General features: G+C 41.0%; 109 protein-coding genes and 3 pseudogenes (2 of these 112 cut by a window edge). 31 read left to right on the top strand and 81 right to left on the bottom strand.

The annotated features are described in order from the left end of the window. From hpf to flaG, 9 genes and pseudogenes are all read right to left on the bottom strand, one after another. Window positions 1-189, bottom strand: partial view of a ribosome hibernation-promoting factor, HPF/YfiA family gene (hpf, locus tag MKZ26_RS19695; protein ID WP_067211968.1) — the 5' end (the start) only. The gene continues 378 nt to the left of window position 1, outside the view; 189 of the gene's 567 nt are visible here — the first part of the coding sequence; its start codon is at window positions 187-189; the stop codon falls past the left edge of the window. A gap of 119 nt (window positions 190-308) precedes the next feature. Continuing rightward, on the bottom strand, window positions 309-704 hold the full coding sequence (locus tag MKZ26_RS19690; RefSeq protein ID WP_067211970.1) for a PilZ domain-containing protein: 396 nt from the start codon (window positions 702-704) through the stop codon (window positions 309-311). Between the two features lie 63 nt (window positions 705-767). Beyond that, window positions 768-2243 (bottom strand): methyl-accepting chemotaxis protein, encoded by a 1476-nt coding sequence (locus MKZ26_RS19685; RefSeq protein WP_340767289.1) that lies wholly within the window; start codon window positions 2241-2243, stop codon window positions 768-770. Between the two features lie 575 nt (window positions 2244-2818). Further along, window positions 2819-4029, bottom strand: a pseudogene (locus MKZ26_RS19680) (IS3 family transposase). A gap of 154 nt (window positions 4030-4183) precedes the next feature. Then, window positions 4184-5650 (bottom strand): methyl-accepting chemotaxis protein, encoded by a 1467-nt coding sequence (locus MKZ26_RS19670; protein ID WP_340767288.1) that lies wholly within the window; start codon window positions 5648-5650, stop codon window positions 4184-4186. Between the two features lie 160 nt (window positions 5651-5810). Then, window positions 5811-6164, bottom strand: a complete 354-nt coding sequence (locus tag MKZ26_RS19665; protein ID WP_340767287.1) for a hypothetical protein — start codon at window positions 6162-6164, stop codon at window positions 5811-5813. Beyond that, window positions 6161-6562, bottom strand: coding sequence for a flagellar export chaperone FliS (gene fliS / locus MKZ26_RS19660; protein ID WP_340767286.1), 402 nt, complete (start codon window positions 6560-6562; stop codon window positions 6161-6163). Before fliS ends, MKZ26_RS19665 begins: the two co-directional genes overlap by 4 nt. Window positions 6563-6595: 33 nt before the next feature. Further along, window positions 6596-8152, bottom strand: coding sequence for a flagellar filament capping protein FliD (fliD, locus tag MKZ26_RS19655; protein WP_340767285.1), 1557 nt, complete (start codon window positions 8150-8152; stop codon window positions 6596-6598). A gap of 20 nt (window positions 8153-8172) precedes the next feature. After that, on the bottom strand, window positions 8173-8544 hold the full coding sequence (gene flaG, locus MKZ26_RS19650; protein ID WP_340767284.1) for a flagellar protein FlaG: 372 nt from the start codon (window positions 8542-8544) through the stop codon (window positions 8173-8175). Window positions 8545-8794: 250 nt separating this feature from the next. Between flaG and MKZ26_RS19645 the strand changes: the two genes are divergently transcribed. The 3 genes from MKZ26_RS19645 (at window position 8795) to MKZ26_RS19635 (ending at window position 15222) form a co-directional block, all read left to right on the top strand. Further along, the gene (locus MKZ26_RS19645) at window positions 8795-10792 is read left to right on the top strand and encodes a methyl-accepting chemotaxis protein (protein ID WP_340767283.1); all 1998 of its coding nucleotides are present in this window, start codon (window positions 8795-8797) and stop codon (window positions 10790-10792) included. 237 nt (window positions 10793-11029) lie between these two features. Beyond that, window positions 11030-13021, top strand: a complete 1992-nt coding sequence (locus MKZ26_RS19640) for a methyl-accepting chemotaxis protein (RefSeq protein ID WP_340767282.1) — start codon at window positions 11030-11032, stop codon at window positions 13019-13021. 203 nt (window positions 13022-13224) lie between these two features. Next, the gene (locus MKZ26_RS19635; protein WP_340767281.1) at window positions 13225-15222 is read left to right on the top strand and encodes a methyl-accepting chemotaxis protein; all 1998 of its coding nucleotides are present in this window, start codon (window positions 13225-13227) and stop codon (window positions 15220-15222) included. A gap of 210 nt (window positions 15223-15432) precedes the next feature. Here the strand turns inward: MKZ26_RS19635 and MKZ26_RS19630 are convergent, their stop codons facing one another. Both MKZ26_RS19630 and MKZ26_RS19625 read right to left on the bottom strand, forming a co-directional pair. Beyond that, complete coding sequence (locus tag MKZ26_RS19630) at window positions 15433-16455, bottom strand: NADH:flavin oxidoreductase/NADH oxidase (RefSeq protein WP_340767280.1); 1023 nt, start codon at window positions 16453-16455, stop codon at window positions 15433-15435. 116 nt (window positions 16456-16571) lie between these two features. Next, a complete protein-coding gene (locus MKZ26_RS19625) occupies window positions 16572-16994 on the bottom strand; it encodes a MarR family winged helix-turn-helix transcriptional regulator (protein ID WP_340767279.1) in 423 nt (140 codons plus the stop codon). A gap of 94 nt (window positions 16995-17088) precedes the next feature. Between MKZ26_RS19625 and MKZ26_RS19620 the strand changes: the two genes are divergently transcribed. Then, window positions 17089-17223 carry a hypothetical protein gene (locus MKZ26_RS19620; RefSeq protein ID WP_340767278.1) on the top strand — a complete coding sequence of 45 codons (135 nt, stop codon included), beginning with the start codon at window positions 17089-17091 and terminating at the stop codon, window positions 17221-17223. Window positions 17224-17304: 81 nt separating this feature from the next. Here MKZ26_RS19620 and MKZ26_RS19615 read toward each other — a convergent pair whose 3' ends face one another. Beyond that, window positions 17305-19104: a DNA/RNA non-specific endonuclease gene (locus tag MKZ26_RS19615; protein WP_340767277.1), complete on the bottom strand. Its 1800-nt coding sequence runs from the start codon at window positions 19102-19104 to the stop codon at window positions 17305-17307. 2593 nt (window positions 19105-21697) lie between these two features. Here MKZ26_RS19615 and MKZ26_RS19610 point away from each other — a divergent pair. Next, on the top strand, window positions 21698-22663 hold the full coding sequence (locus MKZ26_RS19610) for a S8 family peptidase (RefSeq protein WP_340767276.1): 966 nt from the start codon (window positions 21698-21700) through the stop codon (window positions 22661-22663). A gap of 170 nt (window positions 22664-22833) precedes the next feature. Here MKZ26_RS19610 and MKZ26_RS19605 read toward each other — a convergent pair whose 3' ends face one another. The 6 genes from MKZ26_RS19605 to MKZ26_RS19580 form a co-directional block, all read right to left on the bottom strand. Next, window positions 22834-23073, bottom strand: coding sequence for a hypothetical protein (locus MKZ26_RS19605; protein WP_340767275.1), 240 nt, complete (start codon window positions 23071-23073; stop codon window positions 22834-22836). Window positions 23074-23195: 122 nt separating this feature from the next. Next, a complete protein-coding gene (gene nadD / locus MKZ26_RS19600; protein WP_340767696.1) occupies window positions 23196-23831 on the bottom strand; it encodes a nicotinate (nicotinamide) nucleotide adenylyltransferase in 636 nt (211 codons plus the stop codon). Window positions 23832-23938: 107 nt separating this feature from the next. Beyond that, on the bottom strand, window positions 23939-25405 hold the full coding sequence (locus MKZ26_RS19595) for a nicotinate phosphoribosyltransferase (protein WP_340767274.1): 1467 nt from the start codon (window positions 25403-25405) through the stop codon (window positions 23939-23941). A 42-nt stretch (window positions 25406-25447) separates the two neighbouring features. Then, window positions 25448-25585, bottom strand: coding sequence for a hypothetical protein (locus tag MKZ26_RS19590; RefSeq protein WP_340767273.1), 138 nt, complete (start codon window positions 25583-25585; stop codon window positions 25448-25450). A gap of 42 nt (window positions 25586-25627) precedes the next feature. Next, complete coding sequence (locus tag MKZ26_RS19585; protein ID WP_340767272.1) at window positions 25628-26356, bottom strand: hypothetical protein; 729 nt, start codon at window positions 26354-26356, stop codon at window positions 25628-25630. A gap of 156 nt (window positions 26357-26512) precedes the next feature. Further along, window positions 26513-27322, bottom strand: coding sequence for an NUDIX domain-containing protein (locus MKZ26_RS19580; RefSeq protein WP_340767271.1), 810 nt, complete (start codon window positions 27320-27322; stop codon window positions 26513-26515). A 430-nt stretch (window positions 27323-27752) separates the two neighbouring features. On the opposite strand from MKZ26_RS19580, the gene MKZ26_RS19575 reads away from it, so the two are divergent. Both MKZ26_RS19575 and MKZ26_RS19570 read left to right on the top strand, forming a co-directional pair. Further along, a complete protein-coding gene (locus tag MKZ26_RS19575; protein WP_187045315.1) occupies window positions 27753-28094 on the top strand; it encodes a transposase in 342 nt (113 codons plus the stop codon). A gap of 5 nt (window positions 28095-28099) precedes the next feature. Then, window positions 28100-28951 (top strand): IS3 family transposase, encoded by an 852-nt coding sequence (locus tag MKZ26_RS19570; protein WP_187045316.1) that lies wholly within the window; start codon window positions 28100-28102, stop codon window positions 28949-28951. A 239-nt stretch (window positions 28952-29190) separates the two neighbouring features. Here the strand turns inward: MKZ26_RS19570 and MKZ26_RS19565 are convergent, their stop codons facing one another. From MKZ26_RS19565 to MKZ26_RS19500, 14 genes are all read right to left on the bottom strand, one after another. After that, entirely contained in the window at window positions 29191-29862 is a 672-nt protein-coding gene (locus MKZ26_RS19565; RefSeq protein ID WP_340767270.1) for a class I SAM-dependent methyltransferase, read from the bottom strand. A 10-nt stretch (window positions 29863-29872) separates the two neighbouring features. Continuing rightward, entirely contained in the window at window positions 29873-31930 is a 2058-nt protein-coding gene (locus MKZ26_RS19560; protein WP_340767269.1) for a sulfatase-like hydrolase/transferase, read from the bottom strand. Window positions 31931-32207: 277 nt separating this feature from the next. Further along, window positions 32208-32450, bottom strand: coding sequence for an SDR family oxidoreductase (locus tag MKZ26_RS19555; RefSeq protein ID WP_340767268.1), 243 nt, complete (start codon window positions 32448-32450; stop codon window positions 32208-32210). A 98-nt stretch (window positions 32451-32548) separates the two neighbouring features. Beyond that, window positions 32549-32779, bottom strand: a complete 231-nt coding sequence (locus MKZ26_RS19550; RefSeq protein WP_340767695.1) for an SDR family NAD(P)-dependent oxidoreductase — start codon at window positions 32777-32779, stop codon at window positions 32549-32551. Window positions 32780-33184: 405 nt separating this feature from the next. Continuing rightward, window positions 33185-33877 carry an acylneuraminate cytidylyltransferase family protein gene (locus MKZ26_RS19545; RefSeq protein WP_340767267.1) on the bottom strand — a complete coding sequence of 231 codons (693 nt, stop codon included), beginning with the start codon at window positions 33875-33877 and terminating at the stop codon, window positions 33185-33187. 160 nt (window positions 33878-34037) lie between these two features. After that, window positions 34038-35150 (bottom strand): N-acetyl sugar amidotransferase, encoded by a 1113-nt coding sequence (locus MKZ26_RS19540; protein WP_340767266.1) that lies wholly within the window; start codon window positions 35148-35150, stop codon window positions 34038-34040. A gap of 17 nt (window positions 35151-35167) precedes the next feature. After that, window positions 35168-36214, bottom strand: coding sequence for a nucleotidyltransferase family protein (locus tag MKZ26_RS19535; RefSeq protein ID WP_340767265.1), 1047 nt, complete (start codon window positions 36212-36214; stop codon window positions 35168-35170). Window positions 36215-36217: 3 nt separating this feature from the next. Further along, complete coding sequence (locus MKZ26_RS19530; protein WP_340767264.1) at window positions 36218-36841, bottom strand: acetyltransferase; 624 nt, start codon at window positions 36839-36841, stop codon at window positions 36218-36220. Beyond that, window positions 36834-37913, bottom strand: coding sequence for an N-acetylneuraminate synthase (gene neuB, locus MKZ26_RS19525; protein WP_340767263.1), 1080 nt, complete (start codon window positions 37911-37913; stop codon window positions 36834-36836). Before neuB ends, MKZ26_RS19530 begins: the two co-directional genes overlap by 8 nt. Then, the gene (gene neuC / locus MKZ26_RS19520; RefSeq protein WP_340767262.1) at window positions 37910-39037 is read right to left on the bottom strand and encodes a UDP-N-acetylglucosamine 2-epimerase; all 1128 of its coding nucleotides are present in this window, start codon (window positions 39035-39037) and stop codon (window positions 37910-37912) included. Before neuC ends, neuB begins: the two co-directional genes overlap by 4 nt. Window positions 39038-39042: 5 nt before the next feature. Further along, complete coding sequence (locus tag MKZ26_RS19515) at window positions 39043-40197, bottom strand: LegC family aminotransferase (RefSeq protein ID WP_340767261.1); 1155 nt, start codon at window positions 40195-40197, stop codon at window positions 39043-39045. Beyond that, window positions 40194-41201: an NAD-dependent 4,6-dehydratase LegB gene (locus tag MKZ26_RS19510; RefSeq protein WP_340767260.1), complete on the bottom strand. Its 1008-nt coding sequence runs from the start codon at window positions 41199-41201 to the stop codon at window positions 40194-40196. Before MKZ26_RS19510 ends, MKZ26_RS19515 begins: the two co-directional genes overlap by 4 nt. A 4-nt stretch (window positions 41202-41205) precedes the next feature. Beyond that, window positions 41206-43077, bottom strand: a complete 1872-nt coding sequence (locus tag MKZ26_RS19505) for a motility associated factor glycosyltransferase family protein (RefSeq protein ID WP_340767259.1) — start codon at window positions 43075-43077, stop codon at window positions 41206-41208. Then, the gene (locus MKZ26_RS19500; protein ID WP_340767258.1) at window positions 43064-43666 is read right to left on the bottom strand and encodes a hypothetical protein; all 603 of its coding nucleotides are present in this window, start codon (window positions 43664-43666) and stop codon (window positions 43064-43066) included. Before MKZ26_RS19500 ends, MKZ26_RS19505 begins: the two co-directional genes overlap by 14 nt. A gap of 142 nt (window positions 43667-43808) precedes the next feature. On the opposite strand from MKZ26_RS19500, the gene MKZ26_RS19495 reads away from it, so the two are divergent. Then, a complete protein-coding gene (locus MKZ26_RS19495; protein WP_340767257.1) occupies window positions 43809-45071 on the top strand; it encodes a motility associated factor glycosyltransferase family protein in 1263 nt (420 codons plus the stop codon). Between the two features lie 44 nt (window positions 45072-45115). On the opposite strand, the gene hag (MKZ26_RS19490) is transcribed toward MKZ26_RS19495, so the two are convergent. The 16 genes from hag (MKZ26_RS19490) to MKZ26_RS19415 all read right to left on the bottom strand — a co-directional run bounded on the left by hag (MKZ26_RS19490) (window position 45116) and on the right by MKZ26_RS19415 (window position 59472). Beyond that, the gene (hag, locus tag MKZ26_RS19490) at window positions 45116-46048 is read right to left on the bottom strand and encodes a flagellin Hag (RefSeq protein ID WP_340767256.1); all 933 of its coding nucleotides are present in this window, start codon (window positions 46046-46048) and stop codon (window positions 45116-45118) included. Window positions 46049-46256: 208 nt separating this feature from the next. Continuing rightward, window positions 46257-47192 carry a flagellin Hag gene (gene hag / locus MKZ26_RS19485; RefSeq protein ID WP_340767255.1) on the bottom strand — a complete coding sequence of 312 codons (936 nt, stop codon included), beginning with the start codon at window positions 47190-47192 and terminating at the stop codon, window positions 46257-46259. A 201-nt stretch (window positions 47193-47393) separates the two neighbouring features. Then, window positions 47394-48323, bottom strand: a complete 930-nt coding sequence (hag, locus tag MKZ26_RS19480; RefSeq protein ID WP_340767254.1) for a flagellin Hag — start codon at window positions 48321-48323, stop codon at window positions 47394-47396. Window positions 48324-48531: 208 nt separating this feature from the next. Further along, the gene (gene hag / locus MKZ26_RS19475; protein ID WP_340767253.1) at window positions 48532-49488 is read right to left on the bottom strand and encodes a flagellin Hag; all 957 of its coding nucleotides are present in this window, start codon (window positions 49486-49488) and stop codon (window positions 48532-48534) included. Between the two features lie 154 nt (window positions 49489-49642). Continuing rightward, entirely contained in the window at window positions 49643-49864 is a 222-nt protein-coding gene (gene csrA / locus MKZ26_RS19470; protein WP_340767252.1) for a carbon storage regulator CsrA, read from the bottom strand. A 1-nt stretch (window position 49865) separates the two neighbouring features. Beyond that, window positions 49866-50312: a flagellar assembly protein FliW gene (fliW, locus tag MKZ26_RS19465; protein WP_340767251.1), complete on the bottom strand. Its 447-nt coding sequence runs from the start codon at window positions 50310-50312 to the stop codon at window positions 49866-49868. Between the two features lie 164 nt (window positions 50313-50476). Beyond that, window positions 50477-51031, bottom strand: a complete 555-nt coding sequence (locus tag MKZ26_RS19460) for a DUF6470 family protein (protein WP_340767250.1) — start codon at window positions 51029-51031, stop codon at window positions 50477-50479. A gap of 105 nt (window positions 51032-51136) precedes the next feature. Beyond that, window positions 51137-52063: a flagellar hook-associated protein FlgL gene (flgL, locus tag MKZ26_RS19455; RefSeq protein WP_340767249.1), complete on the bottom strand. Its 927-nt coding sequence runs from the start codon at window positions 52061-52063 to the stop codon at window positions 51137-51139. Between the two features lie 16 nt (window positions 52064-52079). Then, window positions 52080-53606 (bottom strand): flagellar hook-associated protein FlgK, encoded by a 1527-nt coding sequence (flgK, locus tag MKZ26_RS19450; protein WP_340767694.1) that lies wholly within the window; start codon window positions 53604-53606, stop codon window positions 52080-52082. 9 nt (window positions 53607-53615) lie between these two features. After that, window positions 53616-54113: a flagellar protein FlgN gene (locus MKZ26_RS19445; RefSeq protein WP_187045581.1), complete on the bottom strand. Its 498-nt coding sequence runs from the start codon at window positions 54111-54113 to the stop codon at window positions 53616-53618. Window positions 54114-54143: 30 nt separating this feature from the next. Continuing rightward, complete coding sequence (gene flgM / locus MKZ26_RS19440; RefSeq protein WP_340767248.1) at window positions 54144-54407, bottom strand: flagellar biosynthesis anti-sigma factor FlgM; 264 nt, start codon at window positions 54405-54407, stop codon at window positions 54144-54146. A 132-nt stretch (window positions 54408-54539) separates the two neighbouring features. After that, window positions 54540-54956, bottom strand: coding sequence for a TIGR03826 family flagellar region protein (locus MKZ26_RS19435; RefSeq protein WP_340767247.1), 417 nt, complete (start codon window positions 54954-54956; stop codon window positions 54540-54542). Between the two features lie 20 nt (window positions 54957-54976). After that, complete coding sequence (locus MKZ26_RS19430; protein WP_340767246.1) at window positions 54977-55585, bottom strand: ComF family protein; 609 nt, start codon at window positions 55583-55585, stop codon at window positions 54977-54979. After that, the gene (locus tag MKZ26_RS19425; RefSeq protein ID WP_340767245.1) at window positions 55582-56964 is read right to left on the bottom strand and encodes a DEAD/DEAH box helicase; all 1383 of its coding nucleotides are present in this window, start codon (window positions 56962-56964) and stop codon (window positions 55582-55584) included. The genes MKZ26_RS19430 and MKZ26_RS19425 overlap by 4 nt, the downstream gene beginning before the upstream one ends. A 25-nt stretch (window positions 56965-56989) precedes the next feature. Beyond that, a complete protein-coding gene (locus MKZ26_RS19420; protein WP_340767244.1) occupies window positions 56990-57838 on the bottom strand; it encodes a DegV family protein in 849 nt (282 codons plus the stop codon). Between the two features lie 380 nt (window positions 57839-58218). Then, complete coding sequence (locus MKZ26_RS19415) at window positions 58219-59472, bottom strand: EAL and HDOD domain-containing protein (RefSeq protein ID WP_340767243.1); 1254 nt, start codon at window positions 59470-59472, stop codon at window positions 58219-58221. Window positions 59473-59714: 242 nt separating this feature from the next. Here MKZ26_RS19415 and MKZ26_RS19410 point away from each other — a divergent pair, with 242 nt between their 5' ends. Further along, a complete protein-coding gene (locus MKZ26_RS19410; RefSeq protein ID WP_340767242.1) occupies window positions 59715-60491 on the top strand; it encodes an enoyl-CoA hydratase-related protein in 777 nt (258 codons plus the stop codon). 38 nt (window positions 60492-60529) lie between these two features. Here the strand turns inward: MKZ26_RS19410 and MKZ26_RS19405 are convergent, their stop codons facing one another. After that, window positions 60530-60928: a flagellar export chaperone FliS gene (locus MKZ26_RS19405; RefSeq protein WP_340767241.1), complete on the bottom strand. Its 399-nt coding sequence runs from the start codon at window positions 60926-60928 to the stop codon at window positions 60530-60532. Window positions 60929-61042: 114 nt separating this feature from the next. Here MKZ26_RS19405 and MKZ26_RS19400 point away from each other — a divergent pair, with 114 nt between their 5' ends. Continuing rightward, window positions 61043-61855: a flagellin N-terminal helical domain-containing protein gene (locus MKZ26_RS19400; RefSeq protein WP_340767240.1), complete on the top strand. Its 813-nt coding sequence runs from the start codon at window positions 61043-61045 to the stop codon at window positions 61853-61855. A gap of 111 nt (window positions 61856-61966) precedes the next feature. Here MKZ26_RS19400 and MKZ26_RS19395 read toward each other — a convergent pair whose 3' ends face one another. From MKZ26_RS19395 to MKZ26_RS19350, 11 genes and pseudogenes are all read right to left on the bottom strand, one after another. Then, on the bottom strand, window positions 61967-62269 hold the full coding sequence (locus tag MKZ26_RS19395; protein WP_340767239.1) for a late competence development ComFB family protein: 303 nt from the start codon (window positions 62267-62269) through the stop codon (window positions 61967-61969). A 215-nt stretch (window positions 62270-62484) separates the two neighbouring features. Then, window positions 62485-63135, bottom strand: a complete 651-nt coding sequence (locus MKZ26_RS19390; RefSeq protein ID WP_340767238.1) for a TetR/AcrR family transcriptional regulator — start codon at window positions 63133-63135, stop codon at window positions 62485-62487. A gap of 30 nt (window positions 63136-63165) precedes the next feature. Further along, entirely contained in the window at window positions 63166-64194 is a 1029-nt protein-coding gene (locus tag MKZ26_RS19385; RefSeq protein ID WP_340767237.1) for an ABC transporter permease, read from the bottom strand. Continuing rightward, entirely contained in the window at window positions 64191-64922 is a 732-nt protein-coding gene (locus MKZ26_RS19380) for an ABC transporter ATP-binding protein (RefSeq protein WP_340740563.1), read from the bottom strand. The genes MKZ26_RS19385 and MKZ26_RS19380 overlap by 4 nt, the downstream gene beginning before the upstream one ends. 451 nt (window positions 64923-65373) lie before the next feature. Then, window positions 65374-65916: an SF0329 family protein gene (locus MKZ26_RS19375; RefSeq protein ID WP_340767236.1), complete on the bottom strand. Its 543-nt coding sequence runs from the start codon at window positions 65914-65916 to the stop codon at window positions 65374-65376. Then, window positions 65913-66455: a GNAT family N-acetyltransferase gene (locus tag MKZ26_RS19370; protein ID WP_340767235.1), complete on the bottom strand. Its 543-nt coding sequence runs from the start codon at window positions 66453-66455 to the stop codon at window positions 65913-65915. Before MKZ26_RS19370 ends, MKZ26_RS19375 begins: the two co-directional genes overlap by 4 nt. Before the next feature lie 19 nt (window positions 66456-66474). Further along, a pseudogene (locus MKZ26_RS22415) lies at window positions 66475-66630 on the bottom strand (alpha/beta hydrolase family protein); the annotation flags it as partial. Window positions 66631-66670: 40 nt separating this feature from the next. Further along, on the bottom strand, window positions 66671-67108 hold the full coding sequence (locus tag MKZ26_RS19365) for a helix-turn-helix domain-containing protein (RefSeq protein WP_340767234.1): 438 nt from the start codon (window positions 67106-67108) through the stop codon (window positions 66671-66673). A gap of 16 nt (window positions 67109-67124) precedes the next feature. Then, window positions 67125-67658, bottom strand: a complete 534-nt coding sequence (locus MKZ26_RS19360; protein ID WP_340767233.1) for a DUF6932 family protein — start codon at window positions 67656-67658, stop codon at window positions 67125-67127. A 210-nt stretch (window positions 67659-67868) separates the two neighbouring features. Further along, on the bottom strand, window positions 67869-69845 hold the full coding sequence (locus MKZ26_RS19355) for a S9 family peptidase (protein WP_340767232.1): 1977 nt from the start codon (window positions 69843-69845) through the stop codon (window positions 67869-67871). 193 nt (window positions 69846-70038) lie between these two features. Beyond that, complete coding sequence (locus tag MKZ26_RS19350; protein ID WP_340767231.1) at window positions 70039-71010, bottom strand: citrate/2-methylcitrate synthase; 972 nt, start codon at window positions 71008-71010, stop codon at window positions 70039-70041. Between the two features lie 249 nt (window positions 71011-71259). Between MKZ26_RS19350 and MKZ26_RS19345 the strand changes: the two genes are divergently transcribed. Next, a complete protein-coding gene (locus MKZ26_RS19345; protein WP_340767230.1) occupies window positions 71260-72141 on the top strand; it encodes a LysR family transcriptional regulator in 882 nt (293 codons plus the stop codon). Window positions 72142-72667: 526 nt separating this feature from the next. Here MKZ26_RS19345 and MKZ26_RS19340 read toward each other — a convergent pair. Continuing rightward, window positions 72668-73747 carry a CotH kinase family protein gene (locus MKZ26_RS19340; protein ID WP_340767229.1) on the bottom strand — a complete coding sequence of 360 codons (1080 nt, stop codon included), beginning with the start codon at window positions 73745-73747 and terminating at the stop codon, window positions 72668-72670. Between the two features lie 822 nt (window positions 73748-74569). Between MKZ26_RS19340 and MKZ26_RS19335 the strand changes: the two genes are divergently transcribed. Together MKZ26_RS19335 and MKZ26_RS22410 are read left to right on the top strand one after the other, a co-directional pair. Beyond that, the gene (locus MKZ26_RS19335; RefSeq protein ID WP_340767228.1) at window positions 74570-74776 is read left to right on the top strand and encodes a hypothetical protein; all 207 of its coding nucleotides are present in this window, start codon (window positions 74570-74572) and stop codon (window positions 74774-74776) included. Window positions 74777-75054: 278 nt separating this feature from the next. Next, a pseudogene (locus MKZ26_RS22410) lies at window positions 75055-75135 on the top strand (hypothetical protein); the annotation flags it as partial. A 117-nt stretch (window positions 75136-75252) separates the two neighbouring features. Here the strand turns inward: MKZ26_RS22410 and MKZ26_RS19330 are convergent. Next, the gene (locus tag MKZ26_RS19330; protein ID WP_340767227.1) at window positions 75253-75621 is read right to left on the bottom strand and encodes a hypothetical protein; all 369 of its coding nucleotides are present in this window, start codon (window positions 75619-75621) and stop codon (window positions 75253-75255) included. A gap of 465 nt (window positions 75622-76086) precedes the next feature. Here MKZ26_RS19330 and MKZ26_RS19325 point away from each other — a divergent pair, with 465 nt between their 5' ends. Continuing rightward, window positions 76087-76218: a hypothetical protein gene (locus tag MKZ26_RS19325; protein ID WP_340767226.1), complete on the top strand. Its 132-nt coding sequence runs from the start codon at window positions 76087-76089 to the stop codon at window positions 76216-76218. Window positions 76219-76445: 227 nt separating this feature from the next. On the opposite strand, the gene MKZ26_RS19320 is transcribed toward MKZ26_RS19325, so the two are convergent. The 6 genes from MKZ26_RS19320 to MKZ26_RS19295 form a co-directional block, all read right to left on the bottom strand. After that, window positions 76446-77999, bottom strand: coding sequence for a fatty acid--CoA ligase family protein (locus tag MKZ26_RS19320; protein ID WP_340767225.1), 1554 nt, complete (start codon window positions 77997-77999; stop codon window positions 76446-76448). A 343-nt stretch (window positions 78000-78342) separates the two neighbouring features. Next, window positions 78343-80277 carry an ABC transporter permease gene (locus MKZ26_RS19315; RefSeq protein WP_340767224.1) on the bottom strand — a complete coding sequence of 645 codons (1935 nt, stop codon included), beginning with the start codon at window positions 80275-80277 and terminating at the stop codon, window positions 78343-78345. Continuing rightward, the gene (locus MKZ26_RS19310; RefSeq protein WP_340767693.1) at window positions 80249-80971 is read right to left on the bottom strand and encodes an ABC transporter ATP-binding protein; all 723 of its coding nucleotides are present in this window, start codon (window positions 80969-80971) and stop codon (window positions 80249-80251) included. Before MKZ26_RS19310 ends, MKZ26_RS19315 begins: the two co-directional genes overlap by 29 nt. 10 nt (window positions 80972-80981) lie before the next feature. Next, window positions 80982-82034 (bottom strand): sensor histidine kinase, encoded by a 1053-nt coding sequence (locus MKZ26_RS19305; protein WP_338655483.1) that lies wholly within the window; start codon window positions 82032-82034, stop codon window positions 80982-80984. Next, window positions 82031-82735 (bottom strand): response regulator transcription factor, encoded by a 705-nt coding sequence (locus tag MKZ26_RS19300; protein ID WP_067212085.1) that lies wholly within the window; start codon window positions 82733-82735, stop codon window positions 82031-82033. Before MKZ26_RS19300 ends, MKZ26_RS19305 begins: the two co-directional genes overlap by 4 nt. Window positions 82736-83314: 579 nt before the next feature. Next, window positions 83315-84307 (bottom strand): lipoate--protein ligase, encoded by a 993-nt coding sequence (locus tag MKZ26_RS19295; RefSeq protein ID WP_067212088.1) that lies wholly within the window; start codon window positions 84305-84307, stop codon window positions 83315-83317. 178 nt (window positions 84308-84485) lie between these two features. On the opposite strand from MKZ26_RS19295, the gene yhfH (MKZ26_RS19290) reads away from it, so the two are divergent. From yhfH (MKZ26_RS19290) to yhfH (MKZ26_RS19280), 3 genes are all read left to right on the top strand, one after another. Then, window positions 84486-84611 (top strand): protein YhfH, encoded by a 126-nt coding sequence (yhfH, locus tag MKZ26_RS19290; RefSeq protein WP_187045605.1) that lies wholly within the window; start codon window positions 84486-84488, stop codon window positions 84609-84611. A 76-nt stretch (window positions 84612-84687) separates the two neighbouring features. Beyond that, window positions 84688-84813 carry a protein YhfH gene (yhfH, locus tag MKZ26_RS19285; protein ID WP_187045606.1) on the top strand — a complete coding sequence of 42 codons (126 nt, stop codon included), beginning with the start codon at window positions 84688-84690 and terminating at the stop codon, window positions 84811-84813. Window positions 84814-84891: 78 nt separating this feature from the next. Continuing rightward, on the top strand, window positions 84892-85017 hold the full coding sequence (gene yhfH / locus MKZ26_RS19280) for a protein YhfH (protein WP_082786678.1): 126 nt from the start codon (window positions 84892-84894) through the stop codon (window positions 85015-85017). Window positions 85018-85117: 100 nt separating this feature from the next. Here yhfH (MKZ26_RS19280) and MKZ26_RS19275 read toward each other — a convergent pair whose 3' ends face one another. From MKZ26_RS19275 to hemE, 4 genes are all read right to left on the bottom strand, one after another. Next, the gene (locus MKZ26_RS19275) at window positions 85118-85978 is read right to left on the bottom strand and encodes a glycerophosphodiester phosphodiesterase family protein (protein WP_340767223.1); all 861 of its coding nucleotides are present in this window, start codon (window positions 85976-85978) and stop codon (window positions 85118-85120) included. A gap of 83 nt (window positions 85979-86061) precedes the next feature. Beyond that, entirely contained in the window at window positions 86062-87489 is a 1428-nt protein-coding gene (hemY, locus tag MKZ26_RS19270; RefSeq protein ID WP_338655473.1) for a protoporphyrinogen oxidase, read from the bottom strand. Between the two features lie 27 nt (window positions 87490-87516). After that, window positions 87517-88449: a ferrochelatase gene (gene hemH, locus MKZ26_RS19265; protein WP_340767222.1), complete on the bottom strand. Its 933-nt coding sequence runs from the start codon at window positions 88447-88449 to the stop codon at window positions 87517-87519. Window positions 88450-88479: 30 nt separating this feature from the next. Further along, window positions 88480-89520: a uroporphyrinogen decarboxylase gene (gene hemE / locus MKZ26_RS19260; protein WP_340767221.1), complete on the bottom strand. Its 1041-nt coding sequence runs from the start codon at window positions 89518-89520 to the stop codon at window positions 88480-88482. 215 nt (window positions 89521-89735) lie between these two features. Between hemE and MKZ26_RS19255 the strand changes: the two genes are divergently transcribed. From MKZ26_RS19255 to MKZ26_RS19245, 3 genes are all read left to right on the top strand, one after another. Further along, window positions 89736-90245, top strand: a complete 510-nt coding sequence (locus MKZ26_RS19255) for an antibiotic biosynthesis monooxygenase family protein (protein WP_340767220.1) — start codon at window positions 89736-89738, stop codon at window positions 90243-90245. Window positions 90246-90352: 107 nt separating this feature from the next. Beyond that, window positions 90353-91519 carry a M20 metallopeptidase family protein gene (locus tag MKZ26_RS19250; protein ID WP_340767219.1) on the top strand — a complete coding sequence of 389 codons (1167 nt, stop codon included), beginning with the start codon at window positions 90353-90355 and terminating at the stop codon, window positions 91517-91519. A 565-nt stretch (window positions 91520-92084) separates the two neighbouring features. After that, window positions 92085-92612: a competence protein ComK gene (locus MKZ26_RS19245; RefSeq protein ID WP_340767218.1), complete on the top strand. Its 528-nt coding sequence runs from the start codon at window positions 92085-92087 to the stop codon at window positions 92610-92612. Between the two features lie 113 nt (window positions 92613-92725). On the opposite strand, the gene MKZ26_RS19240 is transcribed toward MKZ26_RS19245, so the two are convergent. From MKZ26_RS19240 to MKZ26_RS19225, 4 genes are all read right to left on the bottom strand, one after another. Continuing rightward, the gene (locus MKZ26_RS19240; RefSeq protein WP_340767217.1) at window positions 92726-92959 is read right to left on the bottom strand and encodes a hypothetical protein; all 234 of its coding nucleotides are present in this window, start codon (window positions 92957-92959) and stop codon (window positions 92726-92728) included. A gap of 180 nt (window positions 92960-93139) precedes the next feature. After that, entirely contained in the window at window positions 93140-93709 is a 570-nt protein-coding gene (locus MKZ26_RS19235) for a nuclear transport factor 2 family protein (protein ID WP_340767216.1), read from the bottom strand. A 388-nt stretch (window positions 93710-94097) separates the two neighbouring features. Further along, window positions 94098-94778 carry a response regulator transcription factor gene (locus MKZ26_RS19230; RefSeq protein WP_340740578.1) on the bottom strand — a complete coding sequence of 227 codons (681 nt, stop codon included), beginning with the start codon at window positions 94776-94778 and terminating at the stop codon, window positions 94098-94100. A 22-nt stretch (window positions 94779-94800) separates the two neighbouring features. Continuing rightward, window positions 94801-95958 carry a sensor histidine kinase gene (locus MKZ26_RS19225; RefSeq protein ID WP_340740579.1) on the bottom strand — a complete coding sequence of 386 codons (1158 nt, stop codon included), beginning with the start codon at window positions 95956-95958 and terminating at the stop codon, window positions 94801-94803. A 159-nt stretch (window positions 95959-96117) separates the two neighbouring features. Between MKZ26_RS19225 and MKZ26_RS19220 the strand changes: the two genes are divergently transcribed. Beyond that, on the top strand, window positions 96118-96750 hold the full coding sequence (locus MKZ26_RS19220; protein ID WP_340767215.1) for a YigZ family protein: 633 nt from the start codon (window positions 96118-96120) through the stop codon (window positions 96748-96750). A gap of 149 nt (window positions 96751-96899) precedes the next feature. Then, window positions 96900-97955 carry an LCP family protein gene (locus tag MKZ26_RS19215; RefSeq protein WP_340767214.1) on the top strand — a complete coding sequence of 352 codons (1056 nt, stop codon included), beginning with the start codon at window positions 96900-96902 and terminating at the stop codon, window positions 97953-97955. Between the two features lie 136 nt (window positions 97956-98091). Here the strand turns inward: MKZ26_RS19215 and MKZ26_RS19210 are convergent, their stop codons facing one another. Next, a complete protein-coding gene (locus MKZ26_RS19210; RefSeq protein ID WP_067212122.1) occupies window positions 98092-99135 on the bottom strand; it encodes a glycosyltransferase family 4 protein in 1044 nt (347 codons plus the stop codon). 536 nt (window positions 99136-99671) lie between these two features. On the opposite strand from MKZ26_RS19210, the gene secA2 reads away from it, so the two are divergent. Together secA2 and MKZ26_RS19200 are read left to right on the top strand one after the other, a co-directional pair. After that, window positions 99672-102035 carry an accessory Sec system translocase SecA2 gene (gene secA2, locus MKZ26_RS19205; RefSeq protein ID WP_340767213.1) on the top strand — a complete coding sequence of 788 codons (2364 nt, stop codon included), beginning with the start codon at window positions 99672-99674 and terminating at the stop codon, window positions 102033-102035. Then, entirely contained in the window at window positions 102032-102934 is a 903-nt protein-coding gene (locus MKZ26_RS19200) for an accessory Sec system S-layer assembly protein (protein WP_340767212.1), read from the top strand. Before secA2 ends, MKZ26_RS19200 begins: the two co-directional genes overlap by 4 nt. Before the next feature lie 1075 nt (window positions 102935-104009). On the opposite strand, the gene MKZ26_RS19195 is transcribed toward MKZ26_RS19200, so the two are convergent. Then, complete coding sequence (locus MKZ26_RS19195) at window positions 104010-104501, bottom strand: C40 family peptidase (RefSeq protein ID WP_338655458.1); 492 nt, start codon at window positions 104499-104501, stop codon at window positions 104010-104012. A gap of 214 nt (window positions 104502-104715) precedes the next feature. Here MKZ26_RS19195 and MKZ26_RS19190 point away from each other — a divergent pair, with 214 nt between their 5' ends. Continuing rightward, entirely contained in the window at window positions 104716-105051 is a 336-nt protein-coding gene (locus tag MKZ26_RS19190) for a hypothetical protein (RefSeq protein ID WP_340767211.1), read from the top strand. 71 nt (window positions 105052-105122) lie between these two features. Here MKZ26_RS19190 and MKZ26_RS19185 read toward each other — a convergent pair whose 3' ends face one another. Continuing rightward, window positions 105123-105824 (bottom strand): glucosamine-6-phosphate deaminase, encoded by a 702-nt coding sequence (locus MKZ26_RS19185; protein WP_340767210.1) that lies wholly within the window; start codon window positions 105822-105824, stop codon window positions 105123-105125. A 286-nt stretch (window positions 105825-106110) separates the two neighbouring features. Between MKZ26_RS19185 and MKZ26_RS19180 the strand changes: the two genes are divergently transcribed. Genes MKZ26_RS19180 through MKZ26_RS19170 form a run of 3 tightly spaced genes read left to right on the top strand, consistent with a single transcriptional unit; the run spans window position 106111 to window position 108439 of the window. Then, complete coding sequence (locus MKZ26_RS19180) at window positions 106111-106257, top strand: cytochrome c oxidase subunit 2A (protein WP_082786682.1); 147 nt, start codon at window positions 106111-106113, stop codon at window positions 106255-106257. 23 nt (window positions 106258-106280) lie between these two features. Beyond that, entirely contained in the window at window positions 106281-106784 is a 504-nt protein-coding gene (locus MKZ26_RS19175; protein ID WP_067212141.1) for a cytochrome c oxidase subunit II, read from the top strand. Beyond that, window positions 106784-108439, top strand: a complete 1656-nt coding sequence (locus MKZ26_RS19170) for a b(o/a)3-type cytochrome-c oxidase subunit 1 (protein WP_340767209.1) — start codon at window positions 106784-106786, stop codon at window positions 108437-108439. The genes MKZ26_RS19175 and MKZ26_RS19170 overlap by 1 nt, the downstream gene beginning before the upstream one ends. A 235-nt stretch (window positions 108440-108674) precedes the next feature. Here MKZ26_RS19170 and MKZ26_RS19165 read toward each other — a convergent pair whose 3' ends face one another. Together MKZ26_RS19165 and MKZ26_RS19160 are read right to left on the bottom strand one after the other, a co-directional pair. Beyond that, on the bottom strand, window positions 108675-109988 hold the full coding sequence (locus tag MKZ26_RS19165; protein ID WP_067212146.1) for an NAD-dependent malic enzyme: 1314 nt from the start codon (window positions 109986-109988) through the stop codon (window positions 108675-108677). A 148-nt stretch (window positions 109989-110136) separates the two neighbouring features. After that, a complete protein-coding gene (locus MKZ26_RS19160; RefSeq protein ID WP_340767208.1) occupies window positions 110137-111834 on the bottom strand; it encodes a methyl-accepting chemotaxis protein in 1698 nt (565 codons plus the stop codon). A gap of 274 nt (window positions 111835-112108) precedes the next feature. On the opposite strand from MKZ26_RS19160, the gene brnQ reads away from it, so the two are divergent. From brnQ to MKZ26_RS19145, 3 genes are all read left to right on the top strand, one after another. Beyond that, window positions 112109-113419, top strand: coding sequence for a branched-chain amino acid transport system II carrier protein (gene brnQ, locus MKZ26_RS19155; RefSeq protein WP_340767207.1), 1311 nt, complete (start codon window positions 112109-112111; stop codon window positions 113417-113419). 76 nt (window positions 113420-113495) lie between these two features. Beyond that, window positions 113496-113849: an SCP2 sterol-binding domain-containing protein gene (locus tag MKZ26_RS19150; RefSeq protein WP_340767206.1), complete on the top strand. Its 354-nt coding sequence runs from the start codon at window positions 113496-113498 to the stop codon at window positions 113847-113849. A 183-nt stretch (window positions 113850-114032) separates the two neighbouring features. After that, on the top strand, window positions 114033-115343 hold the 5' portion of the coding sequence (locus tag MKZ26_RS19145) for a methyl-accepting chemotaxis protein (protein WP_340767205.1). 792 nt of this gene lie beyond the right edge of the window; 1311 of the gene's 2103 nt are visible here — the first part of the coding sequence; it begins with the start codon at window positions 114033-114035; its stop codon lies beyond the right edge, outside the window.

The following is a 115343-nucleotide window of genomic DNA, read 5'->3' as shown; positions in this document are numbered from 1 at the left end:
TAAGTTTTTCATAGGAATTGTTACTTCCACTTTAGTTTGCTTATCATTGTAAACTTTCAAATTCACATGTGCAGTTGCGTTCGCATTTTCATCGAAGTATCTTTCGATTTTTTGCAATTTCTTCTCGACATGTTCACGAATTGCCGGAGTTACCTCGATATTTTCACCGCGAATATTAAAATCTAACATATGAACTCCTCCTTTAAGTTAACCTATACAGTACACTTCTACACATTCCCCATAAAGTCCTTCTAAAAACATTTAGAAAATTAAATATATTGTCGATTTGTGACGAATACGTTCAAAAATTACTTTTTTTCGTCCTTTATAGCGCTACCCAATGCACTTTCAGAGCGTCTGCGAAGTTTAAGCTCTTCGACGATTAAATGTTCAATTTCTACGTTTTCATCAAAATCATAACCGTACATGTATCCCCCACTATATGGCTTCTTCCACACAATTACGCCTTGCAGGTCGATTAATTTTTCATAAAGTGTGAATTTGATATGCAAGCGGACAGATTCACGTTCAAGAGGAATATCGAACTTCGCAAAAAGCTTTGCACCACCTGGACTGATGTCTAAGAAATGACATTCGCCCGGGCTCGATTCTATATCCGTTCCATTTTCAACGACAATCCGGAATTCAGCTACAAGCGGTTCCCCAAATGTATACCTAAAATATTCAGTCCGTTTATAAAGCATCTTCTCCACTCCGTTCTAACGCACCAAGATTTGTTTCTCTCATTATAACAGACTACTTAACTTTCAACGAACTTCAGCCAAGCTTGCCGTTCTTCGCATTGTCCCGTCCAGCGTCGTCACAATCTGCTCATTGTCTGCAACCGTTCCATGAATCGTAGCGTTCACTTCTTCCAGTGATGCACTCGATTCGGTCAGTAAGTCAGCAAATGAGCTTGTCATACGCCCGATGTCCATCGTTTCCTTTGTAATTGAAGCCATCTTGTCGTCAAACATGCCAAACTTCCGGTGAAGGTCACTCAATGTGTTGTGCATGAGTCCGATTTTCATTTCAGCGTCCACCGACAATGCTGCCTGTGTAACAAGTTTTCCTGTACTGTTCGTCAAATTGGCACGCGAGCGATCATTCATCGTGTTGACATTTTCCAAATTGCCATTTATTTCAACCAATGTCACCGCCGTTAATCCAGCAAGTTTCCTGATTTCATCCGCGACAACCGCAAACCCTTTGCCGTGCTCTCCCGCGCGAGCCGCTTCAATTGACGCGTTCAATGCAAGAAGATTCGTTTGTCCCGTAATCGTCTCAATCGACTTGGCAAGCGCATTCGTCTTCTCGATATTCTCAGTAAGCGCATCAAATGATCCGTTCAAATCAGTGAGATAGACTTCCACTTCTTGCATACCTGTACGCAAGTTTTGCATGACTTCCACCATGTCAGCAGATTCAGCGCGCAGACTAGCTGTGTCTTCATTCATAAGATGCGTTTCCTTATGCATATCAGCTACATCATCTTGCGTGCTTTGTGCGTTTTTTGCGATGTTCGCAATTTGAAATGCTTCCTGTTCAACACTCGCTGAAACGCCATCCATAATTGTCAGCAGTTCCTTCTGTGCTTCCAAATGACGTCCAGCCGTCTCCCCAATCGCCGTCAAATCAGCTGCAACCTGTTCAATCCCTTCATTCAACGAACGATGCTTGCTCTCTTCTAAAAGCGTGTGTGCTGCCTGCTCAGTCGTAAACAAATCGACTTGCATTTCCAGCTTTTTCGTCTGCTTTATTTGGATGAATAGCCCTACTGACATTAAGATCAGCACAAGCGCCAAACTACCTTTGCTCGCTGCAATTTGCTCCTGATACGGATAGTTCGTTAAAAAGACGACCAGAACAGCAAGGGACAGCGCAAAACCATAGGTCATAATCCGCATGGATAAATGAACACTTGCAATACCTGCTATGAAAAACGCTATTCCAGCTGTCGCCACTGACGGTTCCCCTATAACCCCATTCAATATCGCGGCAAATCCCGTCACGCCAAGGACAATCCATGGAAACATGTTCTCAAAAATAGCGACCTTTTTCGCCAATGCATAAAACAATAACGTAACAACAACCGGTATCGCCATACTCACTGTCTTCAGCATACCTTGCCCCGTAACAAAATAAAAAATCAAGCCAATGAAACTAGAACCACCAAGTGTCATAAATAGAATGAAGTTCTTATTCGAAAATTCCTTCTGCCGAATGGTATCCACAGTGTGCATTCATAATCCCCCTTAGAAGTTCCTATCTATATACCTAATCTTACTTGCCGTTGATTGAATTATCCAACATATTACTGTAAACCGATCATAAGCAACGCATGACCGAGCATATTTCTTCCTAACCAATCATATACAACGCACGACCGAGCATATATCTTCCTAACCAATCATAAGCAACGTACAACCGAGCATATATCTTCCTAACCAAGCATATACAACGCACAACCGAGCATATATCTTCCTAACCAATCATATACAATGCACGACCGAGCATATATCTTCCTAACCAATCATATACAACGCACAATCGAGCATATATCACCCTTATCAATCATAAACATCGCACAATCGAGCATATATCTTCCTAACCAATCATAAGCAACGTACAACCGAGCATATAACACGCTAACCAATCATAAGCAACGCACGACCGAGCATATATCTTCCTAATCAATCATAAACAGCACACAACCGAGCATATATGGTATTCTGTCAAGAAAGTGGACATGAATTAATGAGCAGTTATTTTAAAAAGCCTACCGCGCTGCGCTTGCTGTACTTTCGTGGAAGAGCAGTTAAAAAGCCAACTGCTCTTCCACGAAAGTTGTGAGTGGTTTCTGGGCATTTTTCTCTTTCAATTCTTGATACTGTGACTCGAAAAAATTAGGGGAGACATAGTCTAACGTGGAATGGATGCGTTTCTCGTTATAAAACGAGATGATGTAATCCAACACTGCCGTCTCTGCTTCCTTTCGTGTCTTGAACTTCATTCGGTAAATCAGTTCCTTCTTGATTGTCGCATGGAAGGATTCAATACACGCATTGTCGTAACAGTCACCTCTACGACTCATGCTGATTTGGCACTGCTTCTCTTTAAGCAGTCCAGTATAAGCAACAGACGCATACTGGGAGCCCTGATCTGAATGGTGAATCAACCCTTCTTCTGGGGAACGGAAATGAAAAGCACGCTCCAGCGCCAGTTGAGGCAGCTGCGTGGATAAGGTGTTCGCTAAGTTAAAACCAATGATCTTACGAGAGAATAAATCCATCACCGTAGCCAGGTATAGCCACCCCTGACTTGTCCAGATATAGGTGATATCCACGACCCACACTTGATTGGGATGATCCGCATGGAAGTTTCGTTTTAACAAATTAGGATAAATCGGATGTTCATGATTAGATTGAGTTGTCACCGTATAGTGAAAAGGCACTGTAGCGCATAAGCTCAGCTCTCTCATATAGTTTGAGACAGTCTTCTCTGAAAGTGGTACCCCTTGTTTCTTCAGAATCCGTTGGATTCGGGGGCTTCCATAGACCTCCCGATTCTCGTAAAAAATTTGTTTGATTAACTTTAATGCCCCTTCTTTTTTCTTCTGCGAGGCACTTTGTACTTTTTCTCGCCATTTATAGTAGCCGCTCTTTGAAACCTTTAGAACTTCGCACATCCTATTCACGCGGTATTCTTCCCGGTGCTTTTCAATAAATGAATAGATCACTGCAGGTTTTTTGAAAAGATGTGCATGGCTTTTTTTAAGATTTCATTCTCTTCCTTCAGTTCCTGGATTTCTTTTTCAAGCGCTCGTTGCTGCCTTAGCCGCTCGGTAGAGGTTACAAATTCTTCCCCATTACGTTTTCCTTCCAGTTCTTTTCGATGTTGACTTACCCACTTTCGCAAGGTACTAACAGGCACATCCATCTCCCGTGAAATTTCAATCTGTTTTCTTCCGTCTTCCACCACCAGCTTGATCAAATGCTCTTTCAGCTGATTATCTATTCGTTTCTTCATAATGGACACGCTCCATTCAGTTAGTTTGTTCTCTCCATCCCAACACGCTCATTGGATTGTGTCCACTTTCTATACTACATTCATATATCACCCTAACCAATCGTATACAATACACGACCGGCAAATAATTCCCCAAAAAAGGGGCAACATCGCATTAGTTTCTTATCCGAACTGCTTCCTCATGTGTTTCATTGATATACGTAGCGATTTGTTGTTGTTCTTCAGTCAGTTCGGTCAACGTAGCATTCAATTCTTCCACAGCCGCGGTACTTTGCTCGACAATCGCCGCGAAATCCATCGTTCGTTCCTGAATTAATGCACTGTCTTTCGTAATTTTGCCGAAGTCTTGGATGAAAATCGATAATACATTCTGCAACTTCGTCATCGTTCCAAATAAATCTGTAAAGGACGCACTAGATTCATCTGCTACTGCAGTCTGCATCGTCACTTGTTCTAATCCATCTCCAAGTTTTTTAACGGCTATTTCGTTATAATTGTTCACTTCTATCAAGTTTGCATCAATTTTAGTTAAGGTCTCTCTTGTAAGTCCTGCCAATTTCCGAATTTCTTCCGCAACTACCGCAAACCCTTTTCCTTGTTCTCCAGCACGCGCAGCTTCAATCGAGGCGTTTAGCGCAAGTAAATTTGTCTGTTCCGTGATGGCTTTAATGGCACTTGCGAAAACGTTCGTTTCGTCAATTTTACTTGATAATATACCAAACGTTTCATTTAGATCAGTGAAAAAAGTGGTGAAAGAATCAATGCTTTCTTTTAACTGTGCAATTTTCATAGTGCCATCTTCGGCTTTTCGGCCTGCTTCATTCGCCTGAATCACGACCTGACCTAAGCCTTCTGCAATGACTTGAACCGATTCGTAAGTGTGTTCCGCATTTTCCGCGATATCTGAAATATGATCCGCCTGATGTTGACTGCCGACACTTACTTCATTAACAGCCGCAAGCATTTCAAGCTGCGATGTCGCAGATGTCTCCGAATTTGAACGAAGATACGCAAGGTTCGATGTAATCTTTCCAACCGCCTCGTCAAGCTTTGCAGCAAGTGCTCCTTCTTCGCGCACCTTAAGTTCTGTTAGTTCGACAAGTTCCTCCACATGCATGAACATCCGCCCATTTTGACGGACAAGCAAGAATAAGACAAGCCCTGCTAGGAAATGAAGAAGTAATAAATTTGTCCCGCTTCCTCCAACGAGTTCTGGAGCAATGAAAAATTGATTATTTATTATCATGGCAATGAAACTCAGTGCAAAACCAAACGCCATAATGGCCATCTTGCCGTGAATTGAACCTATCACCAAAATAAGAATGATGATACCTATTGTCCCTAGATTCGCTTCTGAAAAAAAGATGACACCCATCGCAATTGCAAAATTCATGATGAGTAATAGATAAGGCAGAAGAAGTGACAATACCTCAACTTTTTTACTTAGAAAATAGAATAGAATCGCGAGTGCAAAAGGTATGGCAACAGACAATTGAATAGTTATCGGGGAGCGCTGTATGAGTTGGGCTAGTAAACCCAGCCCTGCAGCAAGTGCAAATCCAATCATCATAATCGAGTTTTTCCGAAGCCAATCTTCCCGCTTTAATTGAGTAATATTCATCCTATATTTCCCCTTTACCATCAATTTTTCTCATACTAAAGTTTACATTAAACATTCTATGTAAAATGTACCATTAATGAACCACCATTCATACAGGCATAATTAACTAATTATTCAATAAAAAACCCAGTCAGAGAATTAATCTCCAACCGGGTAGTAGTTATTGCTTCGTATCGTAAAATGTACCATCTCGTGCTACATTGCTGTAAGGATTGACGTAGTTTTTCATATTGTCTTTCTTCGCTTGTGATTCCACGATGTCTGTACGAATCAGTTGTGAAAATTGAGCAAGTTTCTTTTTAACATCCTCTTCTGCCGCGACAAGAACTTTGCCGAACACTTCCTCTTCGACCGTGAACGGGGCAGTAATATGTGGTTGCAACTTATCACGATCATCGAGAAGTGATTCGATACCCGCAATCGTCTTATCACGCGTATCTTCCGCAATTTCCCCCGTCAATTCCATCAGTTTCTCCGTCAAATCACGCCAAGCAATCAGTGCGGGCCGAATCATATTTCATCCACACTCGCATACTGTTTCTGTCGGTTGATCTGAATAACCTGCTTCCATGTATCACGAAATTCAGTAATGATAGAAGAGGCTTCATCAAACATTGCGCAATCGTTTTTAATATTGCCGTCAATCAATCTGCTATTTGCGAACTCATACAGAATGAGCATGTTTTCAGCAACTGGGTACGAAGTATCAAGAGTCAGCATCAGTTCAGAAATAATTGCTTGTGCTTTTTGGACAGACTTGTTCTTCTCTTCTATATTATTATCTTCCATTGCTCTTTTTGCTTGTACTATGAATTTCAAACAACCGTTATAGAGCATGAGTGTCAGTTCACCTGGTGTCGACGTATTCACCGTGTTGTTTTGATAGGTTGCATAGGGATTGTTTATAGCCATTTATAATCTATCTCCTTTATATCTCCGCTATTGTTACGCGCCGCCGAATGAACTCATAATACTGGCTGACTGTGCATTTAAACGTTGGATTGCACTTTCCATTGCATTGAATTGTTTCCAAAGTCGACTTTCGGTCATTGTGAGGCGTTCTTCAAACCGTTCGATTTGTTTATCCATATCCTTCAGATTACGTCCAAGTGCGAATTTATCATTGACATCTCCTACACTACCTGCTTTCGCGGAAATAACTTTCTGACTATCATCGATCACCGCTCGGAATTGAGCGGCAATTCCGCGTTTCGATATATCACCATCTTGTTTCGCAAACATTTCATAGACTTTATTCGGATTCTCTGCGATTGCTGCTCGCAACTTAGTTTCATCAATTGTTAGTTTGCCATTTTCAGTATAAGAATTCGATGCCGTAATCCCTAAATCCTTCAAGGTTATCTTCTTATCATCTGAACCCATGACTGAACTACTCATAATTGTACGCAATTTTGTGAGCATATTGGTAATTTCAGGATCATTGCGCAGTGTGCCGCTCATTGCCTTTTCTTCCCATAACTTAATTTCATTTTCCTTCATGTCTTTCTTCTCTGCATCGGAAAGTGGTTGGAAACTACGGTGCTTCGGTTCACGTATTTTCGCATTCAATTCTTCAATCATTTTATTGTAGTCATTGACAAATTGAGTGACAGCATCCACGACTTTGTCTGTGTCCGGGGAAGAGCTGAATGTTATGGTTTTTCCGCCATCTAAAACTGCTTTTTCTATCCCCGGTCCAACTGCTGTAATTTCATCTAGCGGTGCTGTAACTTGTTTCAAATTGATTTCAAAACCATTGATTTGGAATGTGTTTGATGAACGAGTAATACGAAGTCCGTTTAATGTAACATCAGCATCATTCCCGACTTTTGAGTTTAAGCCATTACTATCCAGTTTCAATATCGAGGCCGCATTATCAGTACCCTCTGACGTCACTTTAATCTCACTACTTCCACCATTTTTGGCGCTTAGGGCAATTATCCCAGTTTTCGAGTCAAAGAAAGCGTTAACGCCTGTTTTTTTATTTATTTTGTCTAGTAATGACTTTAGCGTCTCTGTGTCCGGATCAAACTCAACTTCTACACCTTTATCATCTACGCCATTGGAATCTGGTGCATGTATAGTAATTTTCGTCCCATTAATTCCAAGTTCTGAAAGAGTTGTTTTCTCAAATTCAACATCGCCATTATCTACAAATTTCACAATTTTCCCCGAACTTTGAAGTGTAGATTGTGTTGCCAACTTATGAACTTGAATCGATCCTGCAAACTCAGAAGTAGAATTCACATTCTTAATGCCAACTGCATCTGAATCTGATACGCTCACACTTTTCGCCATAAATGTACTTTCCCTCATAACCGTATCAAACACTTTATCACTCGTAGCTTTCAGATTTCGATTGATGCTCCGATAATCATCCAGTACCCATTGCATGTATTGTTTCTTCTGTGTGATTTTATCAAGTGGTATACGATTCGCATTCATTAAATCTTTAATAATCGTCTCTGTATCCATCCCAGTAGCTAGTCCACTAACTCTCATAATTCCTTCACACCTTCATATTATATTTTTCTGTCTACTAACAAACCTACAAAATCGCGCATCTCCGCATGAATGTCCATCAATTTTTTAGATGGGATTTCTCGGATAACTTCGTCAGTTTTCGAATCGACAATTGTTACATAGTATTCATTGAGCTTTTCATGAAACTTGAAACGTAATTGCGTATTCGCACTTTCCAAAAATGTGTTCATGCTGTCCGTCATTTGCTTTGCTTTATCGGCAGGTAATTGTTGTTCTTGGTCAGCTTGCGGTTGTACTTTCTCTACAACGGCTTGCACTGGTACCACCGTAACTTCCTTGTTCGATGCTACTTTTTCAACTGAAACGCTTGCATGATGCATCGTAGTTCCCCCATCCATACGACTTACCATTCCTCAAACCTCCCTGTTCCTCAGAACTTACATTATGATTTATATCGGCAAACCAAAAAGGAAGTTAAGTAATTTGGCAATAAAAAGTATTGGGTTTCCGCCAAAGTCATGTTTGCTCGTTTGAATCAAAATAGTTCAACACTACTATTCTCTCTTATTTATTTCATCTACTATCTAAATAAACAAGAATAATTGCCGAAGCATATAAAGTAGTTCATTTAATGTAAGAGAAAGCGAAGGTGCAAGAGAAATGTTCAAATCCATCCGAACAAAAATAATTATGACAGTAATGGTGCTATTCCTCATCGGCGTATCCACTATGACTTTCATTAGCAATACGATAGTGAAAAATAATACCGAAGAAAGTATTATCGAATCGAGTGGTGCACTCACCAATGAAATGGGTTATGCAATCGAAAATTTTCTTGGTCAGTACGAGAAAGGCATAGCACAATTATCCACCTCTCCTACAGTGACGGGATTTACACTTCCTGAAGAAGATGCTACAGCAACAAATTCGATTTCTGTACTGGAAGCTGAACTAGAGAGCTTCCTCGGCTTTTACGAAGATACAACTTCCGTCTATTTGACCCTTCCGACTAAAGAAATAATGATCATGCCAAATGCAGATCTCGGAGCAGATTTTGACCCGACAACTCGGGATTGGTATAAAAATGCGGTTGAACATCCAGACGTTGTCCAATGGTCTAGTCCTTTCATTGACTCAGCTACAGGAGAATTGGTCATCGCTGCCTCAAAAGCCGTGCTATCAAATGGCAAATTAATTGGCGTTATGGGCCTTGATATTCAACTCGGTGCTTTGACTGATAAAATAGCTGCCAGTGATGTTGGCTATAAAGGTTATCCAATGTTACTTGATACAGAAGGCATCGTGCTCGCACACCCGGAAAGCCAAGGATCTAACTACATGGATCGGCCTTTCATCGCGGAGATGTACAATGATGGAAACGAAAAAGGCAACATCCACTACGATTATGAAAGTAACTCCTTTATAAACGTTTATTCTACAATACCGAAGTTCGGTTGGAAAATTGCCGCCGTCTATGATGAAAAAAATATCAATGCTGCGGCAAATAACTTACGTACTTCAATGATTGTCGTCGCACTTGTCACCTTGCTTGTCATCTTCGCAGCGCTCTATTTCATCATCAGTCACACCATCAAACCACTTGGCCAGCTAAAGTCACTCATGGATTCCGTATCCCAAGGTGATTTGACAGTTCGTTCCGAGGTTAAAACGAATGATGAAATAGGTGAACTTGGCGATAACTTTAATATAATGATCGACAACATGAACGCTATTATTACTGTCGTCAACGGTTCTGCTGCGAACGTCCGGGCAAGTTCCGAAAGTTTAAGCGCAGTTGCGGAAGAAACGAATGCATCAGGGGAAGAAGTTGCTCACGCAGTAACTGAAATTGCGTATGGCGCTTCAAAATCTGCTGAAGATGCTGAAATCGTTACGGAAAAAGCCTACCTACTTGGCCAACAAATTAATGAAATCACAACGAAAGCCGTCGTCATGTCTGACATCGCAACAAAAGCCGGCGAAATGAATACCAGTGGTCAAGGTCAAATGCAAGAGCTGAAACTGTCTTTCAATGACTGGGAAACCAATTTACAGTCCATGTCCGAAGTGATCGGTACACTTGAAGGTAAAGTAAATGCGATCGGCGGGGTCATGGAAACGATCACCCAGATTTCATCGCAAACGAATCTTCTTGCATTAAATGCAAGCATCGAGGCAGCCCGTGCAGGTGAACACGGCAAAGGATTCGCAGTCGTTGCGGATGAAGTAAGGAAACTCGCAGAACAATCTGCCCGTTCAACGGAAGAAGTAAAAGTGACAGTCCAGGAACTCCAAATGGAATCAAGACTCGTCTCTGGGCAAATGAACGAAACACGCGAAAACTTCCAACGTCAAGGTACCGTCGTACATGACACTGAAATCACTTTCGGAGAAATTTCAACATTGATGTCCGATATGCAAGATTCAATCGATGCAGTGTATGAAGAAATTCAGAAAGTCGCAACACACAAAGACGACGTTGCTGAAACAATCCAGACAATGGCAGCAACTTCACAAGAAACTGCCGCGGCATGCGAAGAAGTCAGTGCTTCAACAGACGAACAACTTCGTGCCATTCAATCTGTAACTGATGCAGCGGAGACGTTGACGGAGTTAAGTGAGGAATTGAGTTTGGCGGTTAATCGATTTAAGGTTTAAGATTTGAAACACTGCTTAGCACACCTTTTCCGTATTGATAATTGATAAAACTTCGAAAGCGCCTAGGATCTATTAATGATCCTAGGTGCTCTTTATATTGATTTAAAAACGATAAATATAGAATGATTATTATCACTTTTTGTTTAATTTATCTTTCTCTAAACAAATAAGTAATTAGACCGAAGATTACTTAGTGAGTCAATTCAACTAGATAGATAGAGAAAGCGAAGGTGCGCTATGTTCAAATCCATAAAAACAAAAATTATAGTAACAGTGATGGTTCTTTTCCTCATTGGTGTGACGGCAATGACCGCAATTTCCAGTTTGCAAGTACAATATAAAACAGAGAAAAACCTCATCGATCAGAGTGTTGTACTCGTCGACGAGATGGGTGCTTCGATTACGAACTTTTTAGAGCAATATAAAAAAGGCTTAATCCAAATGTCATATTCCAAAGCCTTAACGGATTATACTAATGTCGGCGATGACATTGAAAACAGCAATGCTACATTAGAGAAAGAATTTAAAGAGTTTCAAAATTTATACGATGAAGCTTCGCAAATCTACTTTGCACTTCCATCAAAACACATGACTCTTGTTCCACATGCTGACCTTGGAAACGATTATGATCCAACCAGCTTTGAGTGGTATCAAGAAGCAGCAGCAAATCCTGATACCGTCTACTGGACGGAACCGCATATCGATCGTGCGACAGGCGAGTATGTCATCAGTGCCATGAAGGCTGTTCTGAAAAACGGAAAACTTATCGGTGTTCTTGGACTTGATATTCAATTGGCTTCGTTGGCCGAATCTATTTCCGGAAGTGATATTGGCTACAATGGCTATCCGGTTCTCTTTGATGCTACTGGAACTGCAATGGTTCATCCATCGTTAAGCGGTGAAAATCTGATGAACCTCCCTTATATAGAAGAAATGTTCATAGGAGGTTTAGATGAAGGGGCCATCCATTACACACACGAAGGCAGCGATAGAGTGAATGTATTCTCATCCATTCCCGATTTTGATTGGAAAATCTCAGCAATTTATCTTAAAAAAGATATTAACGAAATCGCAATCAATCTCAGAAACTCGATGATGGTTGTAGCAATTGCGACACTGCTATTATTCTTCGTCGTCCTCTACTTCATGATCAGCCGTACAATCAAGCCCCTTGGAATTTTGAAATCTTTGATGGATTCCGTTTCAAAAGGCGACTTAACCGTTCGTTCTGACATTAAGACAAAAGACGAAATCGGAGAACTAGGTGCTAACTTCAATACGATGATTGAAAACATGAATGCTATTATTACTGTCGTTAACGGCTCCGCATCGAATGTCAAAGCAAACTCCGATAGTTTGAGCGCAGTTGCAGAGGAGACAAATGCATCGGGCGAAGAAGTTGCAAACGCTGTAACTGAGATTGCATATGGCGCTTCAAAATCTGCGGAAGATGCAGAAATCGTGACGGAAAAAGCGTATCTACTTGGCCAACAAATTAACGAAATCACAACGAAAGCCGGCGTCATGTCTGACATTGCAACAAAAGCCGGTGAAATGAATACAAGTGGTCAAGGTCAAATGCAAGAACTGAAACTGTCCTTCAACGACTGGGAAACCAATTTGCAGGCGATGTCCGAAGTTATCGGTACACTGGAGGATAAGGTAAAAGCAATTGGCGGGGTCATGGAAACAATCACCCAAATTTCAGCACAAACGAATCTTCTTGCATTAAATGCAAGCATCGAAGCTGCCCGTGCAGGTGAACACGGCAAAGGGTTCGCAGTTGTGGCGGATGAAGTAAGGAAACTTGCAGAGCAATCTGCCCGTTCAACAGAAGAAGTAAAAGTGACAGTCCAGGAACTTCAAACAGAATCCAGACTTGTCTCAGAGCAAATGAACGAAACACGTGAAAATTTCCAACGCCAAGGTACAGTCGTACATGACACTGAAATCACTTTCGGAGAAATCTCAACATTGATGTCTGACATGCAAGACTCCATCGACGCAGTGTACGAAGAAATACAGAAAGTAGCGACTCATAAAGACAATGTTGCTGTAACAATCCAAACGATGGCAGCAACTTCACAGGAAACAGCTGCTGCATGCGAAGAAGTAAGTGCTTCAACAGACGAACAACTTCGCGCGATTCAATCTGTAACAGATGCCGCAGAAACATTGACGGAGTTGAGTGAGGAATTGAGTAATGCAGTTAATAAATTCAAGGTGTAAGAATTAGTAAAACCCGCCCCGGATCAAGTTCCCGGGGCGGGTTTTATAATACTATCTAGTATATTTATCGAATGGATTTGATAAGGTAAAGTTAATAAAAAGTAGAAACTTTACTATTGTTCATCTATCTCTAAAGAAACGAACGAATAGACCGAAGTATTCATAGTAATCACATTTTAATAGAAGGCGAAGGTGCTCAATAAATGTTTAGGTCCATCAAAACAAAAATCATCATGACTGTCATGGTGCTTTTCCTTATCGGCATTTCCATCATGACTGCTATCAGCAGTACGCAAGTAAAAAATAGGACTGAAGAAAGTGTGTTGACGTCAAGCGGTTCACTCATTAACGAGATGAACTTTGCGATTGAAAACTACCTCAATCAATACGACAAAGGTCTTGCACAATTGTCGACATCACCCTTAGTAACGGAATTTTCTACTGCCAAGGAAAATGAACCAGCAGACGATTCTCTTCCTAAGCTTAATAAAGCATTCGAAAACTTCATGGAATTATACGACGATTCATCAGCAATCTATTTTTCACTCCCTACTAAGGAAACATTCATTATGCCTGCTGCCGATTTAGGCACTGATTTCGATCCAACGACACGTGAATGGTATTCACAAGCAGTCGCTGATTCCGGTACAGTCCAATGGACGAAACCCTATATTGATCAAGCAACTGGAGAGTTTGTTATCAGTGCTTCAAAAGCTGTGCTGGCAAATGGTAAACTTATCGGTGTAGTCGGACTGGACATCCAACTCGCTGCATTAACAGACAAGATTTCAGCAAGCGAAATTGGTTATAATGGCTACCCAGTCATATTTGATGTGGAAGGGACAGCAATTGCCCATCCAACATTACGCGGGGAAAATTTGATGAATCTTCCGTTCATCGCAGAAATGTACAAAGAAGGTAACGAGCAAGGCGAAATTTATTATGAATATGAAGGCGTCACTAAAGCTAATATCTACTCCACAATTCCAAGATTCGGTTGGAAAATTGGAGCAATCTATGACGAAAAAAATATTAACGCAATGGCAACTGACTTACGTAATTCAATGCTGATTGTTGCATTAGCAACTTTGCTCGTCATCTTCACCGCTCTCTATTTCATGATTAGCCGTACCATCAAACCTATTAGGAAATTAAATTCACTGATGCATTCTGTATCTCAAGGTGATTTGACGGTCAACTCTGATATCAAAACAAATGACGAAATCGCTGAACTCGGAGATAACTTTAATACAATGATTGACAATATGAACGCTATCATTACTGTCGTCAACGGTTCTGCAGCGAACGTCCGGGCCAGTTCCGAAAGTTTAAGCGCTGTAGCGGAAGAAACGAATGCATCAGGGGAAGAAGTTGCACATGCAGTAACTGAGATTGCACATGGCGCTTCAAAATCTGCTGAAGATGCGGAAATCGTTACAGAAAAAGCCTATCTTCTTGGCCAACAAATTAACGAAATCACAACGAAAGCCAGCGTCATGTCTGACATCGCAATCAAAGCCGGTGAAATGAATACCAATGGTCAAGGTCAAATGCACGAGCTAAAACTATCCTTCAACAATTGGGAAACCAATCTACTAGCCATGTCCGAAGTGATCGGTACACTTGAAGGTAAAGTAAATGCGATTGGCGGAGTCATGGAAACGATCACTCAAATTTCATCGCAAACGAATCTTCTTGCATTAAATGCAAGCATCGAGGCTGCACGTGCAGGTGAACACGGCAAAGGATTCGCAGTCGTTGCAGATGAAGTAAGGAAACTTGCAGAACAATCTGCCCGTTCAACAGAAGAAGTAAAAGTGACAGTTCAGGAACTTCAAACAGAATCTAGACTCGTCTCAGAGCAAATGAACGAAACACGCGAGAACTTCCAACGTCAAGGTACGGTCGTAACCGACACTGAAATCACTTTCGGTGAAATTTCAACATTGATGTCTGACATGCAAGACTCGATTGACGCAGTGTATGAAGAAATTCAGAAAGTCGCGATACACAAAGACGATGTCGCTGAAACGATTCAAACGATGGCGGCAACTTCACAAGAAACGGCCGCGGCATGCGAAGAAGTCAGTGCTTCAACAGACGAACAGCTTCGTGCCATTCAATCTGTGACAGATGCAGCAGAGACGTTGACGGAGTTAAGTGAGGAATTGAGTTTGGCGGTTAATCGATTTAAGGTGTAGAACACTGCAAAAGCGCTCAAGACAGTTACTGTCTCGAGCGCTTTTTGTTTGACTAATTGTTAGTAGTAACCCGTATCAGTGCATGACACGATGACAAACAAAAACAAAAAAATCGGACATTCAGCTGAATGTCCGATCCTCATTTTATTCGTATACACTTGTAGTGAACTCACGGAATAGCATCATATTAAGTGTTGAAAATTAAAATCATTAGAATCCTGCTAAGTACTGTCTCGGCACTGTAGTTTCTTTTTTCAATTGCTTAGCAGCTTCCAATGTCCAATAAGGATTTCTCAGCATGCCTCTTCCAACAGCAATAAGATCTGCTTCTTCATTCCCGATGATTGCATTGGCTAGATTTGGATCATCCAATCTACCGACAGCCATGACTGGTATCTGAAGCGCTTCTTTGATTTGTCTAGCTAACGGAACTTGGTAAGCTACATGTGTGCCTGGTCTCCCCCAAGCTGCGATTTGACCCTCTCCACCAGAAGAGACGTCAAACATATCCACTCCAGCTTCCTGATAAACGCGAGCGAACGCAATACTTTCGTTTATTCCATAACCACCTTCTACATATTCCTTTGCAGAGATACGCATCAATAGTGGCATATCAGCAGGCATTTCCGCTTTAGCTGCTTGAATGATTTCGCGGCCAAACTTGGTCAGATCCTGTCCATATTCATCTTCCCTTTTATTTGTAAGTGGGGAATGAAATTGATGGATTAAGTAACCATGAGCGCCGTGGATTTCGATTGAATCAAATCCAGCCTCAACCGCGCGTCTTACTGCTTTACGGAACTTCTCCACCATCTCTTTTACTTCATCTGTTGAAAGCGCTCTTGGTGTTTTGGACTTCTCGTCGAATGCGATTGCAGAAGGCGCTACAGGCACAGCTGCATCTTCTGCTTTACGACCCGCATGTGCAATCTGAATCCCAACCTTAGCTCCATAACGATGACAAGCTTCCACTATCTTCGCCAAGGCAGGGATTTGATCGTCAGACCATAAACCCAAATCATAATCCGAAATTCTTCCGTCAGGCTCGACATCCGTCATTTCAATCACGATAAAACCTGCTCCACCGATTGCTCTGTTGACATAGTGCAGATAATGCCAGTCAGTGGCAATGCCATCCTTCTGTTCAACGGAATATTGACACATCGGCGGCATGACAACTCGGTTTTTTAACTCCAAATTCTTTATTTTGAATGGACTAAACAAATCTTTCATTGCAAAAACTCCCTCGTTAAATATATATGCATTCCGCATACATATATATTAGTGTTATCTATTCTCCTTGTCAAATCAAAGTGCTTCTATTGAGCACTTCGATAGAACATGGCAGTTTATAGCTTTTCTACTAATTGTTTTATCAATCCTTCAACATCAGTAGCAGAGAGGTGTAATCTAAGTATTTCACGGAAAGAGACTAGACTTTTTTGCAACTTTTGCTCACCTAGGTTTGTAAGGTGCGTATAGGTACCTCTACGGTCATCTGTACAATCATGCTTTTCTAACGCACCGCAGTTCTTCGCTTCCATCTTACCCACTAATCTGGAAAGTGCACTCTGACTCAATCCAATCATCTCTTGCAATTGCTGTAATCTCAATTTCTTGTCAGGCGCCATGGAAAGATAATAAAGCACGTAGAATTCTTTTAGCGATAGACTGTACTCAGCCTGCAGAACGTTTTCCAATTCTTTCTTCACTTTATTTTGTATTGAGTCTATGGATAACCAGTAATTCATAAAATCATGATTAGTTGTCATATACTATTCCACCTATTCTAAGTCAAATAATTCTGTACTTCAAACTTAATTATAGAGTAACCAAGCCTTATACTCAATCCAAACAGTGGCAGCAATGACACCAGAAATAGCAGCCTGTAAAGAAGTAAGTGCTTCAACAGGCGAACAACTCCGCGCGATTCAATCCGTAACTGATGCAGCGGAAACGCTGACAGAATTGAGTTTGGCGGTTAATCGGTTTAAGGTGTAAGTATTGGAAAACCACTTAGGATACTTTTTCCTAAGTGGTTTTCATTTTCACTAATTTCCCAGCGGGCTTTTATTAATAACCTCAGAGTTTTACATCCCCGGGTGCATCAATGACATATCCTATTGTCGATTCTAATTGATTGAGCGGATCAAAATTACGTAATTTTTTAAAATCAAGACCCGTAATCACTTCAATTTTTGAAATGGGTACTTGATATGTTTTATATTCACCATAAACAAATTCCAAATCCTCAATCAGATTTTTTTGAGTTTGCAAATAAGCGGTTGCAGATAGATTTCCATCTTTCTTCACAATGACAGCTATTTTCCAAAACTCTGCTGGTATCTGAACTCCCCTGTAAATAATATCATCCATCCGAAAAACGGGTCCAGTAAACACTGTCACTTTAAGATGTAAGTTTTCGGCATTGTGCAAAATATAATTCTCCAGATCCAGCCAGCTTTTTTGATTCAACTTACTCTCCTGAGGAGCACAATTTGTAAAATGAAACGTATCCTCATTTGCCTTTTTTGCTGAATCTCCCCAAACAGGATCTAGCCGGCGGACAAGATGCCCCCGATCAAGCGAATTATTTTTATATAATTCAGGGCCGCACTGGTATTCTATTTCGATGCGCGAATCTAGATACCATTTGTCTTTACGACCAATCTTCATCAATTGATTGCCATCAATATTCACCACCGTATAATAGGCTAAACGGCGTGACTTGCTCATGACAATTGAAAAATGCGTATAATGGAGCACATTGCTTCCGTCTTTTAACTGGGCAATATCCTGTTCAAGATCAGACGGGAATATCGGATGTGGGACTTCATAATCAACACCAAGAAATTGAGTGTCATACCCTCTCGAAGATTCATACCATGAATCGCTTAACTTTTCGACTTCCATCTCTTCAGGGGTATAATCGGGAACATCCCACCCCTTCACGATGTCATACAATAACAACTTTTGATCATTACTTAAGCTGCTGCCTTGCTCCGCGACAAACTGGACAATACTGCTTATGCGAATCCCTTCATTGGCGATAAATTCGGTTCGGTTCTTTGGATCTGGGACGCCTGCATGGTGGAGAGAAATTACGATCCATTCGTCATTATAGACTGGTGAACCGGATGATCCGGGCATGGTATCAGTTGAGTAGTGAATATAATCCTCAAATACATCCATAATCTGATTTTCTCTGATTGCTACAGCTTTGGGGGCGCCCGAAGGATGTTGAATAATTGATACACATTCGCCAACCAACCCTTTTCCCGTTTGCGAGATGAGTGGCAAGAACCCAAAATCACTTACTTTTGTACCATCAGCTGACACTTCCTCTATCGCCACTAATGTAAAATCAAGCTTCTTATCCGTTATAAAGAAACGTTCAGGTGTAAAACGGAAGCTTTTCATCGGCCTTTCATTTAAGTCAAGATCAACTTCATAGTTAAATTGTGCGACACTGAACTGAGCCATATTGTAATTCTCCAAAACATGATTATTTGTAAGCAATAAGGAAGGTGAGACAAGAAATCCTGTGGCATGTCCGAGAACTCTGCCTAAACGATCACGGATCTCGATTCTACAAACAGGAGCGGCTGCTTGTTGTCCTGCTTCAAGATAAGAAACAGGAAATAAATCATCTCGCCCAATAATACGTTCTATAGCAAGTCCATCACGTGGATCAATAATCGCTTTACGAGTTGCGACTCGCTCAGGCGTATCTACTTCAAAAGGATTTTTAGTTTGTAGTTCACTAGCAATTCGTTCACGTTCACTAGAACGAGCGATGTAACGCTGTAATGCTTGTTGTTGGTGCAAATCTACAAGATCCATATGAAGACTTTGAGACTTATCCAGTCGTTTAATAGGCATGTTTACCCTCCCTAAATTAGTAAATCAAGCTATACAAATTGAAGTGAAGATTTACTTTGAATCTGATTCGACTCTCACTGGTAAGGCACCTACGGTAAATTTATACATGTATTCATAAGTCCAAATCACGACATTCTAATAGTTGTGATTATTCTAACATTAAAGCTGTTTTTTTAAAAGTTACTTTATCAGTGGATTTCAAGAGATTTTTAAACCAATACTAATCCACTATATTACTTTAGCCATTCGGAACCTGTTTTCATTTCTTTTATCTGGTCCTTAAGAGTGATAAAGAGGGTTAATCGATTTAAGGTTTAAGAAATTCAAAAAAACGTATTGGACATTTTTCTGTCCAATACGTTTTTCATTTTGTTTTCCTATATGAGCTGCATCTTCATTTCATAATTTGTGTTCTTAACAAGAAAGAAGTAACTGCCCCCCCATCGGCAGACGTGTGGACAATTACTCTTTCTTCTCGGTCAAATGGCATTTTCTATCCAACTATTTACACAGTCGAACGATATGCAATATCGACCATTAGTACATCTCCTATTCTACCATTATAGGACTGAATGTTCAAACACTTCTTTCGTTATATATAATAGATTACCAGATTGAGTGTAACAACTCACTCCTACATGCATTTGTTGACCTAGATACCTTCATACCTAGACATTTATTTGTGATTAAACTTAACGCAATTGTTTTTCAGTAGCATGCGTATTTAGGACTTGCTACAACTCAATCGTTAAGAAACATTCACTCACGATATGTACCATGTACTACTAAAGGAAAAATCCCTCATATTATCTCAGCCGCACTAGTGATTATGCGCTAAAGAGAATTCCTCTTTTATAAGGCTTCCGAATCGATTATTTAATCTATTCATTATTAATTAGACTGAATAATCAGTCCGTGATATAATGCAAATAGGGGTTATCCAAAATTATCCTTGGTTTATAATGGATATTTAGTGCTCATTTACTTATTGTAAATGCATTAAATATTAAGCGAGATTTTCTTTATGTCGCTCAAATGATATAACTGAAATTTTGGTAGCTATATATGTTGAATTAAAGAATCCCACTAAATTTACTCTGGGGCTCAATAAGGAGAGAGTATTAATTCGGAGTGCGGATTGTAGAACGCTTAGCGCTTTGGGGATGCCGAGTTTATGAGGTGATTACTAGTTGATACTATATAAATTGAAATAAAGAATTCCCTTGAACCGCTACGGCGCTAGGGGATGCCTCCCGCCATAAGCCAAGCAGCTTCGCCGCCAGTCTTATGGCTTCGGCTACCCCTGTTAAGGCGCCTTCGCTCAATATATATACCGGATTCAACATATATAATTATAGTCAAGAAAGACATACTCCAGCTTGCAGATTTCGTCACAGATAACGAAATGTGTTTTTCACATAGACCATCCAGCGAAGGCGCGACTTCGTGGTAGCCGAAGCGATAAGCCACTGAAAAAGTTCTTTTTTATAGTAAGAACTAGTTGATTGTAGTGAAGAGCGGCGACTCCGGCGGGAACAGCGCGAGCTGAAGACCCCGCAGGAACGCAGTGACGAGGAGGCTGAAGCCGTGCCCGCGGAAAGCGTCCGCTCGGAACGGAAATCAACGGCATTGAAGGAAATTGTACTTTTTCAGTGCCCTGGCTTATCGCGGGAGGCATCCACAAAGCGTCCAAGTGGTATTGGAGGGAATCCTATATTCATTCCAAGTACAAGAGCTTTTTCAGTGGCCTCCAAAAGCCCTTGTAAAGCGCATACGCCGTATTCATTTGTTCAACATATATATCAAAAAACGCGGTAAATCTTCCCTTCACAGAGTATGAAGGCTAGTCCCCAGAAACTTTCCGTCATTTCTTGTAAAAATTAAGCATATACATACTGACTGTACATATACATAATAGTAGGGCTAATCATATAACTTTTTATCCCTACAGAAATTGCATCTAGATTTCAGTTCATTTACGGAAAATGCATAACCGATTGTTGAGCACTTCCAATTGAAAGGAGGTGAAAACTAATGACAACATACGAAATACTAAGTTTACTCATGACACTATCTGGTGGATGGATTGCTTTTATGTCGGTGTCGTTGTCAGTTATCTTTTTCTTATCAAGAAAGGAGTAATCGCCCCCCATCGGCAGACGTGTGGACAATTACTTCTTTCTTCTCGGCAAAATACTTTTTCTGCCCAACCCATTACACCATCGTACGATGCGCAACGTCGACCATGATTTTGTCTTACAGGTTACTAGTGTAGGACTGAGTGATTAAACGCCCAGTCCTTTTTTATTCTATGTCTCGTTTTCTATATTATGATGAATTGCCATCGGAAGTGCAATACTTTTCTGCTAGACTCATAGCCAAGTCTAGATTTCTTCGTACTTAGTTATTAATCCTAGATTTCGGTTACGCATATAGGACCTACTACAACTCACTAAGTACGTTCCATTTAATTATAGTATGTAGCAAGCACTACTAATAGAAACAAATAGTTTACTATCTTTACTGCCACTGTGACTAAATGCTGGTGAAATCTCTTTTTAACTAGATTTTTAATCATACGAGGAGGTATATAGTGGATAATTTTGCACATGTAATCCCATATGAAGTGGTTTTCCAAGTAAATGAGGCCAATGAAGTTCCACCGGGTGTGGCATTAATTCAAGCACCCGCAATTTGGAAGGAAACAAAAGGAAAAGGAATCACTGTAGCGATCCTGGATACAGGATGCGATCGTTCACACCCCGATTTACAAGAACAGATTATAGGCGGTCGGAACTTTACGGATGATGATGGAAGTAATCCTGATATTTACCTCGATTACAATGGTCATGGTACTCACGTTGCCGGAACGATTGCTGCACAACAGAACGATATAGGCGTAGTCGGAGTGGCTCCTGAAGCGAGTTTGCTGATCGTAAAGGTATTGAATAGAAAAGGCTCAGGGCAATATGGCTGGATTATCAACGGTATTCATTATGCTATTGAACAAAAAGTGGATATTATCTCTATGTCGCTAGGTGGACCAACTGATTTGCCTGAACTTCATGAAGCGATTCAAAAAGCCGTAACTAATAATATACTCGTAGTTTGTGCAGCTGGAAACGAAGGTGACGGTGACGATTCAACAGACGAATTCGCCTTCCCAGGCTATTATAACGAAGTCATTAGTGTAGGTGCCATAAATCTTGAGCGTCGCCCTTCTGATTTTACCAACTCTCATAATGAAATCGATTTAGTTGCTCCAGGTGAAAAGATCCTCTCTACTTATTTAAACGGGAAATTTGCAACATTAAGTGGAACATCAATGGCTGCCCCCCATGTTTCCGGAGCGCTTGCCCTCATCAAAGGGTTCGTCAACAACAGTTTCGGCCGAGAACTTTCAGAACCAGAGCTCTACGCCCAGCTAATTAAAAGGACCGTTCCATTAGGGTTGTCGCCAAAGCTTGAAGGTAACGGACTCGTTTATTTAACGGTCCTTGAACATTTGACAGGTATATTTGAGAAAGAAAGTAAAGCGTTGGTTTTGAGTGCACAGTGATTTAATTAATAAGTGGTGTACTAGCATTTTTCAGACATCTTTAATCAAAACGCGGTCTGGTATTTCCGGGCCGTGTTTTTTTATCCAAATTACGTTTGATCTTGGAAACTCGCACTTGTGCTGTGCACAGCGTACTCATTTTTATACTTCTACAGAAATGAGTTGATCTCCTAGTGAAGTATTGGGTTAAGCAGTTTTTCCAGAGAACTGAATTCATTCTTCAATGTATCCAGTTCACCATTCAACCTCTCAATTTCAATTGCTGAAAGTGTATGTTCTACAGCGTATTCTGCTACCCTTTTCATTTCATGAAGCTTCACATTCATCTCATCCAAGATACAAACCCGTTCCTTGGTCCATTGAAGCTGTTGTTCAAGGTGTTTCTTCTGTTCTTGTTGGTCTTGATCCATGTTGTTTCCTCCTTAAAACCAATATCTATGCATGACACAATGACGAAAAGTTCATACATGCGAATAAAATACTAAGAGACTTTGTCAATGCACAGCGTTTACGCGAAATTACTCCTCCATTTTTAGCGGACGACATTTTGATAAAGACCATTATTTTTAATGTATGCATAGCAGGAGCCTGGCAATAAATACTGTGGTTCGCCCCCCATTGCAAATTCCTGTCGAATATACGTCGAACTTATTTCCATCGCTAATCCTTTATCTAACAATTGGAATCTACCATCGTCATGATTACGCAGAATAGGTGATTTCGAAATCGTGCTCAGAATGTCAATTCCGTTTCTAGCCATCACGATAAATTTATTTCGACTAATTAACTCTTCCGCCAATCGCCATTCTCCTTTGCCGATATCCACCAGCAAATCAGCACCCATAATGAAATAAAAATCTGCATCAGGGAACGTTTCTTTGAAATACTCCATTGTGTAATACGTATAGTGATCACCTGGTAATACTTCTAGTTCGTAATCATCCAAGATGAATTTAGGATTGTTGTCAATTGCTAACTTTAGCATTTCCACTCGATGCTTATTTTGCGTTTGCACTTGTTTATCTAACCGTTTGTTCGATGAAGGTAGAAATATAACATAGTCCAATTTTTTACGATGTGCGACTGTTGAGGCTGTCCACAAATGAACGTTGGTTACAGGATCGAAAGATGAACCGTAAATACCTATTTTCATACCTTTTTCAAACATTTTCTCAATGTCTTTCCCAGGATTTAGCTCTTGAAGATGTGCTTTTAGTTTTTCTGTCTTTTGCATCATAAGTCATTCCTCCTAAGTGTAAGTTTCGTATTTCTTCATTAGCTATTTAGCTTCTGTACTTTTTCTTGTTCCTCATGAATATTTCTCATTTTATTATCCCAACATTTCTGACTTAAATCTACAGGATACTGTTCTGGATTCAAGGTACGCTTATATTCATCCCACAGGAGGTTTAAATTGTTTTTAGCATACGCTTGAATTTCCTGTATGGATGGGGACACATACACAAGCTCTCCCTCTACAAAAATGTCCTGATGTAATTCGATTGCTTCAAAGTTCGTCACAAACTTTGAGATAAACGTATGAGTCGGGTGAAACATTTTTAATTTTTCTTCCGCTTGCGGATTCTCATCCATCATAGCAATATAATCACCTTCAGCACGATTATTCACCTTATTCACAATACGATACACTCTTTTCAATCCAGGTGTTGTTACTTTCTCTGGATTTCCAGATATTTTAATGGTGTCAACCATCTTCCCGTTATCATCCTCAATCGCCACCAATTTATAAACAGCACCAAGAGCAGGTTGGTCAAATGCGGTAATCACTTTTGTTCCGACACCCCACGCATCAATTTTTGCTCCTTGTGCCTTCAAGTTCATTATGGTTTTTTCATCTAAGTCGTTTGAAGCAACGATTTTCGTTTTTCTAAATCCCGCTTTATCCAACATTTTTCGAGCTTCTTTTGATAAATAAGCCAAGTCGCCACTGTCTAAACGAATCGCGTTAAAATTAATGCTATCTCCCAGTTCCTTCGCTACTTTAATAGCGATCGGCACACCAGAACGCAACGTATCATAAGTATCCACTAAAAACGTACATTCTTTATGACGACGAGCGTATTTATGAAATGCTTTGTATTCATCTTTATATGCTTGAACCATAGAATGTGCGTGCGTTCCAGCCACAGGGATTCCAAACATCTTACCGGCTCTCACATTACTCGTTGCGGAAAATCCTGCGATATACGCCGCCCTTGTTCCCCAAACTGCCGCATCAAACTCATGTGCACGTCTCGTTCCAAACTCCATTACCGTTTGTTCGCCTACCACTTGTTTGATACGTGCTGCTTTCGTCGCAATGAGTGTTTGGTAATTGACAATATTCAAGAGAGCTGTCTCTATTAATTGAGCCTCGGCCAAGCTTGCTTCGACTTGTAGGATCGGTTCATTCGCAAAAACCAATTCTCCCTCTTTCATTGCCCGAATCGTTCCATTAAAGCGCACCATTTGCAAATAGGCCAGGAAATCTTCTTCATAACCCAATTCTTCACGTAAATAAGCAATATCACTATCCGTAAAACGATACTCTTGAATAAATTCAATGATTCGTTCCAATCCTGCAAAAACACCGTAACCCGTTTCAAAAGGCAACTTGCGGAAATAGAGTTCAAACACCGCTCGTTTGTTGTGCATATTATCTTCCCAATACGTTTCCGCCATGTTAATTTGGTACAAATCCGTGTGTAGTGCATGCCCATCATCTTGATATTTTTTAGTCATTTACTTTTCCTCCTCTATAAGGGTTAATTGTTTTGTTCGTCTTCACAACATGAATTCGGTTGATGTCACAATATGAATGCCATACTTCTTTTGAAGTTCTTTACATGCATGTTCTGTTGCTTCTTCGAATCCAGGGATGTGACTCATGCAGTCATCCAACAAATAAATCCTTGATGGCAATTCATGTTTGTCTCCATAGTACTCGACAATCTGCCGGACGGATTACAATACACAGTGAGATTTCGCTTCCCCGGCAATTACAATTTTATCGTAAGCGAGTAGGGAATGAAGAAACGCATAATTTGTTGCGTCTGTTTTGGCATATTCCGGTTTAATGATTCCGTACATTTCGCTTAATGGGTCTTGCCCTTTCACAATCTTTTGTATGGTAGACTGCCGTATCATGGAATGAAAGTGAACCATATTCGAAAACTGTCCTTCTAAGGCTGCGCCATATGTCCCTTCAATGCAATGATAAGGCCATATCACCAATTGTTTTTTCCCTAAACGCTCCAAGTGAATCATGTATGCCAAGCTTTCTTGTTGTTGTTCTACAGCCATCCATTCTCCTTGTTCAACATCTTCTCTTGTGATAACTGTAAATGGAACAGGATGAATTCCCTCTGCATCTACCCACCAACTCGGATGGAATAGTTGATGCAATTCATGTGTATCTAACGACAAGGCAATCGTCGTCACCTTATCTAGGTTTTGATAAAGGAACTTAGTTACCCGTTCAACATCCTTATGGGAATTTGGGACACCTAATTCTCCGTTTTCCATAAAGTCATTTTGAAAATCAATCCCCATGAACAACACCTTTTCAACATCTTCTTTTGAAGGTGTCATTTTCTCCGCATTCGCAAGGACCATTAATTCATTGAATCCCTTCGTATTTTTGCTTCCGATTCTTGAAACCTCAACGATTTCCTCAAATTTTATTTTCATCATTTTTAACACACTCCTTCAGGTTTAAATTAACAATTAAATATTTGTTAATTGTTGTGTAGAAAAATAAAAATCACTATCGTTTCTTTGATTTACGATAGATTTGGGACACCTTACTGCCTGCAACAGAAGGCATCCATGTTTCATTGACTCTCAAATTTAGCGCCAAATCGAAGGGATAATATCTACATTTACAAATCGGTATAATTTTGATGGTCGTTTCGTAGTGCTTGTCGGTTCTGCTGTTTTAGGAACTTGATTGTTGTCTAACGCTTCTACGATAAAAGGCAGTCTTGGTGCTTTCCTAAAGAACCCAGGCTTACTATTCACAACAGGATCATTAATAATCGCAAGCAACACCTGGCGCAACTCTTCCAACTTGAACTCTTCTGTTAAAAAGTTTTTAACCACCGTTGTTTGAAACACATCTTTTCGAACGGCTTCCAAAGCATCTTTAATCACTTGGTAATGGTCAAAAGCCAAATCTAACGCAAAGACTTCATCGATTGTGAACAATTGAACATCGTCTGCATCATCAGCAGCTTCCCTACTTTTAATGTTTTCTTCAGGAACAATTGCGTAATGAGCATTAGATAGTATCCATCCGCGTTTATCTCTACCTAATTTATCATACACACCATAGTGTTCGATGTGAATGCCGTCTACACCTGTTTCTTCTTTTAGTTCACGCTTAGCCGCTTCGTAAGCTGTTTCTTCTGGATGGATAAACCCTCCTGGCAAAGCCCATTTTCCGCCTTCGACGTTAAGCTCTCCTTCTGCATCGAACGCTGCCCGTTTTATCAACATCAAAGCTAATGAGTGATGAGAGGTCGATTCACTTCCAACAGTCGATTCTACATTTGGGATTAACGTGAATATCGCAATATCACTTGTATAGCCATCCGGCGTTCTGTACTGACTTGAATCATAATTTTGTAGTGCATCTTCTTCTGTTTTAAATTTGGACATCTGATTTCATCTCCTTCGCTTTAAACCAACTATCGACGAGCCTTCATTTTTTCCTTAGCGACGCCAATAGTTGTTTATCAGGTAACGATCTATATAGTAGTGTTAAAAAATAAAAAACCTTCTTTCCAATTAACAATTACCGAACTGTTAATTGAATTATATATCAGGTAAATAATAAAAGCAAGAAAAGCTTTCCTGTATATTAAAAATCAGTATCTTTGCAACAAACAACAACGAACAATTCGCCCAATTGTATGCAAATGCAAGAAGATAAGATATTGAAGTAAATACCTAATCCACTTCTTGTAAATATGTAATTGTAGTGAATTGTCGGGATTTTCTCGTGCACAGTGGTCGACCCCCTTAAAACGGACAAAATAGGGTATAGAATATACAAAGCCTTATTATTCTATTTAAAGGAGAGGTTATTATGTATATCCGGAAAAAGTTAAAAAAGCGTCGTTCAACATTTGAAACAAAATTATATGCGGTTACACAAGTGATAGAGTTCAACCGAAACAAAAGGCTTGTTGCCGAAGAAATTGGCTTCAGTGTAAATTCAGTAATTAATTGGGTCAAAACCTTTGAACAGCACGGTGAGACTGGTCTTCAATCGAAAAACCCAGACTTACTATCAGATGATAGGATTGAATTAGAACGCCTACGTTGCTTTGAGACGAAATATTATCAACAACAAGAGGAGATTGAAATTCTAAAAAAGTTCCAGGTCTTTCTCAAGGAGAACGAAAACAAAAGTCATATGATGCCATAACTTCTTTGAGAAAGGAATATTCGGTTGAAAGACTTTGCAAGACACTTGGTGTATCAAAAAGTGGGTATTATGATTACATGAAGCGCCCACAACAAGGACCATCAGAACGCGATCTTCGAGATATTAAAGCTATAAAACGAACGTATAATAAGAGCAAAGGTACTTATGGTTGTAAACATATTGCAGGAGAACTTAAAGAAAGAGGCCATATTATAAACCATAAACGCGTGGCCAGATTAATGCATGAATTGAATTTAGCATCTAAGATAAGAAAGGCAAGAATCACTAGAGAAACAAGAACAAACCTTGTTGGCCATGTTTATCCAAATATATTAAATCGAAATTTTGATGTAGATTCTCCGAATCTAAAATGGGTTATGGACCTCACCGAAATCAAAGCAGAGGGCGCAAAACTGTTCATTTCAGCTATTGTTGATTTGTTCAATCGAGAACTAATTGCGCTGGCTGTTGGTTCCAGGCCGATTTATGAGCTAGTGGAAGCTACTATTCATATGGCAATGAACGAACGTGATCTTCAGTCAATGAAAGGCATTCTCTTCCATACCGATCAAGGAAGTGTCTTTACATCACTTCAGCACCATAAGAAATCAAAGGAACTTGGCTTTACGCCAAGTATGTCGAGAAAAGCAAACTGTTGGGACAACGCGGTCATTGAAAGTATCTTTTCTCACTTCAAAACCGAATTTGATTTTCATTATCCTTTGAATAATTATGCACAGGCTAAAATCGACTTACTGGCCTTCCGCAACTACTTTAACGATGAGAGAAGCCAAAAACGTTTAGGGTATAAGACACCTAAAGCCTTCTTGGAAGCGCACTTGTTACCTCAGAGCTAGTATTTAACTGCGTCCGATATATAGGGGGCAAACCACAAGTACCTGAAATTTAGATTCCACCTCACGATGAACACTCTTGCCTTAAGCTAACAGTTTGTAAACGTTAAACTAAAGTGAGCCAAAATCATATATAAACTTGCCAGTATTTTAGTTTAACAGCAGATCCGCCTGAATATTAAACGAAAATATCACCCCAGCGTAAAGAACACCACTGTGATTTATACATGTTTACTCAAATATCATAACTTCTCAGCAATCACTCTTGCTAAAAATGGATCTTCTTCTTTATAAATCGATAACCCGGTTCCTTTGTAAAATTCGCTTATTGAGAAACCTCTAACCTTTATCGCTTCCAGAAAGTCGTCTGTGCATATAAATCTACGGTAATGATCATCGTATGTCTTTGACTTATCCGCGTCTTCCGATGTCCTAAATTCTGCTGCGAAGTAAGATCCGCTTGGCGCATTGTTTGCAAGTGTATCGAGTAACACTCCTTCTGTTTCTTCATCAATTGCATGTAACAAAAATCGTAAATAGAGAACAACTTTCTTTCTCTCTGTTTCGGCTTGCTTAACAGCTCTTTCCAAGAGGCTCTTTAAACCACTTTCATCGCCTAAATCTATTCTTTCAAAGGATAACTTACCTTTTGTCACTCGTTCCCCAGCTAACTTCGTATTAGCCGAAATCGCTTCATAAGAACGATCAATTCCAAATACATCCAATCCAGCAACCGCAAAAGAGAGCGAATCTCTTCCAGATCCACAGCCGATATCTATAATAATGAAATCGCCTTGAAATCTATGACGCACTTCTGTACAAAAAGTTGATTCACTTAGATTTCGATTATTTTCATAAAACTTCTCCCAATGCTCACTATTTATTGCAGTTATATTTTCCGGCTTAACTTTCATCTAATTACCCCTATTCACTAATCTGTTTACATGACCATCTCAGCATATCTTTGATTTCATTAAAAACAAATTCATCATAGCATATTATCTTTTCAAGATTTTCTTTAGTAATATCCGCCCCTGATTGCTTATCAGTTATATAAGAATGATAGTCTTCCAAGCATATTGTTAAATCATCCAAAACTAAATGTTTCGTTTCAAGAAAGTAACTTACACCCTCTTCATGGATACTGACTTTATAAGTCTGATTCGGATGGATAATTTGTGTGAATGTGGAATTTCTTTCTACAGACCCACCGAAAAATTTCGGTAGTCGTCCATCAATATTTTTCGGTAGTTCAAGTTCACAACTATTCAAAATGCTTGGTAATATATCTACTGTTTCAATTAATTCTTTACTTTGTCCAGCAGGAACATTCCTCCCCCTCATCATAAAGGGAACCTTCAAGCGATTGTCACTTAACAAGCTAAATTCATCTTCCAAAAATGATTGTCCATGATCTGAGTGCAATGTGATTACAAATTCATCTTCACCGTAATTTTTCAAAATATTACCATATAGAACATTTAAAATTCCATCGACTCTTTTAATTTCCTCTCGATACTTGGCAACTTTACTTTCATCGTACTTGGTTTGAACGGAAGTCGATCCTATCTTATTTTTGTATATTCTATCCTTGATATCTGTATTTACCTGACTAAATAAATGATTCTCAATTTCGTCCGGCACATTATGCAAGTCCATCAATGATATAGTCATAAAATTGTTTGTCTTGTCAAAAGACATTAAGTGTTCAATTGTCTCCATAACAACTTCTTTGCCATCCATCCCGCCTAAGAAGTTCTGATAAATCATTCGATCAAAGCCCCTATGGTAACCTAACGCGGGTGTTGTTCTCCAGTTCGTACAAATATTTGTGCAGTAATATCCTTGCTCCTGAAAATACTCTGCCAGCAACTTTTGTGAGTCACGGAATGTAAATATGTGATTTGGTTGTAGCATTTTATGTTTTGTTGCGTAGACGCCTGTATTTATGCTCGACTTACTTGGCAGCGTCCATTCACTGGTCGTATAGCAGTTTTTTGATATAAAACCTTTTCCAAAGAATTCATATGTATTTGGCATCACTTCTTTTAAACCATTCTCTTCTAAATAATTATAAGATAATCCATCCACAAATATTTTCAAGAACAATTTCACTGGTTTCTTTTCCGGTTCTAATTCAATCAGATCCCCAATGAAGATTTCAGAATCAGGCGATATTTCAATATCTCCAGGCTCAGTAATTCTAATGTAGTGATATTGATTGATTTTAAGCATATCTTTTGTAAATTTATACTTTTCACCATTTACTTTTATTACTATACTTGGCGAATTATCAATCTTGGATATCGGAATAACGACGGGTCCTTTCGTCCTGTATTTCTTTTTACTATGACTAGTTTCTCCCTTTACTAATTCACTTTTAAAAAACATTCTCGAATTTAGATCTACATCAGCTATACTTAATGTTTTGTACATATTGACCATATATTCATCTGATGAACCTAATTTTTGTGGTTTCCGAATAAGACTGCTGCCATTCTTATCTAAAGGATATACACGTGCATCATACTGATTCAATATTTTCTTCAATTCATCAACTTGGTTTTGAGTAATTGTAGGTTTTTCAGACTTTTTATTATTGTCATTTATGACATTTCGGATTTCTTTTAATGCTTCTTGCTTATCATCATCCGTCAATCCATATTTCACTGCATAAAAAAAACTTTCAAGCGCCTTTTCAATTTCCTGTATTGCATTGTACATAAACCCTAAGTTATAGTAAATATTGAAACTGAAAGGATGCTCTCTTACACCTTTCTTCAGCTCGCTAATAGCGCTTTCAACGTCTCCAATTTGGAAATTCAAAATTGCTTTGTAGCAATACTTTGCACTGTTATTAATAATTCGGGAATATTCATCTACTAACAGACTTGCCGATTTTAAATCATTTATTTCGATTTTATTTTCTATCTCTTTCGCAAGATTTCCAAAATACATTATTTTTGAATTCAAAGATTCCACAAAAATCAACTCCAATTTCATAATCTATATGGGTAGTATTGAGTTCATGGATATTTTTCAAATAAAGCCACTATCTCTTTTATCGTCCATAAATAGTAGAACTGAATAGCACGGTTTTGAGGATAAAATAATGATACCAGGTTTTTGATTCAGTGAGCTTTTCACCATTTTTATATCTATCATTAAACAAATCAATCATTGAAAATCCAATGGTAATTGCGCCTAATACTATACTTGCCTCTATTGCTCAATCCACGTTATTCAGACTCTATTAATATTACCAAGCATTCAACCCACCATCCACAATAATATTATGCCCAGTCACGTAGCTCGATGCATTAGAACCCAAGTAAATTAGTGGATAAACCATCTCTTCAGGCTGCGATATTCGTCCTAATGGAATACGATTCCTATAGTTTTTCTTGAAAGTATGATTTTGTTCACTCTCTCCCCCACCAGGAGTAATCGCATTGACTCGTATACCGTCTTTTGCCCAACAGGTTGCAAGATAATTGGTCAATCCAATAACACCGGCTTTGGATGCCGAGTAAATTGAAGGAGACTTAATTTAGCGATTTAAATAATAAGAGCCTTCATATATACGTTGGTCTGGGACCATCACACCATATATAGATGAAGTCTGAATATTAGAACCTTTTTTCGTTGCTCCTTCATTACTTTTCCAACATGCTTCGCAACAAGATACATACCATCTAAATTTGTGTCCATAATTTCTCTCCACCGATCTAAGTTATTTGATTTTCCAGCTGCGTTGTTATGTAGAATATTCATCTCACCGAATTCAGCAAGAACTAATTCAACCATTTCTATTACTGATGACTCAGAAATAACATCACATTCAAAAGCTACAGCTCTTACACCAAATCTTGTAGTGATTGATGGTCTCTAGGTCAGTGTACAATCGGGGTCTGCATTCAGAGAATAGGTAGTAAGTGTTTGATTAACATGGGCAACTCCTCCACCTTAACGCAAGTTATCCAGATTCGTTATCTAAATCAGGTTCAGAACTGGTTGTTTCAATAATAATATGATGGCGTGGGAAAACCTGCTGAATACTTTTGGATGAGTAACTAGCAGGTTTTTCAGGTTAAACCATCCTCAGTGAAGGTAAGCGAAAACAATCCCTCCTATCTTGCGCTTACATTTCACGAGTAATTAGTATCACCTCTATTCAATTATTTCCCATCTACATCGCCAGTATCTAACAAATATTGACAATCTTAGTCAATTGCACTATCTTAATTGCCTTTTCAAAACCCAATCACACCACATAAAATCCTCTTCCGTATCAATATCATACGATCGCTCCCTCGGCATAACGAACGCGGCTGTTTCCTCTGTCAAAAAAGATTGCCTCATCTTCAACCATTCTATTCCCGCAACATACACCGCTCCATTCAACGCATAAACCATAGGTAAATCCTGTCTTCGTGTTGAAATACCTTTTTGCTTAATAAGTGGTTGCAATGTTCCCTTTTCGTTCATAGTATACATCCAATAAGGGGACGAATCTGGATATGTTACGCTAACACAAGCATGTGAACTTGTTTCTGTGAGTCTTTCAATGCAACCATCTATATCTTTCGCTAACCGTAATGGGGACGTCGGTTGTAGAAGGACTACATAATCATACCCTGGAATTCCTTCTAATGCATGTAAGACAGGATCTATCCCGAGTGTGGAGTCCTTTGCTAAGTTATTCGGACGTACGAATGGCGCTTCACAACCATAAGTTTTAGCAGTTTCAATAATTTCCTGATCATCAGAAGATAGTATCAAACGATCAATATACTTTGATTTTTTTGCTTCCTCGATTGTCCAGGCAATCAAAGGTTTACCGGAAAGTAAACGAACATTTTTTCTAGGAACACCTTTTGATCCGCCGCGGGCAGGGATAATTGCTAAAACTCTTTTTTTATTAATCATAAAAATTCTCCTTTTACTTCCCCATAAATACTCCTGAAATTTACATAACTATTATTCATCCATCAAAATGCTAAAACCTTCTCTTTTGAATTCATCGGCTTAGTATAAAACTCTACACCTACAGTATAATCCATTACATCAGGTTTTTTCGAGATGACACCTATCTTTCCCACACTGTTTTTTTCAATTGCCATTCGCCAAATTCATTTTCAATAAATAGTTCCTTATTATAAAACTTATCAATAATTCCATAAAACTCTGTTTGACTATAACCTAAAAAGTCAATGAATTCCCGTACTGATCTTTGATCTAACTTATGATCATGTCTTTTTACTAATTCAATTCCTTCTTCTCTAGTTATTAGTCCATACCGAATAAATTTAGACGCATAGTCAGTTGCAGTGGCATGTCCGAATTTTGGATATTTCAACCATGGATGAATTAAATATGCTGGAGTTTCTATTTGATCAAAATTTTCAAAAGTATGCTCACGATTCCATTCATGAGTAAGGTCTTTAAAACCATTTTTTTTCGAAAATATATAATTTGTATAGCTATTCCATTTGGTATAGTAACTCAAATAAATCGGTTCTAACTTACCAATCTCTTTAGCTGATGGCGGTGTGCATAAACTTAAATCTGATAATAAAATATTCTCATCGATAAGTTCATCATAATCAATATCAGAAGCCACACCATTATTAATTTGATTCTTTGCAGAATATGTTTCTTCACGTTCTCCACCACCATATTCATAACTAATATTTTCTCCATATATTATTAAAGGTATATTAAATTTATTTGCAATATGAAGAGGATATGTATAGATTAAGCGATCAATAAACCAAGTTGGCTTTCCAAACTTTTCGAAGGTTTTTCTCATAATAAATTTCTGAGCTTTTAAATTGGGTTTCAATGAAATTATATGACAACCGAAACGTTCAGATATGTTTTTAATATTTGATTTACCAGCCTCTGTCATTTCAAAATTATCTTCTACTGATACCAATAGTGGATTCATATTCATTACTTCTTTAAAAAAGTAAACTTGATAATGACTATCTTTTCCACCACTTGCTGCAATAATACAATCAAATTCAGAATCATCTTTTCTACGATGTTTATCACATAATTGTTCCAATTCTTGAAAACGTGCTTTCCAATCTGTTTTACTTTTTTGTTCCTCTGCCCTACATGCTTGACAAACTCCCCCCTCATCAAAGTAGATTCCGGGCCTTGTATCCGGCATTACACATTTATCACAAAACTTCATTTTCCATTACCTCCTATTTAGTATTCTGTATCAAATTCATTATTTGCCTTCTCATAGTCATCCATTCGACCTATATCTAACCAGTATTCCCTCAATGGGAATACTGCAACTTTCTCTTCTTCATTTATCAACTTCTTATACAATTCTGGCATATCGTAAAAATCTCCACTCGGTACATAATTCAACACAGCGGGGTTCAGCACATAGATTCCCGCGTTTACAAAGCTTTTGTTTACTGGCTTTTCAACAATCGATAGCAACTTATGATTGTCCGTTTCAATTACGCCATACGGAATTTGATATTCATATTCACGAACGCACATCGTCGCAGTTGAGTTAGTTTCATTATGAAAATCAAGTAACTGTTCAAAATTTATTTTCGTCAGTAAATCCCCATTCATCACAAAAAAAGGTTCCATTGGCCTTTCAAGTAGCAAAGAAAGTGCACCTGCTGTACCCAATCTCTTAGTCTCTTCGATATACTCAATATTTACGCCTAGATGAGTACCATCTTGGAAGTAATCCATAATCATTTCTTTTTTATAATTAACCGACAAGATAAAATTTGAAAAGCCGTAGTTTTTAAAGCTTTCAATTATAGTTTCTAATATCGGCTTATTCCCAACATTGAGCATTGGCTTAGGTACTGTCTCAGTCAATGGACGTAGTCTTGTACCTAGTCCACCAACCATTAACACTACTTTATTATCCTTCTTAATCGCTAACTCAAGCTCATCTGAAAACAATATATGTTGCAATACATTATCATTTGATATGATTGGCAGTTGTTTCAACTTTCGTTCCCGCATTCTTTTTTTATAATAAATCATTTTCCCCCCTGCATGTTCAAATAACGGTGAGGTATTCATTACTTCACTAATTGCACTTTCAAGCGGAAGTCCTTTTAAAATCCCACGCCGAATATCACCATCTGTTACAGTTCCTAATAAAACCATATCATCATCTACAACAGCAGTAAATTGCATTGTTGTAGCATCAATGATTTTCATTGCTTCCAAAATCGTTGTCTGAGGTTTAATGAGAACGTCCTTCCAACTTTTCATCGGTTACACTTCCTTTGCTGGAACTCCATAAGCAGTTGCTCTATCTCCAAAATTTTTTACAACGACTGAGCCTGCACCAACCAGCGTTTCGTTTCCTATCGTAATGCCTTGAATCATAGTAGTCCCAGTGCCAATGTGGCAACCGTCACCTATTCTGACTCCACCTGATAAAGTAACTCCTGGAGCAAGATGAACATGGCTACCAATCACACCATTATGATCGATAATGGTGCCTGTATTAATAATTGTATTAGCAGCAATGGATATATTCGTTTGAAGAATCGCTCCTGCCATTATTTGAATACCATGACCTACTTGTACTGAAGAAGCCACGATAGCTGTTGGATGAATAACATTCGCAAATTTATAGCCTTTTGCTACAAAGTGTTCAAACATTGATTTCCGCAAACTTGAAACGCCAATCGTACCTAATCCCAATACAAGCACCACTTTGTTTGGATTATAAGTAGCGATTACATCATCCGTACCTAAGTATGATAAATTAAAAAAGCTTTTCTCTTCTTGAGGCGCAGTATATCCCATTATTTCTCTTTCTTGAGCAATCAAAGTTTCAACTAAAACCGAAGCATGTCCGCCGTTGCCAATCATAATAATTGGCTTATTCATCGATGAGTGCATCCACTTCATAAGATTGCTTGGCAGATTTTCCAAGTAAGGACCAATAGACTGTTGGTGGCATCCCAGTACCCGGTCGTTTTATAGCTAAATGGTCTTCCGTAAGTATGTCACCTGCTGCAATTTGCACTTTGGCTACAATACTCTTCCTTGCAGCTTGACGATTCTCAAGTTCGAATGGAGTCGGCTTCTTGCTCCCTGTACCAATAGATTGCTCAATCGCTCTAATCCCATCGACCATTTCCGCTAACTCTTTCGGTTCCAATGAAGCACGATGATCTGGCCCAGGTAGACTACGATCTAATGTAAAGTGCTTTTCGATTATTACTGCTCCAAGTGCCATTGCCGCAATCGGAACAGCAATTCCTTCTGAATGATCCGAAAAGCCAATCGGCAATTGCAACTCTTTTTTCATCTCATTCATGGCGCTCAAATTGATGGTTTCAAATGGCGCAGGATATTCCGTAGTACAATGTAATACGGTTATATACTCATTCAAAAGTAACTTTGCTTCGACCGTTGAGTAAAATGCCTGTACTTGACCTAGGTCAACCAATTGGTCTGGAAAGGCTAAGCCATATGCCAAGAATGACAAGGCTTCATGAATATTGTCCATTGTTGCCATTCCCGTAGATATAATTATCGGCTTTCTCTTGGTAGCGATGTAGTGAATAAAAGGACTATTCGTTAACTCCCCAGAAGGTATCTTGACCCTACTCATACCAATATGATCTAATAAAAAATCGACACTTTCAAAATCAAAAGGCGTCGACAAAAATTCAACCTTAGTAAAATTGCAGTATCTTTTCAGTACAACAAACTCTTCATAGGATAACTCAAGTTTTTTCAACATCTCAAATTGCGATGTTGCCTCACCTAGATTTTTCACTTGATAGCCAGCTTGTTGTGCAGCTCGTGTCACCAGATTTTCTGCTTTAAAGGTTTGAAACTTCACTGCATCTGCACCAGCTTGCTTCGCGACATCTACTAGCTGTTTCGCCATTTCAAGAGAACCATTATGATTTACTCCTGCTTCAGCGATAATATAGGTATGATTACTCATAAGTCATAAAACTCCTTCTGAATCGAATAGGATGGTATATTTTTAATTTGCATAATAATTTCTGCTGCCACTTTTCCATTCCCAAAAATTTGTCCATAGGGCCCATTAAATTTTAGCGATGCTTCAATCGCTTCATAAATAGATTTTTCATCGAGGGAAGCATTTATAACTGAAGACGGACATTCCCTTCCCATCTGTCGGTCACCACAATTAACAGTGGGTGTTTTTAAGTAGGGAACTTCTATAAGTCCACTGGATGAATTACCGATAACAACTGCAGCATGCTTTGCTGCGCTTAAATAGCGTAACTGACCTAATGAGTTAAAAAGGTATGCATTGGCATTCTTCAAAACAAATTGTTCGATTACTTCATTGACGTACCTTCCACCATTATCTGCATTTGATTTTGTGAAAATAAGATTGATGTTCGGATACCTCTCCAAAGCGGATAACAGTGGATGTATGACATTTATAACTCCATTTGTTTCAGGATGATATGTAATTAAAAATAACGGCATTCTGTCATTGACTTTTAGTTCTGTGTATAATTCAGCTTTTGACAGCAATTGAATCTTTAAAATGTTTTCAATACCAAGCGCACCGACATTCCATACACGTTCTGGATGTTCTCCAAGTTGAATGACTCGCTTACGATGTGATTCTGTGCTTACAAAATGCCAGGTTGCCATTTTGGTAATTGAGTGACGGATGGAATCATCATAGACACCAAAAGTCAATTCGCCTCCATGAAGGTGGGCAATTGGTAGTCGCATAATAAGCGCTGTTTGTGCCGCTGCCATCATTTCAAATCGATCACCAAGTATAATGAGAAGATCCGGCTTCAATCGGTCAAATGCTCCTGTAAAACCGATTGTTGCAAGCCCTATTGATTTCGCAACACCAACCGCCGTATCCGATGACAAAAGCATTTCCACTTTCTCATCAATAACAAATCCATCAAGTTCAATTTGTTTATAGGTCAAGCCAAATTCTGGCGACAGATGCGTCCCAGTTACTACTAATTGTAATTCTAGTTCATCATCTTGTTGAATCTCTTTCATAAGCCAGTATAGAAGTCCATATTCTGCCCGCGTGCCAGTGACGATGCATATTTTTCGACGCAATGATTTCACTTCACTTTCAACGGTGTACTTGGAATGTTAATTAACGTGTTTTTTAATTGCTTTGTAACGGTCAGATCAGCTTTCGGCATATTTTTGAACGGTTCCAATTCATCCATTGGTGTCCAAATCGGTCTGGACATGACACCATTTTCATTTAAAAAGTCCAAGATGGCATCACGACTATGTCGTTGTTCTAGCACTAATGTTTGCAACCAATAGTTTCCTCTTGTATTACCTGGTTCATTAAATAGTCTTACGCCATCTAAGCCCTTAACTAAGTTCCCGTATTTCTCAGTAATCTGTCTTTTTTTTTCGATAAATTCCGGGATTTTTAGTAATTGTGCACAACCAAGTGCTGCATTAATATTTGGCATTCTATAATTGTAACCAATTTCATCATGTTCATATGCCCAATTATGTGGTACTTTCGCTGTCGTTGTAATATGTTTGGCGTAATCGGCAAGTTTGTCATCATTCGTTAAAATGGCTCCGCCACCACCGGTTGTCATGATTTTATTCCCATTGAAACTCAGCGCCCCAACAAGACCAAACCCGCCCGTGTGTTTTCCTTTATAGTAGGAACCAAGTGATTCAGCCGCATCTTCCACAAGCGCAAGATTATATCGCCCACATACTTCAATTAAAAGGTCGAGTTCGACTGGATGCCCGAATGTGTGCATCGGCACGACCCCACGGATTACTCTGCCTGTCTGTTTGTTCATAAGTTGCCCGTTCTTCATTTCCCCTATGTCCTTAATATGTTCTTCGAGCTTTACTGGATCAAGTCCAAGTGTTTTTTCACTAACATCGACGAAATGCGGGATTGCTTGCAAATATGTAGCCGCATTGGCTGTTGCTACAAACGTTAAGGATGGCATAAACACTTCATCCCCCGGTTGTACTCCCACGATTTTCAAAGCAATATGAAGAGCGGCAGTGCCATTTACAACAGCAACTGCGCGTTTCACACCTGTAAATTCGGCTAACTCTTGTTCAAAGCGATCCACGTACTTGCCCACTGAAGAAACCCACCCTGACTTGACACAGTCCGTTACATATTCAATTTCGGTTTCATCAAAAGTCGGTTCATGAAGTGGGACAATATCTTTTTTATATAATTGCTTTATTTCATTTGCAAAAGTTATCCACTGCTCATTCATATGTTATACACATCCGTTTTATATGATCCTAGGTTTTGTGGATTTGTAAACCATTCAATAGTTTCTTCAAGACCTCGTTTAAAGCCTTCTTTGCCCCCGTAATTCGGTGTCCATCCGAGTAGATTTCTCGCCTTTTGATTGTCAGCCCAAAGACGTTCCACTTCGCTTTTATCGGGCCGCAAGCGTTGTTCATCGGTTTCAATTGTCATATTCACTTTCATAATGTCCGCAATCATTTCCGCTGTTTCGCCGATTGAAACTTCGAAGTTAGAGCCGATATTAATCACCTCTCCAACAGATTTTTCACTGTTCATCACGGAGATGAAGCCATTCACTGTATCCTTTACAAAGTTGAAGTCACGTGTCGGGCTAATTGCCCCTAGTCTTATTGTTGAATTCCCAGCCGCTAATTGCCCGATTATCGTAGGAATGACTGCACGTGCTGATTGACGGGGACCGTACGTGTTGAATGGTCTTATAATTGAAACAGGCGTATCGAATGATTTGAAGAAAGACAATGCCATCTGATCAGCAGCTATTTTTGTTGCCGAGTAAGGTGACTGGCCTTGAAGCGGGTGATTTTCATCTATTGGTACATATTGCGCCGTACCATAAACTTCGCTTGTCGACGTATGGACAACCTTTTCAACTCCTAATTCACGAGCTGCCTGAACAACATTCAAAACCCCTTTAATATTCGTATCGACGTAAGTATCTGGCGAGTGATACGAATATGGAATTGCGATGAGTGCGGCTAAATTGAGGACGTGTGTGCACCCGTTCATTGCTTCCTTTACACCGTGTGGATCTCGGATATCTCCAGCAAACACATCTAAATTCTTCTTAATTTCAGGCATTGATTGATCCAACCACCCCCATGAATTAAATGAATTATAATATACAAATGCACGGACATCATGGCCTTGTCGGATAAGCTCTTCTGTTAAATGAGAACCGATGAAACCGTCTGCGCCTGTAACGAGTATTTTTTTATTGGTTGACATCTTTTCACCCGTTTTCTATATCGTTAGTTATTTCTTCAATCTGTAATTTCATTTCTTCAAAATAAGTCCAAGCAAATTCAATATGCAAATGAACATCATGTATAAACCTAGTGAATGAATGAACCACTACTTCCGCTTTTTTCAAGACATCAGATTCATATCGAATCGCTTGACTTTCTTCAGATACTTTTTTATTTTGTACTCTAACCATTGGTTCAACAAAACCAGAATAAAAGGGGTTTTTCTTAAGCTTGTTGAATTCCTTATCAAATGCAACGAAATGATTTTCCATGTTTTTTATTTTCCTTGTTTGAATAGCACCATTAATTCGTTTTAATTCATCAAGTGCATTTTGCAATGTCTTCTTGCAGGTCCTTCCAGCTAACGAAAGTTTTTCTAACTGTTTTTTTGTGTACGTAATATCATAGGAATTCGACTGTTCTGTCCAGTTGTAATGAACTTCCTCTGATTTTAACCTCTCACTAATGAGTTCGTCTAAATGTACGAATGAAGTTCCTTCAATCAAAGCGCCACCTTTTGTAGTGTTAAGCACTTCGATATTTCTATTCATTTTGATATGTACTTCCAACTGACTTCTCATTCGACTGAAATCATCGCTAGTTTGTATATTATTTCCGTAAACATCTTTTACAGTGTAGGAATCTTCCTTTTCTTCATCACTCAGTTCATTCTCCACGAAGTCATAATCAATTCCGGCCGCATATCGCTTATTATCTCGATATCCTAGATTTTGACCTACTAATATAATAGGATTACAACGAAGCTGACTAAGTAATTGGAACGTTACAAGGGCTATTGAAGGCGCATCCATTACAATATCAATGGATTGTGTTGTATCTAGCAATTGTGGTGATATAGTGTCTTGACTCGTAATCATATGTAACATTTCCCCAGGATACGCTGCGAGTGTTTCAAAACCTACCGAACTTCCAAAAACGAGTGGAATGTCAATGATGTTATCGTCTTTAACTTTTTGGATAACGAACTGATTCAGTTCAGTTGGATCATATGTACAAGCCGCATCCGGATGAATCCGATGTTCAATCAATGCATTAATGGCCGAGCCTACAGAAAAGATATAAGCCAATCCATTCTCTTTTATGTAACGTAAATTCTCGAATTCCTCATTCAGTGAAGGGCCGGCTGCGACGATGATAGCAGGTTTTCCTTCGAATGCACTTTTGTCGATATCATGCAAGATATTTGGTGTTTTTAATACGGTTGGAAAATTTTTGATGGAGTTGATTGTCCACCGTTTTTGAAAAGATGCATCTGTTGCGATAGTACTTCTTATTTCTTTAAGTGATTCAAGAATGTTCTTCATGATTATATCTATCTGTTCACTGTATAACTTTTCATATAGTGGGAGTGTGATGATTTGTAGTATCCCTCTCGATAATCTAAGTAGCTGCACCATTTCGTTTGTTATGACGGTATTATTCGTTCCGGTAAAAATTCCTATCAAATTATGGAGTGGCAATTCATCTAGCTTTATATTGGACAAGTATGCTAGAAGCACTTCCTCATTAGGTTCATAAATTGAAAATTTTGTATCCGGATATTTTTCCATGAACTTATTAATATGATAGCCGAGACCTGTTCCGACGAAGAGTACATACTTGTATATCTCATTTTCATATTTACTGACGAAACGTTCCCCATCTTTTACAGGATCATATTTACTGTGGACATATTGCGTTCGTCCACCTAGTACTATTTTAAGAGTCGGTAAACCAGTCTTTGCTTGTTCCACAATGACGTTCCCAGTTGATTCGTTGTTCTCGATTTCCGTCAACCTACTTAACAGTTCGCGGTTTTTCATCCGCAAGACATTTCGGTTGTCAATTAAGATCATGACGTGTTCCCTCTGTGTCGATTGCTATTTTCATTTCCGCTGAAAGTGCTTCGAAAACAGTAAGTATTTCAAAATGAAGCATATCGGCAATCAGGACGGTATCTGTATTATCAAGAGCTTCTTCAAAATTACCAAGTTCAGCTTGCATTGCTAAAGTAGGTGTAAGTACGTCCATCCAATTGGATGGACGTACTACCGATTGATCGACGGTTTCAATCATTGTTGACAACCATTGGATACCCTCGAATAACTCATTTAATTCTGCCCAACTAGATGAGGATGGATTATTGTAAAATTCATCAGCTAATGTTGTTATGTGCGGAACTGCACGTTTAGTATACTCTTCCGCAGATAATAATAGATTGTTTATAAACTCTTTCGCAGACACAGAAATGATTTCAAGAGATTCAATGGCCCTTAAATTCATTTTCAGGAATTCTCCTGGTGCTTCCAACACTTCTTTTCCATCTACAATGAAATGACTAAAATAGAAATCATTTTGTAATAAGTCGTTAATTTTTTCTAATACTTCTTCCACCAAAGGTATTTTTTCGAATTCGATTACTTGTTCATTAAAAAGGAGTTTCATATATGTGCCCCCAAAATTTTATATGTATTTGCTCTATCCTTCTATTATATCGGTTGAAATCGGCATTGTTCAAATGAATTTTAAGCTTTACTTCATTTATTCTAGACTACTTATGTATTACAATGGTTGTGGGGGGATGAACTTGAAAATATCAATTGTCGAGACAAGAACCGTGCCAACAGTTAAAATCGATTTGAACGGCAAAAGTATTGTCTTTCATAGCAAGTATGATCCATTACATGAGGCTGCCGTTTGGAGTGAAAGTTCGCTTAAAGGTTTGAAGAACCAAGAGGAAATTGTCATAGTCGGGCTTGGTGCAGGATATCATATACGTGCGGTGGCAGAAGCAATGCCTGATAAGCTTATCACTGTTATTGAATTTAATGATATTTTTCTTACTTGGTTTAAGGACAGTCCTTTTTACGCATCTATTGTAATTCTTCAAAATGTGTCTATTAAACAATTTAGTGATCTTTCTCCAACCGAGAGAGGTTGTGTTTTTTCCTCTGTTAGCTCTACTAATTTATTAATTCATAAAAATGGATTGGATATTTCGCCATACGAATATGAAAACGTGAAAGCAGTATTAGAAGATATTAAAATTCAGAAAAACTCAATTTCGAACCAAATAGGACATATGAATATGAATTTCAAGAAGAATATTATACTGAACGATGATGGAATAGGAAAGTTGAAAAATAAGTATGCAGGGAAGCCGATGATTTTAGTTTCCGCTGGTCCGTCACTCGATAAGCAATTGCCTTTATTTAAAAAAATAAGAGATGAAAATTTTTTTATTATCGGAGCGGTAGGAACTGCGGTAAAACCATTAGTTAAATTCGGAATTATTCCTGACTTCTTTGCAATCATCGATCCAAACCAAGCAACCTATAACCAATTAACTGACCTCACGTTGCCATATACTACATTGTATTATTTGAGTACTGCTTATCACGATACGATTATGCTACATAATGGTCCTAGGCGAGTAATATGGCAAGACGGCTATGAAGAAGCGGAAAAAATTGCCTCAGTAAAAAATGACCCTATAATCCAAACGGGTGGATCCGTTGCAACAGCATTACTCGATTTAATGGTCTTTTTAGGCGGTAAATCTATTGCATTAGTCGGGCAAGACCTAGCATATACGGACGGCAAAAGTCATGCGAATGATACTCATGCACAAAAAAAAATTAATGAGACTCGAAACGCTAAGAAAGTTATTAATTATGATCAAACTGGTGAGGTGTATACAGCAAAAAATTTAATTATCTACCGAAAGTGGTTTGAAGTCTATGCAAAGGAGCATCAGAAACTACAACTTTACAATTGCACGGAAGGCGGGGCATATATTCGCAACTGGGAACATATCAGTTTACAAGATTATCATCTTAAATACTCATAACAAAACGCGGCTGGAATTTCCGGGCCGCGTTTTTGTTAATGCTATTAACGTAGAAGTTGAAGTACACCTTGTGGTTGTTGGTTAGCTTGAGCCAACATTGCTTGTGCAGCTTGCGTTAGAATGTTGTTCTTAGTGAAGTCCATCATTTCTTTCGCCATATCAACATCACGAATACGTGATTCCGCTGCAGTTAAGTTTTCAGACGCTGTTCCGAGATTGTTGATTGTATGTTCTAAACGATTTTGGTATGAACCCAGTTTAGAGCGTTCTGACGATACTGTTGCCATTGCTTTGTCGAGTACTTCAATAGCTTGTGTCGCTTTTTTATGATCAGAAATATCTAATGCATATTCATCAGCTACAGCACTAGTATCTGTCAACTTATCAGTTGTTACACCTGCAAAGACAGCGCCACTAGTTGTCGCAGAGCCACTTGCTGTTCCACTAGCTCCTCCAGCGATCCCCAATGCCTTGGCTCTCATATCTGAAACTTCCAATTTAAGTGCTTGTCCATTGTTGGAACCTACTTGGAAGCTCATTGCCGATGCAGCACCTGATTTATCCCCGTTAATCAACTTCTGTGTATTGAATTCAGTATTGTTCCCGATCCGGTTAATCTCAGATGTTAATTGGTTCATTTCTTTCTGGATTTCACCACGATCTGAAGTTGTGTTCGTATCATTTGATGATTGAACCGCAAGTTCACGCATCCGTTGAAGTATGGAATGTGTTTCGTTCAATGCACCTTCAGCTGTTTGGATGAGTGAAATTCCATCTTGTGAGTTTTTTGCTGCCATGTCTAGACCACGGATTTGACCACGCATTTTTTCAGAGATTGCAAGACCTGCTGCGTCATCTCCTGCGCGGTTAATTTTAAGGCCTGAAGATAGTTTCTCCAAGTTTTTTGAAGCGTTCATGTTGTTCATGCCTAGTTGGCGGTGTGTGTTGAGTGCTGCGATGTTGTGATTTATAATCATTGTTGTTTTCCTCCTTGAGTTGTGTTTGATTCACGTCCCTGTGAATCGGATTTGTTTTTTTGTCTGCGAAGTAAAAAGTCGATGAAACTCTTTACTTTCGCTTACAGTGTTTATATCGGGAATCGTGGACTATTGTTTAGTAAGACTCGTTAAATTTCAAAATAAAAACACGGCCGATTGCTCGGGCTGTGTTTTTATTTTATAGATATTAACGTAGTAGTTGAAGTACGCCTTGTGGTTGTTGGTTGGCTTGAGCCAACATTGCTTGTGCTGCTTGTGTTAGAATATTGTTCTTTGTGAAGTCCATCATTTCTTTCGCCATGTCGACATCACGAATACGTGATTCCGCAGCAGTCAAGTTCTCGGAAGCTGTTCCAAGGTTGTTGATTGTATGTTCTAAGCGGTTTTGGTATGAACCGAGTTTGGAGCGTTCAGCTGATACTGAAGCCATCGCTTTGTCGAGTACTTGAATTGCTTTTGTTGCTAAATCGTGAGTTGAAATATCCAAAGCATATTCAGTACCAGAACTAACATCCGTAAGCGAATCATTACCGCTTGCAATTACGAACTTTGCTCCGGAAGTTGCATTGGCTCCGGCAACACCTGCGATTCCTAATTTTGCACCCCGCATATCGGCAATTTGAAGCTCTAATGATTGTCCGTTATTTGAACCTACTTGGAAGTTTAGTGCAGCTCCGCCACTACCAGTTCCACCACCTGAAGTTTTGTCTCCATTAATCAATTTTTGCGTATTGAACTCCGTGTTGTTTCCAATACGATTGATTTCTGATGTCAATTGGTTCATTTCTTTTTGAATCTCGCCACGATCTGAAGTTGTGTTTGTATCATTTGACGACTGAACTGCAAGTTCACGCATTCGTTGAAGGATGGAATGTGTTTCGTTTAGTGCACCTTCAGCTGTTTGAATAAGTGAAATACCGTCTTGTGAGTTTTTCGCTGCCATGTCTAGACCACGAATTTGGCCACGCATTTTTTCAGAGATTGCAAGACCAGCTGCGTCGTCTCCAGCACGGTTGATTTTAAGACCTGAAGATAGTTTCTCCAAGTTTTTTGAAGCATTCATGTTGTTCATGCCTAGTTGGCGGTGTGTGTTGAGTGCTGCGATGTTGTGATTGATAATCATTGTTGTTTTCCTCCTTGAGTGTGTTCGGCTCACGTCCTTGTGAACCGGTTTTGGTTTTTGCTTGCGAAGTGAAGAGCCGACCGAACCCTTACTGTCGCTTACAATGATTATATCGGGAATCGTAGACTAATGTTTAGCTATACTTGGAAAATCCCACAACAAAAACACGGCCGATTGCTCAGACCATGTTTTTTATAGATATTAACGTAGAAGTTGAAGTACGCCTTGTGGTTGTTGATTGGCCTGAGCCAACATTGCTTGTGCTGCTTGCGTTAGAATATTGTTCTTTGTGAAATCCATCATTTCTTTTGCCATGTCGACATCACGAATACGTGATTCCGCAGCAGTCAAGTTTTCAGATGCTGTTCCGAGGTTGTTGATTGTATGTTCTAAGCGGTTTTGGTATGAACCAAGTTTAGAGCGTTCAGCTGATACTGAAGCCATTGCATTATCAAGTACTTGAATTGCATTAGTTGCTTTTGTATGGTCAGAAATGTCTAGCGCATATTCAGTTACACCAGCATCATCTGTTAATGCATTTGCAGCTCCAGAAGAAAATGCAGCATCAGTCGCACCAGAAAGAGCAGAAGGATCCCCTGCTGTAGTGCTAGAAATCCCCAAAGAAGCTGATCTCATATCGGAAATTTGAAGTTCTAATTTCTGGCCGTTATTTGAACCTACTTGGAAGTTCATTGCACCAGCTGCACCTGATTTATCTCCATTAATCAACTTCTGTGTATTAAATTCTGTGTTGTTCCCAATTCGGTTAATCTCAGATGTTAGTTGGTTCATTTCCTTTTGGATTTCACCACGATCTGAAGTTGTGTTCGTATCATTTGATGACTGAACTGCAAGTTCGCGCATCCGTTGAAGGATGGAATGTGTTTCGTTCAACGCACCCTCAGCTGTTTGGATAAGTGAAATTCCGTCTTGTGAGTTTTTCGCTGCCATGTCTAGACCACGGATTTGACCACGCATTTTTTCGGAGATTGCAAGTCCTGCTGCATCGTCTCCAGCACGGTTGATTTTAAGTCCTGAAGATAGTTTTTCCAAGTTTTTTGAAGCGTTCATGTTGTTCATGCCTAGTTGGCGATGTGTGTTGAGTGCTGCGATGTTGTGATTAATTATCATTGTTGTTTTCCTCCTTGAGTTGTGTTCGGTTCACGTCCTTGTGAGCCGGATTTGGTTGTTGTTAGCGAAGTGAAGAGCCGATAGAACCCTTTACTGCCTCATACAGTGTTTATATCGGGAATCGTAGACAATTGTTTAGCTAGACTTGTTAAATTTCAAAACAAAAAACCGGCCGATTGCCCGGACCGCATTTTTGTTGATATCGCTATTAACGTAGAAGTTGAAGTACGCCTTGTGGTTGTTGATTGGCTTGTGCCAACATTGCTTGTGCAGCTTGTGTTAAAATGTTGTTCTTTGTGAAGTCCATCATTTCTTTCGCCATGTCGACGTCACGAATACGCGATTCCGCTGCCGTCAAGTTCTCAGACGCTGTGCCGAGGTTATTGATTGTGTGTTCAAGACGATTTTGGTATGAACCAAGTTTAGAGCGTTCGGCTGATACTTTAGCCATTGCTATGTCAAGTACTTCAACAGCTTTTGTCGCTAACGTATGACTTGTAATATCAAGAGCAAATTCAGCTCCTGAGGAAACATCAGTTAGTGCATCAGTATTCGCAGTAGCTGCAAATTGTGCTCCACTAGTTCCATTTGCTCCTGAAACCTTAGCCGTGGCTCCAGTACCACCTGCAATTCCTAAGCTAACAGCCCTCATATCAGCAATTTGAAGTTCTAATTTCTGACCATTATTTGAACCTACTTGGAAGTTCATTGCAGCCCCACTACCGCCAGCTCCACCACCAGAAGTTTTATCTCCATTAATCAACTTCTGTGTATTAAATTCCGTATTGTTCCCTATACGGTTAATTTCTGATGTTAGTTGGTTCATTTCTTTCTGGATTTCACCACGATCTGATGTTGTGTTCGTGTCATTTGAAGACTGAACCGCTAGTTCGCGCATCCGTTGTAAGATGGAATGTGTTTCATTCAATGCGCCCTCGGCTGTTTGAATAAGTGAAATTCCATCTTGTGAGTTTTTCGCTGCCATGTCTAGACCACGGATTTGGCCACGCATTTTTTCAGAGATTGCAAGACCTGCCGCATCGTCGCCAGCACGGTTGATTTTAAGTCCTGAAGATAGTTTCTCCAAGTTTTTTGAAGCGTTCATGTTGTTCATACCTAATTGGCGGTGTGTGTTGAGTGCCGCGATGTTGTGATTAATAATCATTGTTGTTTTCCTCCTTGAGTATGTTCGGTTCACGTCCTTGTGAACCGGTTTTTAGTTGTTGTTTGCGTAGTAAAGAGCCGGTCGAACTTTTCACTCTCGCTAACAGTACTTATATCGGATAGGTAACTATTGTGTTTAGCTTTTTCGTAGTAATCTAGTTTTTCTTTGTGAGTTTTGAAAATAGATTAGAGTCCACTATTGTTGCTTCTGCGTTTGACTGGGAGATGGAAAGGACAAGTTCGCCGCGAAGGATATCCACTGATTTTGGTGCTTCGATACCGATTCGAACTGTGTCACCTTTCACTTCCAAGATTCGTAGCTGGATGTCATCACCGATTTGGATGGTTTCATTTGTTTTTCGCGATAGTACGAGCATGTCAGTAGCCCCCCTTCTCGGCTGTTAGTGAACCGATTGGGTGACGCATGGGAAATCTATTATCGTTCAGTATCATCTGTTTCGCTTTTTTTGTTTTCGTTTGAAAAATAAGCGGTGCTTGGAGATTGATTGTTGAAGATTCGAATGGCTCCTTTAGGGATAAAATCCCCAAAACGAAGACGTCTTGCTCTTTTTCAATGTTTAATAGGTCTATAGTTGGTTCATCCACGGTGAAGGAATAGTCTCCTGCGAGTGTGTATGGGTTTGCTACGATTAGCGCGACGTCAATTGTTTTAGTTGATTGAAGAACTTGGAAAAAATCATTGTCCTCAATAGGGAGGAGTGCGAATTCTTTTTCCTCTTCGAAGCCTGGGATGCCTTTTGGAAAGTTCCATGTTTGGTCGGTTTGAATTTCGAGTGAGCCGTGGAATTTTGTTTGGATTTTCACGTTATCTTCTCCTTTTGAATTGTTATTTTCAGATTATAAATTTTCTATGTCTGAAACAAAATAGACTGGCATTTGCCAGTCTATTTTGTATGTAAATACATTCAAATGTCAAGTAGCTGTTTTGCGTTGCACAGACACCATTGCCACCCTATATGTATATTCATTTAATATTTGACATCGATTTGGATGGTTGGGTATTGTTCCATCTGTCCGGTTACTTTGCCTTGTGTATAGTTATGGATTGGTTTATTGATTTGTACGTCGTTGATGGGTTTTTGTGGTGTTGCTTGGATGTTGAGTGTTCCCGGTTGGATAGACATTTGAATTTGGGAACGGTTGCCTATGAATCGGATGCCCATTGGCGCAAGTGGTGGAGTTGCATTTTGTTTGGCTATCGATGCTATCGCGTTACCACCGTTTCCGATTTTCACTAGTTGCCGTCCTTCTTGTGCCCGTCTTGCGATCCCATCCATTGCCCCTTGTTTTCCCAATTGTGCGTACTCATTGGTTCGTCTGAATACACTTTTCATGTCTATGTCTGCGCGTGCTTCGGTAGTCTCGAGTGAAAGTTGTGGTCTTGTTGTTGATATTTCTAAAATAGCAGCGGGTTGTTGTTGGGATAGTGTTGCTTTTGGTTGATGTATTTCCTGAGTTGGCTTTGTTATTTGTAGACCAAGGACTCCGCGTGTAGTTTCAATTTGTAGTTGTGGGATGTTCACTATTGTCACCTTCTAAAGAAAGCGTTTGGAGGTTGTCCAAACGCTTTCCGGGATTTTATTTTAGCTTGTAGCGGTGGCAGTAACTGGCACTAGTTAACCTTGGATTTAACGAAGGAAGTCTACTAGTGATGGTTGGATGATGCGTGCGCCTACTGAGAGTGCTGCATTGTGGATTGCTTCTTGGGTAAGCATATCAGTGATTGCTTTTTCGTAGTCGATATCTTCATTTTCACTCATTTGTTTTTTGGCAGCGCCTTCTTGAGATTCGAGGCGGTTCCCCATCATTTCGGCGCGGTTTTGTCGTGCACCGATGTCGGCGCGAGTTTCTAGAACGCTGTTTTGAACCTTACTGATAGCGTCCAAATGAGCACTTATAGCTGCACTACCTTCATCGTTATCAATACTACCAATTAATTTGCCCATCATTTCATCCAACTCAGAAAATAGTTTATAACCGTTTGTATTTACTTGAAGTTCAACTCCATCGAATACTTCGATAGATATAGCCTCTGTAAACCCTTTCTGGGCTGGGGTTGGTGCTACTGTCGCTGGAGGAACTGGAATTATTTCCCCTCCTATAGTTATTGGATTCCCACCGAATAACGGACTATCTGTTTTTGTACCGGAGAACAAGTATTTATCCCCGACTTTCGTATTTCCCATATCCCTAATTTGTTCACGCAGTTGTTCAATTTCTTTCATGATTTTCTGTTTATCTTCATGTGTTTTTGTATCATTCGCAGCATCTACAGTCAATTCCTGTACGCGAATCAGCGCTTGGCCAACACTATCCAATGCGTCATCTGAACTGTCAAGGTAGTTGTGGACTTCACCTAAGTTGCGTTGGTATTGCGCTATTTTATCAACTTGCATACGGTAGCCCATGCCCTTCATAGCAACAACGGGATCATCAGATGGACGATTGACTTTTTTACCTGTTGTAATTTGTTCTTGTAGCTTTCCCATTTTATTGTAGCTCGCGGAGAGGTTCCGGAGCATATTATTAGAAAGCATCGATTGTGTTACGCGCATTTAATTTCCTCCTTCTTTACATGCCTACTCGACCCATGCCGTTGATAATTTTATCAAGTGTTTCGTCTACAACAGTAATCATACGTGCAGATGCGTTGTATGCTTGTTGGAATCTGATCATATCTGTCATTTCTTCATCGAGTGAGACAGAACTGATGGATGCTCGACGATGTTCGACTGCCCCTAGTAATGTTGCCGTGTTGAATGTGAGTCGTTCGGCTTGCTGCCCCTCAACGCCAAGTTGGCCGATGACACCTGAATAATAGGTTTGGATTGTTGAACCATCAATTAAGGGTTTAAATTGCATATTACCTAACTCAAGAGCAAGCTTCCCATTTCCTATTTCTCCATCAGCACTAGATGCAGCAATCAGTCCCCTATCATCAATTATTTCCTGATTCACTTTTATTCCAGATGCACCGGTACCAGTATAAAACTCTCCACCCGGCTCTGAATTTCCGTCTTTATCTGGCAACGTGAATCCAGTTGCATGAATTTTATTGAATTCTGCTACAAATGCATCTGCCATTTTATCTAGTTTCGCTAGCATTTCAGGATAAAGCCCTTTTATTTCTCCTCCATCGTCATAACCAAAAGAATCCACAAGTGACTTGATTTTCCCGCTATTATTCATGTTCTCAACCGTCACTTCTCCGCCTGTAGCCTTTCCCGCCTCAGTAAATTCAAAGCCCTCTATCGGTCCATTGGGGTCTTTTGTATTCACCCCGTCATTCGGAGTCGTTGACATCGTTGCATAATCTTTCCCGGAGACTACAGTGATCGAATCACCTACACCCAATTTAATCTTCACTGTAACCGAACCTTCAGCAATATCCAATGCACGGCCGCCCGACTTTTCGTAACTTGTCTCAATCGGGAGAATAGCCGACAACTGATCTAAGAGCATATCCCGTACATCGTACAAATCATTCGGCATATATCCATTTGGTTCGACTTCTGAAATTTGGCGATTGAGATCGCCAATTTGCTTAAGGATGGAATTCACCTCGCCTGTTGCGATGCCAATCTCTTTCCCTAAGTTCGTCTGAATTTCAGACAATGATTTGTGCATATGGTTAAATGAGTCCGCTACAGCACCGCCTCGCTGAACTGCAACTGCACGCGCTCCCCCGTTTTCAGGATTGACGGCAAGGTCCTGCAGTGATTGCCAAAACTCGCTAAGTGATTTTTGAAGTCCGTATGCAGAAGGCTCATTCATGACGTCCTCCATCTGGGAAATCGCATTAGTTCTAGATTCCCAGTAACCTAGTTTATTCGATTCCTGTCTGTACTGTTGGTCTACGAAGCCATCGCGAATACGTTGAATCGACCCCGCTTGCACACCCGTTCCAAGGAATCCAGGCATTGTGCCGGCACTTAGACCGACGCCTGGAAATCCTGCTGTTGCCTCCATGTTGACACGTTGGCGTGAGTAGCCTAGTGTGTTGGCGTTACTGATGTTGTGCCCTGTTGTATAAAGTGCGGTTTGTTGTGTGAATAGGCCGCGTTTGCTTGTTTCGAGTCCCATAAATGTAGACATTATTTTACCCCCTTAGGCATTTGTATCAAAAGTTGTTTGCTTTTTTGATACTTGTCTCCCGTTAATTTCGGTTTTTGAGTAGTTGACTGATTCCGGGCGTGGCCGGACCATGTCCAGCGACAGATTCACGAACTGAAGAGACTGGTAGGTCAGCTTCTGGTTCAAATCATTTTGCCATTTCAGGTCATGAATCGCATGCAGGAGACGGTCCCTCGCCTCCTCAAGGCTTTTCCTGTCCGCTACTGGTACGACGTCGAGTAGGTCGGTGACGGTCGGACTTAGCGACACTGATCGTCCTTGATCAGTTAAATATCGGGATACGGTAAGTTGTCTTTGGGTATCCATTTGTACAATGGCAGCCAAATGAGCCTGTTCGTCTTTCAGCAGCTGGTCGAGTTTATCCATGTCCCCGTTCTTGATGAGCCCGGTCTTGTCGTATGCGAGCCTTAGCAGACTTCTATGAAGTTTTTCAAGGCTGTCGAGTGACGCCAGGATGATCGTTATAGACATGTTTTCCCCTACTTTCATAGCAATCGTTTTTTACGGTTTGAAGTACTTGGCCAAATTGGAAGCAAGCTGTTCAGGATTGACTTCGTACTTTCCCGCTTTGACCTGCGCTTTCATTTCTTGGACGCGTTCATTTCTTGCTACAGTAAATGACGACATTTCCGAAAGCTGTTTTGCTTCGGTTGAAATTTCGAGTTTATCTGTTTTCATTTTTGCTTTTTGCTCTGTTTGTTCCGCTTTCAGCTGATTGGCTTTGTACGGGTTAATGGCAGGGAGTGTAAACTTTTCGATTTTCATCTGGGTCTCGCTCCTTTCGTTAGTAGCTTATGCTATAAGTTTTATCTTACTCTTTATTTCGGCTTAAATTCATAAACGTTTAGGGCCTTTCGAACGAAAAAACCGGTCAGATCAAAACTGCCGATTTCTCCATTACTTCCGATTACGCTCCGCGTGGTAGGTTGCTTTGTCATTTGCATCGACGGCTTCTCTGAATTCGAGTGCCGCTTCAAACGTTTTAAGGTCATTTTTAATGTCCGCTGTACAACCGATACATAGTTTCCCTTTGTTTGTCAGTTTGCCACAATTATCACACGGGTAACCAAGGTTTGGAAATAATGCGGGTTGAAGTCGCCCTTTTCGCACCCATTGGTGAAGAAGTGTCTCTGTTACGCCCGTCACTTCAACAATCCGCTCGATTGTTGCCGCCCGATTTTCACGACGTCTCAAGAAACGAAATACTTCCTCATACTTTTTTTCTTCATTCGCGCCGCACTTTCCACAAACTTCTCGTATACCTGTATAGTTGAAAATCGTGCCGCATGAAGGGCAATCTCGTAGTTCAGCCATCTGGTCCATCTCCAATCGATTCATCGTTCAGCACGGATAAGTGTCACCGCTTCGACACGCGCAGCACCTGCCTCTTTTAGGACGGTCGCCGCATGACGGAGCGTTGTGCCTGTCGTGTAAATATCATCTATTACTATATAAGTACCTGGTTGTACTGTCGTTTCAGGTTTAAGTGTGAATAAGGGCGCCATCGCAAGACGCTCAGCTTTCGATTTTTCCCCCATCACGTCAGTACCTGTTTTTTCGAGCAGGTGTGTAAATGGAATACCTGCGCTTTTTAGTAGTTCATCGACATGGGAAAATGTCCGCTGAATCTTTTTTTCTGGATGCATCGGGATTGGAACGATTGTTGCGTTTCCTTTTAAGAGGGTACGCAGTTCATTCGCAAAGACGCTTGCTAGTGCGACATCTTGGAGAAATTTGAACTGATGAAGGTATTCACGCATCGCTTCGTTATATTTATAGAGCGACGTCAGCCGGTCCAGAAAAGGTTCTTCTTCTTTTATGTCGGCACGTTGGAACTTTTTTGAACAGTCTTGGCAAATTTCTGTTTGTTTTTCGAGTGCGAGTAGCGCTTTCCAGGACGGTTTTTCTGCAATCGGCGTTTCACAGAGCAAGCAGCTGTTCATGTACGGACACTTCCTTTATTCAACTGAATGATTTCGTTTTTCGCTTCGTCCATTGCATAGGTGACGCCATGATGAAAGAGGACGAAATCACCTGATGGATGTTGCGCGGAACGCCCGACACGGCCGCCAATTTGGATAAGTGCGCCTTTGTTGAATATGAGCTGTTCTGCCCCGACAACGGCGACTTGGACATTCGGGATTGTTATTCCGCGTTCTAAAATTGTAGTCGTTAGAAGGCCAGGCACTTCTTTATCACGCAGTGCTTGGACGTGCTCTTTTCGGTCTGGGTGCGAGGCATGGACCGCGTGAATACGTGCGTCTAGCTGTTGAAATAATGGTTCCGCTTGTTCCATGAGTCCTATGTGATGGAAAAAGATGAGGAACGGTTCTTGCCGCTTTAGTCGTTCTACTGTCCAATTGGCGAGCTTTTTGGGTAGTTTACCTTTTTGGATTTGTTTCGTGTAATTCCATAATGTCTCACTTCGTGGAACGGGTAATGGGTGGCCGTGGTATCGGCGGTCGATCGTTGAGACTTGTCCTGTTCGTTTGATGTCTGCAAGGAGTTTGTCTGATGGTGTGGCCGTGACGAAATGGACGGGTGCTCCAGGTTTCGTTGCTTTTCGAACCGCTCGTCTCAATGTTTCCTCGGCTGTATAGGGGAAGGCATCTGCTTCATCGACAAAAATGGCATCGAAAGCGTGACGGAATCGGTATAACTGATGGGTTGTTGCGAGAATGAGTTGGGGGGCGGATTCTGTTCTTGACTTCGAGCCGCCGTATAACGCTTCGATTGCAGTTTGCGGAAATGCTGCACGCAGGCGTGGTTCGAGTTCGAGAATGACGTCGACGCGGGGTGCTGCGATGCAAAGCCGGTTGCCTGCTAGTAGCAGTTTATGGATTGGTTCGAACAGGATTTCTGTTTTTCCAGAACCACAGACGGCGTGAATGAGGTGCGGGATGCGTTTTGTGTTACTGAGTGTTAGTTCGTCTGATGCTTGTTGTTGGCGTAGTGTCAGTGTACCTTGCCAAGCGATGATGTGTTCGGTCAGAAAGGTCGGTGGTTCTGCGTTCCAGACGATGAGTTCAGTGCATGTTGAGACACGCCCCATTTTTAGGCAATGCCTACAATAGGTGCAAGGACCTTCGCATTTTGCGCAGTCGAATGTTGTGAAGCGCGATTGTGTGTTGTTTTCACATCGGTTGCAGAAGTGCCGTGGTTGATTGGCAAATGCTTTGGTTGATTGGATGCCTTGAATTGTTTTGATATGCTCTGAAGCGATGTGTGCGTCGATTGTTTCAGTTGGAAAAGGGGTGTGCGAGCGAAGCCAAATACGGCCAGCCAGGAAGTCCCTGACTGACGGATCGAATGTAATGGTCATTTGCAACACCTCCAATGTGTTTCTGTTATGGCGTTCTTCTTTTCACCCAACCAAGTCCCATTGATGCTTCCCCGAGATGTGTGCCGATGACAGGACCAAAATGGCTAATGGTGAATTTGACGTCTGGCAACTGTGCTGAAAGTGCCGCGTGCCAGACTTCGGCATCTTCTGGTCGGTTGGCATGAATGATTGCCGCCTCGAGTGGCATTTTCGTTGCGTCCTCCACCAACATGTCCACAATCCGTTTCATCGCTTTTTTACGTGTGCGTATTTTTTCATATGGGACGATTACTTTGTCCTGAAAGTGGAGGATTGGCTTCACTTGAAGAAGTCCGCCAATGAGCGCTTGTGCAGCGGAAAGTCTGCCGCCGCGTTGCAGATGTGTGAGGTCGTCCACCATGAAATAAGCGCGCATGGTCTTTTTCATGTCATCTAGCTCAGCCATGATTACGTCTGGTGTCGCTCCTTCTTTGGCAAGTTCTGCCGCGCGGAGTACGTAAAACCCTTGTAAATAACAGGAGATTTCCGAGTCAAATGTGTATACTTCGATACCTTCCACCATCTTACCGGCTTGTTGAGCACCTGCATATGTGCCGCTAATACCGCTCGATAGATGGATGGAAATGACTGCGTCATATGTGTCTTTTAACGAATCGAACAGTTCAATGAATTTGCCGATTGGCGGCTGTGAGGTCTTTGGTAGCGGTCCATCCCCGCGTACTTTATCGTAAAAATCGGTTGAACGAATATCAATTTCTTCATCATAAATAATGCCTTTAAGTGTGACTGCTAGTGGAATCATATGAACATCCAATTCTTCCATTAAAGCTGCTGGTAAATATGCCGTGCTATCCGTAACAATTGCTGTTTTCAATGTTAAATCAGCTCCTACCCCTATTCTACCTAAATTGAGGTGAAATGGGAATGTGAAAGTGTGAGTGGTGGGAATGAAGTGCGTATATATATGTAATCCCATTGAATCCGCTTTGGCGCGCGGGGATGCCTCCCGCCCTAAGCCGAGCAGCTTCGCCTCCAGTCTTAGGGCTTCGCCCCCCCCTTGAAAGGCGCCTTCGCTTTGTTAATAAATGAATATACGTTTTCAATTTGGTCTATTCCTAGCCAAAGCAATCGCGACCAACAAAAAAGTAACCGCCTACTCCCCGCCAGGATTGTAGGTGGTTACTTTTTAAGCTAAACATCTGTTGCGGCGTTTGCTACAGCATAGTCAATCCCCCCACCTTTCGTACACTTAAATCAGGGAGTTGTATTCGAATACTGCAAACTTTGTGTCCAACGATGTGCTTCTAACGTACATTTGCTCAATTCCGCTTGTGTGATTCCCATTTCCGTGATCAATTGCTCAATACGTTGCCAGTCAAAGCGCTCAACGGCTTCAGCAAGTTGAAGATACGGCGTAATTTCTGTCTGCAGCCCTTTAACTGTAAGCGCTACTTCGTCGGATAACGGAATGAGTTGCAAGATCGCATCCCAGTCACGCTTCATGATGACGTCAATCAGTGAAAACATGCCCGCAAAGAAAAATTCTTCGGGATTTTTCTTGCCGTCATGTTTCGCGAGGAGTTCGCACATTTTTGCTCGTGTCAGCGAGTAATCAGCAAGCGCTTGTGTGCGACCATTCCCTGGTCCTTCCCCTATTTCACGCAACGCAAGGACTTGTACCCACCTTTTCGTTTCACGCAGTCCAATAAGAACGATGGCTTGTTTGATGGAACTAATCCGTTTCGGAGCTCCAAATGCAAGGGTGTTAATCAGCCTCAGCAATTTATAGGACAATGAAATGTCGTGCATGATAAGCTCGGTTATTTCATCTATATTCGGCGGCTCAGTATGAAGCCGCTCGATTATTTGAAAATGAAGACTGACGTTCGAAGGGATTTCAATTCCAGTGACAATTTCCGGTTTGGAGAAGAAATAACCTTGAAACAATTTGTAGCCTGATTCTTTTGCTGCCTTGAATTGTTCTTCCGTTTCAACTTTTTCGGCAAGCATTATGATAGCGGGATACTGTTTAATGTATTTCTCAATTTCTAATCGCTCGGTTAGTGTCGTATTTAAGTAATCGACTTTTATGAAATCGACAATTTTGAACAATTCACTATGTACACTATATTGTTCCTGAAGGATAAAATCATCTAATGCAATCATGAAACCTGTTTCTTTCAACAGCCGCAATTTAGTTAGAAGTGAGGGGGTAATCTCAACGTTTTCCAAAACTTCGATGACGACTTGTTCAGGATCAAGGCTTGCAAATATATCTTGAGCAAGTAATTCGCCTGTAAAATTGATGAATGACAAGCTATTCCCTGCCACTTTCTCGATTCCTATTGTTAGGAATGTATTAACGAGTAGGCCAATTGTCGCTTGTTCAGGGTTCACATTCGGGAAAAAATTTTTATGGCTGTTTCTATATAGCAGTTCATAACCATAGATGTCGCCATTTTGGTCCAATATTGGCTGTCTGCCAACGAATATATTTGTATCGTTCATATAATTCACTCCATTTCTTGTAGTATAGCAAAAAACGACTTGTTTACCACTATAATTACAAAAAAGCACTATATATGTTGAAATACAGAATCCTAATGATTCGGCTATGAAGCAAAGGGGTGCCTTCGCTCAGTTTTAAATAGGTTTCCATTTGTTCAACATGGATCAATTAAAATAGCAACACGCCCTGAATAATGGTATGTTTTAGTTATCAATAGGTTTTATTCAAGGGGGATTTTAAAATGGAAGCAATCCATTATGAACAAAAGGGGAATCTCGCTTTCGTGGCGCTCAATCGTCCGGGAGCAATGAATGCATTTAACTACGATATGTTGGTTGAACTGGGGCAGATTACAGAGTCAATACGCATCAATCCTGATATCCGGGTTGTCATTTTCACGGGGTCTGGTGATCGTGCCTTCAGCGTTGGGGCTGATCTAAAGGAACGAAAAACACTTACGGACCTGCAAGTGAAGCGGAATCTTTACAAAATTGGCGAGGTGTTCTCAGCGATTGAGAACTTGCCACAACCAACGATTGCGATGATGAACGGTTTTGCATTCGGGGGCGGAATGGAACTTGCGCTGGCTTGCGATTTCCGGATTGCAGCCGACACTGCACTTATGGGGTTGACTGAAACTGGACTTGCTATTATTCCAGGAGCGGGTGGAACGCAGCGTCTTCCAAGGTTAATTGGCGAAGCGAAAGCGCTCGAACTTATTTTGACGGCACGCAGAATGTTGGCGGCTGAAGCGTATAGCTATGGTGTCCTGACGAAAATTGCAACGCCGGAAAATCTTGTTCAAGAGACAGCTGACTTTGCAGATTCAATCCTTGCGAATGGCCCAATTGCCTTACAGCAGGCGAAATTCGCGATTAAACACGGCATGAATGTGGACTTGCAGACCGGACTTGCGATTGAACGGAAAGCGTATGAACTTACGATTCCGACTGAAGACCGTATCGAAGCTTTGAATGCATTTTCAGAGAAGCGCAAGCCTGTTTTTAAGGGGAAATAGGTTAGTCAAAAGGAGAAGGCTTAGGTGCCTCTCCTTTTTTATATCCATGGGGTCGTATATTTTTCTACGCGGCCTTTTTGTTTTGCCACTTCCCATGATTCAATTAGTTCCACGAAATGCTGCGTTACCATTTCCAAGATTTCTGGCTCTTTATTGAGACGGACTCCAACTAGACATTGATTGAGGTATACATAAAATGAGGACAGGCGTTTCCCTTCTTCCAACTGTGTACTAGTTGCGGCCATTAATTCAAAGAGTAAATGCTGAGTCTTTGATATGTATTCATATAGTTCTTCTTTATGCTCAGTTCGAATTGCTGTTTCCGCAATATCTACATAACGCAGGCATTCATTCAACAACAATAGGACGTATTCGATTGTGGAGAGCGTCGCATAATTCGTTTGCTGATAACGCTCAGCCGCCTTTTTCACATCCACTCTCTTCACTCCATCCATCTTTTCCTTATTATCGGTAATAATTGTTCATTTATAAGGAATTTTGCCGATATAGAGAGGGAGTAGTTGGAATTATAAGTAGCTAGGGGTGAGAGAATGCGAATAAATAGTCAGGAACAGATTGCTTTTTCGACAAACCGATCAAATCGTAATGCCACAGAAATTGAAAAAAGTCTTCAAAAGCTTTCCTCGGGGTTAAAAATTGCAAAAGGCAGCGATAATGCTTCGGGGGTCCCAATTTCAGAAACAATGCGTGCACAAATAAGAGGGCTTTCGCAGGCACAGCGCAATATGCAAGATGGCTTGTCTGTCCTTGAGTCTGTCAACGGAGGGCTGAATAATGTCAACGACTTATTGCAGCGTGCACGTGAACTCGCAGTTATGAATGCCAATGGTACATTGACGGATAATGATCGAGTGACCAGCGAAAAAGAACTAGTCCAATTGCTGGGAGCTATCGACGATACAGCTGAGAAAATGGAATTCAATACAAAGAAAATTCTTGGCGAGAATACAACGCTTATCCTTCAAGTGGGTGCCAATCCCTATCAGCAAATCAACATCAATCTGGTTGATATGAGCACGAAAGCATTAGATCTTGATGACGCTACATTGGTGACCCGTGAAGATGCTGAAACACTGATTACAAAAATTGATGGAGCCATGCGAAAAGTGACGGGTCATCTGACAGCTATCGGCTCTGATATGGAAGCGATTGAGCATCACTTGCGTAACGGAATAGTATTCGAAAACAATTTAACAAAGTCACTTTCCCTTTTTGAAGATACAGATATGGCAAAGGAAATGATGAATTTCATTTCTGGCGATATCCGTCAAAAAGGCGACCACCTTTTGGTCAACCACGTCAATCAGAATGTACAGGGCGTGCTAAGCCTGTTTTCAAAATAAAACGGACACCATCATTAGCTGATGGTGTCTGTTTTTTCATCGATAGGTACTTCTTTGTATTCGATGAGTAAAAGCCTGTCGCTCCCCAGAGGAACGACAGGCTTTTGGGTATTAGACAGTTGTTTTAGAAGTAACAGGATTCATCACCGGGCAGCGTGGACTATTTGAAACAAATGTGGCCGCTTTTGTAACAATCAATATAATATTCGTAGCACCTTGACGATCCGCTACATGTGCCGCCCTGACGTATGGTCCATATTCTTCATTCGCAATATAGCGGGGAGGTAATTCATTAAGCGCGATTGCCATTATATCGGTAAAGCATCGCTCACATTGACATGTTAGTTGCATTTTATCTTTATATTGCATCAATACATCGCGAACGATTTCTTCCATGACATTGTAAAGGGCCATTTTCTCACGCTCCAGTTGTTAATAGACATGTTTCGAGGGTACTTTCATATCCACTATTTCCCATTGAGTATATCATTTCTCCGATGGATTATCCTCGGCTAAATGACCTAATGAATTCCTTATTTGTTTACCTCTACTTAAGTCTGGCTATGCCCAAGTACATAGTTGAGGATTGATCATATAATTAAGAGTAGTTAAATAATAAATTTTCCTAGTCACTCCTCCGGCGCCAATCCTTTCATCAAGAACTGAATAGTTAAGTCGACCTCCGCTTCGTCATCCCAATCGGCATTAGGTAATATAGCATATCGAGTCACAAAGTAGCCGATGATTGTCGACCCTGTTAAGCGAAGGACGGTATCGATGGGCAGTTTGATGATTTGCCCTTTATCCTGGTAATGTTCAATAATTTGTCTAAGTCGCGTAAAGACTTTGCTGCCGACATGCTCTATGAATTGTTCTTTTAATTCTGGATGAAAGGGGATTTCCTGAATGAATATTTTGATGATTTTAAGATTACTTTTCAAGAACTTTCTACGATTATCAATCATCGCTCTTACAAAGTCCTCAAATGTTTCATGGTCATGATTCAGTACTTTATTGATGTCCTTTATAATAATCGGCGCCATCAATTTGATCATCATCGGTGTGACAATGGACAGGAGTAACTCTTTTTTTGTTTTATAATGTCTGAAAATCGTTCCCTCAGCTACTCCCGCCTTTTGAGCAATTTCCTTTGTAGACGTGGCAGAATAGCCTTTTTCAGCGAATGATTCAATCGCTGCGGCTACTATTTTCTTTTGTCGCTCTGTTAAATCACCTTTTTGATTGAACATTTCCTCGATCATTTGATCCTCTTTTGTCATGCTGAACTCCCTTTTCGTCAATCATTTCTATTAGATTTTACGGTATTTTCGCAGAGCCAGGATGTTTACTATGATAAACAGTAAAGAGAATCCTGCTAACGCTAAAATATCCATGTAAATAGCGCCCCATCCATATCCTCTGACCATTATATCGCGTAATGCATCCGCCGCGTAATACAAAGGCGTGAATGGGCCAACCCAGCTCAGCCACTTCGAGATGGTATCCAAATTGAATAATCCAGAGAAGAAGATTTGTGGGATAACGATGATTGGGATGAACTGTATCATTTGGAGTTCATTTTTGGCGAATGAAGATAGTAAAATACCGAGCGTGAGCGCTGTTAAAGCGAGCAGCAAAGTAATCAGTAATACATAGCCGAATGCGCCTTCCATCATCATTCCAAGCACATAAATCGCGTAAGCAGCAATAATGGTCGATTGGATCATCGTGAAAATTCCGAAGCCAAATACATACCCCATCACGATTTCCCATTTTCGTAATGGACTTGCAAGTAACCGTTCGAGCGTCCCCGTTGTCCGTTCTCGTAAAAACGATACACCTGCAATCAAAAAGACAAAGAAGAAGACGAAAAATCCGAGAAGAACGGGCCCAAAATAATCAAACGTCCCCATGTCTCTAGAACCGTGTAAGTAGTCGATTTCCAACTGGGGATTATTAGCGTTTTCCTGTCCAGTCGGCATTGCTTGTTGAAGCCATTTCATCGTGGCACCAGCAACACTCGGGTCGCTTCCCTCAAGAACGACGGTGGGCTCGTTGTTTTTAAGTGTTAAGTAGCCGTCTATCGTTTGCTCGGCTAAATCAGCTTTTGCACTTTTTTCATCGCTGTATGTTGTGACATCTGCCCCGTCTACATCCATCTGTTCCATAACTGCATCTGGGACATCAACGAAGCCTATTTTCGGTGTATAGTCTCCTCCGTTAAACACGAGATGCAGCATCGTTAATACAAGGATAGGCGCAACAATGAGCAATCCCATTGTCCGTTTGTCACGTACAATTTGCCGTAAAATTCGTTGTGTCAATGCGAAAACCCTCATTTTTTTGCACCTCCGTAAAAAAGGAAAGCTTCCTCAATCGTTGTTGAATTCGTCATTTCTTTCAATTCATCAGGCGTTCCAACTGCAATTAGACTGCCACCGCGAATCAATCCAAGTCGATCGCATTTGTCAGCCTCATCCATTACGTGCGTCGTCACAATGATTGTCGTTCCATTTTGTTTTAATTTGTAAAAGGCTTCCCAAATACTTTTTCGTAGAACGGGATCAATGCCGACAGTTGGCTCATCGAGGATTAAGATTTTTGGTTCATGAAGTAATGCGATTGCTAATGAAAGCCGACGTTTCATGCCACCAGAGAAGTTGGATACTAGTTTTTTCAGATCGCCTGAAAGCTGAACAAGCTCCATTACTTCTGTTATTCTACGCGTTTGTTTTTCACCTTTCAGCCCATATAAGGACGAGAAAAATTGCAAGTTTTCTTTTGCTGAAAGATCTTCATACAGCGCATCCGATTGCGCCATATAACCGATGCTGGTAATTAATTTTAATGAAGGCATTTTCGTTTGAAATAAATAACTTTCCCCTGAAGTTGGTGTATCCAAGCCTGTTAGTTGTTTAACTAACGTCGTTTTCCCTGCACCAGATGGACCGAGCAGACCAAAAATTTCCCCTTCGAGAATATCTAAGTTAATATCCTCAAGCACATGGTGTTTCTTATAGCTTTTTGATACGTGACGAATCGATACGCACGTCTTTGGTTGTTCCATCCCTAACACCCCTTTCACGATAGTGAGTGAGTACTCACTTTTATTGTATGCGAGGGATTTGCGTTTGTAAAGTGAGTAAGCAGACATTGTTGTGTTGAATGATTGTATGATTTAGGGGGCCGATCATATAACCCAGTAACCGATCATATCCTTCCCCACCCAATCATATAACTCGATAAACGATCATATCCCCTCCTCAACCAATCATATAGCTCGATAAACGATCATATCCCCTCCCCGACCAATCATATAACCCGGTAAACGATCATAAGTCCCTCACATTACACCCAAATCCCTAACTAAATCCCGACATACAAACAGCCATTCCGAGTTTCCGGAATGGCCACCTGTATAAATTGAAGTACTGAATCCGGTGTCTAGATTAAGCGAAGGCGCCTTAACAAGGGTAGCCTCAGCGGTTCAATGGAATTCTTTAGTTCAACTTATCTAGTTATTCTTTTGAATCTGCTTCTATACGAATTTCGTAAAATGCCTTGACCAATCCGCTTTCCTTTTCAGAATCGATTTCTGCGAGTCTTCTCTTTCCAAACCGCCTATCGAATAAGCTAATCGCTCTGACAAACGGATGCTCATGCACAACTGCTTCTTCAAACGGCATATGAACGTAATCAAATAATAGTTCTTTCACATCCCATGCCGGGAAAACTTCGTTTGCAATCATTTCCGTTTCAGTATCCTCATATGCACGATGATAGGCTTGGTAGTCTTCAGATTGTTCCAATTCCCGCCAATGGAGATGCCAAGGAAACGGATTTAATTGTCGCTCGTCCCGTAAATCGTCACTGCGTCGATTCAGTTCCATCGCGTATGGAATATCCGATGCCCAGCCAATCTCTTTTCCATCTAATGTCACACGAAAACTGCTTGTCTGGTCATGACTTTTCCGATGAATGATTGCCTGATAATGTACCCGACCTTTCAGTGACTCACACAACAAACCCTCCGCCATCTGTTTCAGCTTCGACCACCTCATGAAAGTCGGGATTCCCATTCTTCGCGGAGAATACCCATCCGAATCGAATCATAGTAAGTCCCGTTCCAATAACGCACTTTCCGCAACCGCGCTTCCATCGTCATGCCCAGTTTTCCGCCGACCTTAATCATACGTTCATTACCTGACCACGTCGTATAGCCGACACGAACCAACGGCATTTCATTGAATAAATGATCAATCCACATCGTGAATGCTTTCGTTCCGTAGCCGCCGCTCCAATACTGTGGTTCATAAATGACAATCCCCATCTCTAGCCAAAGGGACGGCTTATGTTCCCAGTAATAACTAACCATGCCGATCAATTTGCCATCCACTTCAATGCCCCAATAATCGTCCTGTGCAACGATTTTATCGCGTCTTTCCAGAAACGCTTCGTACGTCATTGGCTGATGTTCATAATAAGGTGCATCCCATTTTTTCCATTCAGGGTTTTCATCTTTGAAACTCAGTTCCCACATGCGTTGTAAATCTTGTTCTTGGATTGGACGTATTGTTACGCCTTCATTTGTATAACTCAATCATATTCCTCCGAATCAATTATAAATATTTCGCGAACCAGCCTGTTATCTCGTCTAACCTTGCAATGCGCAGGTTCGGTGTACCCGTACGCGATAAATTATGATTTGCATCTGGGAAGCGGACAAATTCCGTTTCTTTCCCCAGGCTTTTTAATGTGTTGTATAGCTGCTCTGAAACGATTCGAATTGTGTGAGTGCCTGTGCGCTGGGAAATCTCACGCCAATAACAAATCCTCAGACTGAATCTCCATTTTAGCCACCATACGCATGGCCTCCATTACTTCTTGAACTCGTTCTAACGTAGCCCCATAATATTCGTTTCGTTCATCTCTCGATACTTGGGAAGCAGATACACCTAAGCGATCAGCAAGTTCTTGCTGGCTTAGACCCACGTAAATCCGATAAGCAATTAATGATTTGCCCAAATTGTGAAGATTGATGATGGGTTCAAATTCACCTCTCCGAATTCGTTCATAATAAACGACTTCCTCCTTCAATTGCTCATGGAAGGTAATGGAAGGTTGCAATGCTTTTTCCACTTGTTCTCCCGTTAACCCCATGTCTTCTAACACTTTTTTTTGGTCTCGAATGAATAACTTATCCTCTTGAAGTTTTTCAAGCGATTTTTTATAGGCTGTTTCTGTTTTAATCATAGTTCTTACACCTCCATTATTGAATGATTTTCACAATACCTTTTGGTAGATAAGAGTCCCTTGTTTTTCTAAATGCGGCTGGAAACTGCTGTTGATTTCCATGTTCATCTCGAATGCCGGATGGCTGACCGAAATGAGGATATAACTCTACACGATAGCGATGCCACATTGGCAATTGCTTTTTAGTAAAACCACGATAAGGTTTTCGACTACTACTATCCCAAGTCCAAACTTTATAAGGATCTAAGGCGTTTAATTTACGTTCCAATTCCCCCGATGCCAAGTCCATTAACTCACATTCAAAATAACCATCGATGTCATTGGGATGGGCTTTATCCTCTACAAATGACCCGTCAATATAAATTTGATTAATTCCCACCACCCAAAGCTGTTCAGCCAGGATTTCCAACTGGTTGACCAAAAACAATCGCCATTTCATATCCCACGGATTCTCATTTTGTGATCCCTTGACAAGAATGGATGCCCTCAGTTCGTTTAACGTTAATTCATAGTCTTTTGGAGGTAACAGACCTTCCTCGTTAAATTTCATGATTTGATTTCTCCTTTTAGTATATTCAAAAATAACGCGTTTGATAACTTAACAAATATGTTATTTTAATCTTAACATGGCCATTCATTATTAAAAAGGAATGTGCAATACACTTAACTAGCTAGTAGCCACTTATAGGTGTTCTTCAGAAAAAACCAATGCCCTCCTTTTTTAACGGAGGCATTGGTTTTTCTTCATTCCTGATTCTGTTTATAGATATTTCGCGAACCAGCCTGTTATCTCATCCAACCTTGCAATGCGCAAGTTCGGTGTACCCGTGCGTGATAAGTTATGATTTGCATCTGGGAAGCGGACAAATTCCGTTTCTTTCCCCATGCTTTTTAATGTGATGTATAGCTGCTCTGCTTGTTCAATCGGGCAACGGAAATCTTTTTCCGAGTGTAAAATTAACAGCGGAGTCTCAACGTGTTTCGCATATTTCAGCGGGGAATGTTCCCACAGCTTGTCAACGTCCGTCATGTCAGCGCCGATTTGCCAATCGCTGAAGTAGTAACCGATATCGGATACGCCAAAGAAACTAATCCAGTTCGAAATCGAACGTTGCGTGACAGCTGCTTTGAAACGATCTGAATGGCCAACGATCCAGTTCGTCATGAAACCGCCGTAGCTCCCGCCTGTTACGCCAAGTCGATTCGTATCGATCCAGCTGTTTTCTTTAATAACGTAGTCAAGGCCAGCCATAATATCTTCATAATCTCCGCCGCCGTAATCTCCTCGTACTGCATCTACGAATTCCTGGCTATAGCCATGGCTTCCGCGTGGATTAACGTAGAGGACCCCGTATCCTTGCACCGCCAATAGTTGTAACTCATGGAAAAACGTATTTGCATACATTGCATGTGGACCGCCATGAATTTCAACGATTAGCGGATAGTTAGTCCCTTCAACGTAGCCCGCCGGTTTCATTAGCCAACCATGCACGTCCCAATTTGTAGCCCCTTTATAGACGATCGCTTCCGGTTCAACAAGTTCAACCTCCTGCAAATACGTATCGTTGAATGAAGTGATGGCTTGTCGTTCGCCTGTTGCGATTGTCTGTTTATATAGCTCTCCCGGGTTGACTGCATTGCTGATTGCAACAAGTGCGAACTCGCCGTCGGCTGAAATATCATAGCCATATACATGCTCATTTTCAGGTGTTGCGGGATATAACTCGCCTTCGAGTGACGCAAAGTACAGACGGATATCGCCCATTGTCGACAGTTGGAAATAGAGATAGTTGTCCTTTGTCCAAACTGCTGACGGTGCACCCGCCCCTTGCTGATGATCCGCAACTGCTGCATCCCCAACCGGTGCGTCGATGCTTTCCGTCAAATTCATGCGCATACCGTCTTCCGTGTCATAGACGTACAAACTGCTGTGCGTCGCATTTTCGAATGTCCGGTCTGAACCAACGTATGCGATGTAACGGTCATCAAAGGAAAATTGGGCGCCGCCGAAATAGCCCTCTTCATCGACAAGAACCGTTTCTTCTTTCGTTTCAACGTCTACAATAACTAGTGGTTGACGGAACTCGAAATCAAAATTATCCTTTCGGTTGACGCCGATAATTAATTTCTTGCCATCATGCGATATGGCTTGCAATCCATGCTGGAAATTCCCCTCAGTGAACTGCGTTACCTCTCCCGTTTCGATGTCGACTAGGCCGATTTGTTTGTACGTATCTTGTGGTAACAAGCCCGCCCCGTCCATCTGGTATTTCATTTTCGTGGCGCGGTACGGCTGTGGCTTTTTCTTTTCGTCCTTTTCTTCTTTATCTGTAAACGTCTTGCCTTCTTTCACGACTGCGTCCACCCAAATTTTCTTGCCGCACGGCGACCAAAGGAAACCCGAAACGCCTTTTTCAAATGTGGTTACTTTCTGTGCTTCCCCACCTCTTGCCTGTAGGATGAACAACTGGTTCTTCTCTTCCCGGTCCGATAAAAAGGCGATTTGTTTCCCATCGGCAGACCATTCCGGTGATGAAATCGTACTTTTGCCATGCGTCCACTGCGTCACTTCGTTCGATTCCAGATCTACGTGAAATAAATTCGCTATATATTTATTGTCTTCCTCATCAATATGCGTTTTTACAAACACCGCTTCCTTGCCATTCGGCGCTAATTGCGGATCCGTCACAGACTGTAATTTAAATAGGTCAGCTACTTCCAGTTTACGTTTTTCCATTGCTAATTCCCCCTTATTTCTTCTCTATCTACTTATTTCGACATTCGTAACAGTTTCCCTTTTTTCATGGGGATAAAAAAATGATCTCCTCGTGTGGCGAAGGAGATCTGGTGTGGAGCTATGGGGGCAAGTCATCAAACTCTCACGGCTAACTTCAAAACCGTTAGGGCAACACCAAACTATCACGACACAATCATCTCCCCACATGAAACCCCTCATCCAAAACTATCATTTCGCCTACATACACCGATTGTGGTCGGAAGATGGTGTTATCACTTAACTGTTCAATCGCATGCGCTGTCCAGCCGACGATTCTTGCTGCACTAAATGTCGGTGTGAAGAGTTCCGGCGGCATTTCGATTGAACGCATGATAGCTGCGGCATAATATTCGACGTTCGTATACAATTTCCGGCCCGGCTTATACTCTTCCAGCAAAGATATGATTTCTTTTTCAGCTGCTGTCGCCAAGTCCAACCAGTCATCTTTCCCCGACATACTGATGCATTTATCTCTCAAAAGAACTGACCGAGGATCTTCCGTTTTATAAATTCGGTGGCCGAATCCCATGATGCGTTCCCCGCGTTTCATTTTAGTCTCAATGACTGGACGGATATTTCCCGGCGTTTCCATCTCCTCCAACAAATCAATGACACCCGATGGCGCGCCTCCATGTAACGGACCTTTCATCGTTCCGATTGCCGAAGTGATTGCAGATGTCAAATCCGATTCAGTAGAAATGGTGACTCGTGCCGCAAAAGTCGACGCGTTCAATCCGTGTTCCATCGTTAATTTCAAATACGTTTCGAGCGCCTCGACTTGTACGTCATTTGGAAGAACGCCCGTCAGCATCCACAAATAATTCGCTGTGTGCGATAAAGTCGGATCCGCTTCGACGATTGATCGTCCTTGTTGATTTCGATAATGGCGCGCAATAATCACTGGAAGCGCCGCTGTCAAAACAAGGGCCTGATCCTCGATTATTTCATCCTTAAACGCTAGGTGTCCATAAGCGGAAACCGCCGTTCGCATCGCATCCATCAGTGGCATATCTGTAGGAAGTGCATCAATAATCTTCACAACATGTAGAGGGAGTTCTCTTCCCGCAATCAGTTTTTCATTCAATATACAAAGTTCACTTTCTCCCGGCAACACGCCAGTCCACATAAAATATGCTACTTCTTCAAATGAATGCGTCGCTATGAGGTCGCTTTAGAAACACCCCGATATCGCAATTCCCCTTGTTCTCCATCGACCGACGCGATTTTCGTGTGTACCGCAATAACATCTTTCAACCCTTTTTGAAACATGATTATTCCTCCTTCTTTTCTTTAGTATAAGGCGAAGGTGTAATTATGGAAATTGAATGTTTTTCATCAAATCAATTAGTATTATTAATCAAAAGGAGGTCACTTAATGGATTATCAATGGCTCAAAACATTTATTGTCGCCGCTGAGACCTTAAATTTCCGTAAAGCTTCCGAGAAATTAATGCTATCCCAACCAAGCGTAACCGTGCATATTCGCCTTTTAGAGGAACAACTTGGTACTAAACTTTTTGATAGACTAAACAACCGCGTCACTTTGTCCGATGCCGGTAAGTTTTTTTATCTTGAAGCTGTTCGACTTACTAAGGACGCGGACGCTAGTGTGAGTCGGATGCATGCGTTTTCGCAAGGCTATCGCCGCAATTGGACCATCGCTATTTCACCATTAATGGCCGAAACAATCTTACCCTATTTATTACGGACATTCATAGAGCGTCATCCCGAAGTCGAACTATCTATTCGCATCGAAGAATCGGAAATGATTGAGCAACTGGTCGACAATGGTGATGTGCATCTTGGTATTTCAGCACTCGATGCTACGTTCAAAAACATTGAATCAATCCTGATTTACAAAGATCCTATTTTATTCATCATGCCTACGGATCCATACGATGAGGAAAGCGGCCCACCTATTGACATTTCTGAAGAACTACAGAAAAACTACTTATTTACGCATCATCACCCCGTCTATTGGGACGACTTACTTTTCACTCTCAATAAACGCATTCCTGGCATACGGACGATGAAAGTCACACAGGCGCACATTGCAAAACGGTTCATCCAGGAAGGATTAGGCGTCTCGTTCCTCCCTCATTCCATCGTTCGGCGTGAACTGATTGAAGGTAGACTTATGCAGCCACATTTTGACCTATTCGAATTACCTACCGTTTCGACATATATACTGGTGAAAAAGAAAGGAGAGCTTGAAGAGGAATTTATCAATCAGATTTCTAATTATTATTTTAGATAATGAATAATTAACCCCTCTCCGCGTTGGAAAGGGGTTAATTATATAGCCGGTCATTTGATGTTATATCCACGGGGAAGATTTAATAGAGGTTTTTTAATCTTCCTAAAAACTTTCACGTGTACCAGCAAAAAAAAAGATGAATAACAATTCACCACATTTACTCCAAGCAGTATGCCAATTCATAACTGACTTTATTGTATCGTATATCTAACGAATCGTTATCACCGCCTTGGGTTCATTTATCACCGCCATCGGGCCTGTTATCACCGCCATGGCTTCGATTATCACCGGCATCAACCCCGTTATCACCGCTACCCATTATTTACACACAAAAACAGCGGCAGCTTTTCATATGAAAAGACACCACTGTTTTAATGTTGCTATCAAATTTACTCCACTGTTTCTAATTCCTCTCTGATTCCCAGCGCACATTAATAATTTCCTCTTCCCCCAAAACGTTTCACGACTTGTTCAGCATTGCCATCTAAGAGCTTCCCATTATTTTATGGGTTTTTCGTATTGCCGCCTAATCCAATGTGTCCAATTGGCTCCTTATATAGTTTCCCCTAGCCTCAATATAGGCCAATATGAAATCCGGTTCTTGATCAAATACGGCTATATTGCCTTTTTCATACGGATCCTTTAGAACATAGGGCCTTATTAGATTATGCATTGCTTGTATTTTAGGTTTCATATACTCCACATTAAACTTACTGTTTAAAATCTCTTCTAATAGGTTCTTGTATTGCATCCGAAAAGTTTTCACATCAAGAATCCTTGCGGTTAATGTATTAAATCCTTCGATTCTCAAATAGTCTTCTCGCATGCTTTCACCATTGACATCTCTTCCCCATGTCGCATCGTAATCCCATGGGATAACTTCAAACAAACCCGTCTCCCCATTACGATAAAGTGCATAGTTATGAACGAATCCATCGAAGTTTTGGGTGAAAATAACCCCGGCGAGCCAGCGTAGATACTTATCTACGTTCACATACTTTACGATTTCATGCTCAAATTCTTCTCTTGGAACGGTGTTGATGTTAACGATCATTTCTTGTAACTGATTATCACCTTGCTCTGTGACACATTTTTTTTCATAGCCTAACGTGAGTGATTTCTTTACTTCTTTATCAAGATTACTCATTAATGAAAAGTTTGCATCCCCATCGACCGCATAATAGATCGGTCCTTCTGGTAGCTGCCGATTCGCTAGAAAAAATTCATCCACTGATTCTATTTCTAAATATATACCCTCGTTTTTCCCGTTCAGTTTCACAAAAACGAAACGAGAGTTAGGTGATAAGCAGCCAATCTCATTAAAAAAATCAAAAGACAATTTATTTCTCAACAATGATGGATCTTTAAATTCCGCATTCAAATGAAATTCTTTTGCCTTTCTATATATGCTCGGTTTGTAAAATGAGAGCTGATATGATTTCTTTCGTAACTCCCGAATATGGGAACCACGATAGACAATATCAATCTCATATTTCTTTTTATTAATCGTCAATTTTGCGGAAACTGGATCATCCATCCAAACATCTTTCCGAAGCTCGCTTACAAAGTTAGGGTGAATAAAAAGCTGATACTCAGGTACCTCCATGTCAATATCCACGTGAATTCTATCCCTTCACTTTTATACTATACGTATGTATTCAAATGCTCGATGTTACTCTCACCATATATGTTGAATTAAAAAATCCCATTGAATCTGCTGTGGTTCTCGATAATGAAAGAGTTGTAATTTGGGATGTATATACCGAGATTATACTGTGATTACTAGTTGACACTATATATGTTGAAATAAAAAATTCCATTGAACCGCTACGGCGCTAGGGGATGCCTCCCGCCGTTAAGGCGCCTTCGCTCAGAATATATACCGGATTCAACATACATAACTATATTCAAAAAATCCACAATCCGCTTTCTCACATAGACCATCCAGCGCAGGCGCGACTTCGTGGTAGCCGGAGCGATAAGACTGAAAGCGGTCTTCTTTCTGGCTTATCGCGGGAGGCGTCCACAAAGCGTCGAAGCGATATTCGTAGGAGTTCTAATTTATTCCTCATGCATCGGGACATTCGTTGATCACATTCGATCGATTTATAGCACACCAGGTTGTGGGTCTCATCCCCGATAATGAAATGCGCCATCTCAAATAGACCATCCAGCGCAGGCGCGACTTCGTGGTAGCCGAAGCGATATTCGTAGGATTTCTAATTCATTCCAAGCATTGGGACTTTTTCAGTGGCTTCCCAAAAGCCCTTATAAAGCGCATAAGCCGTATTCATTTGTTCAACATAATAGTAATTATTTTTCAAGTGCAAGCATTTGTCTCTAACCCTCTTGGTACAACCGCGTACTTTAAGGAGAGAGGAAGGATTGCGTGGTACTTTCTCCCAATAAGCGAAAAAGGAGGGCGGACATGTCGCTATTTTTTGATAATGAAATACAAAAAGTAAAGAAAAGAACTGATCGCTTAGGGTTAGACAACTTAATGTCTCAGGATCCTCGTGATAAACAGAACAATGCTAACAAATATAGAAACACTTCTCAAAATCAAACAATTTCTAACAAGGATCAACATGATTCCGGCAAGCGACCAAATAGAAGGAGAAATAACAAGTACTAAATATAGTGCAGGGCATGGTTCCAGTGAAACTATGAGTTTTTCCACTTAGCTGGTTTGACTTATGAAGCTCATCTAAGTTTTAAAGGTTTTATTTCTTATCTTTTAAGAATTGACTCACTTCCCGCCCACTTCTAATTATTTCTCGAAGTGTGTGCGTTTGTCTCGGACACTTAGTGAACGTAAACGTACATTAAGTGGAGAGTAAGGATTTGAAGCAATCCGTAAATGGAATATGAGCAAGTCTTCATTCTTTATCTACAAAAAAAAGGAGGTTTAACGTGTCTCAATTTTTAAGTAACGATGACATTCAAAAAGCGATTAATAAGGTGGTAAGCTTGGGGTTAGACAACTTTATGTTCCAAGAGCCGTCAAGTAACAAACATTGCACAAGCAGTAAACGTTGTTCAAGCAGCAGACATTGCACAAGCAGTAAACGCCGTTCAAGCAGCAGACATTGCACAAGCAGTAAACGCCGTTCAAGCAGCAGACATTGCACAAGCAGTAAACGCCGCACTAGCAGCAGACATTGCACAAGCAGTAAACGCCGCACTAGCAGCAGACATTGCACAAGCAATAAGCGCCGTTCTTGTTGGAAAAAACATAATACTTGCGACAAGAAACGTACAGTCTTTGGTCCAATACTTCCAAGCAACAAGCGACGCTCTTGCGACAAGAAACGTTCTAGCTCGAAGAAACACAATACTTGCGACAAGAAACGTACTTGCGTAAAACGACGCACTTGCTGTAAAAAACGGCAAACTTGCGAAAAGCAACGTCCTTGCTGCAAAAAACAGCAGACTTGCGAAAAGCGACGTCCTTGCTGCAAAAAACAGCAGACTTGCCAAAAGCGACGTCCTTGTTGTAAAAAACAGCAGACTTGCCAAAAGCGGCGTCCTTGCTGTGGTGGCTACTAATTAATCACCTTAGCACTTGCATTCATAGCAATTCTTGCAACTAAATGAAGTGTAACGAAAACCCCTTTCTATTGAGAGGGATTTTCGTTATCGTCTACATTCCAACGTTATTTATTTTTACACTATAAACGTTTGTCCCTGTCATTTGTGGGACAGCCACATAATTTAAGGTGAGGGAAAGATTAGTTACTGTATATGTGAATATCTATATAAACTGAGCGAAGTTACCTTACAAGGGGGAGGGGTAGCCGTAGCGAATTCAATGTAGTTCTTTATTTTTCGTATATATAACAGCGATATGATTCTTATATAAAGAATAGTTATCCGCTTTCTTTCTCTTAATAAAGATGAAAGGAGGTAAGGGTATGTCTTCTTTTCCAATGAATAATAACCAAAATGTCGGTAAACATGGTAACGATTGCAGATGCGGGTGTCGTTCGCACAAACCACAGCACAGTCATTCGCAATGCTGTTCAGAAAACAGACCGCAAAATACGTGTACAATCACATTCAGACATACCGGAGTAAGTCGTGTTTGGAGACCTGATACTGGTTGTGACCAGTGTAGGAATTCTAATCATCAACATTGCCACCGCAAGCACCGTTCTTGCGGGTGTAACTTCGGATTTTAAAAGGATTATGGGCTACCCCGTAAGTCGCAATTGAGCGGCTTGCTGGGACTAGCCCTTTTTTATTTTACAACTTACTCACCACTAAAAGACCTCCCCGTCAACAACCCGGAGAGGCCTATCTAGTTAGATTTTCACTTGGTCTTTCAATGACCGTCTCAATATTTTACCAGTCGTGTTTTTCGGCAGTTCATCTAAAAACTCGATTTGTTTTGGTACCTTATATTTCGCCAAACGAGCCGCACAGTATGCGATCAACGCTTCTTTGTCCTCTTTGACACCCTCTTTTAAGACAACAAATGCATGGACCTCTTCACCGAAATCGGGATCAGGTAAGCCAATGACTGCCGCTTCAATGATGTCACGGTGAGCGAATAATACTTCTTCAACTTCACGTGGATAAACGTTATAGCCTCCGACGATAACAAGATCCTTTTTACGGTCAACGATGTAGAAATAGCCATTTTCGTCGCGTTTCGCCATGTCCCCCGTGTACAACCAGCCATTGCGGATAGCGGACTCCGTTTCTTCAGGCATTTTGTAATAGCCTTTCATGACGTTCGGTCCGCGTACGATTAATTCGCCGACTTCCCCATCTGGTACTTCATTGCCCAATTCATCAACGACTTTGTTTTCGACATTGATGATATTCGTTCCGATTGAACCTGGAATACGCTCGCGGTCAGTCGGATTAAAGCATGTAACAGGTGATGCTTCAGACAAGCCGTATCCTTCAGAAACCCTTACATTGAATTTCTCTTCGAAATTATGCAGCAATGCGACCGGTAATGATGATCCCCCAGAAATTGTAGTTCGAACTGATTTGAAATCGCTCGGATCAGCGTCTGGGTACTGGTATAAGAAATTGTACATTGTTGGTACAGCTGCGAAAATAGTCGCCTGCTGTTCTTTCACGACTTTAAATACCTCTGCCGGACTAAATCGCGGTAGCAATAAAATCGTTGCACCTTTTACTAGTGGCGCATTGACAACGACTGTAAGCGCGAAGACATGGAATACCGGCAGCGTCGCTACAACACGGTCATCTTCCGTGAAATCCAAGTAATCCGCCACATCGCGCGCGTTTGAATACAGGTTACCATGTGTCAGCATCGCGCCTTTTGGTTGCCCCGTCGTACCTGATGTATACAGAATGATAGCGGTTTCATTTTCATCAACAATAACGGGTTCCTGATTTGGTCTTCCTGTAGCAATCAGTTGTGTGAATGAACGGACTTTCGACTTCACTGCAGCCGGAAGTGCAGCGATTTTCTCTGGTGTTTCCGGAACCGTTTCGCAAATTACATAATGCTCAACAGTCGGGAATGCGCCCGCAGCCTGTTCAACAAGTGGCAGCAGAAGGTCAAGCGCGATAACTGCTTTCGCATCACTGTTATGTATGATATACGAAATTTCGTCTGGCGTGTAAATTGGATTGACCGGAATTGCTGTTGCACCAATGCGCATTGTCGCGTAAAGCGATATAAGGAAATGAGGTGTATTGCCAAGCAAAAATGCGACGTGATCCCCTTTGCCAACGCCAAGGTCTTGCAGTGCAGATGCGAACATGGATACCGATTGATCGAATTCTGCATATGATGTATCCTTCCCCATAAAGTGATAAGCCGCTTTTTCAGGCTGTGTCATTGCAGTTTCGTGTACTCGCGTAACTAGATTCATAAGTTCATCCCCTTTTGATTAAATGAATGATCATTCATTCCCACTATAATCATTATATAAGAAAAGTTCTGATAAATCAAGACGAGAAAAGCGGAAGGCGGCCGTTTAAGGGAACGCAGCCTAAGTTCGCCACTTCCTGTGGCAATGGCTGCATGACCTGCATCCTGCAGGCCCGCGACAGGCACAAGACAGTTTGCGAGGAGGCGTACCTCAGCCCCCACAGCAAAATGACTTGTGACCCGAGCATCTGGCCGCTGGAGCTAGACATTCAAAAAGCGGATACGCCAATAAAGAGGGATGTAGTTCACCCCTCTCCGTTGTATGATTTGCATCGTGCAGAACGTCACGCCGATGCTTTAATATGCGCAAGATAGCGCCAGCGGATTAAATAGAAATAAAAGATTTGCATTAGCGTAAATCCGACAAGTACGAGAACTAGTTCTTTTACAATTGAAATTTCCGCCAGTGCATCCCAAATTACTTGTAAAGACAGAAATGCAAATGAACTATGAACAAATGCAACTCCCCATGGGAAGAAAAACTGCGGGATTAATTGCCGATTGACAATTTTCTTGAACTCGCGATCCGTGATTCCCATACGTCGTAAAACATCGAACTGTTTACGATCACTTTCGAGCGATGTATACAGTCTGAAGTAGATGAAACTTCCTGCCGCCAGGAAAAATACAGCCGCCAAAAGTAATCCGATGAACAATAACAGTGAAAATGTCGTGCGAATGACCGAATAATTCAAGCCCGGATTTTCAAATGAATATAGTAAATTATCGGATCCCCCCGCAAGAAATGATTCCGAAACCTTGGCATCGATGGACAAGCCAATTTCCTGTGTTTTTTGCCAATCGGGAACATGGAATGCATAGTAGGAAAATGACTTATCCCCCTGTGTTAATCCCTTTTCGAGTACCACTTCATAATCCGCATCATTTAATATGATCGCATTCATTGCAATCGAGTACGAAGAAAATAAATGATAAGGATACGCCCCATCTATCTTAACGTGGACATCACTTTCTTTGAGTAGCGTTGTCACAGTTCGATCCTTCAGCTGGTCATACGATGAAGCGGAAGGTGGTAGGAAAACGGCTTCGCCCTTTTCCATGTCAATAACTTGATAACCAAACGACTGAGCAAGTATATTCACATTGGATAGCTTCAGTATCGCAACGGGGTTCTTGGTAAACGTCGAAGTCTGTTCCAACACCTGGAACCGAACAAGTGAATAATCAATCTGCTCTGCCTTCAGTTCGTCGACGAGCTGTGTAATATGCTTCCTTTCAAGTTCATTGTTAGTTTCACTTTTGTAAACAAGACCTAACGGATGCATTTCATGGTACTGGGAAGCAAACGAGGTAAGCGATGCAAGTATGCCAACTGACATGAACGCTACAGTCGATACGATTGTCACGATGAAAAACATGCGCGCATTTTCACGCAGCCGCACGACACCTTCAGATATTGACAGCAACCAAAAATGATGCCAATACAATCGTTTTCGATTGCGAAGCTTGTGAAGGAGCAAAGGTAAGGAATCCGTGAAAAAGTAAAAAGTCCCTATTGTTGCAAGCGGTGGCAAGAAAAAGATCAGGCCGGTTACGACGGAATTCGTTGTCGATGCAGCCAGGATATAGGACAATGCAAGAATCAGTAATCCCAGATAGCCACGTGCTTTTGAATAGCCGTACGCCCCTCGACTTCCTGCATCTCCTTGTATGAGATCGGCCACCTCACCGGTCCGAATGAACACCGGAGCCACATACGAAATGATTATAAACAGACTCATGAAAGCACCAATTGTCAGTGCAAATGGTTCCCATGATAAATAGAGGGGCAAAGCTGGCAACAGAACGATTTCCCGTATAATCATAAAAAAGAATTTTGAAAACATAAATCCAAGAATAGTTCCCGCAACAATAGATGCCGTTCCTATAATCATTGTCTCAATGAATATAAGGCGGTTCAATTGTCGCTTTGCCATCCCTAAATGCAGCAAAATGCCGAATTCCTTCGACCTCGCCTGAAGAAATGCCCGCATTGAATAAAACAGGAAAAACACAGTGAAAATATACAAAATAATTTCTGCGATTCCCATACCCATTATGGCAATTTCTTGAACAAACCGATTTTCTATGGATGGATGAAACAACAACATGGAATAAAGGAAAAACACCATAACGGAGAAAACGCTTGCCATGAAAAATGCAGTGTAAACACGTCTATTTCGAATAACATTACGGTAAGCGAATTGACGAAAGGTCATGGACATTCCCCCCGAGAAGAGACAAGACGTTCAAAATACGTTGAAAAAATGTTTGACGTCTTTCATCTTTATAGATTTCATTGAAAAATTCGCCGTCCTTGATGAATAGCACACGGTCACAATAACTGGCGGCAATCGGATCATGCGTCACCATAACGACAGTTGTTTTTTCACTTTTATTAATATGGCTTAGCAATTCGAGCACATCTTTCGCGGACTTCGAATCGAGATTACCAGTTGGTTCATCAGCAAGAATGATTTTGGGTTTATGAATAAGTGCCCGCCCAATCGCAGTTCGTTGCGCTTGTCCCCCCGATAATTCGTCGGGCCTACGTTTTAGAATATCTATCAAATCAAGACGTGCTGCAGTTTCTGCAATACGTCTTTCCATTTCAGGAACTGATAAGCCATCAAGGGTCAGCGGTAAAACGAGATTCTCTTCCACTGTCAGCATTTGAAGCAGATTAATATCTTGAAAAACGAAGCCGAGATTGCGCCGTCTAAATAATGCTAGGTCGTTTTGTTTGAGCGCTTCTGGCTCGATTCCATTTATCATCAGGCGTCCATATGTCGGTAAAGTAATCGTCGAAATCAAGTTCAGCAAAGTTGTTTTTCCGCTTCCGGAAGGGCCCATGACCGCGACGAACTCGCCTTCCTCCACTTCAAAATCAAGACGGTTCAACGCTCGGTGCATCACTTTTCCTTCATAAATTTTCGTCACTTCCGTCAGTTCCACGATTGTGTTCCGATTCACCCGTCTCACCTGCCTCTCCATTTTCAAATAGTACTGTCACCGTTGTCCCGATTCCTTTTTCAGATTCAATTGACAGTGGATGACCTAACCGATTGCATACTTCTGATGCAATATAAAGTCCCATTCCTGTTGATTCGCCAGTTAGTCGACCATTTTCACCAGTGAAGAAAGCCTTGGTAACTCGCTTCAAATCCGAAGATGGGATACCAATCCCTTCATCTCGAATTTGCAATTTCAGTCCATTCCCTGTACAAGACGCTATTAAATGGACTTTCTTTCCCTCGTCGAACGTATATTTCACCGCATTCGTAATGAACTGCCCGATGACGATTTTCATCCACTTCACATCCGTGGCAACAACGAAGTTGTCATCGATTGAAATAACTGGGAATACGCCATTGGTGATGAACAGCCGCTTATGTTCCGTCACGATTTCTTGTACAAGTTTTTTCAAATCAATGCGCTCGATTTGCATATCTTGTTCAAACGTTTCGAGCCGTGCATTGACAAGTACCGAATCGAGCCCACGCCGTATTTTCTCAACCTCTTCAGTGATACTGTCACGGTCGAGGTCATCTTTTTCCTGCAGTAAAAGTCCCATAACGGAAATCGGTGTTTTCATCTGATGGACCCACTGGTTCATAAAATGGAGTTGCCGATGTTGGGCTGCATATAAGCGTTGCACTTCGTTTTGATACAGTCTGTACAATTCACGTGTAAATTCAGTCGTTTGCCGATGCTCTGGAGCTTGTGCAAATCGGATCAGTGCATCTTCCATCTTTTCTGGCTTACGCGTGATTGCGTCGTAAAATGAACGCCTCATAATAAACTTCCCTAATAAATAGCCGCTGGTCAACAACATACTCATACTGATTGAATAGATAGCCGTGTTGAAATTGCGGAAACCATCCAACCAATACAGCAACATAATGAACAATATAAGAATTAGTTGAAAAGCGAGGAAAGATAGATGTTCTCTTAGAAAAAGGCTTAGTTTTTTCATGATTCTTCCGGCGCTAATAAGAAGCGATATCCCGCGCCACGCACGGTTTCGATTGAAGATTTAATAGCATAATCAGCCAGTTTCTTACGCACTCTAGTCATATTGACATTTAATGTATTTTCATCAACAAATGACTGATCATCCCAGAGTTCTTCAAGCAGTTTTTCCCGCGACACAACTTTCGGCGCTGCATCCATCAGCAACTCAAGGATGACGCATTCTTTTTTCTGAAGGGGTACACTATTTTCACGAATATGCAGTTCCATCCGTTCGATATATAAATGAAGTGCACCAATTTTCACGGTCCGTTCTGATTGGTTAGGAGCGTATTCGCCAAATGTTCTACGTAAATGGCTTCTTATCTTAGCAAGGACGATTTCATAATGGAATGGTTTCGTGATGAAATCATCTCCACCATTTTCTAGCGCAAATACTTGGTCCATGTCACCTGAACGTGCAGAAATAAATAAGATAGGACAAGTTGTATGTTGACGAAGCTGACGGCACCAATAATAGCCGTCATAAGAAGGCAGATTGATATCAAGCAAAATGAGATGCGGATCAAACGCGAGGCTTTCCTTAGTAACTTGGTCAAAATCTTCGACGATTGCAACGTCGTATTGGTATTTCCGGAGCGTGTCTGCTAACAGTTGTGCGATTTTCTTATCATCTTCAACTATGAATATACGATGGTTTTCCATAGGTCAGTCCCCTTTCACACTTCCCTTTATTATAGCGTAAAAACAGGCCCGGCGGTTGGAAGGTTTTTGGGAATGTTGTTGTTTTTTGTGGGGGTTATGATTGGTTGGTTGGGTTATATGATTGGTTGGACAGGCTATATGATCGGTTCGGCGGCTGATTTGATTGGTTAGACAGGCTTATGATCGGTTGGCGGCTGATTTGATCGGTTAGACAGGCTTATGATCAGTTGGCGGCTGATTTGATCGGGTGGACAAGCTATATGATTGCTTAGCGGCTGATTTGATCGCTGGACAAGCTATATGATCGCTTGGCGGTTTATATGATCGGTAGGACAAGCTATATGATCGGTTGCCTGCTTATATGATCGGGCGGATAAGCTATATGATCGCTTTGCGGTTTATATGATCGGTAGGACAAGCTATATGATCGCTAGGCGGCTGATTTGATCGGGTGGACAAGCTATATGATCGTTTGGCTACTTATATGATCGCTTTGCCTAGCTATATGATCAATCCTTCCACTTTGAAGAATTAATCCAAAAAGAAAAAGCCCGACATATCGTCAGGCTTCTAGTTTCATCAATAAATCAATTGAAGGAACTCTTCTTTCGTAATACCGCCTAGATATGTCGGAATGTCAATTGGTGCGAGCGCTTCGCTAATTGCCTGTCTTTCATACTGGATACCTTTCAAGCTTTCCTCGATAACTGTCACTTCTCCGACACCGAAAAAGTCGCCGAAAATGTTGACGTCTTCCATGATTCCTTTTTTCACTTGGATACGGACGTCGATGCCGCCTACTGGGAACCTGTGTGAATGCTGCATATTGAACTTCGGTGATTTGCCGTAATTCCAATCCCAGTTTGCATAACGCTCCGCAGAAAGCTTATGGATATTCGTCCAATCTTCATCCGTCAACTCTAGATACTGAATTTTTTCTTCTCCACCAAAAATCGATTTCAGTATTTCCATACGGAACTGTTCAATTGTCATTGAGTCATTCAGGAATTCGGAAATATTCGCAACACGACTACGGATTGATTTAATCCCTTTTGATTCAATTTTATCTTTACGTACTTTTAATGCTGAAACAACACGTTCTATTTCTGTATCGAACATCAATGTTCCGTGGCTAAACATACGACCATTCGTTGAAAACTGTGCGTTCCCTGAAACTTTACGACCCTCAACAAGAATGTCATTGCGGCCGAGTAACTCGGCTTTGACACCCATTTCTGCCAATGCCTGAACGACAGGCTCTGTCACTTTTTTGAAGTTGCGGAACGATTCGCCATCGTCTTTTGTTAGGAAACTGTAATTCAAGTTGCCTAAATCGTGGTAGACTGCTCCCCCGCCGGACAATCGTCTAACAACATGAATACCATTTGCTTCCACATATTCTGTATCAATCTCTTCAATCGTGTTCTGATTTTTACCGATGATGATAGAAGGTTCGTTAATATAGAACAGCAAAAACGAATCTTTGTCGATATCCATATTCTTGAGGACGTATTCCTCTATCGCCAAGTTGATATGCGGATCTGTAATTCCTTTATTATCAATGAAATACATAGTTTATCGCTCCTCATTAATAGCTTCCCACCCATTTTATCATCTTTAAGAAGAGAAGACCTCCTCTTACAACTTTCAGAATAAATTGTGAAATGTGTTGACATCTAGCACACTGTTATAATACACTACTAATAACAGATTTAGTTGTAGTACAAATTAGGAAGGGGAGAATGAAAATATGATTGAGAATGTCATCGAGTTTTTCAAAAATCTACCTGCTAAAACTTGTACATCATGCGGGAGTGAAATCGACGAGCAACATGAATGCTACAGTAACAAATGTGACAACTGCAACATCTTGTAATTTTTTGTAGAATCTGTACTATTACACATTAAAAAATAAACCAAATACTAATACAGTGAAATAGGGGATGTTAGCGATGATTGAAAACGTAATTGAGTTTTTTAAGAACCTGCCTGCTAAAGTTTGTACGTCATGCGGCAATGAAATCGAAGAACAACATGAGTGTTACGGCAATAAATGCGATGCCTGCAATACCGTATAACCTTTTGCATATACTGTACTATCACAACGTTAATATTAAGCCTAGTACTAATACAAATAAGGAAGGGGAGAATAAAATATGCTTGAAAATGTAATTGAGTTTTTCAAAAATCTACCCGCTAAAGTTTGCACGGTTTGCGGGAAAGAAATCGAAGAGCAGCATGAATGCTACGGCAACAAATGTGACGACTGCAATATCCTGTAAATTAGAAAAGCGCTGCTCCAGGTGAGAAACGTTTACTTTTTTTAAAAACAGCCGTAGAGACTCCTTCGGCTGTTTTTTGATTGTAGAAAGATATACCTTTTTATTTGTCTAGTATGTCGGGACGATCCGTGTGAATGCCATTTGCACCGATGGCCATCATTTTTAATGCAGTTTCAGCATCAATAATCGTATACGCATAAACGGATAGTCCTTTTTCATGCATTTTCTTTATAAATGGGACCGTTAGTGCTTCATAACTAACTCCCAGTCCAGATGCATATGTCAAAAGCTCATCCAATTCTTTTTTTGACAGTTTCGCCTCTTCATCATCATCAAATGAAATGAGTTTTAGAAGCGGGATATCTTGATTTAATTCGTAAACGCGTTTTAATCCTTTTTTACTGAATGACTGGATTGCTACTTTAGGATGTCTATCTTTATCAAACCCAATCATGTCGTATTGCTTCAATGTATCAACCAGTTTTTCTTCGATCCCAGGATAGTCTTCTGGATCTTTCAACTCAATGATGAAATTCATATTGTCCCCAAATTGACCGAATACTTCACCCAGTGTAGGAACTGCATATTCTTCTGATGGGCCATTTACAGCTTTCTTGTCTTCATCCTTGTGCCGAAAGTCAACAGATAACTCCTTCAGCTCACTAAGTGTCAATCCACCGATTTTGCCATTAGCTTCGGTTGTACCAGATACATCCGCGTCATGCATAACCGCAAGTTGGCCGTCTTTGGTCAGATGAATATCAAGTTCAATATAGTCGGCAGCAAGTTCTTCTGCCAAATCAAAAGAAGCAAGTGTGTTTTCCGGCACGTAAGCTGACGCGCCGCGATGTGCGATAATGAGGAAATCTTCGCTTGGCATTGGTCCGTTTTCCGCTTCACCTTTGCTACAGCCTGTCAATAACAGCACCGCACACAATATTCCCCATGTATACTTTTTCATTTTGCTTCCTCTTTTCGTTAACTTTCTATGTTTCTTCTATACCCTTTTTCCAACAAAAAAAATCCACCCGAGGGCGAATCTTTTCAGTCAAATAAATCTTCCAATACTTCTTTCACTGCCGCTCTTCCCTGATCAATACAATCGGGTAATCCGACTCCATTATAAGAGGCACCGGCGAGTTTTACTTGTGGGAACTTCGATTCCAGTTCTGCGCGGGCTGCTGCAATCCGCTGTTTGTGACCAACCCGGTATTGCGGGCGGTCTTTTTTCCAACGGGTAATAACCGTAAAATCCGGTTTCCCTGTTATATTCATAACTCTGCCAAGATCAGCAAGAACGATTTTCTCAATTTCAGCATCTGGTAAATCAACAATCGCTTCATCGCCTACGCGACCTACGAAGGCCCGGATAAGTACTTTTCCAGCAGGTGTTGTCGTCGGCCATTTCCGGTGTGTCCACGTGCACGCCGTGATTGAATAATCGCTGCTTCTTGAGACAAGAAAACCGGTTCCTTCTTTGTCCTGTACGACATGTTCCTCCGGAAAAGCAAGTGCCACTGTCGCAACAGACGTTGTTGGTATTTCTCTTAAATCTTGCAATAATCCGTGCGGAGCAAATAAGCGACCCGCCATCTCATGCCCAGTTGTAAGTATAACTGCATCTGCTTCGATTTTACGGCCGTCATTCATTTCAAGTATAGTCTTTTCTCCGACCATTCCTGGCGCCTCAATTGCATCGATCCGAACACCTTTCATGACGGAACCTGGTTCAAGTTGTTGTTCAATTGCTTCAACAATTGTTTCAAGTCCGTTACGGAACGTGTGGAAAACGCCTTCTTTCTTAGCGCCATGTCCGTCTTTCTGCGGGAGTTGTTTCGGTGTCGTTTTTTTCATCCCGAGAATCAGACTTCGATGTTTCTTTTCCACTGCGTAGAACTGCGGGAATGTAGATTCCAAACTCATGTGGTCAATATCGCCTGCGTAAACGCCAGATAACAACGGTTCAATCAAGTTCTCAACAATTTCCCCGCCAAAACGTCTGCGGAAAAATCCACCGAGTGACTGATCCCCTTTGATGTTTGAGCGTGGGAGGACGAAATCGCCCGCTGCACGCAATTTTCCTGACAACGAAAACAGTCCCGTTTTCAAGAATGGACCAATTTCTGTCGGGATACCCATAACAGAACCGCCTGGAATTGGATGTAACTCGCCACCGACAAGCACGTATGCTTGCCCTGTCGCGTTTTTCACAAGCTCCCCTTCGATTCCAAGGTCTTGTGCAAGGATTCCCATGCTTTTTTTCCGTATAAGAAATGAATCCGGACCACGCTCGATGATAAAACCGTTACGCCGGACTGTCTGGATTTTGCCGCCAAGTCGATTTGACGCCTCGACAAGTATGACATCTAGAGGTAAGCCTTTTTCACGCGCTTCTTTCTGCATATAAAATGCCGCGGAGAGGCCCGTAATCCCTCCGCCGACAATAACGACTTTCTTGTTTTGTCCGCTCATGTCCATCATCACTTTCTTTCAACCATATTAAGCTTCTTTCATCTTTTCAAATACCGCGTCCACCATCGCATCGATGAAGAGTGGGTCGATGTTCGGCATTGCCGGACGGTAGTAGGATGCACCGATTTCATCACATACAACTTTACACTCATAATCATTGTCAAAAAGCACTTCGAGATGGTCGGAAACAAATCCGACTGGCGTATAAACAAATGTTGTATATCCTTTTTCATTATGCAAATCGCGTGTTAAATCTTGAACGTCGGGACCAAGCCATGGTTCAGGCGTTTGCCCTGCACTTTGCCAACCTAGTTCATAGTTTTTCACACCAGCAGCTGTTGCAATCAATTCAGCTGTTTCTTTCAACTGATCTGGATATGGATCACCATTCGCGATGATTTTTTCCGGCAATGAATGCGCTGAAACAATCAGACATGCTTTCGCTCTCTCTTCTTCGCTCATGCTGTCGAATGTACCGCGCACTTGATCAGTCCAGAATTCAATAAACTTCGGCTGTTTGTACCAGCTTTCGACAGAAGTAATTGTGATACCATGCTTGTCAGCCTCTTCTTTCGTGCGGCCATTGTATGACTTGACAGAAAACGTCGAGAAATGCGGTGCCAGTACGATTGAGACCGCTTCTGTTATCCCGTCTTCATGCATTTTTTCTACCGCATCCTCAATAAATGGTGCAATATGTTTCAATCCAATATAGACCTTGAATTCAATGTCATCCTGTACTTCATTCAGACGGTTGCAAAGCGCGTTTGCTTGGTCTTCAGTAATTCGCGCAAGCGGAGAAATCCCGCCAATTGCCTCATAGCGATTGCGAAGGTCCTCCAATTGTTCGGGTGCAGGCGGACGACCGTGGCGGATATGCGTATAATACGATTCAATATCCTCTTCCTTATTCGGAGTCCCATAAGCCATCACTAAAAGTCCCATTTGTTTCTTTGTCATAACATTCACCTCTTCGTTTGGATCAGCACGTTATTTACGCAGCTGTGCACTATATTCATGAACAAATTCAGTTAATCTTTTCAATGTCGCTGGTTTCACATCAGGGAACACGCCATGACCAAGGTTGAAAATGTGGTTACCATGCTCTACGCCTTGTTCGATGATTACTTTCGCGCGTTCTTCGATAATGCTCCAATCTGCAAGTAGCAATGACGGGTCAAGATTCCCTTGCAACGGCTTCGTTAGACCGCGAGCTCCTGCTTCTTTGATAGACAGGCGCCAGTCGAGACCAACAACGTCTACAGGCAAGTCATGCCATTCGTTTGCCAAGTGGCTTGCGCCGACACCGAATGTGATTAGTGGAACGTTCAATTTACGCAGCTCTGTGAAAATACGCGTCATAACTGGTTTGATGAAGATTCGATAATCAGATACATTTAATGCCCCTACCCACGAATCAAAGATTTGAATTGCTTTTGCACCCGCATTAACTTGTGCAGTAATATACGTAATCGTCATATCTGCTAGTTTGTCCATCAATGCGAACCATGCTTCCGGCTCAGATACCATGAATGATTTCGTCAAGTTGTAGCTTTTCGATGGACCGCCTTCAATCATATAACTCGCAAGCGTAAATGGTGCCCCCGCAAAGCCGATAAGCGGAACATTCAATTGTTCCTTCGTCAATATTTTAATCGTTTCAAGAACGAAAGGAATATCATCTTGTGGTGATAGATCGCCAAGATTATGGACATCTTGAACTGTACGGATTGGATTTGAGATAACTGGACCAATGCCCGCTTTTATTTTCACATCAATACCAATTCCCGGCAGTGGTGTAACGATGTCTTTGTAAAGAATTGCCGCGTCGACATTATACTGATCAACTGGAAGCTTTGTTACATATGCGCAAAGTTCAGGTTGGTGTGTAATCTCTTCAAGAGAATATTTCTCCTTGATTTTTAGGTATTCCGGTTGTGAACGCCCTGCCTGCCTCATGTACCAAGCCGGTGTATGATCAATTTTCTCGCCTCTTGCAGCGCGTAAAAGTGTATCATTGAATTTTGTCATTTGGTTTATTCCCACTTTCTTAATTAACTATTTCCGTGTTACATATCCGTACTCAATATAGACGTTTCCCTTTGCAAAGTATAGCTTTTAGCCCCGTTATTCATACAATTGTGCTAACTTCTTACTTTTTTCGCCATCATTTTGTCAAAGTTTGTTTTAAGTTCTCAAATAGGGGAAAATAGATAAATAAGAACTACAAGGAGGTTTTTTTGAAAATGAATATTTATATGACATCGGGTACACCTGAATTTATGGAAAGTTTAAAAGAAAAATATGCGGCAGAAAGCTTGATTGCCATGCATGGTCACGGTAATTCTCTTTTACTGCATGAAACGGTAGGTAAAACTGTGTTCCAAACACCACGCCGTTACGAAGTCATTAGCTCCTCGGGAACACTGCAAGATAACGGTTATTTCGTTTTCAACAATATTCCCGTCACGGATGAAGGACGTCCAGTTTTTGAGCATCGCTTTACAGAACTTACGAGCGCTATTGAATTTGAACTCGGATTTATCGCATTTCGTTTGCTCCGCCCACTCGATTCAGACACGTATATCGTTCTGACAGAATGGTCTGATAGCACCCATTATACAAGATGGGAAAACTCATCTGCTTTCGACAAGGCTCACTCCTCAAATCATGCAGAAGCAGGCGTCGATACTTCGCTTCATATTTTCTCGAGCGCTCCGTATGTAACGACTTATACGACGAAAAATAAAATATAAAACGCGCAACCCGAACTATGGGTTGCGTTTTAGTGTTCCCTCTCAAATGTTTGCTATAATAGAAGTAGCAACATTCAAATTAGATAATTTTTAGGGGGAACAGTCCATTGAAAGAACAATTGTATGAAAAGCTCGATAGCGCTTATGAGGATATGGTCGTTATTCGTCGCCACCTTCACATGAATCCTGAATTATCTTTTAAGGAAGAAAAAACTGCGCAATACATACATGATTTTTACGCTGACCTTGGTATTGAAGTACGTAAAGGAGTTGGCGGGAATGGTGTCGTTGCAAGGGTTTCGGGTGGAAGACCCGGTAAGACGGTTGCACTACGTGCAGATTTCGACGCGCTACCCATTCAAGATGAAAAGGATGTAGCGTATAAATCAACTGTTCCAGGCGTCATGCATGCTTGTGGTCACGATGGGCACACTGCTACACTTCTACAGCTTGCAAAAGCCATTCATGAGTTGCATGAAGACCTCGCTGGCGACTATGTTTTCATCCACCAACACGCAGAAGAATTTGCTCCAGGCGGTGCAATTTCCATGATTGAAGACGGTTGCCTTGATGGGGTTGATGTCATTTTTGGAACGCATCTATGGTCTTTGACACCTTTAGGTACAATCGAATATTTGACCGGTCCTGTAATGGCAGCGGCTGACCGTTTCGACATTAAAATCCAAGGCGCAGGCGGTCACGGTGCGGCTCCGCATCAAACGAAAGACGCTATCGTTATTGGCGCACAGCTCGTGATGAATTTACAGCAACTTGTTTCACGTCGCGTCAATCCAATCGACTCGGCAGTGTTATCTATCGGTTCATTCGTTGCACAAAACGCATTTAATGTCATTGCCGATTCAGCAAAATTGGGCGGTACGGTACGGACATTCAACCCCGACATTCGCCATTTGATGGAACGCGAAATGAAACGCGTTGTTGACGGGACTGCGCTTGCAAATGACTGTACAATCGATTTCGAATATGTACGCGGCTATCCAGCTGTTGTCAATCACAAAGCCGAAACAGAATTTCTGAAGACTGTCGCGGAAGGTATTCTTGGCGTGGAATCAGTCGTTGAATCAACACCACAAATGGGCGGCGAAGATTTTGCATATTATTTAGAAAAAGTACCTGGTACATTTTTCTTCACTGGCGCAAAACCTGACAACCCATATCCACATCATCACCCCAAATTCGACATCGATGAAAATGCGATGCTTCTCGCAGCGAAAACACTCGGCGCTGCAGCTATCGATTTCCAAAATTTATAAAACCAAGGTCTTCCCTCTTAAATTTAGGAGTAGAAGGCCTTTTTTTTACATGAAATACTGGTGACTAGAGCTTGGAAAAATCCATTTTCACCGGACCATTTCCTTTTGCTTTCGACGAACTAATCACGGCATATCTACCGTAAGGCATGTGTGTCTAGTAGGTGATTATTTTATTCACTGCTTACTATTTTGATAAAACTCTAGACGCCTTATGTACAGGTGTTTTCGGATCGGATCGGTTTGGACTGAACGACTACTGCGTAGGGTAGCGACAGACAGATAGTCGGAAAGGGATGTGACTAGAAATGTACAAGTGCAAATATAGACTTGTATGCTTTTCTTACAGGTTCTCCATGTAAGAAAGTGGATATTCAACAGCCGTGATACAAAATCCTGCTCATTCAAAATAATAACAAATTCCATTTTAGTAAATAGCATAATACGAGTGATAATAGCACTAAAAAACAAAATAGTTCAAATAGTTTAATTAAATGGTTGCATTTTAAATTTTCTAATTTATACTAGGACTTATGCAACAACAATAAACTATAAGGGGTGCATGTTATTGGGTAAAAAGAAATGGTTAGGGAAATACATTGTTTCTTTCAATACATTTTTGTTACTACCTGTGGTCCAAGGAAATAAACTATCAACGCTTGTAATCGAACGAAACGGTGAATTGAACGTTTCACGAAAACCCGTTCACATTGTTAAAAATTCTTGTCATTATTATGGTGGTTCTTTACAAAATTCAACAAATACAGCAAAACTAGCAATTGGAAAACGCCATAAAACGCCTATAATTATCGCTCATGATTTCGGAGTACCTTATATCTTTCTACCAACAATGTCTCCGAATTCAGAAGAGAACATCTGGGTTTCCTATAGTGCGATTGATAATATAGAACCAGATGGTATGGGCTGTATTCTCTACTTGGAAAATGGTCTTTCCTTCAAGCTCGATATTTCAGCTACAACAATGTTTCGCCAATATGCAGTCGCTGCTCTTCTCGAAAAAAACTTTTTGAAAAAACAAAGACAATTGAACAGGCCATCAAAATTCGATAAATTTGACTTCCCCGATGAGGATTGACTTAACTTTCAAACATGGCGAAGTAAATGTTTAACAGTTCCTTCGACCAATTACGTAGGCGGATGTTCAAATAACGTCTGCGGTCCTTATTGTCCCCGTATACGAAAATATACTCAGTGAAAGTAGCGTATGACTTTCATATTCTGTCGACGTAAGTAGCTGGTGGTTTCCCTAAGTTCAGCACGTGCAGCTCTTGTTGCTTCATCAACAAGTTTGATATAAGGTCCTTTCAGTTTGAATGGACCTTTTTCAAACGAATCTCGATCCTTTTCCAATATAATAAGATGCATCGGCAAATAAATCATATTCTCAAAATGCGGCAATGCCTCTGCAGATATTAAATGCATTTTAACTGCTCTCATTCCCACACAGAACGTTAGTTCTCATTATTGTATACCCTTATCGCCGATAAGACAACCTACAATTTTTTTGTAGGTTATATGGTTTTGTAGTGGACTGTACGACAGCCACGAAACAAAAAAAGACTTTCGGCTATTACAGCTGAAAGTCTTACATATGAACCACATTTACTCTTTCCCGTCATCACCGATGTAATGCACCGACGCAACTTTCCAATCGTCACCATTTTTCGTAAATACGGTCACTTGTCTTCCATCTTGTTTTGTCACAAGACCAGTAGATACTTGTTTATATGATGTATTCAAATTCGAGAAGACTTGGGCTTCCTTATCAGAATACTTTACAATCGTTACGTTCGATATTTCGCGATTTAGCTCATATTCACTAAATTGCTCTTCCATGAACGCACGTTCTTCCTCAAAATCATAGTCTTCCGGAGAAAGTGTATTCAAATAGCCATCGATATCTTGTTCATTCAGCGTATCGATATACACCTTATATACTGCTAAAATTTGTTCTTTCTCCTCAGCCGGAACACCAGAAGCTTCTTCTATAACTCCTCCATCTAAGCTAAAACCCACTTTTTTGTCTTCCACACCATGATCAATTGCACCGTTTTCATTCGCCGCCTCGCCATCATTGACCGAGCCGCTTCCAGTCGAATTCTCTCCATCGCTACTGCACGCGCCAAGTAGTAAAAGAACCGACATACTTATAGGAACAAATATTTTCTTCATTTTCTTCCCTCCTGAACAGGTAAAAAGGCCGCTCCAACTGGATGGCCTTTCTCCTTTTATTTAAGAAAAGCGTAAGGCGCCGTTAAGCCCCGACAGGCATAAGAGACAAGGTAGGCAGTCTAAAATCGCGACTTCCTGTCGCAACGACTAGCATACCTGCATCCTAGCAGGCACGAGGAGGCGTACTTCAGCCCCCACACAGGAGGAGGGATGAAGTTCAATCCCTCCCCAAAAAGACTTCCAAGGAACCTAGCCTAAGTACGCCCCGTCCTGCGGCAATGGCTACGTGACCCACATCCTGTGGGCCTCCGAAGGGCTGGCGCTTGGAGCCTAGACATCATTCCAGGTTGGAAAACTTATACTTTCTTGTTTTTCAACAAAGTCCGAATTACTTCACTTCAACCCAACCATTTTTAATAGCAGTTACAACTGCTTGTGTCCGGTCATTTACAGCCATTTTTTGCAAAATACTTGAAACGTGGTTTTTAACCGTCTTTTCAGAAATGAATAACGTTTCTCCGATTGTCCGGTTACTTTGCCCATCCGTCAACAGTTGCAATACTTCACACTCACGTTTTGTAAGTAAGTGGAATGGTCGGCGGATATCGTTTTGCTGGAATGACCCTTTATGCTCCCGTTCACTCAATCTGCGGAATTCCGTAACAAGGTTATGTGTCACTTTCGGGTGAAGATACGAACCGCCCATCTCAACGACCTTAATCGCTTGAACGATTGCATCTGCATCCATCTCTTTCAGCATATAGCCAAGCGCACCCGTTTTCAGTGCATGCGATACATATGACTCGTCATCATGAATCGACAACATAATGACCTTCGCATCAGGAAACTCTTTGACAAGATTCTCAGTCGCATCAATACCATTCATACGTGGCATGTTAATATCCATAAGAACAACATCCGGTTCGCACTGTCTATAAAGTTCATTTACTTCGCTACCGTCATCACCTTCTGATACAACTTCAAAAGAATCTTCAAAGTCCAGAATTCTCTTTACCCCTTCACGGAATAATTGATGATCATCTACAATTAATATTTTCGTAACAGTCATAGTCATTTCCTCCCCAATATATCTAGCCGTCAATTATTTCATTTCGAAGCGGGATCCGGAAATGAATCATCGTACCATTGCCAGGCGTTGAAGTGATTGTCATATCGCCTTTTAATAAATCGATTCGTTCCCGCATCCCAATTAAACCGAACGACTTATCTTTCACTTCATTCTGGTTGAATCCTTGTCCATTATCCTTAATGATAATATTCATTATATCGCGAAGCCATTCAGTTTTCACCCAAACGTCCTTCGACTTTCCATGTTTCAATGCATTTGATACAGATTCTTGTACAAGTCGAAAGACCGACACTTCAAAATTCGTTTGAAAACGCTGCTCTTGTCCACTATTTTGAAAGTGAATTTCAACATTCTTTTCATATTCTTCGATTGTCGACAAATACTTTCTCAATGTCGGAATCAGGCCAAGATCGTCAAGCGCCATAGGTCGAAGATCATAAATGATACGCCGGACTTCATAAAGTGCATTCCTCACCATCACTTTGAGATCTGCTAGTTCACCCAATGCAGGTTTAGGACCTTTTTCTACAAAGATCTTTTCAATCAATCCAGTACGGATCATCACATTCGCCAACATTTGCGCTGGTCCATCATGAATGTCACGGGAAAGCCTTTTGCGCTCCTCTTCCTGTGCCTGAATAATTCTGATACTGAAATCCTGCTTGTGTCTAGCATTTTCAAGTGCTTCACCAACATTTTTTAAATCAGATGTCAAATAGTTAATAACGGTCGCCACTTGAGTAACAAGCTGATCCGCACGTTCAATTGTATCGAGTAGCGCTACAAGGCGTTTGTCCAAATCATCCCTACGTACACGCAGCTGCTTCTCCTGCATCCGGTTAATGGATAATCGAACATGTAATTCATTCGCAACTTCGTAAGCCTCTCTCACTTGTTCCTCTGAGTAATTCATGAAGTTCTTCGAGACGTCGGCGAGACGTTTGCGTGAATGGCCAGTCATATTCTCCAAATAGTCGCCTTCGGTTATTGCCTGGGAAATATCACTTTTGACCGTTGCAAGCTCTTTTTTCATATCATGAAAGCTTTGACGGCTTTGTTCGCTTATAATAAAGATATCGTTCTTTGAGTGATCCATAGCACGGACCATACTATTAAAGATTGTTTCAAGCGTTTGGATATCAACTATATTTTCATTCAATGTTAAGTTCCCTCCCGCCTACAGCCTGAAAAACCACATATCTACCATAAGTAAGAAATGTTACCGGAATACTGATTTCCTTACGCACTTCATTATAGTATAGCATCATAGTACCAAATGGATATTAAGATTGTATTACAAGTTATGGAGGTGCCGCAAATGCGAGCAGATTATTATACAGTTAAAGATTACGGTGAAAGTGAATTAATCATTCAAAAGTCTAGATTTCTCACCCATGTGTTACGTGCAGAGACGGAAGATGAAGCTCTCGAGTTCATTCAGGAAATCAAGAAAAAGCATCATAATGCTAACCACAACTGTTCGGCCTATATGATTGGCGAGCACGATACTATCCAAAAAGCGAATGATGATGGAGAACCAACAGGTACGGCTGGCGTGCCAATGCTCGAAGTCTTGAAAAAACAAGGGTTAAAAGATACTGTTGTCGTTGTGACGCGCTATTTTGGGGGTATCAAGCTTGGAGGCGGTGGGTTAATCCGTGCGTATGGCCGCGCGACTTCTGAGGGCATTACAGCCACGGGTACTGTCGTAAGAAAACTTCATCATTTAATGAGAGTATCAATTGATTATACATGGCTCGGAAAAGTCGAAAATGAGATAAGACAGTCCGCTTATCCACTAAAAGAAATTTCCTATGCGGACGGCGTCAACTTATTCGTATACGTTCCAGTGACAGAAGAGGATGTTTTCACTGCTTGGATGGCCGAATTAACAAATGGTCAGGCGGAAATTGTGTCGACTTCTAGCGAATTTCTCGAGTTCGACAACTAACTAAAAAAATAGTATAATAGAAAAGGTCATGAGTATTCATGTCACAAAACCTTGTGATCCGTTATGCTATCTCTACCTTTTGACGATATTTGTCAATTATATGATCAGCTATGAAGAACTTCCATAGTCGATTCTGGAGGAACTAAAAAATGAAAAGAAAAGACTATAAAAAAAGAAAAAAATCGTCTGCTAAACGCTTAGCCTTAAAAGTTACGCTTCTTCTTACGTTGTCCCTATTTATTGTTGTTGCGGCATACGCTGCTTCACTTCAGAAAAAAGCAGAAAGTATGGCAGTTAGTGCGTATGAAGCCGTCCCTGACCGACCAAAATCCGAAATTCGCGAAGTAAAAGTCGAGCCCGCAAACGACAATGTTTCAATTCTATTCATCGGTGTCGATGACAGCGAAGCGCGCCATCAAGGAGAGAGCAACAGCCGTTCGGATGCACTTCTACTTGCTACATTGAATCCAGCGAGTAAATCTGTAAAATTGGTCAGTATTCCGCGTGATTCATACGCCTATATCCCAGAAGTCGGATATCGTGATAAAATCACCCATGCCCATGCATTCGGCGGAACACGTGCAACAATCGAAACAGTTGAAGAATTGTTTGAGATTCCTGTCGATTACTATGTGAGGATGAATTTCAATGCATTCATTGATGTCGTTGATGCAATTGACGGAATCGACGTAGAGGTTCCATATAATAGAACTGAAAAAGACGAAAATGATAAATATACGATTCATCTGAAAAAAGGTCTGCAACATCTTGACGGCAAACATGCCCTTGCGCTTGCGCGAACACGTAAACTCGATACCGACGTCGAACGCGGAAAACGTCAGCAAATGATCTTACAGGCAATCATGAAAGAAGCCGCTTCAGTAAAATCAATAACGAAGTACGGTGATGTTATTGAGGCAGTTGGCGAGAACATGAAAACTGACATGACGTTTGACGAAATGAAATCGTTCTTGGAATATGTAAAAGGCGGTATGCCACAAGTCGATACACTAAGTTTGAAGGGTTACGACGACATGTCTACAGGAATTTATTACTGGAAACTTGATGAAACCTATTTAGCTGAAGTGAAGAACATATTGCAAGCACATCTCGGTCTCATCCCCGACTCATCTAGTCTGACTGACAGTGGTTCGATCCTAACTGGTTCAACAGAAGAAGCTTTAGAAGATAGTTTTAATGAATGATACCAAAAGAACCAAGCTGAAAGTTAGCTGGTTCTTTTTTTCTTTCCACACATAATTCTATAAAAAATGGCCATGCTACCTTAATGAAAAGGTGCATGGCCATTTTTTCTTATTGTCTAGTGTACAAACAGCTGTGTTACTTACCAATCATCCGTACAAGATTTAACAACGGTCGATAGTTTGTACCGGCAAGACCGATTACTTCAACGAACAGTTCAATCGCGATAAGCATGACTACAATAAGCAGAATTGCTCCCCATACTGTCGCTTGCGAGAACAATACAGCTGCAACTCCAAACAGAATTGCAAGCGCATAAATGACCAAGACTGTCTGCCTATGTGAAAAACCGCTACGAAGTAAGCAATGGTGTAAATGTGATTTATCCGGTGCCATAATAGGCTGTTTCGTGCGTATACGGCGAACAATTGCGAAGAACGTGTCAGAAATTGGAATACCCAATATAATAACTGGGATAATCAGTGAAACGACAGCAACGTTCTTGAATCCTAATAATGCAAGGACCGAAATCATAAAGCCCAGGAACAAGGATCCGGTGTCTCCCATAAAGATTTTTGCCGGATGGAAATTGTAAAACAAGAAGCCAAGCGAGCTTGCCGCAAGAATCGAAGCTGTTGCAACTACGAATACATTCCCCATTATCATCGCCATAACAGCAATTGTAATGAGTGCAATCGTTGAAACACCTGCTGCAAGTCCATCCAATCCATCTATAAGATTTATAGCATTTGTAATGCCGATGATCCAAATAATTGTAATTGGAATACTTAAGTAACCAAAATCAAATTCCCCAATAAACGGTAAATTAATAACTTCAATTTGTAAACCGCCCCATACGACAACGACAATAGCCGCAGCCAATTGACCAGCAAGTTTTGCTTTCGCGGTAATTTCAAGCATATCATCGAGAAAGCCCATAACGATGATGATAACAGCACCGATAAGTATACCAACAGCGTGTTCATCTTTCGGTAGTAATACCGCATAGCCAATTAAAAAAGCACCAAATATCGCAAGACCGCCGATTCGCGGCATAACAGACGCATGGACTTTCCGGTAATTCGGCCGATCGACCGCTCCTATCCGGAATGCCAACTTAATGACGAGTGGAGTAAGTAAGATGGAAGCTAGTAGTGCAGCAGCCATTGCAAGGAATAACATGTCCTTCCTCCCTATAGTAAATCGCTAATTTATCATACCAACAGTATCATAGCATATTTAAACAAGTAAAGCACTTTACTAGAAAACTCTATTCTATTTTTTCTTGCTGCCAAGGTCATTTAAATTTACTGTGCTAATAAGTTAAAATAAAGAAACTAATGAATTCACTCCAGCTCACAGGGATGCCCCCCACCCTAAGCCAAGCAGCTTCGACGTCAGTCTTATGGCTTCGGGTACTCCTGTAAGGCACTTTCGCTTAGATTGTACACCGTATTCGATACTTCAACTTCGTCCCACCTTTGTTGCGACTGATTATCACGACTTACACTACCTTTCCTTACATTACAAACTTAACACGTCTAAACAGGTGCTTGCGCTTCTGGTTATCTTATCTTCCCCTTCTCTTCCCCTAGATATCCCACACCTTCTGCTTCCTTATATATGTAGTTTTCAGCTCAAGGTAGTCATTTTCCATTCTTTTTGGTAAAATGGGGACGGGTCCTTTAAAGGGATCGGAAAAAAGGAGCGTTCATCCAATGCTATCAATATTCAAACGTTCAAATCAGACGAACGAAAGACAACTTCGAAAGTACCGGAAGATTGTCCAACAAATAAATAAATTAGAAGCTACATACGAACCAATGTCAGACGAACAACTAACAAGTATGACTACTATCTTCAAGGAGAGAATTCAATCTGGAGAAAAGATCCAATCTATTATTCCAGACGCATTTGCTGTTGTTCGTGAAGCATCTAAGCGAATCCTTGGCATGCGTCATTTCGATGTTCAACTTATCGGCGGACTCGTTCTAACAGAAGGTAACATCGCTGAAATGCCTACAGGCGAAGGTAAAACGCTAGTCGCTTCCCTTCCTTCATATGTGCGCGCACTTGAAGGAAAAGGAGTCCACGTTATTACCGTGAATGACTATCTTGCGAAGCGTGACTATGAACAAATTGGTCAAATCCATCGTTTTCTTGGCCTTACAGTTGGGTTGAATGTCCCAATGATGCAAGGTCCAGCAAAACACGCTGCTTACAATGCTGATATTACGTACGGAGTGGGAACTGAATTCGGTTTCGACTATTTGCGTGATAACATGGCGCAGCAAGTGTCACAAAAAGTTCAACGTCCCTACCATTTTGCAATTATCGATGAAGTTGACAGTATTCTTGTTGATGAAGCAAAAACACCATTAATCGTTGCTGGTAAAATGCAAGCGGATGCGGATCTTCATCACATTGCTGCACGTCTCGCAAAACGTTTCAAAAAAGGAATCGATTTCGACTTTGATGATGAAACAAAAGCGACTTCCCTTACCGATACCGGAATCGGGAAAGTGGAAAAAGCATTTGGCATCGACAATTTATATGAATTGGAGCACCAAACGCTTTATCATTATATGATTCAATCATTACGTGCACATGTCATCTTCGAACGTGACGTTGACTACATCGTAAAAGAAGAGAAAATTGAACTTGTTGATATGTTCACGGGTCGAATCATGGAAGGACGAACACTTTCCGATGGCTTACACCAGGCAATTGAAGCAAAAGAAGGACTACCAATTACTGAAGAAAATAAAGCACAAGCACAAATTACAATCCAAAACTACTTCCGTATGTATAAAGAACTGTGCGGAATGACTGGTACGGCTAAAACACAGGAGAAAGAATTCCGCGAAGTGTACGGTATGGACGTTGTTCAAATTCCAACGAATCGTCCGCGTGCACGTATCGATTCACCTGACCAAGTATATAAAACAATTGACCAGAAATATAAGGCGATGGCGAAAGAAGTTGCTAAGCGTCATGAAAAAGGACAACCCGTCCTTGTCGGCACAACATCCATTTTACAATCTGAAAAAGTAGTAGCGTATTTAGATGAATACAAACTTACTTACAACTTATTGAATGCTAAGAGTGTCGAACAGGAAGTAGACCTTATCTCCCTTGCAGGACAACTCGGTCAAATCACAGTCGCGACAAACATGGCTGGACGTGGAACTGATATCGTGCTCGGTGAAAAGGTTGAAGAAATTGGTGGTCTTTTTGTACTTGGAACAGAAAAGCACGAAAGCCGTCGTATTGACAACCAGCTACGGGGACGTTCTGGAAGACAAGGTGACCATGGTGAGAGTCACTTCTTCCTTTCTCTCGAAGATGATATGTTCAAGCGTTTTGCTAAAGAAGAGCTTGAGAAGTTCCTCAAAAAAGTAACAACAAATGAAGACGGTCTTGTGCAGAATTCCGAAGTAGATGAACTGACAGAACGGACACAGCGTATCGTAGAAGGCGCCCACTATTCAATGCGCGAATACAACTTAAAACTCGACGACGTCATTAACGATCAGCGTGAAGTCATCTATGGACTTCGTAATAACGTCCTAGACCGCGAAGGCATCCTTGAACAATTAAAATCGATGCTTTCTGAGACAGTAGAATTTGTTGTTTTCGATAGTTGCCCAGATGAAGAGACTTCAAGCAATTGGGATTTCGAACGAATTGAACATACAATGAACAGCCTGTTGCTAGAACCTGTCGTAATTCCGCGGACGCTTGATAAGACGTCTGACATTCTAAAACTATATGATGCTCCACTTACTGAGTTGCTCGACTTCATCGAATCATTCTCAGACGATGAACAGATCAATCAGATGATTCCACAAGTAATGCTGTCTCATATTGATACGATGTGGGTCAAGCACTTGGAAGTTATGACACGCTTAAAAGAAGGTATCGGACTCCGTTCATATGGACAAGAGGACCCAATGCGGATTTATCAGCGTGAAGGACTCGAATTATTCGGGCGTCATTATCAAAAATTACGCCGTAACATCGCATCTGAAGTTATTAGCTTTATGAAAGTTATTACACAACAACAGGGGGTACAACAATGAAGCTTTTCTCATTTTTCAAGAAAACCGAAAAGACAGGATCAGATAGCACAATCGGTTCCGAAGAGATTATTGATGGTCTAAACGCATCGACAAATACAGATGAGGTCGAGACTACGCTATCCCTACACCCAGAATGGAATGTACCACAGGAGCAAGAGTACGTTTTCCGCTTCCATTCGAATGAGCTAGAACCACTTAAACCGAACCAAATCTCCCTTTCAGGCATTGACATCGACGTTGAACCTGCTAATGGTAGCTGGCTCGTTAAAGCGTTTTTCCGTTCTTCACTAGACCAACAGATTTCAGTTGGATCAGTCGAACTGATGCTTCTTGATGAGGAAGGTAAAACACTCGCTTCCGATGAATTCGATTTGAAAGAGCTCGGCGATATTCCGGCACGAAGCGCAAGACCTTGGGTATTCGTCTTCACAAAAGACAATATCTTTACAGAACAGCCACCAACAGAAAACTGGAAACTCGCATTTAACGTTCAATCGATGGTGCCTCACAAACTAGAGTTGGAGCAAACATGGGAAGACGGTTTAACGGCAGAACAAAAGGATGGACTTACAAAAGTTGTCGAAGGTCTTCCGAAATTGAAACCGCGTGAAGTAAATATTAGCGGATTCCAAGTAAAACAACAGGATGACGGCGGTATCGCAGCATCTGTATTTATCCGTAATGGTCACTCGAAACAAATCAATATCGAAAAGCTTCCACTAGAACTGATTGATGCATCTGGCGATCTAGTAGCTAGCGGTTCATTCGCCCTTGATCCACTTTCAGTAAAAGCAAACACTTCAAAACCATGGACGTTCATCTATCCAAAAGAAATGATTCAAAAAGATGAGCCAGACTTATCTCGCTGGACAGTTCGCGTACCACAACAAAACGCGTAAACAAAAGCGCAAGCGCCTGTCCAGCCCCGAAAAGCGCTGGAGGGCTTACTGATAAAGGCGTCCTTTTGCCTTTATCAGCAAGACTGAAGCGACTCGAGGGGCTAGGCGCTGGAGTCTAGACGTAAACAAAAGCAGAAGCGCCTGTTTAGCACCGAAAAGCGCTGGAGGGCTTGAAGATAAAGGCGGCACATTCAAATCAGTTACATTCTGATTCGGATGTGCCGCCCTTTTTATTGCTATGTTGAACAAAGGAATGCCTATATTTATCAGACCGCGACTGTTAATTAACCATTTATTTGCATAAAATACCGGCGGGAGGGGCTTGGTAACCTCCACTTTCACTGGACTATTTTCGGCCCGCTTTCGGCTAACTATTCATGACAGATTTACTGAGAGGTCCTAGTTGGCTAGAAGTGACTCCGTCACTTCTAGCCAAACTTTTTTCAGTAATCCTGTTGTGAATAGTTGCCTGTCGCGTTCCTACACTATTCAAGTGAAAAATGCAGTTGTTTTGGAAGAAATGAATAGATGATATTCTATGGAGAGTGTAAGCGCCCGAAGATGAAATTTCGGGCACTCTAGCACATTGTAAAATGCGTTCCTTGCTTACTTTTAGTAAAGAATATGTATCTAATTCATGTGACGTCTTATAGAAAGTGACAGTTCTTTACTAAAAAAGAAAAAACCATATAGAAAGCATCAGCCTCCAAAATTGCATCTTTGGAGGCTTTTCTCCTGGTAAAAAGCCAGCTATTCTTTCGTCTCCAAAAGCTTCATCACTTTGTGTACGTATACTTTTGAGCGCGACGGATGAAGGACCACCATACGATTACCGAAAAAATGTGTAGGGATGCGACTTTGTCGCATCCCTACACATCCAAACATCTCGGTAATCGTAATAGAAGTCATTCAGTCCAAAGCGATCCAAAAGCACGACTATACAAGTAGCAGCCAAGGGGTGATCAAGTTAGTAACTGGAAAATTTTAATTAATCAACAGACGTGATGTTGAACATATATAGTGAAAAACAGCACCAAGTTCCCTAGTAAGGGTACTCAGTGCTGTCTGTTTTGTTTTAATTGGCTGAAGCAACTGCATTCACACCTGAGATGCGTTTTGCACCTACGTATCGTTCCCCCCAATAATAAGGGTCATTCAACTTATCAACGCGTACACCTTTTGATGTCGATGCGTGCGCAAATTTACCATCACCTATGTATATGCCAACATGTGAAACTCGGTTGCCTGCTGTATTGAAGAATACGAGGTCTCCCGTTTCTAAATTCGCTTTACTAACAGAAGTTCCTGATGCATGCATACTAGCCGCAGTACGCGACACTTGGACATTATGTTGCTTGAATACATATGATACGTACCCCGAACAATCAAACCCACTCGTCGTGTTACCACCGTAACTGTACTTGACGCCAATTAGGCTTGTTGCCGTTTTTGAAATTGCAGCAGGTTTTGACGAAGCTTCGGCTTGTCCAACGAAAGGTGCGACGAGTAGTAGAAATGACATAGCTATAATTGTAATGGACTTTTTGAATGTGAATGTAAGTTTCATCTGTTCCCCCAAAGGATTAATTTATCTGAAATAATGATCTGTTACAACCTTAACACGCTTCAAACGCCTCCTACATTACAATTGTGTAACAAGTCTATTACACTGCTTGTATTAAAGTAGACTTTCGAAACATTATTGTCTTTTTATGGGGTTTATAGTTTTTTAAAACGGGAATTTAGTAAAGTAGCATCTAATTTAATGGGAGGCGTTTGAAGTGAAACACGAAGATGACATTTCAGATAATACGCAAGAGTCTTTTCTTGAAGCACAAGAAAAAGCCCATGGTTGGTTAGGTAACGAAAAAACCGATAAGAAATATTCCGCAAAAAATTATATTCGTAATCCATATCTCGATCACGCAGCAGGTGATTATGAACCCCTGAAAGAAGATAGCCGTTTTCATAATTCAGAGGACCCACACCGAACGACTGGGAAATTCAACAAAGAGCGTGGTTTCTCTCAAAAAAAACGTGATGCACTAATTGCCAAAAATGGGCAGCTTGGTGATATGCAAACTATGTTCAGTACATTGAATCATGATCGACACTAATCCCCTTCTTTCTATAATAACAAAAAGGTGAGTGCTACTAATCGTAGTCACTCACCTTTTTGTTTAGCTTATTAAATTTCTAAATCCGTAATGACGATGACATCTTTGTGATCAACTAATTTTGTAATCGGCCACTCAGTCGTTACATTACCTTCAAGCAACTTCTCGATAGCTGCTCGTTTCTTTTCACCAAATGCTAGTAAAACAAGTTTTTTCGCACCTAATATCGAACTAATTCCCATCGATAAAGCTGTTTCAGGGATTTTTTCATCATTTTCGAAGTACTGGCTATTCACGCCCAATGTCGATTCCGTCAATTGCGCTACATGTGTAACGGAATCGAAAGGAAGTCCAGGTTCGTTGAATGCGATATGGCCATTCTCTCCTACTCCAAGTAGCTGGATGTCGAGTGGGTACTCTTCTAAAAGATCTTCATAAGCGGCACATTCTTCAACCAAATCTTCAGCCATTCCATCTGGAATATTTGTTTTTCTAAATTCTTTCTTATCAAACAGATGCTCACTCATAAAATAAGCGTAGCTGTTCGGGCTTGATTCAGGTATTCCGATATACTCATCCAAATTAAAAGTGACAATATTGGAGAAATCAAGATTTGACGAAACCCATTTATCGTAAACAGGAATCATTGTACTTCCTGTTGCCAGCCCAAGTACGTTTAGACGTCCACTTTCAATTTCGTTTTTAATGATTTCGTAAACTTGTTCTGCGCCTTGTTCAGGGCTTTCAACTTTTATAAGTTTTAGATTTTTCATATAGATCAACCAACTTCCATTAAGATTTTGCTCTCGCTTTATTGTAATTTCCCTAAACAGTCTGGTCAACTTTAATCGAACTTAACATACCATCTTCTTTTCTCACATGCATCTCTAGACCTTTATTATAGGTAATTGACGGAAATATGAAGAATGCGTGAACAACTTGTGAAACTCTCCCTTATATCCTTAGGCATAGGGTTTTCCCTAATTCCCATATTAAACCTTAAGACTATGATAAAGGTATGACAGCGAATCCACTTCGCCGGAAATAGGAGGTGTAATAATGGGGAAAAGAAATTCAATGAAACATCAACCCAATACGCATGAATCTACACATAGTTTGAAAGGTACTTTCATAGCCGTCATGCTGTTGGGTGCCGTCATTCTAGTATCTTGGTTCGGGTTTTATGCACTATTTTTATCTAGATAATAATTATATCAGGAGGGTTACTTATGCATTTGCACAAATATGAAAAGATATGGCTTGTTTTCGGAATGGCTTCACTCGTCCTATTCCTACTAATTATCGGCTTCGCTGCTTTCTGGAAAGGGACGCATCCGCAGAGCCATATTGAAACAATCGATCCACAAAATGTTGAAGCACATGACGCATTCAAGCCTGAAAATCTTGGCATTCGTGAAGTAGCTGACGGCAAATATATCGTCAACATCGTTGCTTCTGCGTTCAACTATGATTTCGGTAAAGACACGGAAGGTACTGCTATTAAAACGATTCGCGTGCCAAAAGGTTCCACCGTTCTTTATCAAATCACAACAAAAGATGTTGTCCATGGCTTCCAAGTAGCTGGAACAAACGTCAACATGATGGTTGAACCTGGCCACATAAGCCGTTACGAGACTGTCATGAAAAATGCAGGCGAATTCACGATTGTCTGCAACGAATACTGCGGCATCGGTCACCACCAGATGTACGGAACAGTGGAGGTGTATGAATAATGACTAAGGTTCAATTACCGCTTTCTAAAAAAGAATCCAGATTATATATGGCATTCATGTGGGTTACTTATATCTCGCTTTTTGTCGGAGGTCTGATGGGTTTATTGCAGACTTTTGTCCGCTCTGGGAATTTCAAATTACCGTTTAATATTGATTATTATACAATCCTGACTGTTCACGGTGTCATTCTTGGACTCGTCTTAACAACCTTTTTCATTATCGGTTTCCAGTTTTCACTTATGGGGAAAACGGTTGGGATTTCGGATAAACAGTTGAAAGTCGCATGGCTGTCCTTCTGGGTAATGCTGATCGGAACCATCATGGCTGCAATTACGATTCTTGTAGGCGAAGCTTCAGTATTATACACATTCTATGCACCACTACGAGCTCACCCGGCATTTTATTTCGGTTTAGCACTCGTTATTATCGGTAGCTGGATTGCTGCCTTCGTTAACTTCCGTCAGCTTTACGTATGGAAGAAAGCACATAAAGGTGAAAAATCACCATTACCTGCATTTATGGTTATTATCAATATGCTTATGTGGTTCATCGCTACAATCGGCGTAGCAACATCTGTCCTAGTGCTGTTCATCCCTTGGTCACTTGGCTATGCTGAAACAATCAATGTTTTACTAAGCCGTACGTTATTTTGGTATTTCGGACATCCACTCGTTTATTTCTGGTTACTTCCAGCTTATATGGCGTGGTATATTGTTATTCCAAAGATCATCGGCGGAAAATTATTCAGTGATGCACTTGCTAGAATGGCTTTCATTCTATTACTAATGTTCTCGATTCCGGTCGGGTTCCATCACCAGTTGACAGAACCGGGTATTGACCCTACTTGGAAATTCATTCAAGTTGTGCTGACATTCATGGTTGTTATTCCGTCATTAATGACAGCATTCTCGATTTTCGCTTCATTTGAAACAACAGGCCGACGAAAAGGCTATAAGAGCTTATTTGGTTGGTTCAAAAAGCTTCCATGGAAAGATGTACGTTTCCTAGCACCATTCATCGGTATGGCTGCATTCATTCCGGGTGGCGTGGGCGGTATCGTTAACGCATCTCACCAAATGAATGCGCTCGTCCATAATACAATTTGGATTACAGGTCACTTCCATTTAACTGCTGCAACAACAGTCGTTCTAACATTTTTCGGGATTACGTATTGGCTTGTACCGCATTTAACGGGTCGACGACTGACTCCGAGATTGAATAGACTCGGGATTATTCAAACGTTTATTTGGACAATTGGTATGACAATTATGTCAGGTGCTATGCATATTCAAGGATTACTTGGCGGACCGCGTCGTTCAAGCTTCTCCGAATATGCAGGCGGTGAACAAGTCGCTACGTGGATCAATTACCAGATTGCACAAGCTGTTGGAGGAACGATTTTGTTCATCGGCATTCTCTTAATGGTCTATATTTTCATCCAACTGACATTCTTCGCACCACGCGGCGTTCAAGAATATCCGATTGCCGTAGAGGAAGACGATGCAGAGCCTACACCTAAAATTCTTGAAAACTGGTATCTATGGGTCGGGATTACAATTGCACTGATTCTGTTCGCTTACACAATTCCAGTCATTGATATACTGAAACACTCACCACCAGGTTCGCCGCCATTTGATTGGCTGATTGGTAGATAATTGAATTATGAAGCAGCTCTGATTTCCGGGTATTGTCCGTGAAATCTGGGCTGTTTTCATTTTGTTGGAATTGATGGTTGGAGGGGGTTGGTTGGACAATTCCCTATTTGTTGGACACTTTAGCGGATTGGTTGGACACTCCCAGTAAAACCATCGTAGCAATCCATAATCTACTCTTCTCCATATAAAAAGCCTCTTACCTGGTTTATTTCCCCAGGTAAGAGGCCTTTATCAATTATAAGTTATTCGCAACTCGTTCAACCGCAGCTGCTACATTGAGATGGACGTTTGGATCAAGTGGATGTGGGACAAGATCGCCCGGTTTCGTGCTGTCGACAATTGCAAGTGCAGCTGCGATTAGCATCGGATAAGTAATTTCCTTCGCATGTGCATTTAGGGCACCGCGGAAAATACCTGGGAAGCCTAAGATATTATTAACGAGACGGCCATCTGCCGCAAATGCCGCGCCCGCTGCAAGTGCGTCTTCCGGTGTAATTTCAGCGTTTGGATTGGACAAAGCCAAGATAATTTGCCCTTTTCGTACCATTTCTGGTTTGATAAGTCCTGCAACGCCCGTTGTGGCTACGATAATGTCACATGTCGCCATCAGTTCTTCAAGCGAATCAATGACTGTGCCGCCATGATCAGCAAGCCTCTGACGTGCGACTTCATTACGGTCAATACCACGCATTTCCTTCACACCATACTTCATAAGCATACGGCTAATTGCTAGACCAGCTGCACCAAGACCAATTTGCCCCACAACCGCTTCCGTTAGCAAAACATCTGTCTGTTGACAAGCTGAAATTACAGATGCCAACGTGACAACTGCTGTACCATGCTGATCATCGTGCATAACTGGAATCGACAACTCCGCTTTCAACCGCTCTTCAATTTCGAAACAGTGTGGAGATCCGATATCCTCCAACAATATTCCGCCAAACCCTTGCTGAATATGTTTAATTGTTTCTACAACTTCATCTGGATCACTCGTGTTAAGCAAGATAGGAATACCACTTATCCCAGCGAATTGATCAAATAACACAGCTTTTCCTTCCATTACAGGCATTCCCGCGACAGGTCCGATATTTCCAAGACCCAGAATCGCTGTGCCATCTGTCACAATTGCGACCGTGTTTGAGATTCCCGTGAAGTATTTCGCCTGTTCCGGATCATTCTTGATAAGTTCACAGACGTTCGCAACGCCTGGTGTATAGACACGTCGCAAATCACCTAAAGAACGAATTTCCATACGGCCTTTCATATGAATCTTGCCGCCTTCATGTGCTTGCAATACATCATCCGTTATAGCGTGAACACTAATTCCGTCGCCGATTTGATTAACCGCTTCAACAATTTGCAACAAGTGCTCTTCACTTGTACATTGAATTGAAATATCACGAATCGTAGATAATGTACCTACTTTTATAGTTTGGATATCACCAATATCTCCATTTAATTGTCCGATAGCTAACGCAACTTTCGCGAAGTTGCCCGGCACTGATGGTGTTTCGATAATTAGATTACGCATAAATTGCACTTGTTCCATTGTATTACCCCCTGATTATACTTGCCAATCCTCATTTTACACGTATAGGACCAGGTCGTAAACATTTTATGACTTCGGTTATAATTAATCGCGAATTCACATATTTCACGCATAATTAAAGGAGTGTATCCCATAAAATAACAGTTCCTTACGAGTCTTTACGTTCTTCGATTGCAAATCGGCTCACAGACGTTTCTAACGCTTCAGAAAGACTCGATAACTCATCTGCGGCCTCTCTCATTGCTTCAACTTGGAACGATGTCTGTTCGGCAGATGCAGTCGTTTCCTGAACACCTGCGGCAGATTCTTCGGCAATTGACGCAACTTCAGTCACACCTTCCGTCAATTTACCACCTATCTCCTCCAGGTGATCTAGATCTGCCGACATCACGTTCGTCAGTGTATTCATTTCAGTAACAAGTTTTGAGATTTCCTCAAAAACAACGCCTGTATCAAGTACTTTCTGCTTTCCATCAGCAACACTTTGGTAGCCGCTTTCAAGTGCTTTTACTGCACTAGACGACCCTATTTGAACCGTGTCAACAATTGTCGTAATTTCACTTACAGAATTCGCAACTTGTTCAGCAAGCTTCTTCACTTCATCCGCCACGACTGCAAAACCCTTCCCGTGCTCGCCTGCCCGCGCGGCTTCAATTGCCGCATTAAGCGCAAGTAGATTCGTTTGTGCTGCGATTTCACTAATGACAGTGACAAGTGACGAGATTTCCTTCGTCTGATTATCTAACTGTTTAATGGTTTCAACTGACTTATTAACTACTCCGTAAATTTCATTCATTTGTTCAACGGAACTTTCCATCATTTCATTTCCGCTTACTGTCCGCTGTAAAATAGCTCTTGAGGATTCGACAACTTGTCCTCCTGCTTCGTTGGCATGTTGGACATCTTCAAAAAAGGTTCCGACCATTTCAGCCATATTCGAGGCTGTATTCGCCTGCGCTTCTGATCCCGCTGCAAGTTGTTCCATCGTTGCCGCGATTTGGCTCGTTGAGTCACTTACGATTCCCGATGTTTCGGATAATTCCGTACTTCTACTATTCACTTGACGGGAAATCGTCAGGCTATCAGCCAAAATACGTTGCATTTCATCCCTCATTTTATTGATAGAATGAATTTGTTGTCCAACTTCGTCTTTCAGTTTCGTCTCAAGGGGAGGATCGTTTAAAATCCCTTCTGCCATCCGTTCCATCCTCTGTGAAACCGCAACGACTGGTCTAGAAATGCTTCGTGCTACGTAAAAACTAATAAGGATGGCAAGAAAAATAACGACAATTGCTATGGTAAAGTTTGTTACTTGTGTTTTTTTTCCTTTTTCCACATTTTTCATTCCATCAGCTACTATTTTGTCTTGTCTCGACACAGCAAGCGCATTGAACTCATTCACTATTTCATCGGCAAGCGGCTCTGCAATTTCACGATCTAGGCGTTCCGCTTCAACCTGTCTCCCAGCTTTGACTGCCGGAAACACTTGGTCTGTCAAAACTTTGCGCCACTCGATACTGCTAGCTATCAACCGCTTCACATTCTCGGATTCTGATATCTGTTCGAGCTCTTCTTGGAGTACCGCACTTTCTTCCGTTAAATGATTAAATTCTTCGATATACTTATTATCTCCGTACAAGATATACCCCCGCGACAAAGCCACACGCTCTGCTATGTTGAAAGCAAGCCTTGAATCAGTAATGAGCATCGGCAACTGTTTGTTCGTAATATCTTCCGAATTCTTAACAAGATTCTTAATTCCCGTGGCACCATTTAGCCCTAAGATAGTTGCAAGTATTACGACCACTCCGAAACCTGCCCATATTTTTGCACGTATTGTTTTCATTTCCCAATCCCCCTATTTTTTTGTTTCTATATCACAAATAAATTTACATAAAACGGTAAAAAGTGCACTATTTGTCGAAAAAGAAACTATTATCATAATTATAGCATGTTTTATGTAGAATTCTAGATAAATAGAACTACTTTCATTCGAATTACTATTTGAATCATTCTCTACCCATCGAACTATTGAATTTGTTAGACAATTCCTCTTCTTTTCGGCTATAATGAAAGGTGGTGAGTTTTTCACATAATTCTTTCAAGGAGTTGCAGTTTACTTGTCTATACAGAAAAATTTCGTGATTGGGCTTATGCTCTTTGCTTTGTTCCTCGGTGCTGGTAATATTATTTTCCCACCGCTTCTTGGGCAAATGGCAGGGGATGAACTTTTCATCGCGATGATTGGATTCCTAATCACAGGAGTCGGGTTGCCTCTTATTGCAGTTCTAGCAATTGCAAATGCTGGAGGCGGATTAGAAACCATTGCGAGTCGCGTCAATCCTTATTTCGGAGTTATTTTCACGATGATTGTCTATATGGCAATTGGTCCATTTTTCGGCATTCCACGAACAGCTACTGTCTCATATGAAATTGGGGTCGTCCCATTTTTGCCTGATAGCATTTCTGGCTCAAACTGGCCACTTGCGTTGTTTACGATCGTCTTCTTTACTATTACGGTCGCTCTCGCTCTAAATCCTGCGAAACTTGTCGATCGCATAGGGAAAGTGTTGACTCCTGTCTTATTTTTAGTTATTGGGGCCCTTGCTGTGAAGAGTATTGTGTCACCTATGGGAGAAACTGGACAAGCACAAGGTGATTTTGCAAACAATGCCTTTTTCCGTAGCTTTGTTGAAGGGTATTTAACGATGGATGTCATTGCGGCACTTGTATTCGGCATCGTCGTTATTAATGCGCTTAAAGCAGAAGGCGTGACAGAAAGAAGTGCTGTCATGAAAGCAATGGTTTTCGCTGGTGTTGTCGCAGCTACTGGATTAGCGCTCGTTTACATTTCACTTGGGTATATTGGAGCGACAAGCGTCGATGTTATCGGGATACAAGACAACGGAGGTGCGGTTCTCGCACTCGCATCTACCGTCTTATACGGACCATACGGAACGATGATCCTGGCAATGACAATTATTTTTGCTTGTCTGACAACATCGATTGGTCTCGTTTCAGCATGTGCACAGTATTTCGAACATGTATTTCCGCGTAATTCATACAAGACATATGTCTTCATTTTCGCGGGATTCAGTGCAATTATTGCAAACGTTGGATTGACACAACTTATTTCTATTTCAATACCGGTTTTGCTCACAATCTATCCACTCGCAATTGTTCTGATGCTTATGTCATTCATCGACAAATCGTTTGGTAGAAAGCCAATTGTCTATATCCTGGCGCTACTGGCAACTGCTTTTGTTAGTATCTTTGACGGCTTAAAAGGAGCCGGAATCGACATTAAGCCTGTCAATGATGTACTTGCCCATCTCCCACTCTATGAACAGCAGATTGGTTGGCTTGTACCAGCGATTGTCGGAGCACTTATTGGTGTGATTCTAAGCCCGTTGTTTAAGAAACGGATTTAGTTCTCAGAAAGTTCATGCTTTTACCTCCTATTTCAGCTATACTGAATGAACATTCAGTATTATGGAGGGTTTTCCAATGACGATGAATTTTGAAGACATGACAATGACAACTATTTGGCTTAAAATTGACGAGAAATTGAACGGGGAACCAGGTCCAATTAAAGGAATGACTGTGACCTATTCATTCAATTTATCTGGTGAAGATGGCGGTTTATATGGCTTATCGTTAGCAGATGGCAAAGCCGTGACAATCACCGGAGATCCCGGTGAAGTTGATTGTGCGTTAACTATGAGTGTAAAAGATTTCAAGAAACTACTTGCTGGCAACTTGAATTCGACCGCTGCCTTTATGATGGGTAAACTCAAAGTTAAAGGAAATATGGGTCTTGCGTTAAAATTAGAAGGTTTATTAAAACAGTATTCGTTTTAATAGAAGAAAGCGGCTCTCATTAAATGTGGGAGTCGTTTTTTGATTCCCCATAATTAATTGAAATGAACACGTTTGAAGCCAACTATGAGTAATACTTCCCACTTCAGATAAAGGGAGCCCATTGTCGAATTAGGTATATTGATGTAAAATGAAAGAAAATTCGAAAGAAGGTGCAACTTTTATATGAAAAAATCGAAAAGCATTGCGTGGAAACTTTCAGCACTTATTATTACGCTCTTTTTAGTATTATTTATCTCATATACAGTCGTTACAAGTACCATTTTGCATAATCAAAGTACCAACGACGCGGAGAGTTCTGCAATTGATAACACTGAACTATATGCTGCTAAAATGAGCGACCGATTTAAGAAAACGAATGACATGCTCCACACAACGAAACACATATTTGAAACACTGCAGGCACAAGGTAATTTAACTGCGGACGAAGCCATAACTGTCATAGAGAATAATTTAAAGAACAACACTGATGCTTCTGGAATGGCTGCTATATTTGAAAGCGGATCTATTCCTATTGAAGAGTCTGTTAGTAAAGATTTAATAGATCCAGAGAAGCGTTTTATTCCTTATTTGTATAAGGATGGAGACAAGATTACTATGGAGGCTCTTAGCGAATATGAAACAGAAGGCGAAGGAGATTGGTACTTAATACCGAAAAAAGAAAAGCGAGCTGTCTTGACAGAACCGTACGAGTACAGTGCAGGTGGTGAAATCGTCTTAATGACCACCATTTCCGTACCGCTAATTACAAGTTCAGGTTCCTTTTTCGGTGTTCTTACAACAGATATTTCCATCGATTTTTTAAATGAACTCGTGAATACAATCAAGCCGGATGGTGGATATGCTAGCATTATTACCGATGGAGGTTATTTAACTGCCAACAGTATTAGCGAAGAGTTGAACGGGGTAAATGTGCAAGACTCTTATGATTGGAGCACAATTAAGAACACGCTTGGAAAAGGAGAAGTATCGACTTTATATGCTGATTCAAAGCAACTAAATGAAAAGGCCTTTAACTCGTTCGCCCCGATGCTGTTAGACAATATTAAAGATACATGGTCTGTACAGACGGTTGTTCCAAAGTCAAAAATACTAGAAACATATAACACAATCTTACTTCTAACAATCATTTCTGCAATTGTCATGGTTGTTTTAATGTCCGCAGCTACCTTGTGGTTCATTTTCAAACAATTAAAACCACTTGCTTATTTACGCGCTTCAATCGAAACAGCAGCAGCCGGTGACTTGACGAGAAGTATAGACGAAAAACATATCCACCCCGATGAAATTGGTGCTGTAGCTATGGCTTATAACAATATGCTTCGTAAAACAAATGACGCCATTCATACAGTTTGGGATTCTTCCACTCAATTAAACAAGTCTTCCAATCACGTCCACCACGTTTTCGAGGAGATTGTTGCATCTAGTCAAGAAGTATCTCTAGCAACCGATGAAATTGCACATGGGGCCTCTAAG

Source organism: Sporosarcina sp. FSL K6-6792, from assembly GCF_038004885.1.
GTDB lineage: Bacteria > Bacillota > Bacilli > Bacillales_A > Planococcaceae > Sporosarcina > Sporosarcina psychrophila.
The sequence above is the reverse complement of the archived record's forward strand: the minus strand, read 5'-3'. Positions and strand labels throughout refer to the sequence as shown.

Coding starts and splice junctions, on each gene's coding strand:
- MKZ26_RS19235 (WP_340767216.1), bottom strand. CDS start 93,709: ATGAAGAAAATATTTGTTCCTATAAGTATGTCGGTTCTTTTACTACTT.
- MKZ26_RS19355 (WP_340767232.1), bottom strand. CDS start 69,845: ATGGAAAAACGTAAACTGGAAGTAGCTGACCTATTTAAATTACAGTCT.
- MKZ26_RS19210 (WP_067212122.1), bottom strand. CDS start 99,135: ATGTTATTCCTTGCAATGGCTGCTGCACTACTAGCTTCCATCTTACTT.
- MKZ26_RS19585 (WP_340767272.1), bottom strand. CDS start 26,356: ATGATGAAAATAAAATTTGAGGAAATCGTTGAGGTTTCAAGAATCGGA.
- MKZ26_RS19630 (WP_340767280.1), bottom strand. CDS start 16,455: ATGAAAGATTTGTTTAGTCCATTCAAAATAAAGAATTTGGAGTTAAAA.
- MKZ26_RS19435 (WP_340767247.1), bottom strand. CDS start 54,956: ATGGCTGAACTACGAGATTGCCCTTCATGCGGCACGATTTTCAACTAT.
- csrA (WP_340767252.1), bottom strand. CDS start 49,864: ATGCTCGTACTATCGCGAAAAACAAATGAAACCATCCAAATCGGTGAT.
- MKZ26_RS19350 (WP_340767231.1), bottom strand. CDS start 71,010: ATGTGGACTGGCGTGTTGCCGGGAGAAAGTGAACTTTGTATATTGAAT.
- flaG (WP_340767284.1), bottom strand. CDS start 8,544: ATGGTAAGTCGTATGGATGGGGGAACTACGATGCATCATGCAAGCGTT.
- MKZ26_RS19615 (WP_340767277.1), bottom strand. CDS start 19,104: ATGCCTATTAAACGACTGGATAAGTCTCAAAGTCTTCATATGGATCTT.
- MKZ26_RS19240 (WP_340767217.1), bottom strand. CDS start 92,959: ATGCATTTAATATCTGCAGAGGCATTGCCGCATTTTGAGAATATGATT.
- flgL (WP_340767249.1), bottom strand. CDS start 52,063: ATGCGCGTAACACAATCGATGCTTTCTAATAATATGCTCCGGAACCTC.
- MKZ26_RS19430 (WP_340767246.1), bottom strand. CDS start 55,585: ATGAACAGCTGCTTGCTCTGTGAAACGCCGATTGCAGAAAAACCGTCC.
- MKZ26_RS19625 (WP_340767279.1), bottom strand. CDS start 16,994: ATGACAACTAATCATGATTTTATGAATTACTGGTTATCCATAGACTCA.
- MKZ26_RS19605 (WP_340767275.1), bottom strand. CDS start 23,073: ATGGATCAAGACCAACAAGAACAGAAGAAACACCTTGAACAACAGCTT.
- MKZ26_RS19165 (WP_067212146.1), bottom strand. CDS start 109,988: ATGGAACAAGTGCAATTTATGCGTAATCTAATTATCGAAACACCATCA.
- MKZ26_RS19635 (WP_340767281.1), top strand. CDS start 13,225: ATGTTTAGGTCCATCAAAACAAAAATCATCATGACTGTCATGGTGCTT.
- MKZ26_RS19575 (WP_187045315.1), top strand. CDS start 27,753: ATGTATATCCGGAAAAAGTTAAAAAAGCGTCGTTCAACATTTGAAACA.
- MKZ26_RS19385 (WP_340767237.1), bottom strand. CDS start 64,194: ATGAGGGTTTTCGCATTGACACAACGAATTTTACGGCAAATTGTACGT.
- MKZ26_RS19670 (WP_340767288.1), bottom strand. CDS start 5,650: ATGAATATTACTCAATTAAAGCGGGAAGATTGGCTTCGGAAAAACTCG.
- MKZ26_RS19300 (WP_067212085.1), bottom strand. CDS start 82,735: ATGGAAAACCATCGTATATTCATAGTTGAAGATGATAAGAAAATCGCA.
- MKZ26_RS19530 (WP_340767264.1), bottom strand. CDS start 36,841: ATGAATAAGCCAATTATTATGATTGGCAACGGCGGACATGCTTCGGTT.
- MKZ26_RS19640 (WP_340767282.1), top strand. CDS start 11,030: ATGTTCAAATCCATAAAAACAAAAATTATAGTAACAGTGATGGTTCTT.
- hag (WP_340767253.1), bottom strand. CDS start 49,488: ATGATTATTAATCACAACATCGCGGCACTCAACACACACCGCCAATTA.
- MKZ26_RS19380 (WP_340740563.1), bottom strand. CDS start 64,922: ATGGAACAACCAAAGACGTGCGTATCGATTCGTCACGTATCAAAAAGC.
- MKZ26_RS19645 (WP_340767283.1), top strand. CDS start 8,795: ATGTTCAAATCCATCCGAACAAAAATAATTATGACAGTAATGGTGCTA.
- yhfH (WP_082786678.1), top strand. CDS start 84,892: ATGCTTGAAAATGTAATTGAGTTTTTCAAAAATCTACCCGCTAAAGTT.
- MKZ26_RS19310 (WP_340767693.1), bottom strand. CDS start 80,971: ATGCACCGAGCGTTGAACCGTCTTGATTTTGAAGTGGAGGAAGGCGAG.
- MKZ26_RS19505 (WP_340767259.1), bottom strand. CDS start 43,077: ATGATCTTAATTGACAACCGAAATGTCTTGCGGATGAAAAACCGCGAA.
- MKZ26_RS19220 (WP_340767215.1), top strand. CDS start 96,118: ATGCGAGCAGATTATTATACAGTTAAAGATTACGGTGAAAGTGAATTA.
- MKZ26_RS19500 (WP_340767258.1), bottom strand. CDS start 43,666: ATGAAACTCCTTTTTAATGAACAAGTAATCGAATTCGAAAAAATACCT.
- MKZ26_RS19200 (WP_340767212.1), top strand. CDS start 102,032: ATGAAGCTTTTCTCATTTTTCAAGAAAACCGAAAAGACAGGATCAGAT.
- MKZ26_RS19515 (WP_340767261.1), bottom strand. CDS start 40,197: ATGAATGAGCAGTGGATAACTTTTGCAAATGAAATAAAGCAATTATAT.
- hemY (WP_338655473.1), bottom strand. CDS start 87,489: ATGAGCGGACAAAACAAGAAAGTCGTTATTGTCGGCGGAGGGATTACG.
- MKZ26_RS19185 (WP_340767210.1), bottom strand. CDS start 105,824: ATGAAAAATCTAAAACTTATAAAAGTTGAAAGCCCTGAACAAGGCGCA.
- MKZ26_RS19665 (WP_340767287.1), bottom strand. CDS start 6,164: ATGATTCGGCCCGCACTGATTGCTTGGCGTGATTTGACGGAGAAACTG.
- MKZ26_RS19620 (WP_340767278.1), top strand. CDS start 17,089: ATGACACCAGAAATAGCAGCCTGTAAAGAAGTAAGTGCTTCAACAGGC.
- MKZ26_RS19325 (WP_340767226.1), top strand. CDS start 76,087: ATGTCGGTAAACATGGTAACGATTGCAGATGCGGGTGTCGTTCGCACA.
- yhfH (WP_187045606.1), top strand. CDS start 84,688: ATGATTGAAAACGTAATTGAGTTTTTTAAGAACCTGCCTGCTAAAGTT.
- MKZ26_RS19425 (WP_340767245.1), bottom strand. CDS start 56,964: ATGACCATTACATTCGATCCGTCAGTCAGGGACTTCCTGGCTGGCCGT.
- MKZ26_RS19580 (WP_340767271.1), bottom strand. CDS start 27,322: ATGTCCAAATTTAAAACAGAAGAAGATGCACTACAAAATTATGATTCA.
- MKZ26_RS19305 (WP_338655483.1), bottom strand. CDS start 82,034: ATGAAAAAACTAAGCCTTTTTCTAAGAGAACATCTATCTTTCCTCGCT.
- flgM (WP_340767248.1), bottom strand. CDS start 54,407: ATGAAAATCGAAAAGTTTACACTCCCTGCCATTAACCCGTACAAAGCC.
- MKZ26_RS19340 (WP_340767229.1), bottom strand. CDS start 73,747: ATGGAGGTACCTGAGTATCAGCTTTTTATTCACCCTAACTTTGTAAGC.
- hemE (WP_340767221.1), bottom strand. CDS start 89,520: ATGACAAAATTCAATGATACACTTTTACGCGCTGCAAGAGGCGAGAAA.
- MKZ26_RS19160 (WP_340767208.1), bottom strand. CDS start 111,834: ATGAAAACAATACGTGCAAAAATATGGGCAGGTTTCGGAGTGGTCGTA.
- MKZ26_RS19275 (WP_340767223.1), bottom strand. CDS start 85,978: ATGAAAAAGTATACATGGGGAATATTGTGTGCGGTGCTGTTATTGACA.
- MKZ26_RS19395 (WP_340767239.1), bottom strand. CDS start 62,269: ATGGCCCTTTACAATGTCATGGAAGAAATCGTTCGCGATGTATTGATG.
- MKZ26_RS19565 (WP_340767270.1), bottom strand. CDS start 29,862: ATGAAAGTTAAGCCGGAAAATATAACTGCAATAAATAGTGAGCATTGG.
- MKZ26_RS19195 (WP_338655458.1), bottom strand. CDS start 104,501: ATGAAACTTACATTCACATTCAAAAAGTCCATTACAATTATAGCTATG.
- MKZ26_RS19685 (WP_340767289.1), bottom strand. CDS start 2,243: ATGCACACTGTGGATACCATTCGGCAGAAGGAATTTTCGAATAAGAAC.
- hag (WP_340767255.1), bottom strand. CDS start 47,192: ATGATTATCAATCACAACATCGCAGCACTCAACACACACCGCCAACTA.
- nadD (WP_340767696.1), bottom strand. CDS start 23,831: ATGTTTGAAAAAGGTATGAAAATAGGTATTTACGGTTCATCTTTCGAT.
- MKZ26_RS19540 (WP_340767266.1), bottom strand. CDS start 35,150: ATGAAGTTTTGTGATAAATGTGTAATGCCGGATACAAGGCCCGGAATC.
- MKZ26_RS19215 (WP_340767214.1), top strand. CDS start 96,900: ATGAAAAGAAAAGACTATAAAAAAAGAAAAAAATCGTCTGCTAAACGC.
- fliD (WP_340767285.1), bottom strand. CDS start 8,152: ATGAGAGTTAGTGGACTAGCTACTGGGATGGATACAGAGACGATTATT.
- MKZ26_RS19390 (WP_340767238.1), bottom strand. CDS start 63,135: ATGACAAAAGAGGATCAAATGATCGAGGAAATGTTCAATCAAAAAGGT.
- MKZ26_RS19545 (WP_340767267.1), bottom strand. CDS start 33,877: ATGATTAATAAAAAAAGAGTTTTAGCAATTATCCCTGCCCGCGGCGGA.
- MKZ26_RS19150 (WP_340767206.1), top strand. CDS start 113,496: ATGACGATGAATTTTGAAGACATGACAATGACAACTATTTGGCTTAAA.
- MKZ26_RS19375 (WP_340767236.1), bottom strand. CDS start 65,916: ATGAGGTGGTCGAAGCTGAAACAGATGGCGGAGGGTTTGTTGTGTGAG.
- MKZ26_RS19535 (WP_340767265.1), bottom strand. CDS start 36,214: ATGAAAAGTTGGAAGGACGTTCTCATTAAACCTCAGACAACGATTTTG.
- MKZ26_RS19345 (WP_340767230.1), top strand. CDS start 71,260: ATGGATTATCAATGGCTCAAAACATTTATTGTCGCCGCTGAGACCTTA.
- MKZ26_RS19365 (WP_340767234.1), bottom strand. CDS start 67,108: ATGATTAAAACAGAAACAGCCTATAAAAAATCGCTTGAAAAACTTCAA.
- MKZ26_RS19180 (WP_082786682.1), top strand. CDS start 106,111: ATGGGGAAAAGAAATTCAATGAAACATCAACCCAATACGCATGAATCT.
- MKZ26_RS19445 (WP_187045581.1), bottom strand. CDS start 54,113: ATGTCTATAACGATCATCCTGGCGTCACTCGACAGCCTTGAAAAACTT.
- MKZ26_RS19410 (WP_340767242.1), top strand. CDS start 59,715: ATGGAAGCAATCCATTATGAACAAAAGGGGAATCTCGCTTTCGTGGCG.
- hag (WP_340767254.1), bottom strand. CDS start 48,323: ATGATAATTAATCACAACATCGCAGCACTCAACACACATCGCCAACTA.
- MKZ26_RS19595 (WP_340767274.1), bottom strand. CDS start 25,405: ATGACTAAAAAATATCAAGATGATGGGCATGCACTACACACGGATTTG.
- MKZ26_RS19690 (WP_067211970.1), bottom strand. CDS start 704: ATGCTTTATAAACGGACTGAATATTTTAGGTATACATTTGGGGAACCG.
- MKZ26_RS19320 (WP_340767225.1), bottom strand. CDS start 77,999: ATGAATCTAGTTACGCGAGTACACGAAACTGCAATGACACAGCCTGAA.
- MKZ26_RS19400 (WP_340767240.1), top strand. CDS start 61,043: ATGCGAATAAATAGTCAGGAACAGATTGCTTTTTCGACAAACCGATCA.
- MKZ26_RS19315 (WP_340767224.1), bottom strand. CDS start 80,277: ATGACCTTTCGTCAATTCGCTTACCGTAATGTTATTCGAAATAGACGT.
- MKZ26_RS19415 (WP_340767243.1), bottom strand. CDS start 59,472: ATGAACGATACAAATATATTCGTTGGCAGACAGCCAATATTGGACCAA.
- yhfH (WP_187045605.1), top strand. CDS start 84,486: ATGATTGAGAATGTCATCGAGTTTTTCAAAAATCTACCTGCTAAAACT.
- secA2 (WP_340767213.1), top strand. CDS start 99,672: ATGCTATCAATATTCAAACGTTCAAATCAGACGAACGAAAGACAACTT.
- MKZ26_RS19230 (WP_340740578.1), bottom strand. CDS start 94,778: ATGACTGTTACGAAAATATTAATTGTAGATGATCATCAATTATTCCGT.
- MKZ26_RS19255 (WP_340767220.1), top strand. CDS start 89,736: ATGAATATTTATATGACATCGGGTACACCTGAATTTATGGAAAGTTTA.
- MKZ26_RS19510 (WP_340767260.1), bottom strand. CDS start 41,201: ATGTCAACCAATAAAAAAATACTCGTTACAGGCGCAGACGGTTTCATC.
- MKZ26_RS19295 (WP_067212088.1), bottom strand. CDS start 84,307: ATGTATTTCATTGATAATAAAGGAATTACAGATCCGCATATCAACTTG.
- hemH (WP_340767222.1), bottom strand. CDS start 88,449: ATGACAAAGAAACAAATGGGACTTTTAGTGATGGCTTATGGGACTCCG.
- fliS (WP_340767286.1), bottom strand. CDS start 6,562: ATGGCTATAAACAATCCCTATGCAACCTATCAAAACAACACGGTGAAT.
- hag (WP_340767256.1), bottom strand. CDS start 46,048: ATGATTATAAATCACAACATCGCAGCACTCAACACACACCGCCAACTA.
- MKZ26_RS19170 (WP_340767209.1), top strand. CDS start 106,784: ATGACTAAGGTTCAATTACCGCTTTCTAAAAAAGAATCCAGATTATAT.
- MKZ26_RS19335 (WP_340767228.1), top strand. CDS start 74,570: ATGTCGCTATTTTTTGATAATGAAATACAAAAAGTAAAGAAAAGAACT.
- MKZ26_RS19360 (WP_340767233.1), bottom strand. CDS start 67,658: ATGAAATTTAACGAGGAAGGTCTGTTACCTCCAAAAGACTATGAATTA.
- MKZ26_RS19175 (WP_067212141.1), top strand. CDS start 106,281: ATGCATTTGCACAAATATGAAAAGATATGGCTTGTTTTCGGAATGGCT.
- neuB (WP_340767263.1), bottom strand. CDS start 37,913: ATGAGTAATCATACCTATATTATCGCTGAAGCAGGAGTAAATCATAAT.